This window comes from Cognatiyoonia sp. IB215446 (assembly GCF_033963825.1).
Taxonomy (GTDB): Bacteria; Pseudomonadota; Alphaproteobacteria; order Rhodobacterales; family Rhodobacteraceae; genus Yoonia.
Genome location: NZ_JAXBMD010000002.1, coordinates 900792 through 1016134, shown reverse-complemented (window position 1 = coordinate 1016134; position 115343 = coordinate 900792). Strand labels below are relative to the sequence as shown.

The following is a 115343-nucleotide window of genomic DNA, read 5'->3' as shown; positions in this document are numbered from 1 at the left end:
ATTGCCTGCGACCACTACCACCGCTTTGCCGAAGATCTGGACCTGATGAAAGAGGCAGGCTTTGACGCCTATCGCTTTTCCACGTCCTGGGCGCGGGTCATGCCGGACGGGCGCCAGATGAATGAAGAAGGGCTCGACTTCTATGACCGGCTTGTTGACGCGATGCTGGAACGCGGACTGCAGCCGTTTCAGACGCTTTATCATTGGGAGCTTCCTTCTGTCCTGGCCGACAAGGGCGGCTGGACCAATCGCGACACTTGCGCCTATTTCGGCGATTTCACTGATGTGATCACCGACCGGATTGGCGACCGCGTCAGCTCTGTCGCGACCATCAATGAGCCTTGGTGTGTCGCGTATCTGTCGCATTTTCTTGGTCATCACGCGCCCGGTCTGCGCGACATCCGCGCAGCAGCACGTGCGATGCACCACATCCTTCTGGCCCATGGCACAGCACTTGAACGCCTGCGCGCCAAAGGCATCTCAAACTGCGGTATTGTGCTGAATTTCGATCACACCGACCCGAAGGACGACAGTGCTGATGCAGTTCAGGCCGCTGCCACAACGGATGCCATCTTTAACCGCTGGTTTATCGAGGCAATCACCAAGGGCACGTATCCCAGCGAAGCGCTGGAAGGCTTCGCCCCGCATATGCCGGGCGGCTGGCAAGACGACATGGCGCTGATCAGCCAGCGCCTCGATTTTCTGGGTGTCAACTACTACACCCGCCACTTGCTCAGCGCCACTGCGAACAATGTGTGGCCGCACACCACCTCCGAAGAGGGGCCGGGCGCTAAGACCCAGATGGGGTGGGAGATTTATCCTGATGGCCTCAGGAGCTTTCTGACCCGGCTCGCCCGCGACTATGTGGGCGATCTGCCGATTTATGTGACCGAGAATGGCATGGCCTGGAATGATCACATTGAAGACGGCGCTGTCACTGATCAGACGCGCATCCAATTTATCGCCGATCACATGGCCGCAACAACTCAGGCGATTGCCGAAGGTGCCAATGTCCGGGGCTTTTTCTATTGGTCGCTTCTGGACAATTACGAATGGGCCTTTGGCTATGAAAAACGCTTTGGCCTGATCCACGTGGATTTCGAGACCTTGAAGCGCACCCCGAAAGCGTCTTATCACGCGCTCAAATCCGCCATCGCGCGTTAGGAAGACTATGGCTCATCCCGACAATCTTTATTCGCTCGTTGCCGATATCGGCGGCACCAATACGCGCGTGGCCCTGGCCCACGAGCGAGACATTGTCGAGGGCACGATCCGGCGCTTTCGCAACGCTGATTATCCCGGTCTCGAATCCGTTTTACGCCAGTACATCGCCGATGAAGGCAGTGTTGATCCCAAAGCGGCCTGCGTGGCCGTCGCTGGCCCCGTCCGCGACAGCCGTGCGACTCTCACCAATCTCGACTGGGCCATTGATAAAGAATCGCTCGCAAGGGCGACCCGTGCTGAAACAGTTGCGATCCTGAACGACCTGCAGGCGCAAGGGCATGCTTTGGGCTACATTGATCCGGCCAATATCCGCACCATTTTGCCTGGGCCTTCGGGTCAGCCAAATGCGGCGCGTTTGATGGTGGGCGTCGGCACTGGCTTTAACGCCGCCCCGGTCTTTGATCTTGAACAAGGCCGCGTTGTCCCGCCTTCCGAAAGTGGCCACGCCAACCTGCCCATTCGCAACGAGATGGAACTGCGCCTCTGCCAGTTTGTATCAACGGCGCATGGCTTTCCCGCCGTGGAGGATGTGCTTTCGGGACGCGGGCTTGAACGCGCCTATGCCTTTCTGGGGCAAGAGGACGGCGCGCCCCGCGAGGCAGCTGCCAAGGATATTATGGCGGCCTGTGCCGATGGCAGCGATCCGCGTGCGGTGGCGGCGGCACGGCTTTTCACGCGTATCTTGGGCACGGTCTGTGGGAACCTGTCGCTGATCCAACTGCCCTTTGGCGGGGTTTACTTGGTGGGCGGCGTCGCGCGCGCCTTCGCGCCGCATCTGGGGCAGTTTGGTTTCGCCGAAGCGTTCCGCGATAAGGGGCGTTTTGCGGGCTTCATGAGCAACTTCGCGGTCCATGTGGTTGAGGATGATTACGCGGCGTTGACTGGGTCCGCGTCACACCTGGTGGCCTTGCAAAGCTGACGCGCCGTTCGGCGACGTAACGAAGACGCCCTCGTCAATGCAACTGCCCGTGAACCGTCTGTGTCAAAGCGTTGAGTGAAAACGGCTTGGGCAGGAAGACCGAATTCGGGATCTGGGTTTGATCGTCGCCAAACGCATCCTCCGCGTAGCCTGACACGAAGACAACACGCGTGTCGGGGCGTTTCTTTAATGCCTGACGCACCCACGTTGGGCCATCCATGCCGGGCATGATCACATCGGTCACAAAGATATCGACCTTTAGCGCCTCGTCCGTCAGCATTTCCAACGCCGCCTCGGCACAATCCGCTTCAAGCACGGTATAGCCACGCAATCGCAACGCGCGCGAGGCAAACGCACGCACGGGTGCTTCATCTTCGACCAGCAGGACCACACCATCGCCTTTTACATTCATGGATTTGGCATCAGGCGGCGTGATTGGTACCGGTTCGGCCACGGGCACGCGATGGCTTGGGAACAAAAGCGAGAACTGCGTGCCCTTGCCCGGCTCGCTTTCGGCAAAGATGAAACCACCGGTCTGTTTCACGATCCCGTAGGCGGTTGAAAGGCCAAGACCAGTCCCCTCACCCGGGCGTTTGGTTGTCCAGAACGGCTCAAAAATCTTCTGCAGTTTTTCGGGTGCAATCCCGTGCCCCTCATCTATGACTTTGACGACAACATACTCGCCGGGTGGCACCTCGGCACGATCCTTGATCATCTGAGTTTTCAGCGTCAGGTTTTCGGTCACGACCTTGATGTCACCGGCGCCATCCATGGCATCGCGCGCATTCACCACAAGGTTCATGAAAACCTGTTCAAGCTGACGTTTGTCGGCCTTGATCTGTGCAAGTGCGGGGTCGTGATAGAGTGACAAGGTCACTTTCTCCCCCACCAGCCGGTTGAGAAGATGCGTCAGTTCCGACAACGTGTCGCGCAAGTCAATCACCTCTGGTTGCAGGTTCTGCTTCCGAGAAAACGCGAGCAGTTGTCCTACGAGGCTCGCGGCGCGGTTGGCGTTCTGATGGATCTGGATCAAGTCACCATAGTTCTGGTCGCCATCGTCATGGCGAAGTAGCAAGAGGTCACAATGGCCGGAAATGGCGGTCAACAGATTGTTAAAGTCGTGGGCCACGCCACCCGCAAGCTGACCAATGGCCTGCATCTTCTGGCTTTGCACAAACTGCGCCTCTAGCGTCTTCAGTTCGGTCACATCGTTCAAAACAGCGATCAGATGCGGGTCTCGCGCTCCGCCAGCGAGGTTCAGGGTGACCTGCACAAATGTATCCTGATTGTCGCCGCGTCCCCGCAGGAATTGCGAGGCCTGACCACCGCGCCCTTCTGAGGCTTCGCGCAGCCAATCGTTGATCGGGCGACCCAATCCATCCAGCATATCAGCCATGCGGCGGCCTTGCGTCGTTTCAAGATGCAGCAATTGACGCGCCTCGCGATTTGACGCAAGCACGAGGCCGTCAGACGCGATCTTTAAAAGCGGGACTGGCAAATCCTCAATCGCGTCCCAGCCCGCCTCAAGCTGGCGCGGGGCATCTGCGTTTTGCACATGCGGCAGCAAGAAGATATCGCGGGCGCCGTCTTGCCCATCAAGTTCGGCGATAAGGACGTTCTTGCGGCCCTCCGAGGCGGCAATCTGAAGTGTCTGACCTGTGCGGATTGGCGCGTCTTCAAAAACCTCGCTCAGAGTCTTGGGGCGACGCCCCAGCAAGCCGCGCGCGGCGGGGTTTAGACGAGTGATCGTGCCATTTGGCTCAGCATGTATCACAGGCAAAGGCGTCAGGTCAGGCGCTTGGATTGCAACGCCGTTCAATTCACCGAGATCATCGAGCCGCCACAGCAGGCGGTTATCACCAATCGCCGAGGCACTTAGCCGGAAATGACCCTGCCGCGTCACGATATCTTCCTTGCTCGCACCGCCCTGTCGGACTCGTGCAGACAAACGTCGCAGCACCGGATCGGGATTGGCCAGCATCTCGGCAAATACCTGGCCAAGGGATGCACCGATGCAATCGCCAAAACGCGCCGTCGCCACCTGATTGGCAAAGGAAATCCGCCCACCCGCATCGGTAAGAAAAACATTGTCCGCGTCATGTCTCATAAGCTGCCGAATGGTGGCATCAAGTCGCTGGCCCCAGACACGTGTCACCCAATCGCGCAACCAAAGCGCTATTGTCAGAAAGATCAGCGTGACGCCGCCGATCAGAAGCCCGATGCGAAATATGTCAAGATCCGTAAAGAAGGACAGGATAACAAACAGCCCGGCCACCGCCAACACCATGGCAAGCGGCGATAGAGAACGATCCTCCACCGCCTCCTCAGTCACGCTGAGCGTCTGGTCTTTTGGCACGATCAATCCTCGTTAAACAATCCCCCACGCATCTACCGTCGAAGGATTAACCAATGCTTAAGCATGTTCTATGCACAGGCGTCACAACAATCGTGGGTTGTTCTATTTTTGCACCAAAATACACAGAAAGAAACCATTACCGGCGTCGTTGGGCAAAAGCCTGTGTTGATCGGCGATTTGCCAGTTGGGATATGCTCGCAAAAAACCTCGCAGTTATTGTCTCGTTTTCGTCTCCCAAAACCGAGCAAATGGCGTAGGCAAGGCACCCTCCCGAAGCCGCAAGTGGGGCCGCCCTTGCAAGCACATCCACCTGCGTCTTCTGCAGCGCAGCAAGCCGCTCTTCGGTGAGGCGCCATTTCGCGTCAGACGTGCACCGCCATCTCCCACTGCCACTGCATGGCGGGTCACAAAACACGACATCAAAGGAGGCCTGCCCGACAAATTACTTTGTTGGTAGGCGGGTGATATTCACCTTGGCGCACCTTGCGCGCTCTGGCAGGTCCGTTATCCGTGCGGGTGCAATATCATGGGCAAACACCTCTGCATCTGGGTAAAGGTCCGCGAAGGCGAGCCATTTGCCCCCCCCGCTTGCGTTCATTTTTCTGGAAATCAGTCCTTACGAAGCACTGAGCAATAGAAGCCATCGCTTTCTGACAAAGGGGAGAAATGTTGTTCGACGATGGTCGAGAAATCAACGCTACGGGTCAAAAACTCCTTCATTTGGAGCTCATTCTCGCAGTCCAATAGTGAGCAGGTTGAATAGACAAGATGACCCCCAGGTTTTACGAGCTGGGCTGCGCGATCGAGGATTTCTTTCTGTGAAGTAAGAATTCGATCAAGCTTGTCGGGGGTCAGCAACCACTTCCCTTGTGGATCACGACGCCACGACCCGCTGCCCGAGCATGGTGCGTCAACTAGGACTGTGTCAAATCGTTGTTGAACATCGTCTATTTCTTCAAGAGTGATTCGACTGACGCGCACGTCAGCGCGTTTAGCCCTTTTGGGCAAATCCTTCATTCTGTGCTTTTCAATATCATGTGCAAAGAAAATTCCAGTTGTGCGTCCGGCTATGGCCAAAACCTTTCCACCGGCCCCGGCACAAAAATCCAGTAGCGTCTCGCCCTGTCCAAGCGGAACTAAATCCGCGACAGCCTGCGATGAAGCATCCTGCAGTTCGACAATGCCGTTTTGATAAGAAATCGAGTTTCTGATTCTTCTTGCTCCTTCCACGACCTGCAAGGCAGAGGGTGATAGGCCTAACGGCTCGGTTTCGACTCCCTCCTCAGCAAGCGAAGCAATGGCTGTGTCGCGGCTTAGTTTCTGAAGATTTACGCGAAGATGCACTGGCGCCCTGTCCCGCAAGGCGCGCGCGATGGATAGTGCTCGATCTCCGTGCGAACGTACTAGATAAGGCCAAAGCCAATCGGGAAAATCTGAAACCTCACTCAATTTAACTTGGGCAAGCTGATCGGAGGATAGCTCATCATTGCTGAGCTCTCTTGGTGCGTATCGATCCGCCCCGAAAACAGACTTTGGATCTTTTCCGCTTGCACGAACATAACCGAGCAAAAGCGCTCTTCCGGTCTCACCCCCGCCTAGTAATGCAAAACTCTGCCTTTTTCTTAATACATCGTAAACGATGTCACCGATGGCTGCTCTATCCTTTGAACCTGCGTATCGGTTCTTGCGCCCCCAGTCAGCCAAAGCACCGTCCGCTAGTTCACCCGCTTGGATGCGGTCTATCAAGTCGATGGCAGCGCCAATTCGTGCCGCCGGTGTCATGGAAGTCTATCTCGTATCATCGGTCTCGGTCACCAAAGCTACCGCCGGTGATGTTAAAGCTTCTTGTTCTTTGCTCCAACTCAACCTTTAACTTAGCCAATTCTTGCGCGAGCATGTGACGTTCAAACAACCAAGCTTGGGCTTCTGACGAGGCTTTTCTCAGTGCTGCTCAATGTCTCGAAATGAATCGTCCGCACCGACAACCAATCATAGATAATGTCTCGCAGATCGTGATGGCGGCTGTCTTTCAGAAAACGGTTTCTGGCCCATGTTGTTTGCAGAACCTTAGTTATAGACAGACGACATGGAGTATCTGGGCGGTCATGGATCATAACAACGTCCTATTGCGCGAGTTTTCAGTATTCGCCTCACCTGTCCCAGCTCCATTACTCAGGTTGTATCCATCAAGTCTTTTGACCTCGCATTTACAGCTACCGGCAGTGCGTCAAGGCTAACGGGATCGCAGTTTGTAGCGCGTCGGGCAAACGCGGGTCACTCCAGAAACACTCAACTGAATCCTCAAATGGTGCTAGGTTTGAGACAATCTGACTTTGACAGAATGCGCACACGCCGATGTTCACAGCCTTAGAAAGGAGCTCAAGTGCACCGCTAGTCGCCTCCTTGCGATCCTTCTTGACTGCAGCTGCGCTCCAATCGATGTAAGCAGGCCGCGTTGCACGCTCTGACGCCTCGTTGCCCCGTTATCTTCGAACAGAGCCCCTTTTGCTTAGCCCTATGACGAAGAGTCTCACGTGATAAGCATCGGCAGAGTTATCTCAGAACACTCAAAGTAGTCTGCAGATACTGCGTACTTTTCTCAGTTGAAAACGAAATCACTCTCGTCAATCAATCCGAAGGTGTTCTCAAGCCCAATGCTGCTGTTACCGTAGCCCACGATCGTTAACCCATCGCTGCGAGTGAGTATATTCAGATCAGCAAAGGTCAGGCCCGTCCCCTTGAAGCTGATCAGGTCAATGCCCTCCTCAAAGTCGGTGATGGTGTCTAGGCCATCACCTAAATCAAAGACAAATGTGTCAGCGCCTGTTCCGCCTGTGAGTGTATCGTTGTCAGTGCCGCCAATAATGATATCAGCGCCGGTCCCACCGGTTACCGCATCCGCGCCCGACCGACCGAACAGAACATCATCGCCACCATTTCCACTGATGGTGTCGTTGCCTATGAAACCATCAATCCAATCAGCTCCGTTTCCTCCCGACATTACATCATCAATGGCGTCACGAACCGCAAACTCATGCCATGCGTCACCGCTCAGCGCACCCTCAACGGCTTCAGACGTGTGACCCTGAAGCCGACCAACTTCGATGTAATGCGCGGTAGCAGCCTCAGGATCATATCCAAAAAGCGCTCTGACCTCCGCATAGTTCGCCAAGTATTGATCTGCGTCAAAAGTGATTTCACGACCCTCAGCACGCCCGTGGTTGATGTAGTGTCGCGCGCCAAGTTCTGCATCCGTGCCGAAAGCAGCCATTAACCCACTATATGAGGCGATGTAGCTGAGTGCATCAAATGTGACGTACCGCCCTGCAGCCGCACCGTGATCAGTGTAGTGGTTCCGGCCTGCGCTTGCATTTGCGCCAAATGCATCAATCAGATCATCATAGGACGCAATATACTGATATGGTGCCTGATAAGGGTTTGTAACGGGTGCGATGAGGTCTGCGCCGAACGAGTCGTGGCTGATCTGTGTCAGATCGACCAGGGTTCCATCTGCAAACTCAAGCGACTCGACACGACCGTTTGACAAACTCCAGTTGTAGATCGATATCACATCGGCGGTTTGCGGCAGACTGTCGGACGGGCTCGGACCATCTGCAACATAGATCTTCAGGGCCTTCCCATCTACCTGCAGTATCAGATCAGTGACTTCTATTCCTTCACCGAACTTTATTCGGTCACCCCCAGGACTATCGGGGTCGTTGCCCCTCGCGGAACTGCCGCTATCGCTTATCGTGTCCGCCCCATAGCCCCGTTTGTAAACATATGTATCATTGCCGCTACCGCCAACGAGTCTGTCATCGCCAAGACCGCCATCTAGCGTGTCTGCACCGTCGCCTCCCTTAAGCACATCGTCGCCATCAAGTCCCTCAAGAGCATCGTCTCCAGCTTGACCGTCAAGCATATTGTCGGCAGAGGAACCATAGATGTTGTCACCTGCCTGTGTGCCAATGTAGTTCTCAATTCCCAATAGTATTTCTACGGAGTTTCCCCAGGAACCACTGGAGTACAGCACACCTGTTTGTAAATTCACCTCTGTGTGGGTATTGAATACCGAGTTATCGAAAGTGTCGACGCCATCCCCACCATCTACCCAATCATCACCGGTGCCGCTGTAAACATAGTCATCGCCTGCACCGCCCTGTATCTTGTCGTCACCATTACCACCGGTCAAAATATCATTACCATCGCCGCCGAACAGGTGATCGCTGCCATCGCCACCTTCCAGACGGTCATTTCCCGCTTCACCGTAAAGATAATCGTTGCCAGTCAGGCCCTTCAGGGTCTCGTCGCCATCACCTCCCAGGATAACGTCCTTGTGCCGGGTGCCGTCGACAACTCCGTTCCCGTTATTGTCGCTGACAGTGGTTTGCGCGTAGATTTCATCATGAGACCACACAACACCATCCGCAAACGCGATCGCTTCGATGCCATGGCCATCATATGAACTGTGATGCTGGAACAGAACTTTGATCTGTTCGCCAGTCTGTAAAATGGTGACAATAAGGTCGTCCTGGCCTTCTTCGCGATGCAGGGACACACCGTCTGATGCAACATCCGTCAAACGAAGAGTGTCTGTCTCTGTGGCGGTCCAGCCTCTATCTTCGACGATATCGTTGCCGTCACCCATTGCCCAAACGTAGGTATCATTGCCGTTTGAACTCTGGTTTGAACTTGAGCCACCGCGCAGTGTGTCAACACCTGCACCACCAATCAGTGTGTCATCGCCGCCTTGACCGCTGAGGATCTGGTTGCCATCGCCTCCCAAGATAACATCGGTATGTCGGGTGCCACCGACGGCTCCACTCCCATTATCGTCGCTGACAATGGTTTGCGCGTAGATTTCATCATGAGACCACACAACACCATCCGCAAACGCGATCGCTTCGATGCCATGGCCATCATATGAACTGTGATGCTGGAACAGAACTTTGATCTGTTCGCCAGTCTGTAAAATGGTGACAATAAGGTCGTCCTGGCCTTCTTCGCGATGCAGGGACACACCGTCTGATGCAACATCCGTCAAACGAAGAGTGTCTGTCTCTGTGGCGGTCCAGCCTCTATCTTCGACGATATCGTTGCCGTCACCCATTGCCCAAACGTAGGTATCATTGCCGTTTGAACTCTGGTTTGAACTTGAGCCACCGCGCAGTGTGTCAACACCTGCACCACCAATCAGTGTGTCATCGCCGCCTTGACCGCTGAGAGTGTCATTGCCGCCGAGGCCATAGATCGTGTCTTCGAGTCCCCACCCATTGAGCGTATCTGCTGCATCCGTTCCGGTTGTAACGACTTCCGCAAGTGCTCCACCCAGGACTTCCACAAACACGCCGTCGCTAAAGGTGATGAACTCCACCCCATCGCCGTCACCGTTTGTGCCGACATCGAAACGATCAACCACGGTGATCACTTCGCTGCCGATCGTCACAAGCAGGTCATCGCCAGATTTTGAGAGCGCTGCACCATCAGACGCCACATCGGTCAGCCGCAGCGTATCCGTTTCGGCATCGGTCGCGCTGGTGTCCCGGATCGTATCGTTACCGTCACCCAATTGCCAAACATAGGTGTCGTTGCCTGTTCCACCATAAAGTGTGTCATCGTCTAAACCGCCATACAGCCAGTCGTCGCCACCTTGGCCGCGCAACACATCGTTACCTCCAAGTCCGCATATGTTGTCACGTGCAGACGACCCAACGAGTTGCATCTCAATCCCGTAGAGAGTCGCGACAATCGCTGTCTCTGCAACATCATCTTCATTTGTGCCCTCTAGGCGTGTCCGGCTGAATACATCCTCTCTGTCCCAGATCACACCATCAGCAAATACGATTTGCTCAATGCCTTCACCATTTCCGCTGAATTGATCAAACACTTCAACAATTTCGGTACCATTTATGGTGATATACAGGTCGTTGCGCGTTTCACCATCACTGCTGTTCTCGCGCCACAATTGGACATCGGCACTGTTCACGTCAGTAAACTGCAGACGGTCAACCTGCGTCAGGTCGGACGTCTCTTTTTCATTGATTTTGTCATCACCATCACCAACTGACCACACGTATGTATCGCCGCCATCACCGCCTTTGAGGGTGTCGTTTCCAATTCCACCGATGAGTACGTCATTGCCCGCTCCGGCATCCAACGTGTCGTTTCCGTCATGTCCGTAAATGTTGTCATCCGATGCCAGCCCGGTGATCGTGTTATTGCTGTCGTTGCCATCAATCGTCGTCCGTTCAATGATGTCCTGACGCGTCCAAACAACGCCATCCGCAAATTCGATCTTCTCGATGCCTTCTCCGGGCGCGCCAAATTGATCAAGAATGTCGATCTTCACGTCGCCGCTAGGATCGGAGACCATCAGATGCAGATCGTCCATTGCCGTGCTGCTGGAACGGTCACGCACGAGTGTGACCTCGGTCGAAAGAACATCCACCAATACCAACGTGTCAACGTCAGATGGCCGCTCAGGGGATTGATTTGATGTCTCTCTGATCGTGTCTGCACCATCCCCACGAGACCAGATGTAGGTATCGTCGCCCGCGCCACCGTTCAATTCGTCGTTGCCAGTGCCGCCGTCCAAAACATCATCGCCAGCATATCCTATAAGCGTGTCATTCCCTTCCAGGCCAAACAGATTGTCATCGTAGTTCTTCCCATCCACGGTGTTGTTTCCGGACGTGCCAAAAACCTTGGTTTGTTCGCGAATATCCTGAAGATGCCATTCGGTATTGTCTGAGAAGATGATCCGCTCAATGCCGCGACCGGGGTTGTCGTTGCTGAAATTGTCCTTGACCGTGATGGTCTCACCGGTCGCGCTGATCGTGATAACCAGTTGCGTGCTTCCATCTGCTCTGGTCAGTGTGACGTCAGAAGCGTCCACATCCTCTAGGATTAGTGTATCCTCATCGATCCAGGAGATACCATTGTCTTCAATGGTGTCGTTTCCGTCACCCTTCTTCCAGATGTAGGTATCGGAGCCTTCTTTGCCGCCATAGCGATCATCGCCAAGCCCACCGACTATAATGTCGCTGCCAGCCTTTCCCCACAGCGTATCATTGCCTTCTAGGCCGAGGATGTAGTCCTGGCCGCTGCCAGCTGTGATACTATCGTTTCCGGAGGTCCCTGTACTTGTCGTTACTGTTGGTGCCGCATTGACTAAATGCTCATTTCCGGTCTCGAGGTGCTCAGTGCTCTGCGCAAGTGAGGCCACGAACTGTTCTGCAGTAATGAGGCCACCCGAGATGTTGCTGACCCATAGATCCAGTTCCACCTGTGTTGGTGCGCGCCCGAGTGCATTCTGGAATGCCTGTGTGACAAGATTTGCACCGGACAGATCATGCAAGCTCGCCGATGACACACCTTGGATATCCCCCTCAACACCCATGAGGATGCCGACGATATCATCAGGCAACTTGTCACCTTCGAGCAGAAGTTCCGAGAGATAGCTGAGTTCCTGGGTCGTGGGGTCGCGGTCATAGACGACATCAACAAGGTTCGTAACCATCGCCTCGATATAGGCCTTATCGAGGCTGCGCTCGAACACGGCCGAATTCATGATCACATCAAAGTTGTTTGTGAGTAAGTGTGTATTGCCAACAACCGCATGTTCAACAGAATCTGCCAGCTCTAGCGCCACCTCTTCGCGCGACTTTGTGCCACTGGCGAGCGGTGCTAAATGGTCCTTTAATTCCACCATGCTTGGACTACGTCCAAAACTGTTCATGTACATCTGCGTGATGAACTCGGCATGGGACATCTCGCCGTAGCGGACGGTGTATTCACCTGACCCCATCAATTCGGCAATCAATGCGGACTTATCAAGCTGACCGTCATCGACCCAACGGACAAGGTCTTCGCTCTCGACGGTATCGAGACCACGATCAAGGACGGCATCATAGATGCTGGCAGCCTCATCAATCAGACGATCTTTCGCAGCAGCGTCAAGCCGAACCTCGCTTGTGTTTGTCACGCCATCTTCACGCCAGGTGAGATGCCAGGTTTCCACACCAAGGGCATCCACAGTGTGTTCGGCAATGCGATGTCCGTTTGCGTTACTGGCGATACCGTTGTTCCAGGTGTAGGTTCCATTATCCACGACTGAGCGCGTGGTCGTTTGCTCATTCCCTTGGCGCAGCACCGTCGTGGTCAGCCCATCGACTGAGGTCGTCGTGATAAACGTATTGTTCCGGATACCGGCCTCGTTAAACGCGGATTCGGTTTCCACGCGGGAACCATCAGAAGCAATAACGGTTTCAGACAGCTTATCTGCAATCCCGTTCCCGTCGTAATCCATCTCGCGCGTTGTTATACGCCCGTCAGCGCTGACGGTTTCTGCAACGCGCGAATGCAATTCGCCGTCCGCATGATACGTTTCCGTGATCGTCTCGCGACTGCCATCCGTGTTCAGGGTTGTGACCGAACTGGTTGTCCCGTCGATGTCCCCGTCGCCATCCATGTCAAATGTTGATGTGGATGACAGAGCGTCTGCGGCCGTCGTGGTGACTTCCTGATAGCCTCGCGTGCCCGCACCGAATGTCTCGGTGAAGGTTCTGACCATATTACCATTATCGGCATAGGAGATGTCTGTTGTGCGAGTGATATCGGTCGTACCATCGCCGTCTACGTCGAAGCTGTAGGCAGTGTGCATCCCGTTAGCTGCTGTGAAGCCGGTAACGCTGTCGCTGATCACACTATTGATCTGAATGTCTTTGTAAGTAGTGGTTGTGTTACCGCTCAGATCAATGACAGATTCCACCTGCTGATCGACAAAGCCATCGCCGTCCCGATCGATTGCGGTCACGCTGCTGCGCTCGTCAGCACTTAGCGTCTGGATTTCCGTCCGTTGCAGGTCATAGCCAGCGCCGTAGTGATGCGTCACGCTGGTGAACCCGCCATCCGGGCCACGTACAATCGAGGTACTGCGATCAAAGCTGCCGTCCCCGGAGTAATCGGTGACAGTTTCCGTGGTCAAGCCATCGCCACTGGTCTTGGACGTGACCTGGCCCAGGATATCAGACTCTTCATTGCGAGTCGTTTCAGAACGGACGATGTCGCCGTTACCACGATAGGTCGTTTCGACGTCGGTCTCATAATCAAAGAGGCCATCCCCGTCGAGATCGAGCGACATTGTCGATGACATGCCATCATCGCTCACGACATATTCTTCACGGCCTTCGAGCACGTGATGCTGTCCACGATGTTCCACACTGCGTGTCACCGTGCCGTCGGCGTGAATCGCCGAAGTCTCTACTGTGCGTAGATCAATTTCGCCGTCTGCGTTGCGATCTGTCAGGCGCGTTGTCGTCAGACCATCGGCGCTGGTGATCACCCGATAGGAGCTCTCCACCACGCCGCCGGTCGAAAGATACTCGGTGTTTGTGGTGCGTGTCCCATCGTCTGCCAACGTGGTAACAGACCGAAGGTCATCATTTCCATTGCCGTCGGTATCGTTCGTGGTCGTGATAGTGCGGCCATCAGCACTGGTCTGGACCTGTAGCGTTCCAATCGTCGAGCCATCAGCTGATGAGCGGGTCGTTGTTTGGGTTTGAATGCCGTTCGCTGCGAGATCCGTCTCGGATGACACGGTCAGATCTACCACGCCATCCTTATTGTAATCCTCGGTACGGATCACATCCCGACCATCAGCGCTTGCTATCGTTTGGCTTCGACTAATCTCGGTGCCATCGGCACCATAGGTCACCGCAACATCGCGAACACGACCATCGTCCAAATAGGTCTTAACAAAGAGCGTCTTTAGTTCATAAACGCCGTCACCATTTGCATCCGACAGTTTGGTAACCTTCGTTCCGGCTTCTCTAACATCCGTTCTGGACCGGCTTTGCAGTTCGCCATCAACGTCGTACTGCGACGTTGTAGTCGACAATCTGCCGTCATCAGCCTCCGTCGTCACGCTGACCTGATCAGCATTGCCATCGCCATTGATGTCCACGGACCGGGTCACATGACGCCCGTCATCGGAGGCTGTCGTTGTGGAGCCGCTGCGTAGGACACCCGCCGCGTCGCGCACTTCATTGGCGGTTGTTGTCCCGCCATCAACCTCGAGCGTTGTGGTTGTGGTGCTGATCAGATCATAGGTGCCATCGCCGTCGGTATCTGACGATTGCGTTACGATCAGCCCGTCATCGCTGGTCTCGGCGAGCGTCTGGCTGATCAGATCGCCGTTCTCGGCATGGGTTTGGGCCAGCGTCGAGATGCTGCCATCCGTGTGGAGCGTAGTTGTGGCGGTATTCTCACGTTCAAAGCTACCGTCGCCGTCCGCATCCGTCTGAGATGTGGTTGTCAGGCCATCATCGCTGTTTGTGCCAATGCTCTGACTGCGCAGGCTTCCGTCATTATTGCGCACCTCGCTCGTCTGCGTCCGGCCACCATCTGCCGTCAAAACCGTCGTGCTGGTCGTGGTGGTTTCCACCATGCCGTCCCCATCGGCATCCGTTGCGACGCTGCTTTCCAGACGATTTGCGCTGAGCGTCGTGACTTGCGTCGCGGCAACGGAGCCATCAGCATGCAGGCTGGTCTCTTCGATTATCCGCGACCCGTCGGCGGCCTGTGTCGAGACAACACGGCTGTCGATATGCCCATCCCCGTTCGCGTCCGTCTCTGTGGTCACAATGCGCCTGTCAGCACTCTCAGTTGACACGCTATGCGACAAGAGGGTGACGCCATCTCCAGCATAGGTAGAGCTTTCGCGCACAATTGTGCCGTCCGGATTGTTGGTCTGGTGTACCTCAGTGGTCCCGTCCAGGCTCCCGTCGCCATCTGTATCAAAGGTTGTGGTTGTGGCCAGACCATCAGCGCTGGTCACGGCCACGGCTTCGCTCCGCAGAGAGCCATCCTGATTGGTCGTCGTGATCGTCCGGGTCGCCTCACCGGCCCCGTTCACAACCGTGATGTCGCTGATATTGGTATCAATATCGCCATCGCCATCCGCATCCGTCGCTGTGGTGCTGGTCAGACCATCCGCGCTTGTGACAGAGGTAGACGTCGCATTCACCGACCCATCCGCATTGCGATCCCATGTGGTCGCGGTCCGGTCACCGGTCACGCCGTCGACCGTGACCTCACGCACCAGATCGGTTGCTTCAAAGACGCCGTTCTGATTGAGGTCAACGTAAGTCTCGGAACTTACCTTATCCGCACCCAGCGTCGTCTGCTGCATCCCGCGGATCGAGCCATCATTGTTGGTGGATGTGATGGTCTGGACACGGCTCCCATCGGGATTAATCACCGTCGCATCCACGGTGGTCACATCGATGTCACCATCGCCATCAAGGTCAGAGGTCGACGTCTTGGTCAGCGCATCCTCGGACTGCACATAGGTGGTCGCATTGCGCAGCGACCCATCGCCATTGGTCACCACCATCGTCGATGTGCTGCCCGTGGGGCCGGTCGTGATATCGGTATCCTCAACCGTATCCACCTGGCCGTCGCCATCCACATCGCGCGCGATTGTCTTGGTCTGGCCATCCGCGCTCACCGTCTCGGTCACAACCGAGCGGACCGAGCCGTCCTGGTTCAGCACCGTCACCGTCTCGGACCGGCTGCCATCGGGATTGACCACAATCGCGTGGGTCATCGTCACATCGGCGGCACCGTCCCCATCACTGTCGATGGCTTCCGTGCGGGTCATCCCATCGGCGGAGACAGCCTCGCCCACGCTCCGGATCACCGTGCCATCCTGGCCCTGATCTGTCGTGACAATCGTCATGCTGCCATCGGTGGCCGTCACCCGCACTTCGGTCTGGTCGAACCAGCCACCACCGGTCGAGTCCCGTTCAATCGTGATCGTGTTGCCGTCAGCACTGGTCGTCGTCACCGTCTGGTTCAGCAGGATCGCCGTCGCCGCCGCAGCCCCCAGCGAGTTCGTGACGGTCTTCACCTGCGACCCGTCCGGCTGCGTCACGGTATCAATCGTCTGCAGGCGATCCACAACGCCATCGCCGTTATCGTCATAGCTGTTGGCGATCTGCGTGCCGTCCGCGCTGACCACGGTCGTGTTCACAAAGGCAATCGACCCATCCGCGTCATAGCCCGTCGTCACCTCGGTCCGCGTGCCGTTCGCGTCAAAACTCTCCACCTGCTCCAACCGATGCCCATCGGCTTCGGCGATCAGCGTCACATCCGCCACCGTCCCGGTGGAGCCATCATCGCGTGTGAAGGTCGTCTGGCCGGTGATGACCGAGCCATCGGGCAGCTCGATATTGGTCGCATCCGGGGTCAGATCAATCGAGACAATGCCCAGCTCCGTCAGCGTCTTCGCCGTGGTCGAGCCATCCGCATTCGTCACCAACAGCTTGAAGTCGCCCCACGCATCATCCTGCGCGTCAAAAACGCCGTCGCCATTGCTGTCAAAGACAGAGGCAAGCGCCTCCATGTCGGAATTTGCCGTCGGGTCCCATTCTGTAAAGACATATTGGCGCTTTTCCGTGATCTCACCGAGATTGTCCGGGTCATAGAAAAGAACAGCATCCCCAGCGCCCGCCCACGATGTGCGGTTTTCGAATCCATCGCCCGTTGCGTCCATGTAGACGGAAGAGTTCGACAACTCCGTGATCTGTACGCCGTCGCCGTCAAGGTCGAAAAGGATAGGTGCCGATTTCAGCGCTTCTTTGACCGCTCGATCAATCGCTTCCTTATCAACTCTGTCCCTTCTATCGTCTCTATCGTTGTCCCTGTCATTTTTTCTGTCAGTCTTACTTTCACGCTTATCTCCGTCCCTGCTACCATTTCTGTTGTTATCCTCGTAGGCACCATCGTAGCCAAAACTACCGTCAAAACCTAAGACGTCGCCAATTGCGTTTACCGTACCTCTAACGCCGCCGCCGCTCGCAGCAATAGCATCATCAGCGCGTTCGAATGCATTTCTGCCGCCGTAGTCATTGTCCGGAACTCCCGGGAATTCAGCAGCGCGATTGGTTCCGAACCAAAAGTCATAGTTCTTAAGGGATTGAAGTTCCTGTTGAACAGTACGACCGTTGGGACCATATTCACGCAGTTGACCATCGGTAATCCACTGATCGTCGTGAAAATAGCCCGGTGTACCTCCGTCGTAGAAGAGATCGCCGTTGGCCTCATAAGCGCTCGGCCGTTGGGTTCCTTCGCGATCTGGGCCGGTGTCTATTCCCAACGCATCAAGCGCAGTGTTGATGGCTGTCGTAGCGAGCGTCCAAGCGTCTTTCGCAAAGTTAATAAAGGATTCACCAAACGAATTGTGCTCAAGTGTCCCCAACTGATCAAAACCTAAAGCGCGATCTACTAGAAGGTCTTCTAGCAAGCCGCCCAGCTCTGGGTCGATGTGGACGCGGATTTCGATAGGCAAAGTCTCGATGAAGGACTTGAAATCTAAGAGTTGCTCATAAGTCAACGTAGTGGTTTCATTAAGCATATACGCTATGTTCTGTGCTTTTTCGCTCAGCCCAGGAATAGCGCCCGGTTTATTCGCTATATACCAATCGTCTAGTAGATCTGTAATAAAGTTCGGATTAGCTGAGTGATTTTCCTCGAAGAGCTCACCATTCAATTCTCTCAGAATAGTTTTGGTCTCAAACTCTCCACTAGCAAAGAAACCACTACCTAAAGCACTCGTTGTACTTGAAAATCCAGTTGGCGCCTTGAACGCGCCGTGCATTATTGCTGCACTTGCGTCGCCAGCATCGGAGAATAATCCAATACCAGCCCTTTCCAAAGCTCGTGCACTATTCGAAATTGCACTAGCTGCGTGTTCTGGCGACATATTTTGCAAAGAAATATTGATGTCAACAACAGCAATTGGGACGTCGTCTTCAGCCATCTTCACACTCACTATTACCTAGTTTTTCCAATAAGACGAGAACGTAATCATTACTCTGCACAATGCTCGTTTGCTCAGTGACAATTCCAACAGCACAGTTCTGCCATGTTGCCTCACTACCCGCGATCTCGCATACGAAGAATTTCATGGTCTCGCCTCGTAGCCCCATGTCAATAGCCAGCTGCCCCTGACGAGAAGCAGTTGATATCGGATGTTCCAGCCAGTCGATTTGATTGTAAGCATCAGAGAAATCTGTCTGAGTTGGAACTCGATAGATAGATGTAATATCATCGTCCTTGGATACTCTCTCGCCGGTTGAAAGAGTAATATTGTACAGGGCCTCGCAAGTATTATCCGGAATCCAATCTGCTCGTAATGTGTATTGATATTTGTCAAAATACGAAGAAGGTACATCTGACTTAACCTGCGTCATAGCAAGGGATAGACTCACAAAGCAGGCTAGTCTGAAAACTTCATAATTGCTGAAAAGCACTCCATCACCTCCATCAAATCTCGATTCTTTGCCGTCCAGTAGGTTTGGACTGGGCTCCAGTTACAGCCCTCGCCTGGTCTCATGCGATAGTAGGATGAGGGCGACGCGTGATTTATCCAAATCTTTCATCAGAATAAGTAGCCTCTATTCAACAGAACAAGAAAAGACAAAATAGGCCGAGCGTACAATTCTGACGCGAACAAGTCTTGTTAACAATTCGTTAACGGCGACTTACCAAACTGTAAACCCTATTTTTGAGTTCATGTGTAAATCTGAACACACACCCAGATTGTCGCCACATTGACAACAATCCAGACCCGCTACACCGTCCGCCATATCAACGGCACATCTCCCACCCCCAAAACCCGTCCCAACCGCAACCTCGCCGCCCGCACCAACCAACACCCACTCGCCTCAGCAACGTGGTTCACATCCGCCACCGCCCCGACCGCACCATTATCTCGGTCAAAGGTCATGTGGCCGGTGGTGACCGCGCCATCAGACAGTTCGACAGGCTTCGCATCCGCCGTCAGATCAATCGGGACAATACCCAACTCCGCCAGCGTCTTCGCCGAGGTCGCGCAGTCGGCACGCATCACCATCAGGTGATTGATTTCGGAGACTGCGCGACTTCTCCGGACGGAGATCAACCGCTGCGCAACTGCCAAGCAGCCGTCGACTCTGATACCAGAAGAGTACAGATTCAAGAAAGCCAGGTAAGTTGTCGCCAAGTGAGCGGCGGGCGCGTCACACGTCAAGGACATGATCACGAATGGCGACCCGGTCCTTTGATCCGGCAAATCGGCTCGCCGAGATGCCTGCCTTGATATAGCCGATAATGGTGATCGCCGCAGCGATACGGGCACCGGGTATCATCGTTTAGCCGACGCGATAATTCGGACTTTCGCGTGTGATCTGCACATCATGCACATGGCTTTCCTTCAGCCCCGCACCAGTGATCTTCACGAAAGTGCAATTGCGCCGCATCTCATCAATTGTCGCGTTGCCGGTATAGCCCATCGCGGCGCGCAGGCCGCCCACAAGCTGATGCACCACCGCATGTGCCGAGCCCTTATAGGGCACCTGACCTTCGATCCCCTCAGGCACCAGCTTGTCGCTCGCCGCTTCTTTCTGGAAATACCTGTCCGCCGAGCCGCTGGCCATCGCACCAAGGCTGCCCATCCCGCGATAGGATTTGAACGACCGTCCTTGATACAGGATCACTTCGCCGGGACTTTCATCGGTCCCCGCGATCATCGAACCCACCATGGCGCAAGAGGCACCCGCTGCAATCGCCTTGGCAAAATCCCCGGAGAACTTAATACCGCCATCGGCAATCACAGGCACGTCCCCCGCCCCTTCGGCGCAATCCATGATGGCGGTCAGTTGCGGCACGCCCACGCCCGCGACCATGCGCGTAGTGCAGATGGAACCGGGACCGATCCCCACCTTCACAGCATCCGCACCCGCATCAATCAGCGCTTTGGCGGCTGTGCCCGTAGCGATGTTGCCGGCAACGATTTGCACCTCGTTTGAGAGCATCTTGGCCCGCTCAACTGCCTTCGCGACGCCTTCGGAATGGCCATGCGCCGTATCGATCACGATCATATCCACGCCCGCATCCACCAGCGCTTCGGCCCGTTCAAACCCGGCATCGCCAACACCAGAGGCAGCCGCAACGCGCAGACGCCCCAGAGCATCCTTACATGCCATCGGGTTCAGCACGGCCTGTTCACTGTCCTTCAGCGTCAAAAGCCCGGTCAGTTTGCCCTGCCCGTCCGTGATCAAGAGCTTTTCAATGCGGCGCGCCTGCATCAGCGAGCGTGCCTCGTCGAGATCGGCGGGCTCCGTCAGCATTGCGAGATCCTCGGACGTCATCATGACGCTGACCGGAGTGTCATCGTCCTGGGCAAAGCGCATGTCGCGGTTGGTCACGATCCCAACAACCTTGCCGTCGGCACCGACGACAGGGAAACCGGTGATCCGGTAGCGCTCCATCAACGCCTTCGCATCAGCCAGCGTCTGGTCCGGGCGCAAAGTCACCGGATTGTAGACCGTACCGGACACAAAGCGCTTCACGCGGCGGATTTCCTTGGCCTGCTCTTCGACGCTCAGGTTCTTGTGCACCACGCCAATGCCGCCAGCCTGCGCCATGGCAATCGCCATACGGCCCTCGGTCACCGTATCCATCGCGCTTGAAAGCAGCGGGATATTCATTGAGATGGATTTGGTGACTTTGGTGCGCGTATCCGCCGTCGACGGCAGCACATTCGACGCACCGGGGACTAGCAAAACATCATCAAAGGTAAGCGCCTCACGAATCTGCATCTTTGGGTCCCCCATGCGAGTATCGTTGGCACGTCCCTATTGCACGGAACTGCGGGCAGCAAAACCCCCAAGTGGCACATTTTGTGGATCATGCCGCTCAAACACCCATTGAGTGGGCTGCGTTAGCCTTCCTCTCGATCCCCCACAAAGCCCGCCATGCCCGGAAAAGGGGGCAGCCAATCTTCGCGGCGTGTGATCCAAAGCTCGTAAGTCGGCGCAAATATGTTCGGCTGATCGAAGGCCCCCAGATGCAACTCGATCTCGCCCGGACTGCGGGAAAACACCGACGAGCCGCAATCTGCGCAGAAGGCGCGGCCTTCGTACTCCCGAACGTCACCGGAAATCTGAACGGCATCAGGGGCATAGATCGCAGAAGCATGAAAAACCGCGCCGTGATGCTTGCGGCAGTCCATGCAATGACAGATGCCGACACGCAGCGGCTCGCCCTTTGCGACAAACCGGATGCGCCCGCAAAGGCAGCCGCCTGTTCGTTCTGTCATGCTATTCCTCCCTCGCCGCCCGCATTCACAGTACCAGCCACAGCGCTTCGACACGCGCCGCGCCCGTCGCTGCACATAATCATTATGACGGTATCGAGCCTTCCATTCGTCTGCGCCACCTTTATCTTGCAGGAAAACACATCAGGCGCGCGCATGAGCAACGATCCTTTGGTTATCTTCACGCCCTCCGGCAAGCGGGGGCATTTTCCTGTTGGCACGCCGGTTTTGACGGCTGCACGGCAATTGGGTGTCGATCTTGATAGCGTCTGCGGCGGGCGGGGCATCTGTTCGAAATGTCAGATCACGCCTTCTTACGGTGAGTTTTCCAAACATGGGGTCACCGTCGCTGACGACGCCCTGTCTGCATGGAACAGCGTTGAAGAACGCTATGACCAGAAACGCGGGCTGAAGGTGGGACGGCGGCTGGGCTGTCAGGCGACGATCCACTCCGACATCGTGATCGACGTGCCGCCCGAAAGTCAGGTCCACAAGCAAGTTGTGCGCAAGCGGGCCGAGGCGCGGGATATCACGATGAACCCGTCTACGCGGCTTTACTATGTTGAAGTGGCCGAGCCTGACATGCATGACCCGTCAGGCGATCTGGAACGGCTTGTCACCGCATTGCGGCGCGATTGGGATCTGCCGGATCTTGAGGCGGACCTGACAGTTCTGAAAAAGCTGCAACCGGCCCTCCGCAAAGGCGAGTGGAAGGTCACCGTTGCGGTGCATCTGGGCGACGCCGTTTTCTCCCCCCGCATCATCGACATCTGGCCCGGCTTCTATGACGGCACGATTTACGGCCTCGCCGTCGACCTTGGCTCCACCACCATTGCCGCCCATCTTTGCGATCTGCGATCGGGCGATGTCGTCGCCTCCTCCGGCATCATGAACCCCCAAATCCGGTTTGGCGAGGATTTGATGAGCCGGGTCAGCTACGGCATGATGAACCCGACCGGCTCGGATGAGATGACCAAGGCCGTGCGCGAGGGCATGAACGCGCTTTTCGTGCAGATCGCATCGGAGGCAGAGATTGACCGCAATCTGATCGTTGATGCGGTCTTTGTCTGTAACCCCGTCATGCACCACCTATTCCTGGGCATCGACGCTTATGAGTTGGGCCAAGCCCCCTTTGCGCTGGCCACATCCGAGGCGATTTCACTTCGCACGCAAGAGCTTGACCTGAACCTGCATCCGGCAGCGCGCGCCTACATCCTGCCCTGCATTGCAGGTCATGTAGGCGCCGATGCGGCAGCCGTTGCGCTCTCTGAGGCACCTGACAAGTCGGACGATCTGGTGCTGATCGTCGATGTAGGCACGAATGCCGAGATCATACTGGGCAATCGCGACAAGGTGCTCGCCTGTTCTTCGCCCACCGGCCCCGCCTTTGAGGGCGCGCAGATCAGCAGCGGCCAGCGCGCGGCTCCCGGTGCGATTGAGCATGTCGCGATTGACCCCGTGACCAAAACCCCCCGCTTTCAGGTCATTGGATGCGATCTGTGGTCGGATGAAGAGGGCTTTGTTGCCGCCATTGCTGGCACCGGGGTCACCGGCATCTGCGGCTCGGGCATCATCGAAGTGATTGCCGAGATGCGCATGACCGGGATTGTCGATGGGCCGGGGCTGATCGGCTCGGCCGAACAAACCGGATCGCCCAATTGCTTTGAAGATGGGCGCACCAATTCCTACCTGCTTTATGACGGCACTGCTGAGGGCGGCCCCAAGATCACCGTGACCAATACCGATATCCGGCAGATCCAGATGGCCAAGGCTGCACTCTATTCCGGCGCCCGGCTTCTGATGGACAAATTCGGCGTGGACAATGTCGACCGCGTCGTGCTCGCCGGTGCTTTTGGAGCGCATATCAGCCCAAAACACGCCATGGTGCTCGGCATGATCCCCGACGCCCCGTTGGAGAAGGTCACCAGCGCAGGCAACGCCGCTGGCACCGGCGCGCGGATCGCCCTGCTCAACACCGAGGCGCGCCAGGAAATTGAGGACGTGGTCCATAAGATCCACAAGATCGAAACCGCAATTGAACCACGGTTTCAGGAGCATTTCGTGAATGCTTCCGCCATGCCGAACGCCGTTGATCCATTTCCGACCCTGCGTGGCTTGGTCGAGCTTCCTGAGGTCCTGCACAACACCGGCGGCGGCGAGACCGGTGGGCGCCGCAGGCGGCGCCGCGCATGAGTGACCGCCCCGCCGATAACAGCGATCAACAAGCCTTCTGGTCCACCTCTGCCGGGAAAAACTGGATCGCGCATCAGAATGCGATGGATGCCCTACTCGCTCCGGTTCTTGATCTGGTGCTGGATCGTGCCGCGTTGCAACCGGGCGAGACTGTTCTTGATATTGGCTGCGGCGCGGGCACAAGCACGACCAAGGCCGCAGACCGCGTAGGGTCATCGGGATCAGCTCTAGGCCTTGACATCTCAAACGTTCTTCTCGCGCATGCGCAGGCACAATATGGCAACCGGGTCACGTTTGTTCTGGCCGACGCCCAGACCTATCCCTTTCATGACGCTGCATTCGACATCGTGATCTCGCGCTTTGGCGTGATGTTTTTCGCCGACAGCATCGCCGCCTTCCGCAACCTGGGGAAAGCCTTGCGGCCCGGCGGGCGCATGGTCTTTGCGGCCTGGGGACCTGCCCCACACAACCCGTGGTTCATGATACCGGCCCGCGCTGCGGCAGCGCAGCTGGGCCAGATGCCCAAGACGGATCGATCCCTGCCCGGCCCATTCGCGTTCGAGGATCAGGAGCGCGTCATCGATATCCTAACCAAGGCAGGCCTGACCGATATCCGGGCCGAAACCTGCCTGATCGATCTGACGCCACAAGGCAACGCCCTGGACGCGGCCCACCTTTGTTGTCAGATCGGACCAGCCGAGAAAGCGCTGCAGCATTTCGGCGCTAGCGACACCGATGCCGAGATAATTGCTGGCCAGATCGCCAAAGAGTTTGCGGCGATGCAAATGCGTATCCCCGCCAATATCAACTTATTCACGGCCACCAAGCCCTGAACGTTCGCGCGTGGATATTTTCCGCAAGGAAAACACGTTGACCATGACAGCCGCGCCGCGTATCCCTGCCTAGGCTGCGGGTATGGTGAAAAGGTATCACGAAAGCTTCCCAAGCTTCAGTTACGGGTTCGATTCCCGTTACCCGCTCCACCGTAAATATTTGATTTCAACATATGAAAACACCTTATGCTGGGCGTGTGCATTATGCCGAGATAGGCAAAACCTGGAACATCTGGCTAGATTGAAACATAGTCCCAGGGTTCTCGCAGAATAGGGTTCGGCGGAGCCGTGGAACTACCCATTCCAAATCAGATCTACTGGATTAGCGGCAGATGTGCTGGAAAGCGGGCGCGATTTATTACTCAGACCAGCGCTGACGTGATCAAAATCGGCATGCCATGATATCGCCGATTGCCATCTATGCCCATTTCTGCGGCAGACACAAACAGAGCCTGGAACTCTGGATGGGGCACTTTCGAAGCCCAAAAGCCCAATGCGCGCTTAGCTTTCGCCAATTTCAATCAGGTACCAGATACCGATCCACCAGAAGATAGATGGCGTATCAGCTTGAAACTCGTGGGTCTTCAGAAAGCCACGAAAGACTACCGAAAATGATCAAAAACCAAAATTACAAGGCGAACGAAAATAGCGTATGACAACCGGCTTAACTATTCCAATGGATGGTGTGATAGACTCGTTGATCGATATGTCTTCGCCCGACAAAAGGTACTCATACACTTTTTTGATATCCGTAGTTTAAGATCGTGCAAATTTAATTGCTCAATACTTGTAATCACAGGCTACAGCCAAACACGTTCAATAACTATCCAAGCGAATACTCCCGCATCGGTCGCGCAACTGCGCGCTAAGCATCCGGTGCTTGAGTGAGACTGCCCTCAAGAGTTAAGATGTTTCCAACACTTGAAATAGTGCCAATGGCACTCTGATGCACACAGGGTTATCCGGCTCAAAAACTAATGTGTCGTTGCCACCAAAAAACTGTATGACACGAGCATGCAAAGTACGAAGGCGACCGTCCACAAAGCATTGCTCCATCTGCATATGGACCTCAGAAAAGAAGCGATTGGTATGCATCAAGTGTAGCCTACGAAATCCAGATGTGCGGTTTCGATCTATTGGCACGGCTACTGAATGCCATGCGGACTTCCATAAAGGTCTAGAGTTTGATCACGGACCTTGCAAGACTAACTCGTCAATGACTTGAGGTACAAAGTGCTATTCAATGCGCCTTTATCGGACTTCTCATCACCGAAAAATTGAGAGCTCATGGTCAGTTTTACGGGAGTGAATGAAGGTGTTGACAATCTCTGCGCAACCGCAAAACATGGCTGTGATACTCAATCAGCCTTCGTTTTCTTCACGCGGAGACGGTTTCATGCGTGTATTCCTGTTATTTTGTTTTGCTCTCGGTCTCACAACCCCCAGTTTTTCATATGCCTGTCAGGGTATCCGATGTGTTGACAAGATCGAGCGTCTTTACATCCACCCAGACTGGGTTCGGATCGATATGCGCGGCGATGAGCGTCGATTAAACTGCGTCCCCGCCGAGGGTGTTTTTGTGCAACTCGACCGAAGCAATCCTGGTTTTGACAGTTTTTATGCTGCGCTCCTTTCGGCGAAGGCAGCAAACCTGACGGTGAACCTGCGTATCTACGAGAACACCAACCCATGTCGGTTTTTTTACGTGATGCTGGAGTAGTTCATGAGGTCGGTTCTTTACACTCTTTTGTGGCTAATCCTCGCGTCACCAGCCAATGCGGTATACGATGGGATTAGTGTGACTTCAGGGGAAGGGGTTGTGCGCTACACGACCACTGCAAACGGTGGTGGTACCTCACTCGGATCATGTACCGGCACAATCGTATATACATCTCAAACGCGTGGTGAAAGCTGGCTCTTGACCGCTGCCCATTGCTTCTTCCAAGTCAACAAAGATATCTTGGACGATTTTACATTAAGGAACCTACGGGATGCTTACCAGCAGACGCGCGTTAGCGGACCGTTCGTGATCTCAATAACATCGATCCCCGGCGCCACCGGTTTGGCGACGGATGTTTATCTTCATCCTTCGTGGGATCAAGATGATCCGGATTGGTTTGAGGATAACGACATCGCGCTTGTGCGGGTTGGCCGGTACATTCCAGTCCCGCTTGCGTCGGGGTCCATCGCCACTGAGTTTCGACGACTCATCTACGTCGGAAGCGATAACTACCTGGACGACCTCGAAGCAGAGAGAGGCTTTATGTCGCGTATAGCTTTCTGCGGCTTTGGCCTTGGATCCACGACCAGTCTTGCATGCGGGCTCGCAACAAATGCTGAGACACGCGAGGGCCATATCGAAATTGATGGATCGCGTTGGATCGGGCGCACATGCAGATTGGAGTGCGGCGACGACGACAACAGTGGCGGATCAAAGTTTCAACCGGGTGACAGCGGTGGGCCGTTATTTGTCCATAACCCTCGGCTATGCGCAATCGGGTCAGCGCCACAAAATGACAATCGACGGGTTGCCGAACTGATGGCACAAAACGGCGTCATCGTAGGTGTCGTCTCAGGCCCGGATGTGAAAAAGTTTGCGCGGCGCATCCTACGGCTGCCGGGGTATGCATTGTCTACAGGCGTCTTTTCTGCGCTTGCTGCGTTGCCCGCCTCACTTGAGCTTGATTCGATGGCTGGCGGCACCTTCGGACAGCGCAGCTGGATCGAGAGTATACCTGGAACGAATGACTTGATCCTTGTTGGAAACAACGAGTGTTACAATCGCGCATCAGCTCAGGAGCTTTGGGAACTGGCCGCAGCAAGATCACTGAGCGTGTCCCTTCCCGCTGTTATGCACGCGCTCCGCTAACGATCTTTGCGGTTATGAGATCATTCCGACAGGCTTCGCGACCGCACTTCAGTTCATCGCACCCACAGCAGTTCAAACATGGGCTCGCGGAGCAAACGATTTCCCTCCGAGCATTTGCACGGGTGCTCATGCACCAGATAGGCTATAGGATCGCATGGCAAGAACTTCGGGCCTGTGACTACAAGATGCCGAGCATCTGGGAGTGCCTGTTAGTAGTCAAGCGTAGAGATGCGTTGCAGATTGTCTGGCTGGTGCCAACACGCGGCGCGCCGCGCCGCGAGGGCATAGGGACTAAGAGACTAAAGCGGTGGTAGCCGGGGGGCAGAAATCACCGACTGGTACCTGTCCCGCTCCTCAATCCTTGACACCGAGTAAGAAACTAAAAGTGAATACGGGATCCGTGCGCTTCGGGTAGAACCGGTCTGCATCCGATCCACTGAAAACTCTGACGACCAGTCAGAAGGAACAGAACGTAGTCGTGGGCGCTCACATCCGTCTCCATAGCGAATGGCGAGAGCGGCGGATTGCGATCGTATCCGTCGGTTGAACCAATTGGCGCAATCGCCAGTAAGACGTCTCATCATGCAGTGGCGGCAAGCATGATGCCTCACTATGGCACGGATCATTCATGAGCCAGTTGACATAATCACTGCAGGGGGCCGCAGGAAACAAAAACTTGGTTTCAGCCTTGCTTGCCCAGCACAACGCGCAGCGGCAAGGCGCTAATTCCGACAGAGACGTGCGCGAGCTGCCCTCCACCCTCACGAAGCGCTCGACCCAAATCAACGTCTAGTCGCACATCCAATCGCTGCGAGGCACAAAACGCGAGACCGTTCGATCGGTGCTTTACGGCAAACTCCCACAGCGGTAAGTGGCCAACTAATAATAAAGCAAACTTCTGAGCAAGCCCCGGATTCTCGACATAAACCATTGATATTGATACCTTTCACTTTGTCTTCAATAATCTAAGTTACGAGTTCCATTCACGTTGCTCGCTCCATAATCTCCAACCTGAGGAGGCACAGCATGCCCATGATAACACGCAAACACACCAGCGCCCGGATGAGCCAATTGGTGATCCATAATGGGGTCGCCTATCTTGCAGGGCAGGTTGGTATTCCAGCCGCCAGTGTGACGGATCAAACTAATGACATTCTGAGCAAGATTGATACACTTTTGGCTGAGGCAGGAACGGACAAGTCGAACCTACTGACAGCACAAATCTGGCTGTCTGATATCGGCACGCAGTTTGCCGAAATGAACACAGCTTGGGATGCTTGGGTGCCCGAAGGCCATGCCCCTGCACGGTGGACAGGCGAAGCCAAACTCGCCACGCCAGATTATTACGTGGAAATCATTGTGACAGCGGCAATCTAGGACACAAGAAAGGCGAAAAACGCTGTCAGACCGATTGGCAAGCTCATCGGGACAACGGGTTTAGCCAGGACGTGCCATGTGCTGTCTTCTGAGCCAAAGACTCTGCGAACCTGAACCACCAGAAACGTGCTGACCAGCATGATCACAATAAAGGCAATTGCGATGATAAAGCCGTTCGTAAGCGGCATAAAGAGCGCGACGCCTCCCATCAGCTTGACCGCGCCTGCGCCAAAGCCACGCGAGCTGAACAGGAACAGGCCAAAGCCAAAGATGGCCGCCGCAAATGCCAGTTGCCACCATAGATGCGCCGGCGGTGCCACAAAGACCAGAACCACAAACAAGAGCACAGGAATGATCGTCAACCAGTTTGGGATTTTCCCGGTGCGCGCCTCAATCACCATCGCCGTGATGATCACCACGGCCATCGCATAAGTCGCCACTGTCAGGAACATGTTGAATACCCTACTACTTTCGTGTCTGACCCGTCATAGCGATCAAACGCCATTGCGCTGCAAAAATCGGACAAGCGCGGCGGTCGAACCGTCTTTTCCATCCACCTGTTGCGTCCCTTCCACAACGGGTTGCAGGGTCGTGGCCAGCTCTTTGCCCAATTCCACACCCCATTGGTCGTAGGAATTGATGCCCAGAACCACACCTTCGACAAAGACACGATGTTCGTAAAGCGCGATGATCTGCCCCAGGACAAAGGGGGTGAGTTGCGGATAGGCGATAGTGACAGACGGGCGATTACCGGGGAAGACGCGGTGACGGGCCTGACGTTCCAGTTCGTCTCCGGTGAATTTTGCCGCCACCATTTCGCGCGCGGTGTCCAGATCGCGCCCGCGCATCAGTGCCTCTGACTGCGCGAGACAATTGGCCACGAGCAATTGATGCTGGTGATGCAGATCATCTTCATGGCCACGTGCCGCAACGAGGAATTCGCAAGGGATCACACGGGTGCCCTGATGGATCAGCTGGTAAAAGGCATGCTGACCGTTTGTGCCCGGTTCGCCCCAGACAACCGGTCCACTTGGTAGGCCCAGATCGGCGCCATCAATGCTGACACCCTTACCGTTGCTTTCCATCTCAAGTTGTTGAAGATAGGCGGGCAAGCGACTGAGAAGATTGTCATATGGCAGCACGGCACGTGTGGCATAGCCGCAAATCTGGTTGTGCCAGATCCCCACAATGGCAAGCAAAGCGGGCAGGTTTTCTTGCCAATCGGCTGCCTGGAAATGCTGATCCATCGCCTGCCCACCGCGCAAGAAGGCGCGGAAAGCATCAGGACCAATCGCGATCATCAGTGACAGCCCAATCGGCCCCCACATCGAATAGCGCCCGCCAACCCAGTCTTCGAACCCAAAGACGCGCGACGGGTCGATTCCGAAATCCGCCGTCTTGTCCGCCGCCGTCGAAAGGGCCGCGAATTGTGCGCCGCTATCGCTGACATGCTCTTGCATCCAGGCCCGCGCCGTGCGCGCATTCGTCATCGTCTCAATCGTCGTGAAGGTCTTTGATGCCACGATGACAAGCGTTGTCGCAGGGTCGCAGCTGCGTAACACGCCCGCGATGTCGGCAGGGTCCACATTGCTGACAAAGTGGCAGCGCGGGCCGTCATGGTAGGGCGCCAGCGCCTTGACGGCCATGGCAGGCCCAAGGTCAGAGCCGCCAATGCCGATATTGACCACATCCGTGATCTTGCCGCCCTGCCCCGTGAAATCGCCGTCGCGGACTTGGCTAGCGAAACTCGCCATCCGGTCCAGTGTTGCGCGCACCTCTGGCATCACATCGACGCCGTCTACATGGACAGGGCCACCGTCGAGGTTGCGCAAGGCAGTGTGCAAGACAGCGCGCCCTTCGGTCTCATTGATCGGGGCACCGCTAAACATCGCGTCGCGTTTTGCGGCCACACCCGCCTCATCCAGCAACGCAAAAAGCAAACGGCACCCTTCGGCATCGATATTCGTCTTGGCGTAGTCGAGAATCATGTCGCCAACTTGTGCAGAAAACGACTCAGCGCGCTCTGCATCCACCAGCGTCTCAAAACGACGGTCGGCCACCTGCACGTGGTGCGCGATCAGATCGTCCCACATATCCTAACGCTCCGCCCAATGAACCTTGGTGCCGCTGAGGATCGCGGAGACCGGCGCTTCTTCTGGCGACAGACCACGCGCCTTTTCAAGTGCAGCCCGCTTCTCCGCACCGACAATGACCAGATGGCGCGACATCGCCGCATTTATCACGCGGGCGGACAAGGTGATCCGAGGTTCCGGCGCACCGGGCGCGCGCATCGCGACCAGCCTGTCTTCGCCATTCAGCGCCAGATCAAGCTGATCGGCACCGGGAAAGATCGAGGCCGTATGCATATCCGCCCCCATACCCAATAGCATGACCGAGATGGGAAGCTCTGGCGTCAACGCCTCGGCGAGGTCCGGTAATTTCTCCTCTGGCGTGTCGGCCTCCGCGTAAAGCGGCACGTATTTGGCCGCCGCCGCACGCTCGATCAGCAGCCGTTGCCGCAGAAGGCGCGTGTTCGAACGCTCCGAGCTTTCAGGTACCCAGCGTTCATCGGTCAGCATCACGTGAACCCGGGCCCAATCCAGATCAACCGCGCAAAGGCTGTCAAAGATCGGACCAGGGGTCGTACCACCCGGCACCGCAAAGGAGGCATGTTCATGCACCAGAAGACAGTTCTTGAGTTCTCCCGCGAGCGTATCGGCGAGATCCATCATCATCATCTCCGCGTCAGGATATTCAATCACATTCATCCTTGGATCCTTTCAGGGGCCACGCTGCGCATATCATGTGTAGGCGGTTGAACGGGGATGTGCACGTCTTGATTGTACGCAAATCAGTGGCTCAGGTGCCCTTGATCTCGCGCCATTTCCGCTCATCCCGGTGCAGCAACATCATCGCATCTTCCGGCCCGGCAGACCCCGCATCGTAAAGCTTGGGCACATCATTACGCGCCTCCCACCCTTCGATGATCGGGTCGGTCCAGGCCCAGGCGGCTTCAACCTCGTCCCCGCGCATGAAAAGGGTCTGGTTGCCGCGGATCACATCCATGATTAGCCGCTCATATGCATCGGTAACGTCGGCAGCACCATCCCCCAGCGCCTCGGCAAAGGTCATATCAAGCGGCACATCGACCAGGCGCATCCCGCCAGGCCCCGGCTCTTTGATCGTCACCTGCAAATCCATCCCCTCATTCGGTTGCAAACGGATAGAAAGAATATTGCGCTGCCGCCCCTCATCCCCTTCAAAGATCGTGTGACCCAGATCCTTGAAGACCACAGCAATTTCGGATGATCGCGCGCGCATGCGCTTACCGGTCCGCAGGTAAAACGGCACGCCCGCCCAACGCCAATTGGCGATGTGGCAGCGCATTGCGACGAAGCTTTCGGTGAAGCTGCGCGGGTTTTCAGCGTCTTCGCGATAACTCGGGCCATTCGGCCCAGCATCGTACTGCCCGCGTACAATATGATGATAATCAATGGGTTGTAGCGCGCGAATGACTTTCAGTTTTTCGTCGCGTACCGCATCCGCCTCAAACTGGCTAGGTGGCTCCATCGCGATCAGGCACAAAAGCTGCATCAGGTGGTTCTGGACCATATCCCGCATCGCACCTGATTTGTCATAGTATGCGCCGCGCCCGCCCACGCCGACCGTCTCGGCCACAGTGATCTGGATGTGGTCGACGTAGTGGTTGTTCCACAGCGGCTCAAACAGCACATTGCCGAACCGGACTGCCATTAGGTTCTGGACGGTTTCCTTGCCCAGATAATGGTCGATCCGGTAGATTTGGCTTTCGTCAAAATGGGCCGCCAAGGTGGTGTTGAGCGCCCGGGCGCTTTCAAGATCGCGTCCGAACGGTTTTTCCACCACGATGCGGGATTGCGGATGTGCGATCTTATGCAGATGCAACCGCTCTGCCAGATCGCCAAAAAGCGACGGTGCCACCGAGAAATAGAAGGCCTGCACCACATCCTGACGAACAAGTTGCGCCAGCGCCTGCCAGCCGCCCTCGCCTTTGGCGTCAATCGCCACGTAATCCAGATGATCAAGAAAGGCCGCCAAGGCCTTGCTATCATTCTTTTCTTCACCGCCAAATTCGGCAATCGCCTCTGCGATCAAATTCCGGTAACCGGTGCTGTCAAGGTCAGAGCGTGCGGCACCAATGATCCGGGCCTCATCAGGCATTTGCCCTGACAGGAACCGCCGAAATAGACCGGGCAGGATTTTACGGCGGGCCAGATCGCCCGTCCCGCCAAAGATCACAAGGTCAAAGACTTCAACCGGAATGACGCGAGAGACCATGGGCTTATCCGTTCTGGGGCACTACGTTAGCGCTAACGCAGCTTTCCTAGCGCGGTGTGTAGCCCAAGTCTAGCGATTGTGAAGCTATGCCTCCAGTTCGGCATCCCAATAGAGGAAATCGACCCAGCTTTCGTGCAGGTGATTTGGCGGGAATTTGCGGCCCACATTGTGCAGCTGATCCGGCACCGGTTGGCGCGGCGGCTTTGCGAGGCTCATCCCTGATTGTTTGAGCGAGCGCGAGCCCTTGCGCAGATTGCAGGGCGAACAGGCCGCGACCACGTTTTCCCAGCTTGTCACCCCGCCCGCGGCCCGTGGGACAACGTGATCAAAGGTCAGGTCACCTTTCGCGCCGCAATACTGGCAAGTGAACTCATCGCGCAAAAACAGGTTGAAACGCGTGAACGCGACTCTTTTTTGCGGCCGTACATAATCCTTCAGCACAACCACCGATGGAATGCGAATCTCGGTTGAGGGGCTGCGCACCACCTCATCGTACTCACTAACGATGTCGACACGGTCAAGCCAGGCGGCCTTGACCGCTTCCTGCCAGGGCCAAAGCGACAACGGATAGTACGAGAGCGGACGGTAATCAGCATTGAGCACAAGCGCGGGGTAGTGTTTGAGCGCGCCAGGCTCCCTGACAAAATCAGTCCTAAAATCTGCTTGCGCCATTGCGTCATTCCTACACTGCTCAGTGCGGAAACTTAACCGATCGCGGCGTCCCCGCTTGTGCCTGCAGGTCTGACTATATATCGCGTCAGATTTGTGACAACCCCCACAATATGCGGCAAAAAACAACGATTTTTACGCAGATTCCTATGCAGCGACGACAGGGCGCAACATCACGTGGGCCGGGCCGCGCAATTTGGCCAGATCGAGCGCCTGTTCAACGCTTTTCATCAACCGCTCCAGCGGCGTCCAACCATCTGCGACAACGACCCCGACAGAGACAGTGGCGTGCAAGACACCTTTTGGCGTGACGACATGAATGCCTTTGCTGAGTTCATTGGCCACATGACGTCCCCTCTCAATCGGCGCGCCGGGCAGGTAGATGCCAAAGACAGATCCATCCAGCCGACCAACGATGTCGGTTGAGCGCGTCACTTCGCGGCAGCGTTGGGCAAGCGCCATAAGACAAAGTTGGGTCGCATGCCTGTCGCCCATGTCATTGACCTGTTTGAAATGGTCGAGATCCAACATCAACAGCACGCCACTTTGCGGCAGGGCCCTCGTAAAGCGCCGCAGAAAAGTCTGCTGATTGGTGACGCCGGTCACACCATCAACCTGGGCCATCAACTGCATGCGGCGCTTGTTTTCGCGCAATCTGAGCATGATCGATACGGGGATCATCGCCAGCAGGACGGCCACGGTCACCACAACAACCAGCTTTACAATGACCGGATCAGGGCTCAGCAACTGGCCGACCATGCTGAGCACAGTTGCGGCGCCAAGAAGCAGAAGCAGGTGCAAAACCCGCTCTTTCGACACTTTCGGCGCAATGGGGGGGACGCTTTGCAAGGGAACCATCAAACAATCTCACTCAAAAAACAGTATACTACGGAATGCGATATCATCGGAAAATCCTAACAAAATGGTTAATGTCTCAACGACATTTGAAATAAAAATTAAGGCAGCCACCAATAATTTTGGCTACCCCTAAATCATCGCAAGGCCGGACCGGACTTGCAAGGTAGAAGTGGTAGAAACGGACCTTTCCTACGACAACCCTAACCGTTCACGCATAAACGCGAGCGCAACCTGAAGGCCATCTGGCGCAATGCCGTGACCGGTCCCTTTCATGATATGCGCATAGACCTCGCTCCAGCCAGCACCCTGCAGCGCTTCGGCCGCTTGTGGCAGCGACTGGGGCGGCACCACGTCGTCCTGATCACCGTGTATCAACAGCACCGGAGGGCGGCTAACGACTTCGTCCGCCAGCAATTCCGGGTCAAGAAGGCGCCCGGAAAACGCGACAATGCCCGCAATCGGATCCTCGCGGCGGGGCACGACATGCAGCGCCATCATCGTGCCTTGTGAGAATCCCAAGACCATGACCTGTTCAGGCAAGAGGTCCTCATCCACCATCACGCCATCCAGAAAAGCGTCCAGATCCGCCGCCGCACGTTCCAGCCCCGCGCGGCTTTCCTCCTCGCTGGACCCGTCAATCCACGGGATCGGGAACCACTGAAAGCCCATTGGCGCACCGGCGCAGGCCTCTGGCGCATCGGGCGCAATGAAAAGCGTATCGGGAAGGTGTTCAGCCAAGGGATCGGCCAGCCCCATCAGGTCGGCCGCGTTGGCGCCATAGCCATGCAAAAAGACAACGCATGACCGGGTTTCACCCGATACCGGATTTCGTCGTTGAGCCTCAAGCGCGCGCGTCATCGGATCCCTTCCCGTTGTTTCTGATGGCTGTAGTAGGCCCACATGATCCGGGCCGCAACCGACCGCCAGGGGCGCCAGTCATCGGACATGCTGCGCAGGTCCTTCTCCCTAGGCCGTTCGGATAGGGCAAAGATCTGCTTCGCGGCCTCCTGCAATGCCAGATCGCCTGCTGCAAAGACATCGGCACGCCCCAGTGAGAACATTGCGTAAATCTCGGCGGTCCAGGTACCGATACCGGGCACCGCCGTGAGCACTTTGACCACTTCGTCCGAGGGCATCGCGCGAAGACCTACATAGTCGATCTCGGCGTCCGCTAAAGCTAGAGCGTACCGCGCTTTTTGGCGACTCAGCCCCAAATCGCGGAACGCTTCCTGTGACGTGGCCCTGACCCGCTCCGCATCGGTCATGCCCGCGTCCGAAAGGCGCGCCCAGATCGCGTTGGCAGACGCAACGCTGACCTGCTGGCCGACAATCGCGCTCAGGAGTTGGGGAAATCCATCGGGTTTCAGGCGCAATGGCAATGCGGGCAAATGCTGCATCGCCTGTGCAAAGGCCGGATGTTGGGAGCACAACCATGTGGCCCCTTCTTGGACGCAGGCATCCGTCTTGATCACACGTTCTTTCATAACGCGTCCACCCATGCAATCGCCTCATCGATTGTGGCAACGCAAGCCCAGTCGCCTTGTGGCGGACGTGTCAGCATTAAGACGGGGATTTGCAGGCGGTTTGCTGCGGTCAGCTTGGTCCGGCTGGCCGCACCGCCCGCATTCTTGACAACAAGCCAATCGACCTTGCGCGCCTTGAAAAGCGCGATTTCGTCCTCGACAGAAAAAGGTGGACGCCCGATAAGGAACATTCCATCCTCAAGTGGGAACGGCCCGTCAGGTGGGTCGATCTGGCGGCAAATCACAAACCGGCCCGCAAGGTTCGCAAAGCGTTCCAGCGACTGGCGCCCGGTGCCAAGGAACACGGTCGCGCCCAGGGGGATATGTGCAGCTGCCTCTTCTTCCGAGGCAATCTCCGTCCAGTTATCGCCTGTATCCGGTGTCCAGCCGGGCCGCAGAAGTTGCAGGTATGGGATATGCTGCGCTGCGCAGATCGTTGCCGTACGCTCGGTGATCCGATGCGCGTAGGGATGCGTTGCGTCAAGGACGGCGCTGATCCCGACCTCCGTCAGATAGTCACGAAACGCCGCCGCTCCGCCAAACCCTCCGACGCGCGTGGGCAAGGGCAAAGCGGCAGGTTCGCGCGTGGCACCGGCGATGGACGCAACCACATCCCGCCCGCTCAAGCGTTCTGCTAAACGGCGCGCATCGCCCGTACCTGCCAAGAGCAAGATCGTCATGGCCCGGCCCGTCCGATGATCCCGCCAGATCGATCAATCACCACGACATCAAAAGTGATCTGCTCGGCAAATCGTTGTAGCTGCGCCAAAGCTTTTTCGGCGACCCTCTGAGCAAGAGCGGGCCCAGCCATATTCAACGCCTCAAGTGCCGTATTCGCCCCGGCCAGCCGTGGGTCATTCATCAGGTCGGCAAGCCCGTCAAAATCCACCTGAGACCGGGCGGAATGCAGGTCCACAGCACCTTGCGCCAGTTTGATCATCTTGCCGATGCCGCCGCCAATCGTCACCCGCTCAATGGGATGTTTTACAAGGTATTTCAGCATCCCGCCCGCAAAGTCGCCCATGTCCAGCATAGCGTGATCCGGCAGGTCGTAGAGCGCCTGCACCGTCTTTTCGGATGTCGCACCCGTACACCCGGCCACATGGGTCAGGCCATCCGCGCGCGCCACGTCAACGCCGCGATGGATCGAGGCGATCCACGCCGCGCAGCTAAAGGGCCGCACGACGCCCGTCGTACCGAGGATCGAAATTCCCCCCACAATCCCCAGACGCGGGTTCCAGGTTTTCAGCGCCAGCTCCTGCCCGCCGGGCACCGAAATCTCGACGATGATATCAGGCGCGCAACCATGCTGCCGCGCCAATTCGTGCACGATATCGCTGATCATCTGTCGCGGCACGGGGTTAATCGCGGCATCGCCGACCGCGAGCGGGAGGCCGGGTTTGGTCACGGTGCCAACGCCCTCACCTGCTTCGAAGACGATGCCACCGGAAGATGCCGCAACGCACACGACAATCAGCGCGCCATGGGTCACATCAGGGTCATCGCCCGCATCTTTTGTGATACCAACCCGCGCCCAGCCCGGCCCGGCATCGGTCAGCGCCAGCGGAAAGACCGGCATCTCCCCCTTTGGCAGCGTAATCGTTACGTCCTTTGGAAAGGCACCGCCCCACAGACGCATCAGCGCTGCTTTGGTCGCTGCGGTCGCGCATGCGCCCGTGGTCCAGCCGCGGCGCAGTTCGCCTGTTGGTTTGCCTCTCATCAGCAGGACTATAGGCAGTGCCGCAGATGCCGCCAATCGGCAATTGTCCGTCGTTTGACATCTTTCCAAGCAAGGCTGCACGCTGCATAAAGACAAGATGACACACACCAATCTCCCCGCGCATGACTGGCCGGTTTTGGAACCGGGATGGGTCTGGCTCTGCGGTGCGGGGCCCGGTGATCCGGGTCTGCTGACACTGCATGCGCTGAACGCGTTGCGTCAGGCGGATGTGGTGATCTATGACGCGCTGGTGCAGGAGCAGATCCTCGACTGGGCGCCGCAGGCGCAGCACATCTACGCGGGTAAACGCGGCGGCAAGCCCTCTGCCAAACAACGCGATATCTCGCTTCATTTGGTGGAACTGGCGCGGGCGGGCAAAAGGGTTTTGCGGCTGAAGGGCGGTGATCCATTTGTTTTCGGACGTGGCGGGGAAGAGGCGCAGACGCTTGTGCAGCATGACGTGCCTATCCGGATCATTCCCGGCATCACTGCCGGTATTGGCGGTCTGGCCTATGCGGGTGTTCCGGTCACACATCGCGATGTGAACCAATCCGTCACCTTTGTCACCGGGCATGACCAGTCGGGCAAGACGCCCGGATCGCTGGATTGGGACAGCATCTCGAAAGGTAGTCAGGTCATCGTGATCTATATGGGCATGAAACATATCGCCCAGATCGCGGGCAAACTACTCGCGGCCGGACGACCGGCGGCGGAACCCGTGGCGGTGATAACGACCGCGACAACCGATGCGCAAAACGTCCTTGAAACCACCCTTGGGACAATTGTCAATGACATCGCCCACGCTGGTCTCGAACCGCCAGCCATCATCTGCGTCGGTCAAGCGGTGCTGATGCGGCAGGTCCTTGACTGGCAAAGCATGGCGGCGGGGGAAATGCCGCGCAACCTTGATCCATTGGGCCGTGGGCGCCCTGCTGAATCAGCCTAGTGAATCTCATCTGTTCCGGAATATGCACATCAGAGGCATCTGACCTCTGCAAAATGCGATGAGCTTCATCATCGCAGCACCGGCGTCGGGCAGTGGCAAGACCACCATCACCCTTGGCCTTCTGCGCGCGTTCAGCCGCGCCGGGGCCATTCGCGCCGCCAAATCTGGGCCTGACTACATCGATCCGCGCTTTCATGAGGCGGCCTGCGGCGCGCCATGCGTCAATCTGGACGCCTGGGCGATGTCACCATCGCGGATCAAGGCACTGGCCGCCGACCCTACGCCGTTGATCATCGAAGGGGCGATGGGGTTGTTTGACGGCGCCCCGCCTGATGGCAAAGGTGCAACGGCCGACCTCGCCCACATCCTTGGTCTGCCAGTGGTATTGGTTGTCGATGCGGGTAAAATGGCTGGATCGGTCGCCCCCCTGGTCAACGGCTTTCTCAATCACGATCCGGGTGTCAAAATCGCCGGCATCATCCTGAACAATGTCGGCTCCCCACGGCACGAGCGGATGTTGCGGAGTGCACTGTCCGACATTCGCGTCTTCGGCGCATTGCCGCGCGCGCCGGAGCTTTCGCAGCCATCTCGGCACCTTGGACTGGTACAAGCACAGGAACGGCCCGATCTGGAAGCTTATCTGGATCAGGTCGCGGCGCTGATCAACAGCCACGTGGATCTTGCCGCGCTGATGAGGTTGAACAGCGCCTTGCCGCGTTCGCAAAACACACCCAGCCTCACCACGCCTGCGCAAAAGATCGCAGTGGCGCAGGACGCCGCGTTTGCCTTCACCTATCCCCACATCCTGGCCGATTGGCGTGCCGCAGGGGCCGAGATCAACTTTTTCTCACCGCTTGCCAATGAGGCACCCGCCCCCGTCGATCTGATCTACCTGCCCGGAGGCTATCCAGAGTTGCATGCCGGTCAACTTGCAGCGAATACGATCTTCCTCAATGCCCTTCGCGATACCGATGCGCAGATTTACGGCGAATGCGGTGGCTACATGGTGCTGGGTGAAACACTCATCGATGCCGATGGCACCGCGCACCAAATGGCTGGGCTGTTGCCGCTGGAGACGTCTTTTGCCACTCGCAAACTCCATTTGGGCTACCGGACGTTGCGCGCGACAGAGGGGCCATTTGCAGGCGCATGGAAAGGGCATGAGTTTCACTATGCCACGACATTACGGGCCGAGGGTGCGCCGCTATTCAAAGCGGAAGATGCCGAAGGTACGCAACTGCCGCCGATGGGCCTGATCAAAGGGAATGTCTGCGGCTCATTCGCCCATATCATCGACGCATGCTGATCACCCATTGCACCCAGTGAAGGGTCGGCGTACCGATACGCCATGACCGTCACCGACATCAATGACACCCGCGCCAAACGTAATGTGGCCGTCCTCGTTCTCGCGCAAGCGATCCTTGGCGCGCAATTGCCCATGATCTTTGTCATCGGCGGCCTTGCGGGGAGCCAGTTGGCCACGAATCCCTGCCTGGCGACACTCCCGATTTCATTCATCGTCTTCGGGTCGATGACAACGGCCCCCTGGATCAGCCCCCTGATGCAGCGTAACGGACGGCGTTTCGGGTTTTTCCTCGGTGCCTTTGCCGGGGCGGCGGGGGCGTTGGTGGCGGCCTACGGGCTTTACACCAGTTCGTTCTTCATGCTGCTGGCTGGATCATATCTGACCGGTATCTATATGTCGGCACAGGGATTTTACCGCTTCGCTGCTACCGACACCGCGTCCGAAGCGTTCCGACCCAAAGCAATCTCTTACGTCATGGCCGGCGGCCTTTTGTCGGCGATCGTTGGCCCGCAACTCAACAAGCTGGTGCAGGACGCCTTCATCGTGCCCTTTCTGGGTACTTATGTGGCGATTGCCGTCTTGAACCTCGTGGGCATGCTGCTCTTTTTCTTTCTGGACCTGCCAAAAGGCAGCAAGGCGCAGCCTGAAAAGGTCGATGTCACAGGCCGGTCGCGGCGGGACCTGTTGCGCGACCCACGGATCATCGTCGCAATGATTTGTGGCATGGTGTCTTATGCGCTGATGAACCTCGTGATGACGTCGACGCCGCTGGCCGTGGTCGGTTGTGGCTTCACCACCAACAACGCCAATGACATCGTCTCGGCCCATGTGCTTGCGATGTTTGCCCCGTCCTTCTTCACCGGCCATTTGATTGCCCGTTTTGGTGTCGAAAAGATCGTGGCAACAGGTCTGGCCATTCTGGCCTTTGCCGGGGTTGTGGCACTGTCCGGCGTGACGCTGGCGAATTTCTATGTCGCACTGATCCTCCTTGGACTCGGCTGGAACTTCGGCTTTATCGGAGCCACTACCATGCTGGCAGGCGCCCACAGGCCAGAGGAACGGGGCGTCGTGCAGGGCATGAACGACATGGTGGTCTTCGGCATGGTGACCGTCGCATCGCTCGCCTCTGGCGGACTGATGAATTGCTCGGGCGGGACTGCGGTGGAAGGCTGGAATGCGGTGAACCTCGCGATGGTGCCTTTCCTTGTGCTCGCGGGCGGATCGCTGATCTGGCTGGTCCGGCAGCCGAAAATGGCCGTCTAGACCCACCAGCCGCGCAAGTTAACATGCAGAAACCGTAGGCGGTCGCGCATTGGGTTTGGATCTTGCAGCCCCTGCGCAACAATGCTCGGATCTCGATAGACTCGGTGCAAAACTGGCCCTGCTGCATAGCCCGACAACATTGCAGGGGCCGCATCGCGCGACACAGAACGGCGCGCCTTGCTGGCATAACTCAAGGCGGCCAGCGCTTTCTTGCACAATGCGTAGACCCCGTTTGATGTACCATCAACCACTGGTTTACGACCCCGCGCCTCAAGCTCTGGCACCGCGCAGAACAGGTTCGCGACACCGACCGCATAGGCGAATTTCCGGACCGGTTTTTCCTCGGCCTGCCCAAGCAGCCGAGCCGCGGTCCACATCAGATGGCCAGAGGTCGCATTGACGTATTCGTCTAGATGTTCAGGTGCTTCAAACGCGTCCTTGTAGATGTCCCAACGCCGCGCTTGCACGAGTTGGTCGAGACACGCCGCCCCATCCGCGTCCAGAACATCTGCCAGCGCATCAACGACTTCATGTTTGCGCACCGCCCTCCCTGCCCCGATTTCCTCAAGCGCGTCGCGCCACCATTGCAGCCGCATCTCGGCAATCATGGCTTCTTCGGTCACCCATGGCGCGCGAGCGACTTCGACGTTGAAGGCGTAAAGCGGGAACAGAATGCGGCGGGCCTGCACCGGAGCGGCCATTGTTGCGCGAAACCGCACGGGGTCGGCACGTTCCACCAATGCGGCGCAGGCGACGAAGCTCATCAGCTATCAGGCCATTCCGGCAACAAAGCAAGAAGTTCGGCGCGCAATGGATAGTAACCGTTTTCGCCACAACCACCGAGAACAAACTCCCGATCCGCGACGGGCTGGGACAGCGTGATACTATCAACGCCCATATCAGTTGGGCAAAGGTCGAAATCGGGTGCGGTGATCGTCGGAAAATCTCTTTCAACGATGGCGCGAGCTGCCGCATAAGTTCCGTCGGGCAGGGTCACCCAAACCACCGTGACATCGGGTTCGTTGGGCTCAAGCACCTCACGCTTCAGCGTATTATTGGCGTAAATCGTCTGCGTTGCCTGCCCGATAAAGCTGCTGCCTGATAACACCTCGATGAAGTCGGTGCCTTCCGGGGCCAGCGGGGCGGTCGCACATCCGGCAAGTGCAACGGCAAGGAAAAGCGCCCTCATGCCGTTGCTCCATCTCTAATCAGTTTCCAGTTGATCGCATCGACCAATGCGCCGAATGAGGCATCCACGATATTCGCGCTCACGCCCACGGTCGACCAACGACGCCCCTGCCCGTCTTCGCTGTCGATGATGACACGGGTGACGGCCTCGGTGCCGCCGTTTGTGATGCGGACTTTGAAATCGACCAGGCGCATATCGTCGATAATGGCCTGGTAAGAGCCCAGATCCTTGGCCAGCGCCCGGCTGAGCGCGTTGACGGGCCCTTGATCCGATCCATCCTCGCCCAGGCTTTCGCTGACGTTCAGCACCTTCTTGCCGTTCACCTTGGTCACGACAACCGCCTCAGACAGCGAAACCATCTGATTGCGCTTGTTCTTGCGACGTTCGACCGTGACCCGGTAACGCTTGACCTCAAAGAACTCCGGCAGGATCCCCAACTCCTCGCGCGCCAGCAGTTCAAAACTCGCCTGCGCGGTGTCGTAGGAATAGCCCTGCGCCTCCCGCTCTTTGATCCGCGCGACAATGCGCGCCAGTGCAGGATGACCCTGCTCCACGGACATACCAGCCTCGGCGAGCCGCGCACGCAGGTTCGACTGCCCCGCCTGGTTCGACATCGGCACGATGCGGCTATTGCCCACCGTTGCTGGGTCGACATGTTCGTAGGTCGCGGGGTTCTTGGCGATGGCAGAGGCGTGCAGGCCGGATTTATGAGCGAAGGCCGAAGCGCCGACATAAGGCGCCTGTTTCGAAGGGACACGGTTCAGGATATCATCCAGCATCCGCGACGCCTTGCGCAGACCCTTCAATGCATCGCGCGACACACCCGTTTCAAACCGGCTGGCGAAAGGTTCTTTGAGCAGGAGCGTCGGGATCAGCGTCGTCAGGTTCGCATTGCCACAGCGCTCCCCCAGCCCATTGAGCGTGCCCTGAATCTGACGCGCGCCCGCCAAGACCGCCGCGAGGCTCCCCGCGACGGCGTTCTCAGTATCATTATGCGTATGGATCGCGACATTCTCGCCGGGAATGCCGCTCGCAATCACAGCGGTGATAATAGCGGCAACCTCATGGGGAAGCGTGCCGCCATTGGTATCACACAGCACGATCCACCGCGCCCCTGCATCAAAGGCGGCATGGATGCATTGCAACGCGTAGTCAGGGTTCGCCTTGTAGCCGTCAAAGAAATGCTCAGCGTCGAACAGCCCTTCGCGGTCCTGCGCGGTGATATGGGCAAAACTGGCCGCGAGGTTTTCGACATTCTCCTCCAGCGTGATCCCCAACGCGTCGGTCACATGAAAATCATGGGCCTTGCCCACCAGACAGACAGCGGACGTTCCAGCATTCATCACAGCGGCCAGCACATCGTCGTTCTCTGCAGAGCGCCCGGCCCGCTTTGTCATGCCAAAGGCAGTGAAGGTCGCGCTTGTCTTCGGTGGAGCGGCAAAGAAATCAGTATCGGTTGGATTGGCGCCCGGCCAGCCGCCTTCAATATAGTCTAGGCCAAGATCATCGAGCACCGCGGCGATCTGATGCTTCTCATCGGCGGAGAACTGCACGCCTTGGGTCTGCGCGCCATCGCGCAAGGTCGTGTCAAAAAGATAGAGGCGCTCTTTAGACATGGCTGCCTCCGGGCGTACAAAGTCTCAGCGAGACTTTGTACCCAAACTTTCTGCGAAAGTTTGCCATTACACATCCCCCAGCTTGGCGGCATCAAAATCGGGGCCCGGCGCCCAGGTTGCCTGCCCGCCCACATCGGCAACCTGCACGCCAGCCGCCGTCAGAATATCGCGCACTTCATCTGCACGACCCCAATCCTTGGCAGCCCGTGCCTTGGCCCGATCTGCAAGCAGCGCATCGACACGCGCAGCAATAGCAGGTGCGATGTCAGGGCCAGCCTCACCACCCTCAAAAAGCGGGATGTCAGCCCAATCCGACACAAGCCCCAACATGTCCAACCCATGGGCAAAGCCTGCCAGCGCGGCGGGCGTCTTGCCCTTGGCCAGAACGTGCAGCCGCGCCAAAGCGCCGGGCGTGTTCAGATCATTGGCGAGCACACCGATGAACTCAGCATCCGGCTCCCATTTGCCATCCGCCTTCAGCGCCTCAATCAGCTTTGGCCCAAAGCCATGCCCGTGCAGGATGCCATACCATTTGCGCAAGGTTCCCTCGGCCTCTGCCCGGCGGCTTTCCGTCCAATCCATGGTCTTGCCGTAATGGGTGCCCAGCATCACAAGGCGGATCACCTCGCCCGGCACGCCCTCATCCAAGAGATCGCGGATCGTGAAGAAATTGCCCAACGACTTGGACATCTTCTTACCCTCGACCTGCAGCATTTCGTTGTGGATCCAGTACCGCGCGAACTCGCCCTGGGGATGGGCGCAGCAGGACTGCGCAATCTCGTTCTCATGATGCGGGAATTGCAGGTCATTGCCGCCGCCATGAATGTCAAAGCTCTCGCCCAACAGATCATGCGCCATTGCTGAGCATTCGATGTGCCAACCAGGGCGGCCATAACCCCAAGGGCTGTCCCAGCCCGGCTGCCCATCCCCCGACGGCTTCCACAGCACAAAATCCATCGGATTGCGCTTGTAAGGCGCCACCTCAACGCGCGCACCGGCAATCATGTCATCCGTGGACCTGCCCGACAGCGCGCCGTAGTCCGCATAGCTGTCGACGGCGAAAAGCACGTGGCTCTCCGCTTCATAAGCATGCTCTTTCGCAATCAGCCCATCGATCATCGTGATCATCTGCGCAATGTAAGCCGTTGCACGCGGCTCATGCGTCGGGCGCAGCACACCCAACGCATCCATATCATCGTGATACCAACCGATTGTCTCGGCGGTGATGTCACCAATCGCGCGTCCGCTTTCCGCCGACCGCGCGTTGATCTTGTCATCCACATCTGTGAAATTCCGCACGTAAGTGATGTGACCCGCACCATAAACCTCACGCATCAGGCGAAAGAGCACATCAAAGACCAGCGAGGGCCGCGCATTCCCAAGATGCGCGCGGTCATAAACCGTCGGCCCGCAGAGATACATGCGCACATTGGCCGGATCGATGGGCACGAAATCCTCGCGCCTGCGGGTCTTGGTATTGTGTAGCCTGATCGTCGTCATAACGCCTCGCAAACGGGTTGCGCCGCGGGCTTAGCAAGTTCAGGTCTGATGTAAAACGTGAAAGAAGAGCCCGCGACAGTGATGTCAGCAGATAATGCAGCAGGGAATGATGCAGATGCTCTTCATGAGCCTGGGCATAGCAGGCCGCACTGAAGCGGTCCAGCAAATTCAGCGGAGACTTTGATTAGACCCGCGATCAGATATCGACAAACTCCGCGTCTTCGACATCTGCAGAACGGGGTTTCTGGCCTGTGCGCCGCTCAAACACCCAGGCCCGTTGCGCGGCCTGATGGGCCAGCTCCGCCTCGCGCAGGAACGCCTCGCGCTCCTTTTCAGCAGCAGATTTCTTGCATTTGACGGCTTCATAAGCCTGTGCCGCCCGCAGATTTGCCGCCGGAGCCGCCCCGTAAGGCCCCGAAATCCCCGCCATGATCACCGATTGCGCCGCAGCATCCGTGCGCGCAACAGGCCGCCGCCGCTCGCGCGCCTGCTCCCAAGAACCACCGCGCAACGCGCGATCTTCTTGCCTGCGCCCGATTGATCTGGCGCTGCGTTTCTCCGCTTTCAATACATCCGCAAATGCCATGTTGCGTTGATCTCACTCACTGAATCCACACTGCCACTCTAACCACGCGACACACGAAAATCCGCTGATTTCGCAACCATTGGTTAACCGGCAAAGAGCGCCCGATGCCGGTCCATCGCGGGCGTGCATAAACGTACTGGGTTTTTGATCTCGATTCTATTAATCTATGATTCTAGTTTAATAGAATGGATTGAATCATGCTGACCATCGAAGAAGCGTGCCAGGGCTTTGCCGCCGTTGGCTCCGAACCCCGGATGGGGGTGCTTTTGTCCATCGTGCAGGCCGGTGATGCGGGCCTTCTCTTTCGCGAGGTTGGCGAGCGCACGGGCATCCCGGCCTCCACCCTGTCACATCACCTGCGGTTCCTCGCCGCTGCGCAACTGATCACCCAGGAAAAACGCGGGCGCGAGACGATCAACCGCCCGAATTTCGACCAGTTGGAGGCGCTGTCAGGCTTCATCCTCGCCACCTGCTGCGCCAATGTCCCCAATCGTGAGGAGACCGAGATATGAGCACCCTCATCGCCCGCCTGAACCGCCTGACATGGCCACAGATCGACCGGGTCTGGCTCACCTTCGCTCTGATCCTGCTGCTGATCGCGGCATTTGACCAACCGCAATTCGCGGTCTCGACCGGCTTTACCTTCGACGCTGTGATGGCGACCCTGCCTTACATCCTTTTCGCTGTCCTGCTCATCGCGGGGTTGAACGCGACGGGGGCAGCCTCGGTCATCTCATCCGTTTTCGAAGGGCGTGAAATCCGCATGATCGTCCTCGCCGCCCTCTTCGGCGGGCTCGCCCCGTTTTGCTCATGCGAGGTCATCCCCTTCATCGCCGCCCTTCTTGCCGTCGGCACGCCGCTTTCGGCGGTGATGGCGTTCTGGCTCGCCTCGCCGCTCATTGACCCACCCAGCCTGATCATCACGGCAAGCGCGCTCGGCTGGGATTTCGCGATCGCCAAAGCCGTCGCCGCAGTCGGCATCGGCCTGATGGGCGGGTTCGTCACGAAGTGGATCGTTGATGCAGGCGGGCTGTCCAACCCGCTCAAGCCGCAAACCAAAGCCGGATGCGGCAGCTGCAGGACTGACCCGCTTTCCGGCCAGGCCGTCTGGCGCTTCTGGAACGACCCCGCGCGGGTCGCGACGTTCCGGTCCTCCGGCCTGCACAATCTTGGTTTCCTGCTTAAATGGCTCGCGCTCGCCTATCTGCTGGAAAGCCTGCTCATCGCCTACATCCCGGCCGAGACCATCGCGGGCATCGTCGGTGGCGAAGGATTGATGCCGATCATCCTCTCGGCCCTTATCGGCGCACCCGCCTATCTGAACGCCTATGCGGCACCGCCACTGGTGGCCGGTCTGATGGACCAAGGCATGACCATCAGCGCCGCGATGGCCTTTCTGGTGGCCGGTTCGGTCAGTTCCATCCCGGCAATGACAGCCGTCTTCGCGCTCGTCCGCGCGCAGGTCTTCGCGCTTTACGTGATGCTGGGCTTCACCGGTGCGGTGCTCAGCGGGATCATGGCCGGGCTGCTGTGACGACAACATATGCGCGGGCTGAAATCATGATTGTCAGCCCGCGCGACCTGCGGCATCCTCGCCATATGTCACGCAAAAAAATCGATCACATCTGCAGCGAAATGCCGGGAGCGGTCGCCTCGGACCCAACAACCGAACTCGATAGTTGGAAAGTGGGCGGCAAGATGTTCGTCTGTTTTGGTGAGCGGATCGACGGTTTCGCTGCCAAGACCGACAGCGTGGACATAGCGCAGATGCTGATTGATGCCGGTGCGGCGACCAAGGCGCCCTATTTTCACAAAAGCTGGGTGCTTGTCAGTTTCGACGCTGCAGAAGACGAGATGCGCCACCGCATCCAGACCTCTTACGACATCATCTTCAAAGCCCTTACCAAAAAGGCTCAGGCCGAGATTTCGGCGGCGTAAGCTTTCATCGCCGCGGGCAACCATTGTGAAAATCGTGGTGCAAGTCGTTCATATCGTGCGACAAAATCGGGATGAGCGAGGTACATGTTTGCGAGCCCCACATAGGCGTTAGGGTCACAGGCATCACCCCAGAAATCCGCCATCAAGGCACGATGCTTGTCCAGCATCGGCACGAGTTGCCTGTCACCCGCAACCACACCTTCGTTGAATGCCCCAAACAACTGCGCTTCACTCTCGCGCAACCGGTCCATCAGTCCTGCGATACCATCGGGCATCTCTGCCACCGCCTCCTTCGACACGGCAATTTTCGCGGCCATGTCAGGGCCATAGGTTTCGATCAGCCAATCCTCGTAACCGGTCTGGGTTGCCGCATCAAATGGCGTGTAAAGGTCTTGATCTTGCATGTCAGCCTCGTTCGTCAGGGTTGCGATGGTCCGATCAAGGGTGGCCAGTAGGTCCGCTGTCTTGGCTGCCTGCGCCGCGAGCTTATTGCGATGCGCGCGCAGGCGCAGCAACGCCTTCGCCTCGCCGTCCAGCACATCCGCAATCTCGGCCAGAGACATACCAAAGGCGCGGTAAAACAGAATCTCCTGCAACCGCAGAAGCTCATCGCGACCATAAAGGCGGTAGCCATTGGCCGCGACGTGGGTGGGGCGCAGCAAACCGATGGCGTCGTAATGGTGCAATGTGCGCACCGTGACGCCGGACAATCGGGCCAGTTCACCGACCCCGTATTCCTTGATTCGGGTTTTCATACGCCCCTGATGCCACCTCACGCCGCGTGAGGGTCAAGCATAGCTGATCACTTCGAACTCAACACCATCATGATCGTGGAAGTAAAAGCGACGGCCAGGTTCATAGTCGCCGTGCGCCGTCGGCGTGAAACCCATCGCCATCACCTTTTCCTCGATTGCATCCAGATCATCGACAACAACGCCGATATGATTCATCGCGCCGCGTGTGAGGTAATTGGCATCTCCTTTTGGCTCCGTCTGATCTGGTTTGCTGCCTGAATAGACCGCGACATAGCTGTCGTCACTGCCTACATGAACGGTGTAGCCAGCACCATCCATGGCCGACCCTTCCCAGCGGGTTTTCCAGCCAAACAATTCCGCCAGCATCCCGGCGGTCTTTTTGGGGTCCGAGACGGTGATGTTCACATGTTCCAATTGTGCCATGGTTCAAACTCCTTTCCGCAGCCAGTCATTCACCCGCGCGATAACTGATGGGCGGCGCGGTGTAGCAGGTGCCTCAAAGCATCCGCATTCGAGATCATGCCCCCATCCCATACCGTCGCGTTTCAACGCAGTAAGGGCTTGGGCATCTGCACAGTAGCGTTCTGTTGGCTTCTGTCGCATCGCTTTCTCCTCTTTCTATTTGAGTACAAATCTGGTGTAATTTCTCAAGTTAACTTGAGATCAAGGATTATTTGCATGTCCCAGGGATTAGCCATTGGCGATCTTGCTGACCGGACTGGTATCGCGGTCTCAGCGATCCGGTTTTACGAAACGCACGGCATCGTCAAACCCCTGCGCAACAAGGGCGGGCATCGCCGTTATGGCCGCTCTGACATTCGGCGACTGTCCTTTGTGATGGCGGCGCAAGCGCTTGGGTTTCCACTCTCGGAAATTGCCGAGCACCTGCACGCGCTGCCCGATCACAAGGCGCCCACCAAGGCTGACTGGACCCGGATCAGCAAGGGATTCCGCAAAAAGATCGACGAGCGAATCGCTGCATTGGAGGAGTTGCGGGATAAGCTTGACGGCTGCATCGGCTGCGGCTGTCTGAGCCTGAAATCCTGCGCGCTTTACAACCCCGCTGACATCAAAGCCAAGGATGGCACGGGGCCACGCAATCTGACGCGTTTGCCTGCTTGACTTTCCGGTGCCATCGCCGTTCCCCTGCGGCGCATGGAACTCTCGACACGTATCACGAATATCACTGGTGGCGGCTCTGACGGCTGGGGTGTGTTTTATCGCGCACGCCGAATGATCCGCGAAGGGATCAAGGTCACTGAGCTTACAATTGGTGAGCATGATATCCGCACCCATCCCGACATCCTTGGCGCGATGCATGCGGCAGCCGTGGCCGGCCATACGGGCTATGCCGAGGTGCCGGGCATCCTCTCACTGCGCGAGGCGGTGGCTGCACGGATTACCGAGCGGACGGGCGTGGTGACAAAAGCGGCTAACATCCTGATCACGCCGGGCGGTCAGGCGGGTCTTTTTGCGGCCCATAATGCGGTGTGTAATCAAGGGGATACCGCGCTTTTCATCGATCCTTATTATGCCACCTATCCCGGCACAATCCGTGCTGTCGGCGCAGAAGCGCGAGCCATTGTCACGTCGCCCGATACAGCCTTTCAACCGACATATGAGGCGATTGCGGCCCAGGCGACAGGCGCAAAATCCCTGCTGATCAATACGCCCAACAACCCAACCGGCGCGGTCTACAGCACCGAGACACTCAACGCCATCGCACGTGCCTGCAAAGAGCATGACCTTTGGCTGATCTCGGACGAGGTTTACGACACGCAGGTTTGGGACGGCGCTCATATCAGCCCACGGACGTTGCCGGGCATGACTGAACGCACGCTGGTGGTAGGCTCCATGTCCAAAAGCCACGCGATGACCGGCAGCCGCGTCGGCTGGATCTGCGGACCAGAGGAGGCCATCACACATCTGATCACCCTCGCCACGCATACGACCTATGGCGTGGCCGGTTACATTCAGGACGCCGCCGAGTTTGCCCTTGGCCAAGGTCAACAGGTTGAAGAGGCAGTTGCGGCCCCTTTCCTGCGGCGTCGTGCGCTGACGCTTGACGTGCTCAAAGGCCAAAACGTCGTCCGCCCGCTGCCGATCCAAGGCGCGATGTATGCGATGCTGGATATCCGCGCGACAGGGCTCAGTGGCGAGGATTTCGCCAATGGTCTGCTCGATGCGCACCATATTGCGGTTATGCCGGGTGAGAGCTTTGGCAGTGCTGCTGCCGGGCATATCCGGGTCGCGATGACCGTGGACGATGCCGATTATGTGGCCGCACTCCAGCAACTGGTGGCCTTCGCGCAGAGCCATGTGCCGAAATAGCTGCCCGAAATCCGGCGGCAGCGCCCCTGAGAATCGGTTTATGCAGGGCCATGCTTTTTGATCTACCCTCTGACGATGTGCTTTACGATGCGCTGATCGCGCGTGACCCAGCCTATGAAGGGCAAGCCTTTGTTGCGGTCCGCACGACGGGTGTTTTCTGCAGGCTCACCTGCCCTGCCCGTAAGCCCAACCGCGAAAACTGCGCCTTCTTCGGATCAACCGCAGAATGTCTTGAGGCGGGCTTTCGCCCCTGTCGCCGCTGCCACCCGCTTGGCCCGGCAGCCGAGGCTGACCCCGCCATTACAAAACTGCTGGCTGCGTTGGAGGCCGCGCCTACACGCAGATGGCAGGAGCGTGATATCGTGGCGATGGGGCTTGATCCCTCAACCGTGCGGCGCAGCTTCAAGCGGCACTTTGGTGTCACGTTTCTCGACATGGCGCGGCAAAGGCGGTTGGCGCATGGCTTCACCGCTTTGGGCAGTAGCAAGGTGATCGACGCGCAGCTTCAGGCGGGATTTGACAGCCCGTCAGGCTTTCGCGCCGCATTTGCCAAGCTGCTGGGGCAAGCACCTGCAGAGTTCCAATGCGATGCCTTGTTGCAGGCCGCACATATCACAACACCGCTAGGCGCGATGATTGCGGTCTGCGATCACAACGCGTTGCATCTTCTGGAATTTGCCGACCGCAAGGCGCTGCCCACCGAATTGCAGCGGCTGAGGAAGATGGCCAAGGGACAAATCGGCATCGGCGAAACCGCGATCACCGCTCAGGTCAGAACCGAGCTTGATGCCTATTTCACGGGAACGTCCGGCACCTTCCAAACCGCGCTCGCGCTGCACGGCACGCCCTTCACCAAGGAAGTCTGGCGTGCCCTTCAAACGATCAAACCGGGCGAGACGCGTAGCTATGCAGCGGTCGCCAAGGCCATCGGATTGCCGCAAGCTGTTCGAGCCGTCGCACGTGCAAATGGTGCCAACCAGATTGCGATCATGATCCCCTGTCACCGGGTGATCGGCTCCAACGGCGCGTTGACCGGCTATGGCGGCGGGTTGTGGCGCAAACAAAAGCTTCTTGAAATCGAACATCTTCACGCAAGAAAGGCCCAGAGATGACACATCCTGCAGAAACGTTCCGCGCATTACATGTGAAGGGCGCGCCCTTTGTTCTGGTCAATGTCTGGGACAAAGGATCAGCCAAGATGATGCAGAATATGGGGGCAAAGGCGCTCGCCACATCGTCAGCGGCGCATGCGTTCACGATGGGGCGCCCCGACGGCGGGCAGATCACGCGCGATGAGGCGCTGGCCCATGCAGAAGACATCGTTTCGGTCACCCATTTGCCGGTGCAGGGCGATTTTGAGAACGGCTTTGGTGATGATCCGGCGACCTGCGCTGAAACCGTGCGGCTCTCGGCCGAAGTCGGGCTTGCCGGCATTTGCATCGAAGACACGGTTCTGCCGGGCAACGCCGCCTACGACTTTGACCTGGCGGTTGAACGGATCCGCTCGGCCGCGGTTGCGGCAAAGGAGTTGAAGCATGATTTTGTGCTGACCGCGCGGGCTGACGGCATCCTAACGGGGCAATATGACACCGATGAGGCGATCAGGCGCTTGCAGGCCTTTGAGGCTGCCGGAGCCGATTGCCTTTATGCCCCACTGCCCCCCAGCTTTGACGATCAGGCGCGTATTTGTGCCGCTGTGGACGCCCCGGTGAATGCGTTGGTCGCGGGCCGGTCTTGCGCCCAGACGCTGTCTGACTTTGCGGATATCGGCGTTGCCCGCGTCTCGCTCGGCTCATCGCTGGCTCGGATCACCCATCGCGTCATGCATGACGCGGCCAAGGCGATGTTTGAAGACGGTCAGTTCAGCCCCCTTAGCGCTGGCATAGGTAGCAATGTCGTCGACCCGCTTCTGAAATAGCAATAAGGGCCCGCAGTTGGCGCTGCGGGCCCTTTCGAACATCCCGGACAGGGGGGTTGGGGAAGGGACAGACTGTCCGGGCTGCCTATTGCTTGGATCAGAAGCGGAACGAGGCGCGCAATGTGCCTGTCAGCGCTTCGACGTCCAGATCATCGGTGATATAGTCGTCAAACTGGTGTTGCAGCACCTCGCCACCGATCATGAAACTGTCGCTGAGCAGATATTTGACACCCAGACCGGCAAATGTGCCGTCGTCATCACCGTCAACTGCATCTGTGCTAGAACTGGTTCTTGCTTGTGCGACACCACCGGTCAGATAAGGCAGGAACCGTCCCGCATCATAACCCAGCAGCAGCTTTGCACGTGTCACGGTGTCGAGTTCGAATGTATCATCAGCAATGGCAAGCTCGGGCTCGATATTTGAACCATCAATGTCGAGTTCGCCACCCAGCACGATATTACCAAAATCATACAAATAACCGGCATGTGCACCAAAGAGCAGACCGGATTCATCACCGTCTAACGCGTCAGTGCCTCCAAGTTCTGCTTCCAACTCACCAAAACCCAACTGAGCACCAGCGTAAAAACCAGTCCAGTCTGTCCCTACTGGTGCGACCGGCACAGGTGCGACGGGCACCGGAGCAGGGGTTGCCACAGGCTCTGAAAGCCCGCCAGCAGATGCCATACCTGCAACGATGGCCAGGGGAGCGGCCAGCATGCTCGCACGAACGGCTTTGAATGTCGGTTTCATTTTTATCTCCGTTATTCGGGTTGTCGTGCTGTACAGGTGACATCGAAAAACCGGATCACAATGCCCCTCACGCGGCTGTGATTGGAACCGGCAGCTTTGAGCGGAAGCCTCCAAAGAAGTTGAGCCAAATACCGCTTACTCTTGACACAATTACAGCGTTTTGGCGGTATTGTGTCGCAATCAGCGGAAATTTGCGGTCAATTGGGGCGAAATCTTGGCGAGTTACACAGAGCTCGACAACCGCCCACCGATGGTCGGGGCCGCTGTTCCGGTCGTTCCCGGCGCCGAAATGGGCAGACCTTTTGCGCTGCGGACAGCAAGATATGCAAAGGCCTGTGCCTCCAGCATATCGCCATCCAGACCGGCCTTTTCAACAGGAGCCACATCACACTCCAGGGTCGTCTTGAGCGCCTGCATCAGTGTCTGGTTCTTCCGACCACCCCCGGTCACCAAAAGCTGCTGTGGCAATGAAGGACAGCGGGTCAGCCCAACCGCCACACTTGAGACGATCGCTTGCATGAGCGTAGCCATCGCATCTGCATCCGAAAGTCCGGCCACCGCGTCGGTGAGTTCCACAAAATCGTCTCGGTCGAGCGATTTCGGCGGCGCTTTGTCAAAGTAAGGATGAGCGAGGAACTCCTGCACGATCGCATCACTTGCTGTCCCGGCAGCTGCCAATGCCCCACCCTCATCATAGGGCTGATTTCGGCGCGCCGACATGATGTCGTTCATCGGCGCGTTGGCGGGCCCCGTGTCAAAACCCAAAAGCGCGCCGGGATCGGCGGGATCGGCAAATCGCGGGTCAACCCAGGTCAGATTGCCGACGCCACCAAGGTTCAAGAAGGCAAGCGGCGCCTCGGCCTTTATCCATTTGGCCAAAGCAAAGTGATAGAACGGCGCAAGTGGCGCGCCCTGCCCGCCTGCTTGCATATCCGCACTGCGAAAGTCCCACACAACCGGCAACCCCAATGCCTTTGCCAGGCGTGTACCATCGCCGCACTGATGCGTGCCGCGCCCGCCTGGATCGTGAGCCAGTGTCTGGCCGTGAAAGCCTGCCAGTTCCACACCTGCGAATTCGCGCATTAGCGACAGATGAGCCTTTTCAACCACCGCGGCAGCCACGCTCACATCATCATCGGCCCACAAGCCCAAATGCTGGCGCAGCACGCCGCGTTCATCATCCGTGTAAGCCCGGTAGCCGCTTGGACCAAAGTCCAGAATCTCACCGCCATCCGTCACCAGCACGGCGGCATCAACTCCGTCCAGCGACGTGCCCGACATCGTGCCCAATGCCGTAACGACAGCCTCCTTCAACATATGCTTTCCCTTGGCAAATGACCTCTCTATAGACTGCCCCACGCCAATGACGGGAACAAGCAGATGACCTACCACCCCAAATCCGATTTCATCGCTGTGATGATGGAGCGCGGCTTTCTGGCCGATTGCACGGATTATCAGGGTCTTGATGAGGCGCTGAGTGCCGGGGTGGTGCCTGCCTATATCGGTTATGACGCCACAGCGAAATCGCTGCATGTGGGACATCTGATGAACATCATGGTCCTGCGCTGGCTGCAGAAGACGGGGCACAAACCGATCACGCTAATGGGCGGTGGGACGACCAAGGTTGGTGATCCGTCGTTCCGGTCAGAGGAACGGCCTCTGCTCGACGATGCGGCGATCCAGGCCAATATCGACGGGATGCAAACGGTCTTTGCCCGTTACTTGCGCTATGGCGATGGCCCCGCCGATGCCATCATGCTAAATAATGCCCAATGGCTCGATGACCTGAACTACTTGTCCTTCCTGCGCGATATCGGGCGGCATTTTTCGGTCAATCGGATGCTGTCGTTCGAGAGTGTAAAATCGCGGATTGATCGGGAACAATCCCTGTCTTTCCTCGAATTCAATTACATGATCCTGCAGGCCTACGATTTCCTTGAACTGAACCGTCGCTATGGCTGCCTCTTGCAGATGGGCGGGTCGGATCAGTGGGGCAATATCGTCAACGGGATCGACCTTACGCGCCGCGTGGCTGAGAAGGAGATTTACGGGCTGACGACGCCCTTGCTGACCACGAGCGACGGGCGCAAGATGGGCAAGTCGCAAGGCGGGGCTGTCTGGCTGAACGGCGATATGCTGTCGCCTTACGAATTCTGGCAGTTCTGGCGGAACACAACGGATGCCGATACCGGCAAGTTCCTGAAACTCTTCACCGAATTACCGATTGAAGAATGTGACCGCCTGGGTGCACTAGAAGGGTCCGAGATCAATGAGGCCAAGATCATCCTCGCCAATGCGGTGACTAGCTTGCTGCATGGTGCGGAAGCCGCACAAGCCGCCGAAGCCACCGCACGGGAAGTTTTCGAGAAAGGCGGCGTTGGTGATGGCCTGCCGACCCTCACGCTTAGCGCCGAGGAATTGGGCGACGGGATTTCGGTCGTTCAGCTTCTGGTGCGTTCCGGTCTGGCCGGCAGTGGCAAAGAGGCGAAACGCCTGATCGCCGAAAACGGCGCGCGATTGAACGACGCGCCGTTGAAGGATGCCGGTCTTTTCATGGATGCCGCGGCCTTGGCCGAACCCGTCAAGCTCAGCGCTGGCAAGAAGCGTCATGCCTTAGTGCAACTGGGTTAAGCAGCACCTGATCATCCCGACTGCTAGACGTCAGGCGTCGCCCGCTGCCATCTCAGCAAGGCGCCTGACGGTATTGAGGTTGCGCATCGTCGCAACCGGCACATTGGGCAATTGCAGCTTTGAGGTACCCATGCCGCTTGGATAGTGGATGTAGATTTCACGCACGCCACAGACCACGCGTTCATCCTTTTGTCCTTTCAAATCCGCGACCATCGCAGGTTCTGCAGGCACATCGAGAAAAAGCACTCCCAACCGCTTGGGATCGGAATCTGCAAAAGGGTTCGTATCAATGATCTGACCGATCTCCTGTGAACTACGCACAAAGACGTCAACCGCCTTGCCCGCATAGGCGGCCAAGCGAGCCTCCAAACTCGATTTGACTGTTTCGGGTGGGTCAGACGAACGGCAAACAAGGTTCCCGGACTGGATATAAGTGCGCACATCGGCAAGCCCTGCCGCATCTGCCATGGCGCGCAATTCCGCCATCGGCAGTTTACCTGTGCCGCCAACATTCACGGCCCTCAAGAGTGCGATCAGTGTTTGCATGGGCAAAGCCTAGCGCAGCCCCTGCACACACGACACCCCTGAACTACAACAGCAAAAGATCCATCACGATCAATGTGACACCAATTGGAAAGGTGATGATCGTGGCAACAAGAGCGGCACCCAGGGCTGTCGGTCTTGGTGGCGGGGCCACAATGCCGGAGATACGGCGCGGCTTGCGTCTGGTCAGTTTCATGCCGTTCTTTAACCACGCCTTAGGTTTCAATCCGCTTAATGCGCCCATGGCGCCAGAACCTGCCCTGCCCTTGCAACAACACTCCAATTTCGCCGCCGCATTGCGTCGCCTTGGCCAGCCTGTGCGGGTCACCGCGTTGTTAAACGGCGCGCCGGTCATCAGCTTACGGCGCTTCGGCGTCACCTTTGCATCTCGCGGACCGGTCTGGGCCGAGGATGTGCCCTGCGAGGCGCGCCGGGCGGATCTGCAGCAATCGGGTCTGCGCCTAATGAATGCCGACACCCAAGAGCCCACCGTTTACAAACAAGCGGGGTTTCGCATGATCACGACACCGGCCTTTGTGGCCGAGCTTGATCTGACGGACACGACCGAAACCCGCCTCGCCAATATGAAGCCGAAATGGCGCAATGCGTGGCGACGGGCGCAAGATGCGAGCTTTCGCACTGATATCCGGCCTTTCGCGCTGCATCGGCATGGCTGGCTGCTGGAGGCTGACCTCGCTCAGCAGCGCAGAAAGCGTTTTCGCACCCTGCCCCATGCCATTCTGAAAGCCTATGCCGATTGCCGCCCGCATGACACAATCGTCTTCACCGCAACCTGCAAGAAAACGCCCATCGCCGCGATGCTGTTTTTGCGCCATGGACCGGTAGCGACCTATCATCTGGGATGGACCGGGGCTGAAGGCCGCACACAGAATGCGCACCACGGCCTTCTCACCGCCGCCGCCGATTGGCTTGCGGCACGTGGTCATATCCGGCTTGATCTGGGGCATGTCGACACCGAGACGGCACCCGGCCTCGCGCGCTTCAAGATCGGCACGGGCGCCAAAATAAGGCCATTGGGCGGAACCTGGCTGCGTTTGCCCGGACGATAGCAGCTTTGCAGGCGCCTACCGACGCGTGATCGCCTGCGAAAGTCACGAGGCCAGAGTGCCTTGCCGATGATCTTGACCCCAGCCAGGATCGCCCTGATCTTCGCGATCATCGCCCTGGCCCCAAGGCCCCTATCGGAGCAGGCACACATGACCCGCTACTTCGTCTACGACGTCTTCACCGACCACGCCTTTGGCGGCAACCCATTGGCGGTGATCCCGGATGCGACCAACTTGCCAGAGACGTCGCTGCAAAAGATCGCCCGCGAGTTCAACTATTCCGAAACGACCTTTTTCTACCCTGCAGAAGACCCGGCGCACACCGCAAAGGTGCGGATCTTTACCCCGACCATGGAGATCGCCTTTGCCGGTCACCCAACCATCGGTACGGCGTGCGCATTGCGTGATGAGGGGCATGTGGGCGACATGGTGCTGGAGCTTGGCGTTGGCCCCATTCCTTGCACGTTCCATAATGGACAGGTGGCTTTCAAAACCTCCGCGCCGCTTGAGCGTCTCGCCCATCCCGATATTGCCCTTGTTGCTGCCGCGTTGGCCCTCCCCACAGAAGCGGTCAAAACGGCGACCCATGCGCCAGTACAGGCCAGCCTTGGCCTGCCTTTTGTCTTTGTTGAGTTGCAAAACGACCAGCACCTCGATGCCTGCGCGCCATCCATTGATGTCATCAAAGAGGGTGCTTCCCGGTATCCGGCGGGCATGGATTTTTCGCTCCTCGCCTACACCCGTCAGGGTGATCAGGTGAACGCGCGCATGTTCGCCCCGCTCGACAACATCCCCGAAGATCCCGCAACGGGCAGTGCTGCGGCAACAATGACCGCCCTTCTAACCGAAGCATTGGGGCATCCGCTTGATCTGACGATCCGCCAAGGCGTGGCGATGAGACGCCCATCATTGATCCACGCACGATCTGATGACAGCACCCCGGTGCGCGTCACTATCAGTGGTCAGGCGGTGCGCGTGATGCAAGGTGAACTTGTCTTCTAGCCCTCTGGCATCCCTATTCTGGGACGGCTATGAAAGACACATTCACGAGGGGCCATTTATGACCAAAACGATCCTTGCCCGTTGCGAAGCAAACGGCCTGAGACTGACAGAACAGCGGCGCACGATTGCGGCAGTGCTTGAAGCGGCAAAGGATCATCCTGATGTGGAGGAGCTTTATCAGCGGGCTGCCGCTGCCGATCCGCGTATTTCGCTTGCCACTGTCTATCGCACCGTGAAGCTGTTTGAAGAGGCTGGCATCCTCGACAAACATGAATTTGGCGATGGGCGCGCCCGGTATGAGGCCGCGGATCGCGACCACCATGACCACTTGATCGATGTTCATTCCGGCGAGGTGATCGAATTCGTCGACGAAGAAATCGAAGCTTTGCAGGAAAAGATCGCCGCCAAACTGGGTTACAAACTGATGGGCCACCGATTGGAGCTTTACGGCGTGCGCCTCAAGAAAAGCGACAGCTGATGGAGAACCTGCGCGGGGCCGCGTTCATGGTTTTCGCCATGTTCTGCTTTGCGGTCGAAGACGCATTGATCAAGCAGCTTTCCGGCACGATCCCCGCAGGCCAGGTGCTTGGGCTCATTTGTCTGGGTGGGCTCATCATCTTCATTGCCTGGTCGCTGATCGCGCGCATCCCGCTTTGGCACAAAGACTACCTTGATCCCGGTGTCATCGCGCGCAGCGGCTGCGAAGTCATTGGCTCCTGCTTCTTTGTTTCTGCCTTAGCGCTTATCCCACTGACAACCGCGTCGGCTGTTATTCAGGCCACGCCACTTGTGGTAGCTATGGCCGCGTCGCTGTTTCTTGGCCAACCTATGGGATGGCGGAGGTGGATCGCGATTATCGTCGGATTTTGCGGTGTTCTCTTGATAATCCGCCCCGGCATGGACGGCTTTATTCCCGCAACCCTGCTTGCTGTTGGTGGGATGCTGGGACTTGCAGCGCGAGATATCCTTACGCGCAAGTTGGACGTGGACCTTACCGGCGTTCATTTCGGCATCCATGCCTTTGCTATTGTCACGCCACCCGCTTTCCTGCTGCCCTTGGTTCAGGGCCAGATGCTGGTCTGGCCACAGGGCCGGGAATGGGTCCTGCTTGGCTGCGGCGTTGGCATTGGAACGCTTGCCTATCTCTTCATCGTCGCTGCCACCCGGATTGGGAATGCTGGGATCATCTCGTCGTTCCGCTACAGCCGGATGCTGTTCGCGCTGATCATCGGGTTTGTCTTTTTCGCCGAACGACCCGATTTCCCGACGATACTTGGCGCCACAATCATCATCGCCTCGGGCATCTACACCCTCTGGCGAGAGGCGCGGATCCACCGTGCTTCCCTTGCGGAAAATCCCGCGTTATAGAGCCACTGATACCGCTAACATCCCCTCCCAAAGGAGCCCGACATGAGCACCATCATCGACATCCACGCCCGCGAAATTCTCGACAGCCGGGGCAACCCCACGGTGGAGGTTGATGTGATCCTCGAAGACGGCACGATGGGCCGAGCCGCCGTACCATCCGGCGCGTCGACAGGTGCGCATGAGGCGGTCGAAAAACGTGACGGCGACAAATCCCGCTATCTCGGCAAAGGCGTTTTGGAGGCGGTTGCCGCCGTCAACGGCGAAATCGCGGAAGCTCTGGTAGGCTTCGATGCCACCGAACAGGTCGGCATTGATGAAGCGATGATCGAACTCGACGGTACGCCCAACAAGGGCCGTCTGGGTGCCAACGCCATCCTCGGTGTCTCACTCGCCGTCGCAAAGGCCGCCGCTGATTTCACCGCACAGCCACTCTTCCGCTATGTCGGCGGCACATCGGCCCGTACCCTGCCCGTTCCGATGATGAACATCATCAATGGCGGCGAACATGCTGATAATCCTATCGATATTCAGGAATTCATGATCATGCCGGTCAGCGCGGCGAACATCCGCGAGGCCGTGCGCATGGGCTCCGAAGTCTTTCACACGCTCAAAAAAGAACTGAGCGCCGCTGGCCACAACACCGGCATCGGCGACGAAGGCGGCTTTGCCCCGAACTTAGCGTCCACCCGTGTCGCGCTCGACTTCATCATGACCTCCATCGAAAAGGCGGGTTACAAACCGGGCGAAGACATCTACCTCGCCCTCGATTGCGCCGCGACCGAATACTACAAGGACGGCAAGTACGAGATGGTGGGCGAAGGCATCTCGCTGAGCTCCCAAGAAAACGCCGAATACCTCGCCAAACTCGTCGCCGACTACCCGATCATCAGCATCGAAGACGGCATGTCCGAGGATGATTGGGACGGCTGGAAAACCCTCACCGACCTGATCGGCGACAAGGTACAATTGGTCGGCGATGACCTGTTCGTTACCAACCCTGCCCGCCTCGCTGATGGGATCGCCAAAGGCTCTGCAAATTCGATGCTCGTGAAGGTCAACCAGATCGGCTCGCTCACCGAAACGCTGCAAGCAGTCGATATGGCGCACCGTGCGAAGTTCACCAACGTGATGAGCCACCGTTCCGGCGAAACCGAAGACGCCACCATCGCCGACCTCGCCGTCGCCACCAATTGCGGCCAGATCAAAACCGGCTCGCTCTCCCGCTCTGACCGTCTGGCAAAATACAACCAGCTGATCCGCATTGAAGAACTTCTCGGTGAAACCGCGATCTATGCCGGGCGGTCCATCCTCAAGTGATCACGATCCGGCCAGCGCGCGGCGACGATGATCTTGCCGCCGTGCGTCAGCTTTGCTGGGCCTATCGCGATGTTCTGGTCGCCCGCACAACTGACTTTCCGCTCCTGCTCGATTTCTTCTACGCCCAACCTGTCTATCAGCAATTGATGGACGACCTGCCCGCTCGCCACATCGCGCCGGATGGCGAGATTTTCGTGGCCGAGATGCAGGATCAGATCGTCGCCTGCGGCATGACCCACCGCATTGATGCGACCACATGCGAGATCAAACGCGTCTTCGTCGCACCCGCAGCCCGTGGCCAAGGCATCGCCCAACAGCTCTGCAAAGCCGCGATGCAGGATGCGCGCGAACGCGGCTATACCCGCGTGGTGCTGGACACGATGCGCAACCTGCCAGAGGCGATGGCGCTCTACGAAGGTATGGGTTTTACAGAGGCCGTGCCATACTATGACCTGCCCGACACCCTGTTGGACGATATCGTGTTTTATGAGCACCCGCTCTGATGGCTGAGCGGATCGCCCGTATGGAAAATGTATGTGCAGGATTTGTGCCTAATCTACACGGACAACGTGGACGCAAATTCGTGGGATAACCCCAAATGACAGCAGACGACATCATCGCAAAACTCGACCTGCAGCCGCATCCTGAAGGTGGTTATTACCGCCAAACCTGGATTGCCGAAAACGCGGGCCGTCCGACCGGCACATGCATATATTTCCTGCTAAAAGACGGCGAGCACAGTCACTGGCACAAGGTCGATGCGACGGAGATCTGGCTTTACCATGCTGGCGCGCCCATCGTGCTTTCTCTCTCGGAAACCGATCAAGGCCCGGCACAAGAACATACGCTTGGCGCGGACCTTGATGCGGGCCAAGCACCGCAAATTATTGTTCCAGAAGGATTTTGGCAGGCCGCGCGTACCACTGGCGATTGGACGCTGGTCAGCTGCACCGTCTCACCCGGCTTTCAGTTTGACGGTTTCACCCTGGCCGCACCCGGTTTTGACATCGCCCGTGTCTGAGCCGTGATCAGGCTTCATCCATCTCTGGCATCTCGCCGGTTTCCAGAATCTCCATCATCTGCCCGTGCAACTCTGCCTCGCGCGGCCCGATAATCTCGCGCACCCGCGCGATGTAGTTTTCGTTCTCCATCACCGGGATATCCGGATCATATGCGTCGGCGAGCGAGATCATCGACGCGCGATCCATCCGGTTAAAGGCGTCCACCATCATATCCGCCCGGTCCTGCGGAATTCCCATCTGCTCCAGCGCGGAGCGGCCCATGCGCAAGGAACTGTCATAGGTATCACGGATAATGTCACGGCAACCCGCTGCCCAAAGCTCGTAGACGTGGTGTCGGTCCACCGCACGGGCGATGATGGGAAGATCCGGGAAAATGCCCTTTACGTAACGTACGAGCCCCGTGATCTTCTCGCGGTCATCAATCGCGATGACGAGGATCTTGGCGTTTTGCAAACCAGCCGCGTGCAACAAATCGGGGCGCGTCGCATCGCCATAATAAATCCGCGCGCCAAATCGGCGCATATTCTCAAGATGCTTGGCATTGTAGTCGATGACAGTCAGGCTGTAGCCCGCCGCGGAGAGGATGCGGCGTACGATGCCGCCAACGCGACCCGCGCCCGCAATGATGATCTCGCCCTGCTCTTCGATCTCATCCGCCGGTTCATCCGCCGCAGTCGTGTAGCGCGGCGCGATCACGCGGTCGTAGAAGATGAACAAAGGTGGCGTCAGCATCATCGACAGCGCCACTACCAATAAGAGCTTGTCCGCCAGGTCCTGCGGCAGGATCAGGTTCGTAACCGAGAATGACAGGAGCACAAAGCCAAACTCTCCTGCTTGCGCAAGGCTTAGCCCCAAAAGCCAGCGGTCCGAGCCATGAATGCCAAAGACAAAGCTGAGGCCGATCAGAACGAGGATCTTGATCGCCATCAACCCAAGTGTCAGCCCAAAGATCAGCAGCAGATTGTCGCCAAGCAGCTCAAAATCGATCGCGGCGCCGACGGTCATGAAGAAGAGACCCAAAAGAAGGCCCTTGAACGGATCAATATCCGACTCGAGCTCATGGCGGTACTCGCTGTTCGCGAGGACGACACCTGCAAGAAAAGTGCCCAAAGCAGGTGACAGGCCAACAAGCGACATCAGAAGTGCGATGCCGATCACCATCATCAAAGCTGTTGCCGTGAAGAGTTCACGCAAATTCGCGGCAGCGATGAACCGAAAGATCGGACGGGTCAGATAGCTGCCCGCCCCGATTACCGCCGCGATGGCAACCACGTTGACAAGGGCGGTCTGCCACCCGTTCAGTCCGGCAACAAGACTGATCGTGTGACCGTGATCCTCATCGCCATGATCACCTGCGGCACCATGTGCAAGATCGACCAGTTCCGGCATGGCCAGAAGCGGCATGAAGGCCAGCATCGGGATGACCGCGATATCCTGCGCCAACAGGACCGAAAAGCTGGATTGGCCGCCGCCGCTTTTCATCAATCCCTTTTCATTCAACGTTTGCAATACGATAGCCGTCGAACTTAACGACATGATGAGGCCAATGGCGAGAGCGACCGTCCAGCTTTGCCCCAGCATCATGGCGGCACCCATCACCAAAAGCGCGGTCAATCCAACCTGACCGCCGCCGAGGCCAATCAATTGGCCGCGCATCGCCCACAGACGCTTGGGCTCCAGTTCCAGCCCGACCAGAAACAGCATCATGACAACGCCGAACTCGGCAAAATGCTGGATCGAGATGACATCGACATCAAGAATGGCAAGAAGTGGGCTGATCGCAATGCCAGCCAACAGATATCCGAGCACCGAGCCAAACCCCAAACGCGAGGCGATTGGCACCGCGATCACACCAGCGATCAGGAAGATGAATGCGAGAAGAAGAAAATCAGTCATGACAAGCCCTTGCGTTGTTCAGATCATGCGCAGGCTGGGTCGGCTTTGGAAAGGGAGGCCACGCAATAAATTGGTGGATCACCGGCAGCGAAGACCCAAGCTGTCCGCTTGAAAGAAAAAAGGGAGACCCGAAGGTCCCCCATAGTTTCGCTGATCAGGCTCACTCATTATGTACCGCTCGGTTTGTTGCCTGCGGCCCGATCCACGCCGGGGCGAGCGCACCCGCCCCCGGAACTTTTTGCGACCAGAGAAACTTCGTTGCGAAGTTTCTCTGCAACGTGAGATTTTTCGTGACGAAAAATCTCAGCTACAGCCCGAAGTGGCCCCGCATGTATTGCACTTCATGCAGGTGCCATTGCGCACTAGCGTGTAGTTCCCACATTCCCCACAAGGGTCTCCTTCATAGCCCTGCATCTTTGCCTTGTCGCGCGCGGACATCGTTGTCGCCGTGCCCGTTGCCACAATGCTTTCGCTGACCTCGGGAACCAGTGTCTGCAGCGCCGCCGAAGGGTCCGTTCCTGTGGCCAAAGCCGTAGCACCCGCCTGACCACCCTGCAGCACAACCAGATCTTGCGGCATCCGCTTGCGCAGATAACCCGTCGACGAGATTTGTTTGAGCACTTCAAGCGACCGGGTCGCCGCATTCTCCGACGGTGCCTGGATATTCGACACGCCTTCCTGCTCACCGCGGCCAACATCGTCGAACGTGGCGCCTTCCGGTTTCACATGGGCCAGATCGGTCCGGTCGAGGTAGGACACGGCCAATTCGCGGAAGATATAATCAAGGATCGACGTCGCATTCTTGATGCTGTCATTGCCCTGCACCATGCCTGCTGGTTCGAACTTGGTGAAGGTGAACGCGTCCACGAACTCCTCCAGCGGCACACCGTATTGCAGGCCGACGGACACGGCGATGGCGAAGTTGTTCATCATCGCCCGGAAACCGGCGCCTTCCTTATGCATGTCGATGAAAATCTCACCGAGGGATCCGTCTTCATATTCACCCGTCCGCAGGTACACCTTGTGCCCGCCAACAATGGCTTTCTGCGTATAGCCTTTGCGCCGCTGCGGCATCTTCTCACGCTCGCGGTTGCGCACTTCCTGCACGATGATCTTTTCGACGACCTTTTCGGCCAACACAGCTGCCTTTTCCTGTGGCGTACCGGTTTCGAGCGTTTCCATCGCCTCATCGTCGTCTTCGACCAACGCGGCCGCCAAAGGCTGCGACAGTTTCGAGCCATCGCGATAAAGCGCGTTGGCCTTAATGCCGAGCGACCAGCTGAGTTCGTAGGCCTTCTGGCAATCCTCAATCGTTGCATCATTCGGCATGTTGATCGTCTTTGAGATCGCACCCGAGATGAACGATTGGGCGGCAGCCATCATGTGAATATGGCTCTCAACACTCAGATAACGCTTGCCTTTTTTGCCGCAAGGGTTCGCGCAATCGAAGACATTGTAGTGCTCTTCCTTCAGGAAAGGCGCGCCTTCAAGCGTCATCGTCCCGCAAACATGATCGTTGGCGGCGTCGATATCCTGCTTCGAATAGCCAAGATGCCGCAGCAGATCGAAGGTCGGGTCGCTCAGCTTTTCGCCCGGAATACCGAGGGTCTTGGTGCAGAATTCCTCACCCAGCGTCCATTGGTTGAACACGAACCGGATATCGAAGGCAGAGGCCAGCGCTGCCTCGATCTTGTCCAGTTCCGCCTGCCCAAAGCCGTGACCCACCAGCGAGGTGTGGTTGATCGCAGGCGCCTGCCCCATGGAGCCATGGCCCACGGCATAAGCGATGATTTCTTCAATCTCAGCCGAGCCATAACCTAACTTGTCTAGCGCAGCCGGAACAGATTGGTTGATGATCTTGAAGTAACCACCGCCCGCGAGCTTTTTGAACTTCACAAGGGCAAAGTCAGGCTCAATCCCAGTCGTGTCGCAATCCATGACTAGACCGATTGTGCCCGTGGGCGCGATGACCGAGACTTGCGCGTTGCGGTAGCCATGTTTCTTGCCCAGCGTCAGCGCCTCATCCCAGGACGAGACGGCCAACTCGATCAAACGTGGGTCCGGACAGTTGGCGTGATCGAGCGCTACTGGCTTGACGTCGAGTTTGTCATAGCCCGTTGTCTTGCCCAAGGCCGCCTGGCGATGATTCTTGATCACGCGGAGCATGTGCTTTTCGTTCTTCGCATAGCCGGGAAACGCGCCCAATTCGCCCGCCATCTCAGCCGAAGTCGCATAAGACACGCCCGACAGGATCGCCGTCAGCGCGGCACAAAGCGCACGACCGTCGTCGCTGTCATAGCCCAACCCCATATTCATCAGCAGGCCGCCAATATTCGCGTAGCCCAAGCCGAGCGTGCGGAAGTCGTATGAGCGCTGCGCGATTTCCTTTGACGGGAACTGCGCCATCATCACGCTGATCTCCAGCGTCACGGTCCAGAGGCGGGTCGCGTGGATGTAATCCTCTACCTGAAACTGACCGTCCTTGTAGAAGGTCAGCAGGTTCATCGACGCGAGGTTGCACGCCGTATCATCGAGAAACATGTATTCAGAACAAGGATTTGAGCCACGAATCTCACCGTTTTCGGGGCAGGTATGCCAGGCATTGACGGTGTCGTGGTACTGGATGCCGGGGTCAGCACAGGCCCATGCGGCATGGCCAACCTGCTCCCACAGATCGCGCGCTTTGATGATCTTGGCGACCTCACCGTTCTTGCGGTTGATCAACTTCCAGTTCGCGTCTTCCTCAACCGCCTTCAGGAAAGCGTCGGTGACACGGATGGAGTTGTTGGAGTTCTGACCAGAGACGCTGGAATAAGCTTCGGAATCCCAGTCGGTGTCATAGGTCGGGAATTCAATGCTGTCATAGCCCTGCTTGGCGTAATCCAGCACGCGCTTGATGTATGTCTCTGGGATCGCCGACTTTTTCGCGTCGCGCACAGCAGAGGCCAGCGAGGCGTTTGTCTTGGGATCGTAAGCTACCTCTGCATCTCCATCCCATGATTTGATCGCCTGGAAGATCGCATTCAGATACCGTTCGTGCATCTTGGAGCCTGCGACGATGCTCGCCACCTTCTGCTCTTCAATGACCTTCCAGTTGATGAACTCTTCGATATCAGGGTGATCGGCATCGACAATCACCATCTTCGCTGCCCGACGGGTTGTCCCGCCCGATTTGATCGCACCCGCAGCCCGATCACCGATTTTCAGAAAGCCCATCAGACCCGAAGACTTGCCACCACCCGACAGCGGCTCACCTTCACCGCGCAGGCTGGAGAAATTGGTGCCAGTGCCCGAGCCATATTTGAACAGACGCGCCTCACGCACCCACAAATCCATGATCCCGCCATCGTTCACCAGATCATCGTCGACCGACTGGATGAAGCATGCATGCGGCTGCGGATGCTCATAAGATGAGGCCGACTTCGTCAGCTCACCCGTCTTGTAATCCACGTAATAATGACCCTGCGCCGGACCATCGATGCCGTAAGCCCAGTGCAGGCCCGTATTGAACCATTGCGGAGAGTTGGGCGCAGCACGCTGGGTCGCCAGCATGTAGCGCATTTCGTCGAAATAGGCGCGCGCATCTTCCTCGGTCGAGAAATAGCCGCCCTTCCAGCCCCAATAGGTCCATGCACCCGCAAGACGATCAAAAACCTGCTTGGCCGAGGTTTCGCCGCCAAAGGTCGCGTCTGCTGCAGGCTCTGACCGCCACAGGAACGACGGGACACCTTTTTCCTTCACCTTTTTCAGCTTTGACGGCACGCCTGCCTTGCGGAAATATTTCTGCGCGATGACGTCCGAGGCAACCTGACTCCAACCGCGCGGAATCTCACATTCATCCAGTTTGAAAACCACGGTTCCGTCCGGATTGCGGATCTCCGAAGTTGTGATTTTGAATGCAACAGACGCATACGCGTCATTGCCAGCTTTTGTGAAATTGCGTTCGATTTTCATCTTTTTCTGCCCCTTCTTTTTTTTGACGCCGATCGCGCGCTTTGCTCTTTCGACACATGCACCATCGTATCAGTGCAAACACTCATGTTACCGACCCGCTACAACGCCCTCATCCGCCCTGATCCATGATCAGGTGGCATCTCAGACATTGCGATTTGGCTTGCGCCCGTCTGCGAAATCGTCCCCGCGCCGACACTACATGTTGTGTTGTTTCCGTCGGCCCGCACAACCTGACGCAACTTGCCCTAGTGGGTCAACGAGTTTTTAACACAAAATGTAGATTAAATTTGTTGACGAACGGTCTTTGAACTGTCGCCAGCGACGCGCACCGATTCATCCACGGGATTGTCCACAAGACGTCTGATCAACCCGATCACCAGAAAGTGTTTTTGTCGGCATACTTAGCATGGATTCTTTAAGGACTGGCTGAGGATATCCGCAGGCGCGGGCTCGCCTTCAGAAAGGTTAACCAGTGATTAATCGAACAAATTCAAAGGTTAACGCGCCAGACACAGCGCAACCATAAGGATAGTCATGCCATGTCAATTGAACATATTAGAGGAGTGGTCGGGGCGGCGAGATTCGAACTCACGACCCCCTGTACCCAAAACAGGTGCGCTACCAGACTGCGCTACGCCCCGGACCGAGGCTGTCTTTAGCGGCACCAAACTGATTTGAAAAGCCCTAACTGTCGGTCTTTTCACCACAAGGCCGGATTGCGTCGGGTCCAAAGCTGGGATGCTGCAGAACATCCCCGACCGAGACGCCCAGACGGCTCGTCATACCGCCATTCACCTCAAGCACCATCTGCACACCTTCGCCACCTGGGATCGGTGTCAGGTCACCGGGGATCGCGTTTTCGTGGATGGAGAGTATCTCGCCATCTGGTGCGGCGAAAACCATATCAAGCGGAATCAGTGTGTTCTTCATCCAGAAACTGACCGACTGAGGTTGCTCGTAGATAAAGAGCATGCCGGACAATGTCGGAAGGTCCTCGACGAACATCAATCCGCGCGCGCGTTCCTGTGGGCTGTCGGCGATTTCGACGGCAAAGTTCGCCTGCCCCCAATCGCCGAAAATCGTGACTTTGTCCTCGGCACAGGCTGCCAACGCGGGCTGCCCGACAGAGATCAGACCAATCGCGATGACGGCAGGCTTCACTTGGCTGCGATCTCCCAGCCGACGACCTCTATCGCCATACGGCCACGTTCGCCATCTACCAGACGGATGCCAATCGCCTCGCCCGATTGCAGGTCCGACAGGCCAGAACGACGCAGCACTTCGACATGCACAAAAACGTCTTCATCATTGCCAAAGATATTCGCAAAGCCAAAGCCCTTGGCCTTGTCGAACCATTTCACCCGTGCGGGGTGAATGGGCTTCTTGGCGATATCGGCAGGCGTGAACTCGACCATATCGCGCAATGGAACTGCGCTGTCACTTTGCGGTGGAACGATCGAGAGTACTTCGGTCGCCTGCAGGCCACGCTGAGTGTCCTGCACAATGATCTCAATGGTCGATCCATCAACAACCGAGCCCTGGCCGAAATTCCGCAGCACATTCGCATGCAACAAGATATCTGGTCCGCCAAGGTCGGCGATCACAAAACCAAACCCTTTCGAGGGATCGAACCACTTTACTTGTCCTTGCACCCGGCGTGTTTCGCTGGTGTCCTGCGTATCCATTGTCATTCCTCTGGGCGGCACCACGTCCTGGCGCGCTCCTTTTTCTTATTTACCACATTACGATCTCGAACAGAAAAAAACAGTGACTTCAACCACCTGAATTTCACGAAGCGTGAAATTATGGCGAAAGCCGCACCACATCCCACGTACCGTCTATCGTCTCGCGTGACCACCGAAAGCGGTCATGCAACCGAAAGGCACCATCTGACCAAAACTCGATCTCGGTTGGCACGATGCGGAAACCACCCCAGAACGGGGGCCGTTCCGGATCCGTCCCTTTGTCTAACGTAACCATTGCAACGTCGGCCATCAATGCCTCACGAGAGGACAAAGGTCGAGATTGTTTGGATGCCCATGCACCCAACCTGCTCTTGAGCGAGCGGGAGGCAAAGTAGGCATCAGCAATCGGTCCATCTTCTTTGCTGACCAGCCCGCGCACACGAATCTGACGCCTGATCGACTTTGCATGCATCACAAAGGCCGCCTTGCCGCTTTGCAACAGCTCCTGCCCCTTGCGGCTTTCATAGTTGGTGTAGAAAACAAAGGCGCCAGCCTCGATATCCTTTAGCAACACCATGCGCGCATTCGGCATGCCATCCGCATCAACCGTTGCGAGCGCAATCGCATTGGGGTCGTTCACTTCTTTCTTGCTTGCAGCCGCAAGCCATGTGCGCGCAATCTCAAACGGGTCGTTACCCGCAAATATACCGCCACGATCCGACATGACCGGTCCCCAACACTGCCCCCATATCTGCCTTATGGTCAATCACCGCGACAGGCAACCGTTTTTGCCCCGATGCTCAATCTCTTGCTGACCGCTGGACAATCGCCTAAACCGTTCAAAACCATAGATGACCAGCGGGGGAACGACATCGATGACGGGGCAATTGATGCAGGGCAAACGTGGCCTCATCATGGGGCTAGCAAACGACAAATCCATCGCCTGGGGTATCGCCAAAGCTTGCGCCGATGCAGGGGCGGAACTGGCATTTTCCTATCAGAGCGAAGCGCTGAAAAAGCGGGTTGGCCCACTGGCCGAATCTGTGGGCTCCGACATCGTGCTGCCATGTGACGTGGGCGATGAGGCCTCAATCGACGCCCTGTTCAGCGCGTTGGAAGAGAAATGGGGCAAGCTCGATTTCATCGTCCACGCCATCGGTTTCTCGGACAAGAACGAGTTGCGCGGACGCTACGTAGATACCAGCCGTGACAACTTTCTGATTTCCATGGACATCTCGGTTTATTCCTTCACCGCCGTAGTTCAGCGCGCCGAAAAGCTGATGACGGAGGGCGGGTCCTGCCTGACGCTGACCTATTACGGCGCCGAAAAGGTAATGCCGCATTATAATGTGATGGGCGTGGCGAAAGCCGCATTGGAAGCATCGGTACGCTACCTTGCCGAGGATTTGGGCAAGAAGGCCATTCGCGTGAACGCGATCAGTGCGGGCACGATCAAGACGCTTGCCGCCTCCGGCATTGGCGATTTTCGTCTGATCATGCGCTGGAACGAATACAACTCCCCATTGCGCAGGACGGTCAGTCAGGAAGAGGTGGGCAAATCCGCCCTCTATCTGCTTTCTGACCTTGGCAGCGCTGTCACCGGAGAGGTGCATCACGTTGACGCAGGATATCATGTTGTCGGTATGAAAGCGGTCGACGCACCCGACATCACAAAGGAATAACACAATGACCTGGGCCGCCATATTAACGCTGGCGGGGTTGCAGGCCCTGATTGCGATCAGCCCGGGCCCCGCAGCCGTGGTGACAATCAAGACGGCTGCATCTCAAGGTGTGAAAGCGGGCCTTGCGCTCAGCTTCGGGCTCGCCAGCGCAATCTTGATCTGGGCGTCTGCCGCGCTCGCGGGCCTATCGATTGTCTTCGAGGTTGCACCCTACTTGCAAACGAGCTTGCGCGTCGCAGGCGGTCTTTTCCTGATCTGGATCGGATGGAGCATGTGGCGCCATGCCAGAACCCCCTTGCCTGATCCAGTTGCTGCACCCGCAATCGGGGCCGCGCGGCTTGTCCGTCTGGGCCTTTTGACAAATCTCGCCAACCCCAAAGCGCTCGCCTACTTCGCTGCAGTCTTCGTCGGCATCATGCCCGCCGACCCGACCTTTGCGATGGCCCTGACCATCCTCACGGTGATCTTTGTCATTGAGTTTGCGTGGTATGCAGCACTCAGCATCGCGTTTTCGCGCCCCTCACCCCGCCGCGCCTATCAACGCGGCAAGATGCATATTGATCGCGCCTTTGGTGGCATTCTCGCCCTGCTGGGCGCGCGCATTGCGTATAATTAGGACCAGAAACTATGACCGACAATCGCCTGCCTCATGAAAAGGGATTCCATGTCAGTTGGGATCAGATCCATCGTGACAGCCGGGCGCTAGCATGGCGTCTCGATGGCAAAGGCCCAGACAATGGGGCGTGGCGTGCTATCGTGGCGATAACGCGCGGCGGCATGGCCCCGGCGATGATCGTGGCGCGTGAGCTGGACGTCCGCACAGTCGATACGATCAGCGTGAAATCCTACCATTCCGGCGGCGGTCAGGCCGATCAGCGCCGCGATGCTGAGGTATTGAAGTCACCTGATGCAGAGATGATGGGTGACGGCACCGGCATTCTGATCGTCGATGATCTTGTAGATAGCGGCAAGACGCTAGAGCTGGTGCGCGCCCAGTATCCGAACGCGCATTTCGCCACCGTCTACGCCAAACCGCAGGGCGAACCGCAGGTCGACACGTTCATCACCGGCGTTAGCCAAGACACGTGGATCTTCTTCCCCTGGGACATGGCCCTGCAATATGTTGAGCCCTATCGTGGCCGGGACTGAAGCGACGACACGCACATCCAGCACATTCGCCCCGCCTGTCATGGAGGCACGGCGCTGGCTTGATGGCGTTGAACATCCCAAAGACCGCCCGCTCCTCAATGTCAGCCAAGCGGCACCCGTTGACCCGCCCCCCGAACCATTGCGCAAAGCGATGGCCGACATCGTTCTCAATCAACCAGACAGTCATCTTTATGGCCCCGTTCTGGGCCTGTCCGCCCTGCGCGAAGAAGTTGCCCAGCAATGGAGCGCCTCATATGGCAGCACGATCACCCCTGATCAGGTGGCGATCACTTCCGGCTGCAATCAGGCCTTCGCCGCCGCCATCGCTGCCCTTTGCACCGAGGGCGACGCCGTCATCATCCCAGTGCCCTATTACTTCAATCACCGGATGTGGCTGGATATGTCGGGGGTGGAGACAATTCCGCTGCTAGTGGGCGAGAGAATGATCCCGGATGCCGAACAGGCTGCGGCGCTGATCACACCTAGCACCAAGGCCATTGCGCTGGTCAGCCCGAACAATCCCTGCGGTGTCGAATACCCGGCAGCCACCTTGCGCGCCTTCTTTGAACTCGCCAAGCGGCACGGGATCGCGCTGATCGTCGATGAAACCTATCGCGATTTCGACAGTCGCGACGGCGCGCCGCATGATCTTTTCAGCGATCCCAACTGGGCCGACACGCTGATCCATCTTTATTCCTTCTCGAAGGCCTACCGGCTGACAGGCCATCGGGTGGGCGCAGTGGTGACAAGCGCCCCTCGTCTTGCCGAGATTGAAAAGTTCCTCGACACCGTCACCATTTGCCCGAACCAGCTTGCCCAACACGCGGCGCTTTGGGGGATGCAGAACCTTTCGGACTGGTTGGCCGGTGAACGGGCCGAGATTCTTGACCGCCGTGCTGCGATTGAGGATTACTTCCCGACGCTCGCCGCCAAAGGATGGCAGCTTCTGGGCAATGGCGCCTACTTCGCCTACATGACCCACCCGTTCAAGATGTCGTCGGCAGAACTGGCAAAACGTTTGGTGCGCGACGCGAGTGTGCTTTTACTGCCCGGCACCATGTTCATGCCATCTGACTTACCGGGCGGTGACCGCCAGGTCCGCATCGCTTTTGCAAACATTGATCGCGCCGGGATCAAGACCCTTTTCACCAGGTTGTCAGACCTGCCCTACTGACCCTTGCGCAGCGCCGCAGGGGACCGTATTCATGCCCAATCTCAAAGGGCGGATTGGCAGAAAATGGCTGAAAAAGGCAAGACGCGGTACGGCGCATGGATCATCGTCGGGGTCATTCTGGTCGGCTTGGCCGGGTTCGGAACAGGCGGTCTTTCCGGCAATTTGCGCCCCGTCGGCACCGTTGGCGAAAAAGAGATCAGCGTGGCCGCCTATCAGCGTGCCCTGAACGAGCAGGTGCGCGCGCTGTCTGCACAATTCGGGCAGCCCATCTCGCTGCAGCAGGCGCAGGCATTTGGGATCGATAGGGCAGCGCTCGCGCAGATCATCCTGACCCGTGCGCTCGACAATGAGGCGGCGCAACTGGGTATCTCAGCCGGAGACGAACGCGTCTTTGATCGCCTTCAAAGGATCCCGTCATTCCAGGGTGCGGGCGGCTTTAATCGCGAAACCTACCGGCTTGCGCTGCAACAATCGGGCCAGACACCCTCCGAGTTTGAAACCGGGCTTCGTGAAGAAATCGCACGCACGTTGCTGCAAGGCGCGGTTGTCAGCGGCATCCCGGCCGTGGACGCCTATGCCGATGCGCTAGTGCAATACATCGGCGAGCGACGCGACATCACCTGGGCCATTGTTGATGCAGATGCGCTGACCTCACCCGTTCCCGGTGCCACCGAAGCCGACCAGCAAGCCTATTATGACGCGAACCCTGAGGCGTTCACGCTGCCCGAAACCCGCGACATCACCTATGCCTGGCTCACGCCCACGATGATCCAGGACCAGATGGAGGTGGCCGACAGCAGCGTCGAAGCGCTTTATCAGGCGCGGATCAATGAGTTTGTGCAGCCGGAACGGCGCCTTGTCGAACGCCTTGTCTATCTTGATCAGGCCCGCGCGGAAGAGGCGATTGGCCGCGTCAATGCGGGCGAAGCAACATTTGAGGACCTCGTGGTCGAACGCGGGCTCTCCCTTGCCGACATCGATCTTGGCGATGTCAGCGAAGAGGACCTGCGCGGCGCTGGTGAGGCCGTCTTTGCCGCTGGCCCCGGCGATGTTGTCGGCCCTTACAACTCCCCACTTGGTCCCGCGCTTTTCCGGATGAACGCCATTCTGCAAGCACAGGAAACAAGCCTGGAAGAGGCCACGCCGATCCTGCGCGAGGAACTGGCCACCGAAGCGGCGCGTGGCTTCATCAATGATAGTGCCAACGGGATCATCGATCTTCTGGCCGGCGGTGCGTCGATGGAGGATCTGGCCGAACGCACGGATATGGAGCTTGGCAGCATCAACTGGACGGCGGAGATTTTCGAAGGCATCGCCGCCTATGACGCCTTTCGGCGCGAGGCCGCACAGGTGCAGGAGGGTGCCTTTGCCGAACTGCACGATCTGGCAGATGGCGGCGTCTTTGCCCTGCGCCTTGACGGGATCACACCACCCACCCTGCAACCGCTTGACGAAGTCCGCGACGCCGTGCGCGATGCATGGCAGGCACAGGCGCGGCAAGAGGCGTTGATCGACACGGCAGAAGAGATCGCTGCCGACATTCAGGCACTCACCGACTTCACGACCCTTGATCTGATCCCGCAAACCGATGCCGACCTCACAAGGCGTAGCTTTGTCGAAGGCACCCCACCTAATTTCAATGACCAGATCTTTGAAATGGCCATCGGTGAAGTCCGCGTCATTGACGCAACCGACCGTGCGCTCATCGTCCGGCTTGACGATGTCCGCCCGCCCGACCCTGCTGACGAAGGCACCATCGCGCAGCGAGAGGCTTTGGCCGATACGGCGGCCCAAGGCATCGCGCAGGATATCTTTGACGCCTATGCGACAGCGCTGCAGGAGCGGACGGAGCTGACGATCAACGAAACCACCCTCAACGCCGTGAACGCCCAGTTCCGATAGGTCGCAAATGCCACTTTCGCCTGATTATGCCGATTTCGCCAAAGGCTATGATGCGGGCGAAAACCAGATCGTGTTTACCCGGATTGCCGCCGATCTCGACACGCCCGTATCACTGATGCTGAAGCTTTCGGGCGCGGGCAAAAATGCCTTCATGCTCGAAAGTGTGACGGGCGGCGAGGTGCGCGGACGCTATTCGATCATCGGGATGAACCCCGATCTGGTCTGGGAATGTCGCGGCACGACCTCATGCGTGAACCGCAATGCGCGCTTTGACGATGACGCATTTGAGGATTTGTCGGATGATCCTTTGACAGCACTGCGGGCACTTCTCGCCGAATCGCGGATCAGCCTGCCCGCCGATCTGCCTGCCGCCTCGGCGGGACTTTTTGGCTATCTGGGTTATGACATGATCCGGCTGATCGAACATCTGCCTGACATGAACCCCGATCCGCTTGATCTGCCTGACGCGGTGATGATGCGGCCGTCCGTTGTAGCAGTGCTTGATGGGGTGAAGGGCGATGTCATTCTGGTCGCCCCCGCTTACGTTAAATCCGATCTTTCGGCCCGTGCCGCTTATGCGCAAGCGGCTGAGCGCGTCATGGACGCACAACGCGCGCTGGAGCGGCCTATGCCCAGCGAAACACGCAGTCTGGCAGACCCTGCTCCTGTGGCGCCGCCCGTGTCGAACTTTACCCATCAGGGCTATCTTGATGCGGTGGAAAAGGCCAAAGAGTATATTCGCGCAGGTGATATCTTTCAGGTCGTCCCCGCGCAGCGCTGGACCCAGGATTTTCGCGAACCGCCCTTCGCGCTTTATCGCTCTTTGCGGCGCACCAACCCCTCACCTTTCATGTTCTTTTTCAACTTCGGCGGTTTTCAGGTGATTGGCGCCAGTCCCGAGATCCTGGTCCGAGTCTTCGGCAATGAGGTCACGATCCGTCCCATCGCAGGCACGCGACCACGCGGTGCAACGCCAGAGGAAGACAAGGCGCATGAGGCAAGCCTTTTGGCCGATGAAAAGGAACTGGCCGAGCATCTGATGCTGCTGGATCTTGGTCGAAACGATACCGCCAAGGTGAGTAAGGTCGGCACCGTGCGCCCAACCGAAAAGTTCATTGTCGAACGCTACAGCCACGTGATGCATATTGTCTCAAATGTGGTTGGCGAACTGGCCGATGATCAGGACGCGCTGAGCGCGTTTTTCGCGGGCATGCCTGCGGGCACGGTCTCTGGCGCGCCGAAAGTCCGCGCCATGGAGATCATTGACGAGTTGGAGCCTGAAAAGCGCGGCGTCTATGGTGGTGGCTGCGGCTATTTCAGCGCGGGCGGCGACATGGATATGTGCATCGCGCTACGCACAGCGGTGCTGAAGGACGAAAAGCTCTACATTCAGGCGGGCGGCGGTGTCGTCTATGACAGCGATGCAGAGGCCGAGTTTCAGGAAACCGTGCACAAATCCAACGCGATCCGCAAAGCAGCAGCGGATGCACGCATGTTCAACGGCAGCGGAAACTGACCTTACTCTGCAGCGACGCTGCCTTGCAGAATGGCTGAGACGGGGGCGAGTGCGATCTGCGCGCCGTCATTCTCGGCGCCCCATGAGGCAAGTGCTGCAATCGTATCGTCGGTCAGGTTAGCCAAGATGATCCCGTTCCCCGCCTGACGTGCACGGAACGCGGCCTGATCAAGTGCCCGTCCGATAGCAGGCGCGCCTTCGGCATCAAGGGCACGCAAGACTGGCGCGGCGGGCAATCCGACCTGTTCAGCGCCCCGGATTGCATTGCTGAGACCACGTTCAACAACGATCAGGCCGCGTCCCTCTGATTGCAGCACCTCGATCACCTGCGTGGTGACGGCACGGTTACTCTGCAAAAGACCATTCGCGCCGGAGAACAGCGCAACCGTTTCAGGCAGGATGTCAAAGGCCGCTTCAAATGCCACCTCAACATCTGTGGGAACCGCCCCTGCGGGAAGCGATGTCTGAATCACGACTTCCACGCCAGCATCACGATAGGCCTGCATCCGCGAGGTCGCATCATCCGCCAGCGCATCGACAACGACGGTGGCCGGAAATGGCAACGCGGCGATTTGCGCAGCACCATTGCCCTGCCCCTCATCGACCAGAAGGATCGACATCAGCGGCACATCCGGTGTGGCCTCAAACACGGTTGCATAGCGTTCAAGCGCAGGCAGATCGTCAAGGCCGCTATCGTCAACCACAACTTCCGCCTCCTGCCCTGCGGTCTCGGACGGTTCTGCGCCCGGGCGGTTCACGCGGACACCGCTATTGACCTGCGGCAGCGGTGTTTCGGTTGTGTCCTGCACCGCGATGATTTCAGGGGCAGGTTGTGGTGTTTCCTCCACCGGCGGAATAGCCACGATCGCGACGGGCGGCGCTTCGGCAGGTTGCGGCACATCGGGAGCACTGTCCTCCTCGGGCACAACCGGTTCTGCGACGACGGTCTCTGGGACTGTGGTCTCTGGGACTGGGACGATGGATTCGGTTGCGGTAGGCGCATCTGCCACATCGCTTGATGGCGCTGACGAAACCTCTGGTTGAGTAGGCGCGGCCGCAACGTCAGTGGATGGCTCTGGCGGATTCGTTGGCGCGGCGGGCGCGGTCGCGACATCACTCGACGGCACTGGCTGATCTTCGGGCTCGGCAGGCGCGGCCTCCGCAACTGTTTCAGCGGGAACAATCGGTTCTTCCGGCTCGACTGCAACGACCGATGGTTCCTCTTCTGCAGTCTCGGGCTCGACGTCCGGCGCGGGTGGTTTTGTGGCGATCACCACGTTTTGCTCTGGCGCAGGAGCAATCGGCGCAGTGACGACATCGCGCGGCAATTGCGGCGGCTCTGGCTCGCGCGTGATGTCCGGGTCTTCACTCGGCGTGGGGACGACCAACTCAGTTGTCACGGCAGGCGCGGCGGGCGGCGCTGGCGGTGTCGTCTCAGTTAATGGCGCGGCGACATCAACCTCTGGCTGTTCAACCTGCGGTGTCTCGACAGCCACGACAGGCTCTTCGGGGGCCGGTTCGGGCGCTTCGATCACGGCGATTGAGGTTTCTGCAGCGGCCTGGGGCGCGGCCACTTGCGGGGTTTCCGGCGGCGCATTTCCTGCCGGTAAATCGCCGACTTGCGATGCAAGGCCGAGGCCCACACCGCCCAGTATCAGCCCCCATAAGCTGCCCGATACATACCCGCTCATACTGCCACTCACCTTGTCATACGCGCTTGACCACGCCGTTCCACCTTGACGCCATATCGCGTCCCGGCCCATGTATAGCACAACTTATACCGTCAGCGATGGGTTTGGCGGTAGCCCCTAATTCGCTTTACGCGGGATTATACCATGCTGCTGCTCATCGATAACTACGACAGTTTCACCTATAACCTGGTCCATTACCTGGGCGAATTGGGCGCGGAGGTGGTCGTGCGGCGCAATGATGCGCTGAATACGCAAGAAGCGATGGCGATGCGCCCGGATGCGATTTTGCTGTCACCCGGTCCTTGCGATCCGTCGCAGGCGGGCATCTGCCTAGCGCTTGTTGCCGCCGCCGCCGAGACAAGGACGCCGCTGATGGGCGTTTGCCTGGGTCATCAGGCGATCGGAGAGGCCTTTGGCGGCAAGGTCGTCCGCTGTCATGAGATCGTGCATGGCAAGATGGGCGCGATGCGGCATACCGGAAAGGGCGTCTTTGCCAATCTGCCAAGCCCCTTTGACGCTACACGTTACCACTCTCTCGTTGTTGATCGTGCCACCCTGCCCACCAGTCTTGAGATCACAGCCGAACTTGAGGACGGCACAATCATGGGCCTGCAGCATAAAGACCTGCCCATTCACGGCGTGCAGTTTCACCCAGAGAGCATCGCGTCGGAGCACGGGCACAAGCTGCTGCAGAACTTCCTCGACCTGACAAGGGTGCCCGCATGAGCGAGGCGCTCAAACCGCTAATCCATGCCGCGGCAGAAGGCCCCTTGAGCCGTGCAGAGGCTGAAGAGGCATTCGAAATCCTTTTTGACGGTGACGCGACCCCGTCGCAAATCGGTGGGTTCCTTATGGCCTTGCGCACACGCGGTGAAACCGTTGACGAATATGCCGCCGCCGCAGCGGTGATGCGCGCGAAGTGTCTGCCGGTGAAAGCGCCCGGAGGCGCGATGGACATCGTGGGCACCGGTGGCGATGGCAAACACACCTTGAATATCTCAACGGCAACGGCCTTTGTCGTGGCGGGCGCGGGGGTGCCCGTGGCAAAACACGGCAACCGCAACCTGTCATCCAAGTCAGGCACCGCTGATGTGCAGGGTCAGATGGGGATCAATGTGATGGTTGGCCCGGATGTCGTTGAACGCGGGCTGGCCGAGGCGGGCATCGGTTTCATGATGGCGCCGATGCATCACCCGGCGATTAGACATGTGATGCCAACGCGTGCCGAACTTGGCACAAGAACGATCTTTAACATATTGGGTCCGTTGACAAATCCCGCTGGCGTAAAGCGCCAACTGACTGGCGCTTTCAGCCGCGATCTGATCCGGCCCATGGCCGAAACCTTGCTTGCCTTAGGATCGGACAAGGCTTGGCTTGTCCATGGTTCGGACGGAACGGATGAGTTGACGATCACCGGCACATCCTGGGTTGCGGCGATTGAGGACGGTGCTGTTCGAGAGTTCGAGATCACCCCAGCGGATGCGGGCCTGCCGACACATGATTTCAGCGCGATCATTGGCGGCACGCCTGAAGAAAATGCGGATGCCTTGCGCGCCCTATTGGACGGGCAAGAGAGCGCATATCGCGACGCCGTATTACTTAACGCAGCGGCAGCCCTTCTGGTGGCGGGCAAGGGTGAGGCTCTGCCCGATGGCGTTGCGTTGGCCAAGGACAGCATCGACACTGGCCGCGCGAAACATGCGCTCGAAACGCTGGCGCGCATCACGTCGGCAGGGTGATGTTCGACCTCTCACGCCTCGGCGCATGGGGTGACTTGCCTTTCTTTTCTGATGACCTGCCCGCAATCGCGGAGCGTGTTGGCACCGACATCCTGCCGCCGCCAAAGCTGACCTTTCGGGCGCTGGAGCTTTGTCAGCCGGAGCAGACAAAGGTGGTGATCATCGGACAGGACCCTTATCATACGCCGGGCAAAGCGGACGGCCTCGCCTTCTCAATCCCTACGGATTTTGGCGGCCGCCTGGACAGTTTGGGCAATATTTTCAGAGAGATCGCCGATGATATTGCCGTGGAGCGCGGCGAGACGGACCTGACCGACTGGGCCGACCAGGGGGTGCTCTTGCTGAACACCGCCCTTACCGTCCCACCCGGGCGTCCCAAGGCCCATGCGAAGATCGGTTGGACAAAGCTGGTCAATCAGGTCCTCGACCATCTGAACGCCGCACCCCGTGCCTTTCTCCTCTGGGGTGGCCCCGCTGGGACATTTGCCAAGCCCCTTGCCGCGCATCACCTCATCCACACATCCGCCCATCCCTCACCCTTGTCTGTCCATCGCGGGTTTTTCGGGTCACGCCCATTTTCAAAGGTGAACCAGTGGCTTATTGATCGGGACCAAGAGCCAATCCACTGGGCGGACCCATGAGCGACATTCTGGAAAAGATCAAAACCTACAAGCTGGAAGAGGTCGCAAACCGCAAGGCCAATCTACCCCTGAGCGACATCGAGGCGCGCGCGCAGGACGCCCCGCCCGTGCGCGGCTTTGCCGAACGCCTCGCCGATGCGGCGCGCGAAGGCTATGGCCTGATTGCCGAAATCAAAAAGGCCAGCCCATCCAAGGGGTTAATCCGCGCCGATTTCGACCCGCCCGCCCTCGCGGAGGCCTACGCCGAGGGGGGTGCGACTTGCCTTTCGGTTCTGACGGATAGCCCGTCATTTCAGGGCGATGACAGCTACCTCACGGCAGCCCGCAGCGCCTGCGACCTCCCCGCCCTGCGCAAGGATTTCATGTATGACACCTATCAGGTGGCCGAGGCGCGCGCGCTGCATGCAGATTGCATCCTGATTATCATGGCGAGCGTCAGCGATGCTCAGGCGCAAGAGCTGGAGGAGGCTGCGTTCGCATGGGGCATGGATGTACTTTTGGAGGTCCATGATGCGGCGGAGCTTGAACGCGCGAGCCTGCTCAAATCGCCCCTCATGGGGATCAACAACCGCAACCTCAAGACCTTTGAGACCACGCTTGATACGACACGGACCCTGTCAAAGCTTGTCCCCACCGACCGCACCATCGTCTGCGAAAGCGGGCTGAACACGGCAGAAGATCTCGCAGACATGGCCCGCTACGGCGCGCGCACGTTCCTGATTGGTGAAAGCCTGATGCGGCAGGAGGATGTGGCCGCAGCAACGCGCGCCCTGCTTGCCAATCCGCCGCAAGGGGGGATGTGAGCCATGGGACTTTCGCATTTTGATCGCGACGGCAAGGCGCACATGGTGGACGTATCCGACAAACCCGTCACCGCGCGGATTGCCGTGGCCGAGGGGTATGTGAAGATGACCCCCGAGACCCTTGCGATGATTGAAGAAGGCCGCGCCGACAAAGGTGACGTGCTGGGCATCGCGCGGGTTGCGGGGATCACCGGCGCCAAGAAGACCGCCGATCTAATCCCGCTCTGCCATCCGTTGCCCATCACCAAGGTGGCACTTGACCTTTCACCCGACGCAGCCCTCCCCGGCATCCGCATTCAGGCGACCGTCAAAACCGGCGGGCAAACCGGGGTGGAGATGGAGGCGCTGACCGCCGTCAGCACCGCAGCCCTCACCATCTACGATATGGTCAAGGCCGTGCAGAAGGATATGAAAATCGGCGGCATCCGCCTGACCTTCAAGGATGGCGGCAAGTCCGGGCGGTTCGAGAACCCATGATCAGCACCCAAGAGGCGCTGGCCCATCTTTTCGCGCTGGTGAAACCGGGGGAGACCGAACATGTACAACTGCGCGAGGCGGCTGGCCGCGTTCTGGCTCAGGACCTTTCGGCGAAGCGGGATCAACCACCCTTTGCCGCTTCAGCCATGGATGGCTATGCTGTAAAAGACGCAGATGCAAAGCCGGGTACACGCCTGAAAGTGATCGGCGAAGCGGCGGCAGGACATCGCTTTGACGGCGAAGTCACCGGCGGACAGGCCGTGCGCATCTTTACCGGTGCGCCACTGCCTGATGGAGCTGACCGAGTGATCATTCAAGAGGATGTGGAGCGCGAGGGTGACATGATCACCTTGATCGAAGGCCTTGACGCAAAGCCACATGTACGGCCTGCCGGAGCGGATTTTGGCGTCGGAGACACGATCCGCGCCCCACGCCTTTTGTCGCCGTCTGACATCGCCCTTCTTGCATCCATGAACATCGCCAAAGCTCCGGTGAAGCGCAAACCGATTGTCGCGATCATTGCAACGGGCGATGAACTCGTCCAACCTGGCGAGCACCCCGGCCCGGACCAGATCATCGCCTCCAACAGCTACGGCCTCGCCGCATTGGTCGAACAGAGTGGCGCCGTCGCCCGCCTCCTGCCCATTGCCCGCGACGATGCTCCTGCCCTGCGGCTCGCCTTTGATCTCGCCGAAGATGCGGACCTGATCATCACCATCGGCGGCGCCTCGGTCGGCGACCATGATCTGGTCGGCGACATCGCTCAGGAACAGGGGATGGAACGCGCCTTTTACAAGATCGCGATGCGTCCGGGCAAACCGCTGATGGCGGGCCGGATGGGCGATGCGACCATGATCGGCCTGCCGGGCAACCCGGTTTCCGCGATGGTTTGCGGACAAATCTTCGTTCTACCCGTCATAAGCAAAATGCTGGGTCTTGGCGAAGCACCTGCACCACGCGAAACCGCCCCGCTTGCAGCGCCCATCGGGCCAAATGGACCACGTGAACACTATATGCGCGCCCGGCTGGGCTCTGACGGTGTGACCGTGTTCGACCGACAAGACAGTTCCCTACTCACCGTGCTCGCCGATGCTAACTGCCTTGTCGTCCGCCCCATCGCCGATGGCGCACGCGCGAAAGGCGAGGTGGTTGAGATCATTCATCTTTAACCTCCAATGCCCAACATCAAGGCAATTGACACAAAACAGGAACATCAATAGAACATAAGAAAAACCACGGTGGGGGAGCAGCCCAATGTTGACGAAAAAACAACTGGATCTCTTGGAGTTTATCCACAAGCGGGTGCAGCGTGACGGTGTACCGCCCAGCTTTGATGAGATGAAAGAGGCGCTTGATCTGCGCTCGAAATCCGGGATTCACCGGCTGATCACGGCACTTGAGGAACGCGGCTTTATCCGCAGATTGGCCCATCGAGCGCGCGCGCTTGAGATCGTGAAGCTGCCGGATTCCATGCAAGCCAAATCAGGCTTCACACCGCGCGTCATTGACGGTGACAAGCCGGATCGTACGCCGCCCAAAGCACTGCCCATTGATAACGGGGCGATTGAGCTGCCCGTGATGGGCCGGATCGCGGCCGGTGTGCCGATTGAGGCGATCAGCCAGGTCTCACACAAGGTCTCTGTTCCACAATCAATGGTCGGCGGGGGCGAACATTATGCCCTTGAAGTCAAAGGCGATTCGATGATCGACGCCGGCATCAATGATGGCGATGTCGTGGTGATCAAAGAGACGTCAGTGGCCGATAATGGCGACATCGTTGTCGCACTGGTCGAAGGACAAGAGGCGACGCTGAAACGCTTCCGGCGCAATGGTAATGCCATCGCGCTTGAGGCCGCCAACCCCGCCTATGAGACACGCGTTTTCCGAGACGATCAGGTCAAGGTTCAAGGCCGGTTGGTCGGTTTGATCCGCACCTATTGATCTGGCGCGTTTTGCGACAGGAGCGTCTGACGGTGTTCCTGGGCGCTCAGAACAATCGTCTGTTGCGCGTCGCGTCCACCACCATTCCATGGTCTTGCACCGGTCAAAACACGGGCCGAGGTGATCGCAAGATCGCCATCAGGCAAGACATCCATCGACAATGAGCCCGTCTGCCGCAGGCGCGTCAGGTCGAAGACGGCGCAGGGCCGCGCAACCTCATCCACCTGATTGCTGATCAGGACATCCGCGCCACCGCAATCAGGCAGAGCTGCAAGCGGGGTCTTACCAGACACCTGCATGATCCGCCAACCAGACAGATTGGTGGTCACGACACGCCCATCCCGCGTGACAGCGCCCCGCGCAGAGGCAACCTCCTGTGCGACAGGGTTGCCATCATTCTCAAGCCAGATCCCTGCCACAAAGCCGCTGCCCGTCGGTTTTGAGAGCGCCCGCCCCTCTGCCGTCATCACACCGATCAAGGCACCATTATCCGCGACCAAGAGCTGCGGGCGGGTGTTCTGTACCCAAAAGAGCCCCGCGACCGCCGCCAGTACCAAGCCAGCAGACCGGCCTCGGCCCCGCCACAGCACAAATCCCAAGAGCCCCAGCGCCAGAAGAGGCAGCACGATAGGATCAGGCGCGTGCACATGGCTGAGCGCACCATCCAAGCCAGCAACCGTCTTTGCCACAAACAGTATCCAATGCAGACCGAGATCCATAGCCCAAAGCCCAACCTGCCAAAGCCCAAAAGGCGCGAGGCATAGCGCCAGAACTGCCGCGGGCATCACCAGAATACCCATCAAGGGCACGCTCAGGACATTCGCAATCAACCCATAATGGGCGATCTGGTTGAAATGCGCGGCGGCAATGGGCGCCGTGGCAAGTCCCGCCACAAATGAGGACATGACGACCGACAGGACCGGGCGGGTCCAGTTGGGCAAACGGCTCAGATCAACATCGCGCAGCGCGCCAAAGACAAAGACCAGCGCCGTCGTCGCCGCGAATGACATCTGGAACCCCGGCCCGGTCAGCGCCTCTGGCTGCCAGACCAAAATGATGATGGCGGCCATCGCCACCGCGCGCAGCGTCAGCGCGCGCCGGTCCAGCAAGACCGCCACCAGCATGACCGCCACCATGACAAAGGCGCGCTCGGTCGCCACATTGCCCCCCGACAGGGCCAGATAGAATGCGCCGACAAACAACGCGCAAATGGCGGCGATCTTCTTGGTCGGATAGCGCAGCGCCACATTGGGGATCAGCGCCAGCCCATAGCGTGTGACGGCAAAGATGAACCCGGTCAAAAGGCCCATATGCAGCCCTGAAATGGCCAGAAGATGCGCGAGGTTCGCCGCCCGCAAGTCCGTCAGCACCGCCTGCCCCATCGCGGACCTGTCGCCCGTCATGATCGCCGCAGCGAAAGCACCAGTTTCGCCCGGCATTGCCTGTTGGACTGCCGTTGAAAGATGCATGCGCAGGGCAAAAATGCGCATCTGCATGTTACCCGGTTCTGCCGGTGCGAGCCGCAGAACCGGAGTACGGGTGTAACCGACGGCCCCCAATTGCAAAAACCAGGCATGACGCTGAAAATCAAAGCCGCCCGGCTCGGCTGGCCCTGCAGGGGGCGACAGATGCCCCGTCAGGATCAGCCGCTCACCGGGGCGAAAATCCGTGATCACCTGATCGCCATGGATTGAGACACGTACCCGTTCCGGTGTGCGCTCCGGCGACATCCGCGCCAGTACAACCTGATCCAGTGTCAGCCGCGTCGCGTCACTGGCGGAGCGGTCGATATTGACCACACGGCCCTCAATCGGCCCGTAATAGCGGAACGTCAGCACAGGGGCCGCAACACTGTCGCTGCGCCATTTGGCAAGACCAAGCCCCGTACAGACCAGCATCAGCGCAATGAAGAACGGCGCATAGGCCACGTTGACCCAACGGGAAGCGAGAAAGGCCGCAAGGCCTGTCAGAGCGACCGCCCCTAGCCACGTCAGGTCAGGCTCAACCGGCAAGGCAAAATAGGCCCCGATCCCGATGGCAAGGCACATCGGCACCCAGCCGATCAACGCGCCCCGCTGCGCCAAAAGGGCGGCCTCGATCGCGGCACGCACTTGTCCTTCACCTCGCGTTCTTCTATGCCCAAGGCCCAGGCCGCAACCTTACCGAAAACCTGGTTAGCGAAAGGTTAATACCCCATGTCCGTTGTCACCCGTTTCGCCCCTTCGCCGACCGGTGCGCTGCATATCGGAGGCGCCAGAACCGCCCTCTTCAACTGGCTTTATGCGCGCGGCAAAGGCGGTAAATTCCTGCTGCGGATCGAAGACACGGACAAGGCGCGCTCAACCCCTGAGAACACGCAGGCCATCCTCAACGGGCTAACCTGGCTCGGCCTTGACTGGGACGAAGAGCCGATGAGCCAAGCCGCCAATGCCGCGCGCCATGCCGAGGTTGCGCAAGAACTGCTGGCAAAAGGTGCGGCCTATAAGTGCTTCAGTACACAAGAAGAAATCGAAACCTTCCGCGAAAAGGCACGGGCTGAGAAGACCTCAACGCTCTTCCGCTCGCCCTGGCGCGATGTGCCGGAAGCAGATCACCCCGATGCGCCCTACGTGATCCGCATCAAGGCCCCGCGCGATGGGCAGACGACCTTGCATGACGAAGTGCAAGGCGATGTGACATGGTCCAACGATCAATTGGACGACATGGTCCTGCTCCGCTCGGACGGCACGCCTGTCTACATGCTCGCCGTTGTGGTGGATGACCACGATATCGGCGTAACCCATGTGATCCGCGGTGACGACCATCTGGCCAATGCCTTCCGTCAGAACATGATCTACGACGCGATGGGCTGGCCGAAACCAACCCTCGCGCACATTCCTCTGATCTTTGGCCCGGACGGCAAGAAACTCTCCAAGCGGCACGGGGCGACTGGCGCGGCTGAGTATCAGGCCATGGGCTATCCAGCTGCAGGCATGCGCAACTATCTCACGCGCCTTGGCTGGAGCCATGGGGATGACGAGTTCTTCACCGATGCGCAGGCCAAGGACTGGTTTGATCTGGACGGGATCGGCAAATCGCCCGCGCGATTTGATACCAAAAAGCTCGAAAGCCTCTGCGGTCAGCATATTGCGGCCTCCGACAATGCTGCACTGCTGCAAGAACTCTGGGCTTTTCTTGCCGCAACCGGCAAACCCGCCCTCACTGAAACACAATCTGACGGAATGTTGCGTGGGATGTACAGCCTGAAAGAGCGCGCGAAGACATTCCCTGAACTTCTTGAAAAGGCGCACTTTATCCTGACGGATCGCCCGATTTCAGCAGATGAGAAATCCGCAAAGAACCTCGATGATGTATCCCGTGGTATACTGAGCGAATTGACGCCGCAGTTGCAAAATGCTAGCTGGACGCGAGACGCACTTGAACAGGTTGTCGCCTCCGTTGCCGAAGCTCATGAGATGAAACTTGGCAAACTTGCAGGCCCGCTCCGGGCGGCGCTTGCAGGGCGGTCCGTGACACCAAGCGTGTTCGATATGATGTTGGTCCTGGGGCCGGAGGAGACAGTGGCCCGCCTACAGGACGCCAGCGCCTGAAACCAATTCGTTACGAATGGTAGGTAACTGGCCACCGACGAGGTAAAACGCGCCGGCGATGCTAAACGCATGCGCGATGACAGAAGGGGAAGTTTTATGGCCGAGAATACTGATACCGCGACACTCACCGTCAAGGGTGAGACATATGAACTGCCTGTTCACTCCCCTTCTGATGGTCCTGATGTGATCGACATTCGCAAGCTTTACGGTCTGGCGGATGTTTTTACTTACGATCCCGGTTTCACCTCCACCGCCGCCTGTGACAGCACGATCACTTTTATCGACGGCGACAAGGGAGTGCTTTTGCATCGCGGCTACCCGATTGATCAGCTTGCCAGCAAATCGCATTACCTCGAAGTCTGCTATCTGCTGCTTTACGGCGAGTTGCCGTCCGCCACACAGCTGGAGACATTCGAAAGCCTCGTGACCAACCACACCATGCTGCACGAACAGATGGCGAATTTCTTCCGGGGCTTCCGGCGCGACGCGCATCCGATGGCGATTATGGTCGGCGTCGTGGGCGCGATGTCTGCCTTTTATCACGACTCGACCGACATCACCGACGCGCATCAGCGCGAAGTGGCCACGATCCGTCTGATCGCCAAGATGCCGACGATCGCCGCCTGGGCATATAAATACACAATCGGCCAGCCTTTCGTTTATCCACGCAACGATCTGGATTATGCAGCGAACTTCCTACGGATGTGCTTTGCGGTTCCGGCCGAGGAATACCATGTGGACCCGATCCTCGCCCGCGCGATGGACCGGATATTTACACTCCACGCCGATCACGAACAGAACGCGTCGACATCAACCGTGCGCCTCGCCTCCTCATCCGGCGCGAACCCCTTTGCATGTATCGCAGCGGGTATCGCCTGCCTCTGGGGCCCAGCCCATGGCGGCGCGAACCAGGCCTGTCTGGAAATGCTGAAGGAAATTGGCACCGTTGATCGCATTCCCGAATTTATCGCCCGCGCCAAGGACAAGAATGACAGCTACCGGCTGATGGGCTTTGGCCACAGGGTCTACAAAAACTTCGACCCGCGCGCCAAGGTCATGAAGGAAAGCGCTGATGAGGTGCTGGACCTCTTGGGCGTCGAAAATAACCCGATCCTGCAGGTCGCCAAAGAGCTTGAAAAACAAGCCCTGAATGATCCTTACTTCGCGGACAAGAAACTGTTCCCGAATGTCGATTTCTATTCAGGGATTATTCTTGAGGCGATGGGTTTCCCCACATCGATGTTCACGCCAATCTTCGCGCTCGCCCGCACGGTGGGCTGGATTTCGCAATGGTCCGAACAGCTCGCTGACCCAAAGATGAAAATCGGGCGCCCCCGCCAGCTTTACTTGGGCGAGTTGCAGCGCGACTACGTCGACATTGAAAAACGGTAAAGGAGCGCGTGGCCACTATCCTGTGGCCACATTCCTGGAGGCTTGGTGATGCAAAACTCTTTCAAAGGAGTTTTGACAAAAGTCTGTGCCAGACTTTTACCCCGGCCCAGGGCCGCAACATCGAGTTGAGAACCAAGCGCCTCACCTTGCGGGCTGCCCGGCAGACTGACCTGGATGATCTTTATCGTATCTATAGCGACAGGCGCGCGATGCGGTATTGGTCGACGGCCCCGCATGACAGCCCGGCACGCACCCAGGAAAACCTCGAACGGCTAATCAGTTCTGCCGAACAGCAACTGCTTTACCTCGTCATTGAAAAGGATGGCAAGGTCATTGGCACTGCGGGTATGCATCAAGCTTATGAGGTCGGTTTTCTCCTGCACCCCGATTACTGGCGTCAAGGGATTATGACCGAGGCGATGAACGCGATTATCCCTTATCTTTTTGAGGCGACAAACACACCCGCGCTCACAGCTGACGTTGACCCACGCAATGCAGCATCCATCAATCTGTTGATTTCGCTTGGCTTTAGCGAAACACATCGGGCGCAGAACACCTTTTGTATTGAAGGTGTCTGGTCCGACAGCGTTTACTTTGCCCTGCAACGACCGCGCGATTAGCGCCCTTCGTAAACCGCCTTGCGCTTTTCGAGAAAGGCCACGACCCCTTCCTGAAAGTCTCGGGTCTGACCGCAGCGGCCTTGCAGCTTGGCCTCCAGTGCCAATTGCTCATCAAGGCTATTCTCAAACGACCCCCGGATCGCCTTTTTCAGCTGCCGGTAAGCCACGGTCGGCCCTTGCGCCAGTTGCGCCGCCCGGCCTTGGACATGTTCGAGGAACGTCGCCGCAGGCGCGGTTTCATAGATCATGCCCCAGTCCGAAGCCTGTTGCGCGCTGATCTTGTCCGCGAACAAAGCTGCCCCCATCGCCTTGGCCGCCCCCATCTGACGCGGGAGCCAATAGGTCCCGCCAGCATCGGGGATCAGGCCGATGCGTGTAAAGGCCTGCACGAAATACGCATCCTCCGACGCAATCACCACATCCGCCGCCAGGGCCAGATTGGCCCCTGCCCCCGCCGCTGGCCCGTTCACCGCAGAAATCGTCGGCACCCGGCAATCAAAGATCGCCTTCAGCATCGGCACATATTCGTCGCGCAAGGTCCGTTCGAGATCAAGCGCAGCCGCCGAACCGCTATCGCCCAGATCCTGGCCCGAGCAAAAGGATTTTCCAGCCCCCGTCAGGATGATCACACGCGCCTCGGCCTCAGCGGCCTTGACCGCATGGGTGATCTCGGCCCGCATCTGTGTATTCAGTGCGTTCATCACGTCGGGGCGGTTCAACGTGATCACCGCGACATTGTTGCGGATCACGAGGGTCAGGGCCTGATAGTCCATGCGGAAAAGTCCTTATTGATGCATTGGCCGCAGCTTACTGAACGAACCCGTTCAGAAAAGCCCTACACTGCGTCACGCTCCAATATTTTGGCGAGTTCCGCCTTTTCTTCGTCGGACAAAGCGGTTGGCACAGCTTTCTTCCGGCGTATCGCGGTCCAACCGATGCCAAGCGCGATCAGAAACATCACCGGGGCCGCGACCCACAGAATGATGTTGGCCCCGCTCGTATCGGGCCGCAACAGCACGAATTCCCCATAGCGTGCGACGATGAAATCGACCGCCTCCTCATCCGTATCACCAGCCACCAGCCGTTCACGCAGAAGGATGCGCAATTCCCGGGCCAACGTCGCATTCGATTCGTCGATGCTTTCGTTCTGGCAAACCGGGCAGCGCAGGCCTTGCGACAGATCACGCGCGCGCTCTTCCAGCACCGGATCATCGAGAATCTCATCCGGCTGCACCGCCCAAAGCGGGCTGGCGAGCAGCGCAAGGATCAGCACAATCCATCTCATTCCGCAGGCACCGCCTTGGCCTGTGTCTTCTTTGGCGCCGCCGCGCCAATCCGCAGCCGTCTGTCAGACAGCGACAGACACCCGCCCAGGGCCATCAGGATCGCACCACCCCAAATCCAGTTCGCAAAAGGTTTGAGGTAAACGCGCACGGCAAATCCACCCCCTTCCTGCGGATCGCCCAGCGTCACATAAACATCCCGCAGCACACCATTGCTGATCGCGGCCTCGGTCGTAGGCATATTGGCCACCGGATAGAACCGCTTTTCCGGGTTGAGCATCGCGAATGGCTCGTCACGGCGGAACACGGCAATATCAGCCATCGTTGTCAGGTAATTCGGCCCTTGAAATTGACGCACGTCATCCAGTTGGAAGGTAAATTGCCCCACATCCCAGCGGTCACCGATATTGGCGATCCGGATATCCTCACGCTCCCACGCGAGCATCGCGGCGATGCCGAAGATCGTGACACCCATCCCGATATGCGCCGTGGCCTTGCCCCAATCGGCGCGCGGCAGCCGACCAATTCGCCGCAAGCGCGCGGCAAAGCCTTCACGCCCGCTGCGCATCCACAGATCAGCAATCGCACCACCCACAACCCAGACGCCCAAAGCAACGCCAATCGGCCCCAAGGCAGAATTGCCACTTTGTATTGCATAGGCCAGTGCCGCAAGTGCTACGGCCAGCACGAACCACCCGACAAGGTGTTTGGACGCACGGCCCAACGTGCCGCGTTTCCACGCGAGGATCGACCCAAGCGGCAGCACAATCGCCAGCCCCACCATGAACGGCGTAAAGGCCGCATCAAAGAAGGGCGGCCCAACCGACAGGGTCCGATCAAACAAGATCTCTGCCACCAACGGCCAGATCGTCCCGATGAATACGACAAAACAGCTCACAGCCAACAGAATGTTGTTGAGCACCAGCGCACTTTCGCGGCTGATGGTAGAGAACACACCCTGCGCCTCCATCGCGCCTGCGCGGAAGGCAAAGAGCGTCAGCGCCCCGCCTAGGAAAATCGCGAGGATGATCAGGATGAGCATGCCGCGTTCGGGGTCATTGGCGAAGGCATGGACCGAGGTCAGCACGCCAGAGCGGACGATAAACGCCCCCAGCAAGGAAAAACCAAAGGCGAGGATCGCCAGCAGAATGGTCCAGCTTTTCAGCGCCTCGCGCTTTTCCACCACAATGGCCGAATGCAGCAAAGCAGCGGCGATCAGCCACGGCATGAACGACGCGTTCTCAACCGGGTCCCAGAACCAGAAACCGCCCCAACCCAGCTCGTAATACGCCCACCAGGACCCCAGCGCGATGCCCACGGTCAGAAACATCCATGCCGCCAAAGTCCATGGCCGGACCCAGCGGCCCCATGCGGCATCAACACGGCCCTCGATCAGCGCAGCAACGGCGAAAGAGAATGAGACGCTCAACCCCACATAGCCCAGATAAAGGAACGGCGGATGGAACGCCAAGCCGGGATCCTGCAGCAGCGGGTTCAGGTCGCGGCCATTCAAAGGCGGCACTTCCAGCCGCAGAAACGGGTTCGATGTGAAGATCACAAAGGCAAAGAACGCTACCGCGATTGAGGCCTGCACCGCCAAAACCCGCGCCCGCAGCCGCGTCGGCAATCCCCCTCCGAACCACGCTGCCAGCGCACCAAAAAGCGTCAGGATCAGCATCCACAGCAGCATCGAGCCTTCGTGGTTCCCCCAGACCCCGGTGATCTTGTAGATCATCGGCTTGTCCGTGTGGGAATTGAGGTAGACAAGCTGCAGCGAAAAGTCGGAGGTGACAAAGGCCCAGGTCAGCACCGCAAAGGCAAAGCCTGTCAGCAGGAACTGCACCGTCGCCGCGGGCTCGGCCAATGCCATCCATGCCGCATTGCCACGATGTGCGCCGATCATCGGCACGATCATCTGCACAATGGCCACGCCAAAGGCCAGAATCAGCGCGAAATGTCCGTATTCAACCAGCATGCGCCAGACATAGCGCAAAGCAAAACCGGGCAATAGGCTTGCCCAGTCACTTCGGCGCTACATTTTGGCGCGCATTGCTAGTAAAACCGCGTTTCCGTCAGCCACAACCGATGACAGCGGTGATAAACCACTGCAAAAGACCGCCCCGTCAACTGCTCAGGCGTCAGTTGGACCAGCCAGGGGCCAAAGGAAAACGCGCCACCTTCCCGCACCTTCGTCCCTTCTTCAAAGACAAGATCGGCGCGCGCATTGTCCGTCGCATCGCCAAGGAACCACACAAGGTGGTCAAACGAACAATCGCGCAATCTGGCAGAGTGCCCCCAAATGCGAGAGCTGGTCTCACCCACCGCGTCGTGACGTATGATTTCCGCCATTGTCACAACAGGAAACAGATACCCCTCAAAACGGCCACCCACTGCATTCACAAACATCGCGGTGATAAGGGCGAAGGCCCCGATCAGCACCTTCGTCATCGCACGAAACCTCCTTGCACCGCGTAGGTCAGCGCGGCCATCAAGAGGCCCCCGATAATCAACCGCACCAGCCATTTCAGCGTGTCTTCAATCGCGCTCAGCCGGTCCGAGACGTTGTCGCGATGCACCTCGTCCACTGCATCCCGCATCTCCAGTGCCGCGATCCGCTTTTCCATTCTGTCGCACCACAGCTTATCCATTTTCCCGCCTCCAATCGGCCAAGGCCGGGTTAGCTGCGGGCGGCTCTACCGCATCCTCCGCCATTGGCTCCGGTGCCTTAACTTGATCGGCCATCGCCAAGGTCCACGCGACAGAGCGTTGAAAATCCTGCGCTTTTGCCTGATGCCGTGCACCGAAGTAAAAGCTGACAATCGCCCCCATCAACCACCAGAGCGGCTCTGGCACCAGCGCAATCCCCTCCATCCCCGCAACAAAGGTCTCTGGCGCGGTCATCGCTGTGACAAAGAGCCAGATCGTCCCCAGCGCCAGCATCGGGCGCGGCAGGCGGTTGAGCCCGTCGATGAACCGGTCAAAAAGACCCCGGCGCGGATGCACGAACTCCGCCGCAAATTGGGCGAGGCTCTCGCTCCTCGCAGACGCGGCGCGCACCGCACTCTTTTCAGCGTTCTCGCGAAAGACCTCAGCCGTTTCCGTCACGACATTGCGGCCATCACCAAAGAGGAACGCCATCAATCCACTGATCAGGCCCATTTCGCGGTCCTTTCGCGATGCTGGGCCTCGGTCAGGTGATATCGGGGTGCGATGAACTCCTCAGCGCGCTTGATCCACCCGCCCTTGCCGCCATCGCGCCTGCGCGCGTATTTACGGCTGTTCACGCGCCGGTCGGCGAGGTCGTAATAATAGTTCCGCCGCGCGATCCCGTAGGCATCGACAAAGTGCTTAGGCGCCGCCGCCAGCGCTTCTTTCGTCGCGCGAATGGTCTGCGGGCCAATCACACCGTCAACCGTCACGCTGATCCGCATATCGCCCAGAAGACGCTGCAGGATCTTCACTGCATTCGCACCGGCATTGACATACATGTCAAAGACCGTGGCATGCAGCACTTCGGGCAATTGATCGATCCGGGGTTTGCGGAAGTAATGTTCGACAAAGATCGACACAGCATGCGCGCGCGTCAGCATCTTCACATCATCCGTATCGATCCGCCCATCCTGATCCAGATCCAGCCCCAAACGACGCATCGTGTGGATGGTGACCCCGTATTTCGTCGCCCCGCCGGGATCATCGGGGTCGTTTACATAGCCGCCCTCACGGGCGACAATCTCGGTCGCGATTTCGGTAACGCTTTGCATGGGCAGCCCTTTTCTCCGTTTGGAGAGAAAGCTGCGCGCGATTGGTTAATTCGTGACTGTGCCACCGTCCGTTGGTTTGTAGACACCCTGTTCCTTCAGGGCATCGACCACCTCGGCAGGCATGTAAGTCTCATCATGTTTAGCAAGGATTTCAACAGCTTCAAAGCGACCGTTGATGTAGTTGCCTTGGGCCACCATGCCCTGACCTTCCTCAAAAAGGTCAGGCAGGATGCCGGTATAGACTACCGGCACCGAGGCGCCACCATCGGTCACAAGAAAGGTGATCGCCTCTCCCTGTCCCCGGATCAATGACCCCTGTTCGACCAGCCCCCCGATGCGGAAACGCTCTGTCGGCGGTGGCGGAGCCTCCGTCACCTCGCTGGGTGAGCGGAAGAACTGAAAACTGTCATCGGGCAGGAACCACAACAGCACCAGCACCAGCGCCATGCTGATCGAGGCCATCCAGATCACCTGAATACGCCGCCGCTTCTTGAGACTTTTCAGACCGCCGCTCATGGAAACACCGGAGCCAGCATAAGGCCTTCTGTCTCTGGCAGTCCCAGCATCAGGTTGGCGTTCTGCAACGCTTGACCGGATGAGCCTTTGGTCAGGTTGTCCAAAGCCGCAATGACAATCGTCCGTCCCGAAACGCGGTCAGCGACAACCCCGATATGGCAAAAATTACTCGCCCGGATATGTTTGATCGATGGATGCTGTCCCATCGGAAGTACCTCAATAAACGGCTCAGCCGCATAGGCTGCGACCAGTGTCTCATATATGGCCTGCGGATCGCCTTGCACATAGGTGGTCGCCAAAATGCCGCGGTTGGCGGGGATCAGATGCGGCGTGAACTGCACAAGGACCGGCCGCCCGGCAACCAAAGCGAATTCCTGATCGAACTCACCCAGATGCCGGTGGAGGCCGCCAACCGCATAGCCATGCGCCCCTTCTGACAATTCTGCGTGCAACAGGTTCTCCTTCAACGCCCGCCCTGCCCCGGATACTGCCGCTTTCAGATCAATGATGATCTGATCCAGATCAATCACACCCGCCGCAATCAGGGGCCGCAGCGCATACTGCCCCGTCGCTGCGTTGCACCCGGTACCGGCAACCAGCCGGGTATCCTTGATCTGATCGCGATAGAACTCGGTCAGGCCATAAACAGCCGTTTTCTGTAACTCGACTGCAGCATGCGGCTTGCCATACCATTTCTCGTAATCCTCCGGATCACGCAGCCGGAAATCGGCGGACATATCCACAATCCGCACATGATCCGGCAAGCCCGAGATCACCTGTTGCGAGGTCGCATGGGGCAGTCCGCAAAACACGATCTCGACATCGTCAAACGACATCTCCTCAATCGTGGTCAGGCGCGGCAGGTTCAGATGGCGCAGATGCGGAAACACCTCGGCCATGGCCATTCCGGCCTTGGAGTTGCCGGAAAGGCCCACGATCTGCAGGCTCGGATGGGTGGCAATCAACCGGACGAGCTCCGCCCCGGTATAGCCAGAAGCGCCAAGAATGGCGACGTTATGGGTAGTCATATCGATATCCCTTTGGGATGCATTTTTCAGGATTTAAGCGGCTTCAAACGTGATTTGTCGTCGCAAAAACTGCGTCGCACGGGATGAGACGCGTGCCGGGTCGCCCGTGGTCAGGAAAGCACTTTCAGTCCCTGGCCCCCTCATATTGGGATGCCGGTCCAGATAGTCGGCAAGGCTGTCGGCGACCAGATCGGCCTGAGAAAAGACTTTCACATCCGTGCCCAACGCGGCTTGAAATTCCTTATGCATTAGCGGGTAATGGGTGCAGCCCAGCACCGCCGCATCGGGGTCCGGCATCTTACGTTTCAGCGCATCTACATGGGATTTCACCAGTGCCTCGGCCAAGATCATGTCGCCGTCTTCGATGGCGTCCACCACGCCACCACAGGCCTGCGCCTCCACATCCACACCAATCGCCCGGAACGCCAGTTCCCGCTGAAACGCCCGACTCGAAACGGTCGCAGGCGTCGCGAATAAAGCCACATGCTTAACCGCCACTTCACGGGGTGGAGAGTTGTCACCCCATTGCCGCTCTGTCAGCGCCTCGATTAGCGGCACGAACACACCCAGCACCCGTTTGTCGGTCGGCACCCAGCCTTCCTGCATGCGACGTAGCGCAGCGGCTGAGGCCGTGTTGCAGGCCAAAATCACCAGATCACAGCCCGCACTAAACAGCCGCTCACAGGCCTTAGTCGTCAGCTCATAAATGTCATCGGCATCGCGCACGCCATAAGGCGCATGGGCGCTATCGCCGAAATAGACAAGCGGTACGTCGGGCAAGCGCTTTGAGACGGCATCCAGCACCGTCAGCCCCCCCAGCCCGCTATCGAAGATCCCGACGGCCATTGCGCACCTTGTATTTCGCCTCAAATTCATGGCCCAGGGACGTGGGGTCCAACGGGCTTGGGCTCAACTCATACGTGGCTTTGCGCAGGAAATCCATGCACCCTTTCGGGTCTTTTTTGTAGGCGTCCAATTGTTCTGATGGGATCGGTTCACCGACAACAATCCGCACGGGCTTGTTGATCTTCGTTTTGAACTCACGAATGAACATGCCGGTGCGCAGAATGTGGTGGATGTGGCTCGCCAGTTGGAACAGACGGCTGTTGCGCCCTTCAAAGAAGATAGGGACAACCGTGGCATCGGATTTCGCGATCATCTTGGCGGTAAACGTGCGCCAGCTTGGGTCCATCGGCTGCGAAAACGGCTTGGCCGAGGTGGAGACCGTGCCGCCCGGAAAAATCCCGATGGCACCGCCTTCTTTGAGGTAGCGCACGGCCTCGGCCCGCGTCTCAAGGTTCTGACGGGCGGCCTCTTTCGTCTCATCAAACGAAATCGGCAGGATCACCTTCTCCAGGTCAGGGGCACGGCGAAAAATCCGATGCGCAAGGACGCGAAAATCACCGTCCCGTCGCTCTGACAGAATGCGGCCCATCATCAGGCCATCAAGAATACCGTAAGGATGGTTCGAGACAACGATCAGCGGCCCTTCACGCGGAATGCTCTCCAACGTCCCGCTGACAACATCCAGCTTCAGCCCATAACGCTCCACCATGACCTGCCAGAAGTCCTGACCTGCGGCGACCTCCAGATCATACCCCTTGGCCTTGCGGATCAGCCGCAAACGCCCCGTCGCGTTCTCCAGCACACGGATCATCGCGCGGCCGCCACGGCCCTTGGCAGAGGAGGCATATGTGATATCGCGAGCAACTTCGCGGTGCTTTGAGGGCATCAAAATAGGCCTGTTTTACGCATATTGCGCTAAACTATCACGTACGACCAAAAATCACATAACAAAGGCGTGTTACTCTGCCGCCTGTTGCATCGGTGCGGCACGCAGAACCGCAAGCAATTCCTCACGCCTTTTCGCGGCCTTGCGGGCATTCGCGTCCTTGACCGGGCCAAAGCCGCGAATGTCCAAAGGCAGAGCGGCCAAAGCAATGGCCGCATCGCGCGTATCGGGCCGCATGACCTGCAAAACCTCGGCCATATCCTTTTCATATTCGCGGATCAGCGCGCGTTCCATTCGACGCTCCGCCGTGCGGCCAAACGGGTCAAACGGCGTGCCGCGCAGGAACTTCAGCTTCGCGAGCTTCGGGAACATCGCCGCCATCCGCGCCCCATATTCTTTTTTGATCGGACGCCCATCCGCGCCCGTCTTGGTCAGCATCGGCGGGGCGAGGTGATAGGTCAGCTTCAGATCGCCATCAAATTCCGCCTCGGCCTTCGCCTTGGTCTCGGTCAGAAGGCGCGCCACCTCATATTCATCCTTATAAGCCAAGAGCTTGTGATACCCCTTTGCGATAGCCTCTTTCAGCGGCTCGTCCTGCACCTGATCAAGCAGTTTGTGATAGCGCTTGACCAGGCGCTTGCCCTGATATGCCTCCAGATGTTGCGCGCGGAAGGCGATCTGGTCGTTCAAAGTCTTGGGCAATTGCACCACATTCGGCGTCAAAATCCCATTTGCATCTTCGGGATTCAGATAGGCCCAGCGACCATATTCAAACGCCTTGATGTTGCGGTTCACAGCTGCGCCATTCAGCTCAATCGCCCCTAGGATCGCCTCGTAACTCACTGGAATTGCGCCCATTTGCCAGACCGCACCAAAGATCATCATGTTGGAATAGATGCTGTCGCCGAGCAGCGCTTTGGCAAGGTCCGAGGCATCAAACATCGCCAGCCCATCACCCAACCGCGCCTGCAGCGCGATCTGTAGTTCATCCGATGGCAGCTTGAAGCCCGTATCGCGCGTGAAGTCGCCCGTGATAATCTCGTGGCTGTTGACCACGCCACGGGTTGTCCCGGTCTTCATCAAACCAATTGTCTTGGCCCCGGCGCTGACGACCAGATCACCGCCGATCAGCGCGTCGCACTCCCCGGTCGCCACGCGGATGGCGCTGATAACGCCGGGCGTCTCTGCAATCCGGCAATGGATATGGACCGCGCCACCCTTTTGGGCGAGGCCCGCCATCTCCATCATGCCAGCCCCTTTGCCATCGATATGGGCGGCCATGGCAAGCACCGCACCAATCGTCACCACGCCCGTACCACCAACGCCGGTGATCACCACGTTATGCGTGCCGTCGATGGTCGGAAGCTCCGGCTCTGGCATATCGGGCAGGTCGACATCCGCCGTCGCCTCCTTCCGAATTTTCGCGCCTTCAACAGTCACAAATGAGGGGCAGAAGCCCTTCACGCAGGAAAAATCCTTGTTGCAAGAGGATTGATCAATCGCCCGTTTGCGACCCAGTTCGGTCTCAACCGGCACAATCGACACGCAATTCGACTGCACCCCGCAATCGCCGCAGCCTTCACAGACATCCGTATTGATAAACACCCGCTTGTCGGGGTCGGGAAACTGCCCGCGCTTGCGCCGCCGCCGCTTCTCGGCCGCGCAGGTCTGTACATACACAATGGCCGACACACCTTTGTATTTGCAGAATTTCTCCTGCACAGCGGGCATATCGGTACGCTCATGCACATCGAGACCTTTTGGGAACTGGCCCAGGTCAATATCCTCTTTCTCGTCATAAACGAGTGCGATGTTGCGGACGCCCATCGCCTGCAATTCGCGACAAATCTGATCCGCACGCAGATCGCCGTCATTCCCTTGCCCGCCAGTCATCGCGACGGCATCGTTATAGAGGATCTTGTAGGTGATGTTCGTCCCCGCCATCAGCGCAAAGCGGATCGCCTGCACGCCGGAATGGTTATAGGTTCCGTCGCCAAGGTTCTGAAAAACATGATCCCGCGTCGAAAATGGCGCTTCACCGACCCAGTTCGCGCCCTCACCGCCCATCTGCGTGAAGCCAACCGTCTCCCGATCCATCCACTGTACCATGTAATGACAACCGATCCCCGCATAGGCGCGCGATCCTTCGGGTACCTTGGTCGAGGAATTATGCGGGCAGCCCGAACAGAAATATGGCAACCGCGCCGCGATCTCTGGCGCATTGTCGGCGCGGCGCGCCTCAGACAGCTCCGCCAGCCCCGCCTTCACCCCGTCAGAGCCACAGCCCTCCTCAACAAGGATACCACCAATTTTCTCAGCAATCACAATCGGATCCAGCGCAGCCTTCGTCTGAAAAATCTCTTCCCGACGCCCTTCGGAATGCTCATCGCCCTTGTGCCAGCCGTAAACGCGACGCCCGCGACGATCATCAAAGATCGCCTCTTTCACCTGCACCTCGATCAGCTTCCGCTTTTCTTCGACCACCACAATCAGGTCCAGCCCCTCGGCCCATTCGTGAAAACTCGCCATATCGAGCGGCCACACCTGCCCGACCTTGTAGGTGGTGATCCCCAGCCGTTCCGCCTCGGCCTCATCGATATTCAAGAGCGAAAGCGCGTGCTGCAGATCGAGCCAATTCTTGCCTGCAGCGACAAATCCGATCTTCGCGCCGGGCTTGCCCCATTTGCGCTGATCCATCTTGTTGGCGCGCGAAAACGCCTCTGCCGCGAAGCGTTTGTAATCGATCATCCGCGCTTCCTGCAGCTGCGGTGTATCGACCAGCCGGATGTTCAGCCCCCCTTCAGGCAGCTTCATATCTGGCCTCACAAACGACATCCGATGCGGGTCGCCATTGACGACTGAGGTCACCTCAATCGTGTCCTTCATCGTCTTCAGGCCGACCCAGACGCCCGCATAACGCGACAATTCCCAGGCATAGAGCCCATAATCGAGGATTTCCTGTACCCCCGCAGGCGAGACAATCGGCATATAGGCGTCGACCATTGCCCAGTCGGACTGATGCAAAGTCGTCGAGCTTTCGCCCGTATGATCATCTCCCATCGCCATGATCACCCCGCCACGTGGGCTGGTGCCCGCCATATTGGCGTGCCGCATTACATCGCCGGTCCGGTCAACCCCAGGCCCCTTCCCGTACCACAGGCCAAAGACACCATCATGCTTGCCCTCGCCCCGCAGTTCCGCCTGCTGAGAGCCCCAGAGCGCTGTCGCCGCCAAATCCTCGTTCAATCCAGGCTGGAAAAGAACCTGAGCAGGCTCCAGCACATCTTTCGCGCGGCTCATCTGCATATCCACCGCACCGAGGGGCGATCCGCGATACCCAGTGACATAACCTGCGGTATCCAATCCAGCAGCCTCATCGCGGGCGCGCTGCATCAGCATCAGACGGACCAGAGCTTGTGTGCCATTCAATAAAACGGGTGATTTTTCCAGATCGTAGCGGTCGTTCAACGATACGTCTTGATGGCTCATCTCGCACCTCCCCAGGCGTCAAATCACTGGAGAAAACTATAGGTCAAAAAGACTGACCTACAAAGCGGAAATTTGTCGCGCATTGCGTTTGCATGAATTGCACGACTTCGCGTAATGATCTGATAATGTGAGCGATAACAACGTGGATGGCGGGGCAGAATGGACTGGGACAAACTAAGAATATTTCACGCCGTTGCCGATGCCGGATCGCTGACCCATGCAGGCGATACGCTGCATTTGTCGCAGTCCGCCGTGTCCCGGCAGATCCGTGCCCTCGAAGAATCACTCAACACCACCCTCTTTCACCGCCATGCCCGCGGGCTGATCCTGACCGAACAGGGCGAGCTTCTCTTCGACGCCACCAAATCGATGAACAAACGGCTGGAAGCTGCCTCCGCCCGCATTCGCGACAGCGAAGAGGAAGTGTTTGGCGAACTCCGCGTGACCACCACAACTGGCTTCGGCACTCTCTGGCTCGCCCCACGCCTGCCGAAACTCTACGAACAATACCCGGATCTGAAGATCGACCTGATGCTCGAAGAACGCGTGCTTGACCTGCCCATGCGCGAAGCGGACGTGGCCATCCGCATGAAAGAACCATCACAGGCTGACCTAATCCGCAAACGGCTGATGTCGGTGCGCATGCGCCTTTACGCATCACAGGAATATCTGGAGAAGAGCGGCCAGATCACCGATATCGAAGAAATCAGCAATCACCGGCTGATCTGCCAAAGGCTCAACTCGATCCAGGTCGCTGCCGGCGCGACACTGGTACAGCATCTGTTGACCTACGACATCCCGAACCTCTTCACGGTGAACAACTATTTCGGCGTCCTGCAGGGCATCCTGAACAATATCGGTGTCGGGGTCCTGCCCGATTACGTCACCGAGGATTTCCCCGATCTCGTCCGCGTTCTGCCAAATCTCGAAAGCGGCGAAGTGCCCGTCTTCCTCGCCTATCCAGAAGAGCTACGGCAATCGAAGCGGATCAGCGCGTTCCGTGATTTTGTGCAGGATGAGATCTTTGCTCATCGCAAAAAGATGCGCGAGGCGGCGGCCCTCGAAATATAGCCGCCTCCGGACATTACGCCCCAATACACCCATAGGATGAAAGGCGCTCGCGGGCACACCAAAGTGAGCTATGCACGTAACACATAGCGGAATTGCGTTACATAAATCCGATTTTTTCTTGAATGGTCAAAAATCGCACCCTATCTCCACATCCGAGGGTGAGGATGCGTGAGCGCTCATCACCTTCACCTCCCTGTTGGACTTCGCCGGGCCTCGCGCCCGGCTTTTTTCTGCGTAAATGTCGCTTTCCCCCTCTCGCTCGCCCCGCTAAAAGGCCGCAACTGCCGAAGGGGACGACATGCAAGAGCCAGCTATCACCGATGATCTGATCGCCGCACATGGGCTCAGCCCCAATGAATACAAGCAGATCCTGCAGATCATCGGCCGCGAACCCAGTTTCACCGAACTCGGCATCTTTTCGGCGATGTGGAACGAGCATTGTTCCTACAAGTCCTCCAAGAAATGGTTGCGCACCCTGCATACGGAAGGGCCACAAGTGATCTGCGGTCCCGGCGAAAATGCTGGCGTGGTCGATATCGGCGATGGCCAAGCCGTCGTTTTCAAAATGGAAAGTCATAACCACCCCAGCTACATCGAACCCTATCAAGGCGCGGCAACTGGTGTGGGTGGCATCCTGCGCGATGTCTTTACAATGGGCGCACGGCCCATCGCGGCGATGAATTCGCTCAGCTTCGGCGAACCATCGCATCCCAAAACGAAGCAGCTCGTCAACGGTGTCGTCGCCGGCATTGGCGGGTATGGCAACTGCTTTGGCGTGCCCACCGTGGGTGGCGAAGTCCGCTTCGACCGCGCCTATAATGGCAACTGCCTCGTGAACGCCTTCGCCGCAGGTCTCGCCGACGCCGACAAGATTTTCTACTCCGCCGCTTCCGGCATCGGCATGCCCGTCGTCTATCTCGGCGCCAAGACCGGCCGCGACGGTGTGGGCGGTGCCACCATGGCCAGCGCCGAATTCGATGACACGATCGAGGAAAAGCGCCCGACCGTGCAGGTCGGCGACCCGTTCACCGAAAAACGCTTGATGGAAGCCACCCTCGAACTCATGGCCACCGGCGCTGTGATATCCATCCAGGACATGGGCGCCGCAGGCCTCACCTGCTCCGCAGTGGAAATGGGCGACAAAGGCGGGCTTGGTGTCAAATTGAACCTCGATGCTGTCCCTCAGCGCGAAGACAACATGACAGCCTACGAGATGATGCTGTCCGAAAGCCAGGAACGCATGCTCATGGTCCTCAAGCCAGAGCTAGAAGCCGAGGCCCGCGCCGTATTCGAAAAATGGGACCTCGACTTTGCGATTGTCGGCGAAACCATCGCCGAAGACCGGTTCATCGTCGAACACAAAGGCGATATCAAAGCCGACCTTCCCCTCGCAACCCTCTCCGGCTCTGCCCCCGAATACGACCGACCATGGGAGCCAACGCCGACGGCGGAACTACTCGGCGATATCCCGGGCGTGCATCCGATTGACGGGCTGAAAGCCCTGATCAGCAGCCCCAACTACGCCGGCAAGCAATGGGTCTACGAACAATATGACAGCCAGGTCATGGCCGACACGGCCCGCGCGCCGGGCGCTGGGAGCGGCATCGTCCGGGTCCACGGCACCGACAAGGCCCTCGCCTTCACCAGCGACGTGACCCCCCGCTATGTCAAAGCGAACCCTGTCATGGGCGGCAAACAGGCCGTGGCCGAGGCTTACCGCAACCTCACCGCAGTTGGGGCCACCCCGCTAGCCACGACCGACAACATGAATTTCGGCAACCCCGAAAAGCCCGAAATCATGGGTCAGTTCGTGGGTGCCATCCAAGGCATTGGTGAGGCCGTCAAAGCGCTCGACATGCCCATCGTCTCCGGCAATGTCTCGCTTTATAACGAAACCGATGGTGCCGCGATCCTGCCCACGCCGACGATTGGCGCCGTCGGGCTGATCGCGAACCCCGATCACATGATCACCGGCCAGATCCGCGAAGGGCATGTGCTGCTTCTGCTGGGCGAAACAACAGGCCATTTGGCCCAGTCCGCCTTGCTGGCCGAGGTCTATGGGCGCGCCGAAGGCGACGCGCCACCAGTTGATCTTGAGACCGAACGCAAGAACGGCGATTTTATCCGCAAGTACTTCGCCTTCATCCGCGCCTGCACCGATCTCAGCGATGGCGGCCTCGCCCTCGCCGCCTTTGAACTTGCCGAAGAGGCGGGCGTGGGGCTTTCGCTGGACGTTGAAGACACCCCCACCCTCTTTGGCGAGGACCAGTCACGCTACCTCATCGCCTGCAATTTCGATCAGGCCGAGGCCCTGATGGTCGCCGCTAATATGGAGGGCGTGATCCTGACAATGGTCGGCAAAGTCGGCGGGGAGATGGTGACCTTTGGCAGCCAGAGCGCGTCATTGTCAGAACTCACCGACATCTTCCGCAAAAGCTTCGCCGCCGCTCTCGCCTAAAGGCGCACCTATCATCTCGCCAAAAATACTCCCGCCGGAGGCTCCGCACTTGTCCACACGCACAAGCGGACTTAGCTTAAGCGCAACGAAAGAGGACCCGCATGCCCATCACCGCCCACGAAATCGAAACGCTCCTGCGCGAGAGCTTTCCCAACGCCACGATTCAAATCGAGGGTGACGATGGCGCGCATTTCCAAGGCATGGTCGTCGATGAAAGCTTCCGTGGCATGAACCGCGTCCAACAACAACGCGCTGTGATGGCCGTCGTAAAACCGAAAATCGATAGCGGCGAATTACACGCTCTGGCCCTGACAACAAAGGCGCCAGAATGAGCTTTGAGATGGGGATACTGCTTACGAGTATAGTTGCATTTATCATTGGTGCCGCGGCGATTGTCCTCGGCGACAAACGGCGGCGCAATGCTCCGACGCAGAATCGCGGCAGCAACCCCGGACAAGGGCATCATTTGATGCACGCCAATTATTCCCCAGGCAACGACACGACAGAATCGCGCACATGGCATGCGCCCAGAGACCCTCAGAGTTATGCGAAGTTTTTCGCACCCAGCAAAATGGATCGAAAGAAATGACAGCCCAGGACCAGATCAAAGAAACCGTCACCGACAATGACGTTGTCCTTTTCATGAAGGGCACGAAATCCATGCCGCAATGCGGGTTCTCGTCCCGCGTGGCGGGTGTGCTGAACTTCATGGGGGTCGAGTATCACGACATCAACGTGCTGGCCGACGATGACATCCGCCAAGGCATCAAGGACTATTCCGACTGGCCCACAATTCCCCAGCTTTATGTGAAGGGCGAATTTGTCGGGGGCTGCGACATCATCACTGAAATGACGCTGTCGGGCGAGTTGGACACACTTTTCGCAGAAAACGGCGTCAGCTTTGACAAGGATGCCGCCGACAAAATCCGCGAAGCCAACGCCTAAAGCGCGGCGCACATCAAGGTTCTAGAATTTTGATGACGCGTCAGGGTGCGGCAGCGCCTTCCACCTGATCGGCCAGCGCTTCGGCGCGGGCCGCAATCTCTGCCAGCGTGTCGGTCACATCTGCGGGAACAACGGGCACTTCGACCCGCTCCGGCGCAGGCACAGGCTGGCCTTGTACCGTCTCAAGCTCCGCACGCAATTTCGCGGCCTCCGCCTCCGCCTCGCGCACTTTGTCCTGCAAACCGGCGGTCTTGTCGGCGAGCATCAGGCCCGCCATCAGCAACATCCGCGATTCCGGCAGACGCCCTATCTGTTCGGACAGATGTGCCGCCTCGGTATCCAGCATTGCTGCCGCCGAATGCAGGAAATGCTCTTCCCCATCCTGGCAGGCCACCTCGAACTTGCGGCCACCGATCGCAATCTCAACCTGCGGCATGGGCACCCTCCTCCACCAATGGTTTCAACTCGGCCAGGATCGCCGTGATCTCCGCTACATCCGCCGCCCGTTGCGCCTCAAGCGCTTCAATCTCAGCTGCCACCGCCGCATCAACCAGTTCCGGGGCCAGCCCCTCGGTCACCGCCTGCCGCAACTGCGTATTCACCTCACGCATCTGCGCAGTCGCCGCCCGCAGCCGCTGCAACTCCGTATCGAGCGCCTGCATCTGCGCCTTTTGCGTCGCAACCTGGTCCGTCAGTGCAGCCACTTGCCCGTCCTGACGCTCCTTCAACAGCTGCACCCGTTCTTCGAATGCCGCATTCGCCGCGCGTTCTTCATCCAGAGCCGTCTGCAGATCAGCGTCCCCACCAGACCCTTGCGCCTCCACGCCGCGCCTGATCCGGTCCAGCGCGGCCGTAATCCGGCCTTCCAACTCACTGATATCACTCATCCGCCCGTCCTTTCAAAAGCCCGGCTTCTTCCGGCTCTCTTAAAAACACGACGCCCGCGCGCCGCCACCTGTCTGATCCGGCATCGGCCGAATCGCGCCTGTTGGCCCTTAGCCTAAGCGATCCACCCGCCCCCCGCAAATCAGGCAATCGCAGCCAAATGAACGACTTAGCCGCCGCGCTTGAACTTGGGATGGACCCTGATATGACGCGGGGCAACCAATCGTGGATCACTTAGTAACAGGACCAGATCTCTTGGATATTGCCGCTCTCCGCTCCGCCCATCCTGACCATTGGAAAAAGGCGACCGCCATTCGCACGCTCACGCTGGACGCTGTTGCCGCCGCGAATTCCGGCCATTCCGGCATGCCAATGGGGATGGCCGATGTCGCCACGGTCCTTTTTGAGAAACATCTGAACTTCGACCCGAAAACGCCCGATTGGCCAGACCGCGACCGGTTTATCCTGTCCGCAGGCCACGGCTCAATGCTGCTCTATTCCCTGATGTATCTGACCGGCTATGAAGACATGCCGCTCGATCAGATCAAGGATTTCCGCCAATGGGGCGCGCGCACTGCCGGGCACCCCGAATACGGCCATGCGCGCGGGATTGAAACCACAACAGGTCCCCTCGGCCAAGGCATCGCCAATTCGGTGGGTTTCGCGATTGCCGAGGAAATCCAGCGCGCCACATGGGGCAAAAAGATCATCGACCATTACACCTATGTGATGGCCGGTGACGGCTGCCTGATGGAAGGCGTCAGCCACGAGGCCATAGGTCTCGCTGGCATGCAAAAACTCGGCCACCTGATTGTTTTCTTCGACAACAACAACATCACCATCGATGGCACGGTCGATATGGCCGACATCACTGACCAGACCGCACGTTTCGAGGCCGCAGGCTGGCACGTCCAGGCCATTGACGGGCACGACCCCGAAGCCATCGACGCGGCCATCGTGGCAGCGAAAAAAGACCCCCGCCCGTCGATGATCGCCTGCAAGACCCATATCGCCTTGGGCCACGCGGCACAGGACACCTCCAAGGGCCACGGCGCGCTGACCGACGCGGATCAGTTGAAAGCCGCGAAAGAGGCTTACGGCGCCCCCATGGGCGATTTCGAAGTCGACCCAGAGGTCAAGAAGCAATGGGAAGCCATCGGCGCGCGTGGCGAAGCCACCCGCAAGGAGTGGGAAGCCCGCTTTGCCACGCTCTCGGATAACAAACAGACCGAGTTCAATCGCACCTATGCAGGTGAAGCGCCCAAGAAACTCAGCGCTGTCATCCGTGCGCTGAAAAAGCAGGTCAGCGCGGACCAGCCAAAGGTCGCCACCCGCAAATCTTCGGAAATGGTGCTGGACGTCGTCAATCCGGTGATGAAGGAAACCATCGGCGGTTCCGCCGACCTCACCGGCTCCAACAACACCAAGACCAGCGATCTGGGCGTCTTCCATCCCGATACCCGCAAGGGCCGTTACATCTATTACGGTGTGCGCGAACACGGCATGGCGGCGGCGATGAATGGCATGGCGCTGCATGGCGGTGCGAAACCTTATGGCGGCACCTTCATGTGCTTTACCGATTATGCGCGCGGCGCGATGCGGCTCTCTGCCCTGATGGGCGTACCGGTCACCTACGTGATGACCCATGACAGCATCGGCCTTGGCGAAGACGGGCCGACGCACCAGCCCATCGAACATCTTGCGATGCTCCGCGCCACGCCCAACATGAATGTCATCCGCCCCGCAGATACGGTGGAAACGGCCGAGGCTTGGGAACTGGCGCTTACATCAGAGAAAACACCAACTGTGCTGAGTCTGACCCGTCAGGGCCTGCCGACAGTGCGAACCGAACACAAGACCAAGAATCTGACCGCCCAAGGCGGCTACGTGCTAGCGGATGCAGAGGGCAAACGGCAAGCGATCCTGCTCGCCACCGGCTCCGAAGTCAGCGTCGCCCTCGCCGCGCGCGACTTGCTCCAGGCTGAAGGTATCGGGACGCGCGTTGTATCCATGCCCTGCTGGGAGCTTTTCGAAGAACAGGACGAAGCCTATCGCAAACGCGTGCTCCCGGGCGGCCCTGTGCGTGTTGCAATCGAGGCTGGCATCCGCTTTGGCTGGGACCGCTGGCTTTTCGGCGAACGCGGCAAGCGTGAAAAGTCAGGCTTTATCGGCATGCATGGCTTTGGCGCTTCGGCACCTGCCGCGAAGCTCTTTGAAGAGTTCGGGATCACCGCCGAGGCCACGGCGGATAAAGTAAAATCCCTTCTGAAGTAAGTCATGAAAGCGACCGCGATGACATATCTCAAATACGGCATTGCGGTTGCATTGATCGGCGGTGTTGCCCTTGTCAGCTGTACCGAGGACACGCCGCACATTATCGCGAACACCGATGACGTCAATCAGTTTGCCACATCCGTTTTGAACGATCTGCAAACACGATCGATTGCCGAAAGCCGCGAATATTGCGGCTACATCTTCGAAACAGAGGATGGCCGTCTGGCCGCAACGCCTGCCAATCGCGGAGCGGAAGATTATTGTGACCTGCCTGCGCCTGATGCCGACGTCATTGCGTCTTATCATACGCATGGCAGCTTCTCGGCTGAGTATGACAACGAGGTGCCGTCTGTTGATGACGTCACCAGCGATTTTGAGGCCGGGATCGACGGCTATATCAGCACACCCGGCGGGCGAATCTGGCTGGTCGATTATTCGGACCAGATTGCACGCCAGCTTTGCAGCGCAGGTTGTGTGATCTCGGATCCTCAAAACGACCCTGCAAATTCAGGTTTCATCCCCCAAAGCTTTACCTTGAGCGAGTTGCGTGAACGGTTCGAATAAGTGTTAGCGAAAACCGTTAGCGCCATCAGGCAAGTTTAACGCTAACATGCTGGAAACCATGCGCTTTTCGCCTTGGCATGCAAAGGCACACAGCCCTATAGCTGACATATGGCAACCGGCGATAGAGGCGCGCAATGACAGTCACAATCGGGATCAACGGATTTGGGCGCATCGGGCGCTGCACGCTGGCGCATATCACCGAGGCCGCGCGCAACGATGTGCAGGTTGTCAAAATCAACGCGACCGGCCCGATTGAGACAAACGCTCATCTTCTCAAATATGACAGCGTCCATGGCCGTTTCGGCCACCCTGTGACGGTCGATGGCAACACACTCGATCTGGGGCGCGGGCCGATCAACGTGATGTCGAGCTATGAACCGGCAGAGCTTGACTGGGACGGTGTCGATGTGGTCCTCGAATGCACCGGCAAGTTCAATGATGGCGAAAAATCCGCGGTGCATCTGGAACGGGGCGCGAAAAAGGTTCTGATCTCCGCGCCTGCCAAAAACGTCGACCGCACCGTCGTCTACGGCGTCAACCACCGCGATCTGGCCGCGACGGAGCGTCTGGTCTCAAACGGGTCCTGCACGACCAATTGCCTCGCCCCCTTGGCCAAGGTCCTGAACAATGCGATTGGCATCGAACGCGGGATCATGACGACGATCCACTCCTATACCGGCGACCAGCCGACGCTCGACCGGCGGCACAAAGACCTCTACCGCGCACGCTCTGCCGCGATGGCCATGATCCCCACATCGACCGGAGCCGCCAAAGCTTTGGGTGAGGTGCTGCCAGAACTCTCGGGCAAGCTCGATGGTACCGCCATCCGCGTCCCCACCCCCAATGTCAGCGCCGTGGATCTGACATTCGAGGCGAGCAAATCCGTCAGCGCCGCCGACGTCAACGCAGTCGTGGCCGAAGCGGCGGCCGGCTATATGGGCATGGTCATGGCCTATGATGGTGAGGCCAAGGTCAGCATCGATTTCAACCACACCACACAAAGCTGCATCTTTGCCCCTGACCAGACCAAGGTTGTGGGTGGCAAAACGGTCCGTGTGCTCGCCTGGTATGACAATGAATGGGGCTTTTCGGCGCGTATGGCCGACGTTGCCGCGACGATGGGCCGTCTGCACTAGCGCTGTTTATCCTAGGCAGACATTGCCTTTGCCATTCGGTTCCCGGCTCGCTAGACGGGCATCATGACCAATACCACTGCCATCCTTTTGGGGCTGATCATCCTTGCGTTTTTCGCAGTGGATTACACCCAATTTGAATCGGATATGACCACTTTTCTTACGCGAAAACTCCTCGATCTGATCGAGTACATCGCCATTTGGCGTTGACCTTTTGGCGTAAATCGCAATGTTAGCGCCAACATAGTGCCGTAGGAGGACATGGAATGGCCGTCAAAGTCGCAATTAACGGATTTGGCCGCATTGGCCGCAATGTACTACGCGCGATTGTTGAAAGCGGACGCACGGATATTGAGGTCGTGGCGATCAACGACCTTGGCCCGGTTGAAACGAACGCACACCTCCTGCGCTTTGACTCGGTCCACGGTCGCTTCCCCGGCAGCGTGACAACAACCGAATCCACGATTGATGTGGGCCGCGGGCCGATGGAAGTGACCGCCATCCGCAACCCGGCGGAACTGCCTTGGGCGGATGTTGACGTCGTTCTGGAATGTACCGGCATCTTTACCAGTAAAGAGGCGTGTCAGGCCCATCTGGACAATGGTTCAAGCCGTGTCCTGATCTCGGCCCCTGGCAAGAATGCTGACAAAACAATTGTTTACGGTGTGAACGATCATGTGCTGACCAGCGAAGACCTTATCGTTTCAAACGCGTCCTGCACGACCAATTGCCTGTCGCCGGTCGCGAAAGTGCTGAACGATGCGGTGGGCATCACCAAAGGCTTCATGACCACTATCCACTCCTACACAGGCGACCAGCCTACACTGGACACTATGCACAAGGATCTGTACCGCGCTCGTGCTGCTGCATTGTCAATGATCCCGACTTCAACCGGCGCGGCGAAGGCTGTGGGTCTGGTGCTACCCGAATTGAACGGCAAGCTTGACGGGGTCGCCATTCGCGTGCCCACACCCAATGTCTCGGTTGTTGACCTGACATTCGAAGCGTCGCGTGCAACATCAGTCGAAGAAATCAACGCCGCCGTCATCGCAGCTGCCGATGGCGACATGGCCGAGGTGCTGGCCTATACCGACCTGCCCATGGTCAGTTCCGATTTCAACCATGACCCGCATTCGTCCATCTTCCATCTGGACCAGACCAAGGTTCTGGACGGCAACATGGTGCGCATCCTGTCGTGGTATGACAACGAATGGGGTTTTTCGAACAGGATGGCCGATACCGCTGTTGCGATGGGCAAATTGATCTAGACATCCCTATCTCCGCAAGCAAGGGCCGGTCCGCAGGGATCGGCCTTTTTTCGTGCAGAATTGAAAAATTGCCATGCATGCCGTGCATATCGGTTAGCGCTAAAGGTCAATTGTTCTGCGGTGCAGCATGACTAAATGATGGGTCGAGACAACAAGCGATGACTTTGGAAAGGAGCACGCCATGACTGTACTGAACACCGTATTCGCCGCATTTGAAAAGCGTGTCGCCTATAGCCGCTTGAAGCGCGAACTGCGCAATATGCCCATCGAGACTGCCATCGATCTGGGCATGTTCCGCGAAGACGCCGCCAAAGTGGCCAACAAGGCGATCTACGGCTAAGTAGCTGCCAAATATGTGAAAAACAGCCGCGCCTTCGGGGGCGGCTTTGTTACTTCAGGGCGTCGGACAGGAAAGCGTCAATCCGGTCGCGATAGCCTGGCACACCGGCGAGATTGTTGTGGTTCGCCTCCGGCACAGCATGAAATGTCACTGAAATGTCCGCCTCTTCCATCAGATCGGCAAGCTGTCGGCCCACAGCGAGTGCGATCATTTGATCGTCCTGTCCATGCTGGATCAAAACCGGAGCGGAGATCTCGGGTATCAAGGCCGCAGAATTCCATTTCTGCACGAAGGGCAGCCAGCACGCCGGCAGCCAGGATGCGCGTGTCATCAGCGTGCACATCTTCACGAAAGGTGCATCCAGAATGATGGCCGAAACCTCACGCCTGGCCGCCACATATTGCGCAAGTCCGGTCCCCATCGAATAGCCGTGCACGACAATGGGCCCGTCATGCCGCGCCGCAATCCAGTCATAGGCGGCAAGCGCGTCGGCCTTCAGTCCTACCTCTGACGGCGTGCCGGGAATGCCGCCGCCGCCCGGATATTCGACTGCATAAAGGTGCCTTTCCGCCGTCACATGTGCATTCAGCGTGTAGGTGAAATAGGCAAGCGCCCCGCCATTGCCCATGAAGAACAGAACGGCTTCGTCGGTCGTGCCTTCATGAATGGCGAGCGCCACGTCGCGCTCGGTTACAACCTCCTGCCGGAACTCCGGTGCGTCAAACGCATCTGGCCCAAACGGATAGATACAGCGCGGATGCGCCAGCACCATGATCGTTGCATAAAGCAGATAGGTCCCGACAAACATCCAAAGCCAGTTCAACCGTCGAACCGCGCGCGCAACGCCTCATTGACCGCAGGTGCGACAAATTTGGAGACATCGCCGCCAAGACGGGCGATTTCCTTCACAAGCTTTGACGCAATCGCCTGATGCTCTGCCTCGGCCATCAGAAACACCGTTTCAATCGTGTCGTCCAACTTGCGGTTCATCCCAACCATCTGAAACTCGTATTCAAAGTCCGCCACAGCGCGCAGACCACGAATGATAACCTGCGCCTGCACATCACGGGCACAGTCGATCAGCAGGTTTTCAAAGGGATGGGCAACAATTTCGCAGCCCGTGGCCGCGCTCAAAGGGGCTGCCTCGGCCTCGACCATCGCTACACGCTCTTCCAGCGAAAACATCGGTCCCTTATCGCGGTTGATCGCAACACCGATCACCAGCCGATCGACCAAGGAACAAGCCCTGCGGATAATATCCGTGTGCCCAAGCGTGACCGGATCAAAGGTTCCGGGGTAAAGTCCTACGCGCATGGCCGCCCTCGTCTCAACTCATCTCTGCGCGCACGCAACAATATTGCGGGACGGAATGCAAGCGGCCTAATGCCCCATGATCATGCCTTCGAGGGCATCCTTCTCCATCGCCAATTGCGCAAGCCTGCCCTTGACCGCATCGCCAATAGAGATCAGGCCGATCATCTTGCCGTCTTCCATGACGGGCAAATGGCGGAACCGGCCGTTTGTCATGACCTCCAGCACCTCAAGGGCGGTGTCGGATGGCGTACAGGTTGTCAGGGCAGAGGTCATCATGCTGCTCACCGGCTCGCTCAGGCAACTCGGCCCGCGCTTGCCCAATTCGCGGACAATATCGCGTTCCGACAGGATGCCATCAAGCGCTTCACCATCACCCGAGACCA

At 58.1% G+C, this 115343-nt stretch carries 105 protein-coding genes, 2 tRNA genes and 1 pseudogene (2 of these 108 cut by a window edge); 53 read left to right on the top strand and 55 right to left on the bottom strand.

Annotation, left to right across the window (positions count from 1 at the left end; genetic code table 11):
- Together SLH49_RS12535 and SLH49_RS12530 are read left to right on the top strand one after the other, a co-directional pair.
- Positions 1-1164, top strand: the 3' portion of a protein-coding gene (locus SLH49_RS12535; protein ID WP_320269474.1) for a GH1 family beta-glucosidase. The gene continues 159 nt to the left of window position 1, outside the view; the window shows 1164 of its 1323 coding nt (coding positions 160-1323); the start codon falls outside the window, past its left edge; it ends in the stop codon at positions 1162-1164.
- Positions 1165-1171: 7 nt separating this feature from the next.
- A complete protein-coding gene (locus SLH49_RS12530; RefSeq protein ID WP_320269473.1) occupies positions 1172-2143 on the top strand; it encodes a glucokinase in 972 nt (323 codons plus the stop codon).
- Positions 2144-2177: 34 nt separating this feature from the next.
- Here the strand turns inward: SLH49_RS12530 and SLH49_RS12525 are convergent, their stop codons facing one another.
- The 9 genes and pseudogenes from SLH49_RS12525 to SLH49_RS12490 all read right to left on the bottom strand — a co-directional run bounded on the left by SLH49_RS12525 (position 2178) and on the right by SLH49_RS12490 (position 21642).
- Positions 2178-4430: an ATP-binding protein gene (locus SLH49_RS12525; protein WP_320269798.1), complete on the bottom strand. Its 2253-nt coding sequence runs from the start codon at positions 4428-4430 to the stop codon at positions 2178-2180.
- A 205-nt stretch (positions 4431-4635) separates the two neighbouring features.
- Positions 4636-4926 (bottom strand): annotated as a pseudogene (locus SLH49_RS22365) (hypothetical protein); the annotation flags it as partial.
- A gap of 182 nt (positions 4927-5108) precedes the next feature.
- The gene (locus tag SLH49_RS12520; RefSeq protein WP_320269472.1) at positions 5109-6281 is read right to left on the bottom strand and encodes an RsmB/NOP family class I SAM-dependent RNA methyltransferase; all 1173 of its coding nucleotides are present in this window, start codon (positions 6279-6281) and stop codon (positions 5109-5111) included.
- Positions 6282-7098: 817 nt separating this feature from the next.
- Positions 7099-17916 (bottom strand): calcium-binding protein, encoded by a 10818-nt coding sequence (locus tag SLH49_RS12515; protein ID WP_320269471.1) that lies wholly within the window; start codon positions 17914-17916, stop codon positions 7099-7101.
- 397 nt (positions 17917-18313) lie between these two features.
- On the bottom strand, positions 18314-18814 hold the full coding sequence (locus SLH49_RS12510; protein WP_320269470.1) for a hypothetical protein: 501 nt from the start codon (positions 18812-18814) through the stop codon (positions 18314-18316).
- 320 nt (positions 18815-19134) lie between these two features.
- The gene (locus SLH49_RS12505) at positions 19135-19416 is read right to left on the bottom strand and encodes a hypothetical protein (protein ID WP_320269469.1); all 282 of its coding nucleotides are present in this window, start codon (positions 19414-19416) and stop codon (positions 19135-19137) included.
- Positions 19417-19561: 145 nt separating this feature from the next.
- Positions 19562-19690, bottom strand: a complete 129-nt coding sequence (locus SLH49_RS12500; RefSeq protein WP_413785284.1) for a hypothetical protein — start codon at positions 19688-19690, stop codon at positions 19562-19564.
- 3 nt (positions 19691-19693) lie between these two features.
- Positions 19694-21142 (bottom strand): IMP dehydrogenase, encoded by a 1449-nt coding sequence (gene guaB / locus SLH49_RS12495; protein WP_320269468.1) that lies wholly within the window; start codon positions 21140-21142, stop codon positions 19694-19696.
- 122 nt (positions 21143-21264) lie between these two features.
- The gene (locus SLH49_RS12490) at positions 21265-21642 is read right to left on the bottom strand and encodes a GFA family protein (protein WP_320269467.1); all 378 of its coding nucleotides are present in this window, start codon (positions 21640-21642) and stop codon (positions 21265-21267) included.
- Positions 21643-21795: 153 nt separating this feature from the next.
- On the opposite strand from SLH49_RS12490, the gene SLH49_RS12485 reads away from it, so the two are divergent.
- From SLH49_RS12485 to SLH49_RS12460, 6 genes are all read left to right on the top strand, one after another.
- The gene (locus SLH49_RS12485) at positions 21796-23832 is read left to right on the top strand and encodes an ASKHA domain-containing protein (RefSeq protein ID WP_320269466.1); all 2037 of its coding nucleotides are present in this window, start codon (positions 21796-21798) and stop codon (positions 23830-23832) included.
- On the top strand, positions 23829-24665 hold the full coding sequence (locus SLH49_RS12480; protein WP_320269465.1) for a class I SAM-dependent methyltransferase: 837 nt from the start codon (positions 23829-23831) through the stop codon (positions 24663-24665). The genes SLH49_RS12485 and SLH49_RS12480 overlap by 4 nt, the downstream gene beginning before the upstream one ends.
- Positions 24666-24741: 76 nt before the next feature.
- Positions 24742-24815 (top strand) — tRNA-Gly (locus SLH49_RS12475).
- Positions 24816-25974: 1159 nt separating this feature from the next.
- Positions 25975-26385, top strand: coding sequence for a hypothetical protein (locus tag SLH49_RS12470; RefSeq protein ID WP_320269464.1), 411 nt, complete (start codon positions 25975-25977; stop codon positions 26383-26385).
- Positions 26386-26583: 198 nt separating this feature from the next.
- The gene (locus tag SLH49_RS12465) at positions 26584-27534 is read left to right on the top strand and encodes a hypothetical protein (RefSeq protein ID WP_320269463.1); all 951 of its coding nucleotides are present in this window, start codon (positions 26584-26586) and stop codon (positions 27532-27534) included.
- A 1026-nt stretch (positions 27535-28560) separates the two neighbouring features.
- Positions 28561-28911 carry a RidA family protein gene (locus tag SLH49_RS12460; RefSeq protein ID WP_320269462.1) on the top strand — a complete coding sequence of 117 codons (351 nt, stop codon included), beginning with the start codon at positions 28561-28563 and terminating at the stop codon, positions 28909-28911.
- On the opposite strand, the gene SLH49_RS12455 is transcribed toward SLH49_RS12460, so the two are convergent.
- From SLH49_RS12455 to SLH49_RS12410, 10 genes are all read right to left on the bottom strand, one after another.
- Positions 28908-29363, bottom strand: a complete 456-nt coding sequence (locus SLH49_RS12455) for an A24 family peptidase (protein ID WP_320269461.1) — start codon at positions 29361-29363, stop codon at positions 28908-28910. The two genes, SLH49_RS12460 and SLH49_RS12455, sit on opposite strands and share 4 nt — an antisense overlap.
- Before the next feature lie 42 nt (positions 29364-29405).
- Positions 29406-31004: a glucose-6-phosphate isomerase gene (gene pgi, locus SLH49_RS12450; RefSeq protein ID WP_320269460.1), complete on the bottom strand. Its 1599-nt coding sequence runs from the start codon at positions 31002-31004 to the stop codon at positions 29406-29408.
- Between the two features lie 3 nt (positions 31005-31007).
- A complete protein-coding gene (gene pgl / locus SLH49_RS12445; protein ID WP_320269459.1) occupies positions 31008-31679 on the bottom strand; it encodes a 6-phosphogluconolactonase in 672 nt (223 codons plus the stop codon).
- A gap of 91 nt (positions 31680-31770) precedes the next feature.
- On the bottom strand, positions 31771-33228 hold the full coding sequence (zwf, locus tag SLH49_RS12440) for a glucose-6-phosphate dehydrogenase (RefSeq protein WP_320269458.1): 1458 nt from the start codon (positions 33226-33228) through the stop codon (positions 31771-31773).
- Positions 33229-33312: 84 nt separating this feature from the next.
- Positions 33313-33900 carry an HNH endonuclease gene (locus SLH49_RS12435; RefSeq protein ID WP_320269457.1) on the bottom strand — a complete coding sequence of 196 codons (588 nt, stop codon included), beginning with the start codon at positions 33898-33900 and terminating at the stop codon, positions 33313-33315.
- Between the two features lie 144 nt (positions 33901-34044).
- Positions 34045-34698 carry a GGDEF domain-containing protein gene (locus SLH49_RS12430; RefSeq protein WP_320269456.1) on the bottom strand — a complete coding sequence of 218 codons (654 nt, stop codon included), beginning with the start codon at positions 34696-34698 and terminating at the stop codon, positions 34045-34047.
- A 246-nt stretch (positions 34699-34944) separates the two neighbouring features.
- On the bottom strand, positions 34945-35613 hold the full coding sequence (locus SLH49_RS12425) for an alpha/beta hydrolase (protein WP_320269455.1): 669 nt from the start codon (positions 35611-35613) through the stop codon (positions 34945-34947).
- On the bottom strand, positions 35610-36254 hold the full coding sequence (locus SLH49_RS12420) for a DNA-3-methyladenine glycosylase 2 family protein (RefSeq protein ID WP_320269454.1): 645 nt from the start codon (positions 36252-36254) through the stop codon (positions 35610-35612). The genes SLH49_RS12425 and SLH49_RS12420 overlap by 4 nt, the downstream gene beginning before the upstream one ends.
- Positions 36236-36958 (bottom strand): cobalt-precorrin-6A reductase, encoded by a 723-nt coding sequence (locus SLH49_RS12415; protein WP_320269453.1) that lies wholly within the window; start codon positions 36956-36958, stop codon positions 36236-36238. The genes SLH49_RS12420 and SLH49_RS12415 overlap by 19 nt, the downstream gene beginning before the upstream one ends.
- Positions 36955-37998 carry a cobalt-precorrin-5B (C(1))-methyltransferase gene (locus SLH49_RS12410; protein ID WP_320269452.1) on the bottom strand — a complete coding sequence of 348 codons (1044 nt, stop codon included), beginning with the start codon at positions 37996-37998 and terminating at the stop codon, positions 36955-36957. Before SLH49_RS12410 ends, SLH49_RS12415 begins: the two co-directional genes overlap by 4 nt.
- Positions 37999-38095: 97 nt before the next feature.
- Between SLH49_RS12410 and cobA the strand changes: the two genes are divergently transcribed.
- Genes cobA through SLH49_RS12395 form a run of 3 tightly spaced genes read left to right on the top strand, consistent with a single transcriptional unit; the run spans position 38096 to position 41513 of the window.
- The gene (gene cobA / locus SLH49_RS12405) at positions 38096-38944 is read left to right on the top strand and encodes a uroporphyrinogen-III C-methyltransferase (protein ID WP_320269451.1); all 849 of its coding nucleotides are present in this window, start codon (positions 38096-38098) and stop codon (positions 38942-38944) included.
- A 58-nt stretch (positions 38945-39002) separates the two neighbouring features.
- Positions 39003-40250, top strand: a complete 1248-nt coding sequence (locus SLH49_RS12400) for a cobyrinate a,c-diamide synthase (RefSeq protein ID WP_320269450.1) — start codon at positions 39003-39005, stop codon at positions 40248-40250.
- A gap of 42 nt (positions 40251-40292) precedes the next feature.
- Positions 40293-41513, top strand: coding sequence for an MFS transporter (locus SLH49_RS12395; RefSeq protein ID WP_320269449.1), 1221 nt, complete (start codon positions 40293-40295; stop codon positions 41511-41513).
- Here SLH49_RS12395 and SLH49_RS12390 read toward each other — a convergent pair.
- The 5 genes from SLH49_RS12390 to SLH49_RS12370 form a co-directional block, all read right to left on the bottom strand.
- Entirely contained in the window at positions 41510-42277 is a 768-nt protein-coding gene (locus SLH49_RS12390; RefSeq protein WP_320269448.1) for a squalene/phytoene synthase family protein, read from the bottom strand. The genes SLH49_RS12395 and SLH49_RS12390 overlap by 4 nt on opposite strands.
- On the bottom strand, positions 42277-42702 hold the full coding sequence (locus SLH49_RS12385; protein WP_320269447.1) for a hypothetical protein: 426 nt from the start codon (positions 42700-42702) through the stop codon (positions 42277-42279). Before SLH49_RS12385 ends, SLH49_RS12390 begins: the two co-directional genes overlap by 1 nt.
- Positions 42699-44318: a citramalate synthase gene (gene cimA / locus SLH49_RS12380; RefSeq protein ID WP_320269446.1), complete on the bottom strand. Its 1620-nt coding sequence runs from the start codon at positions 44316-44318 to the stop codon at positions 42699-42701. The genes SLH49_RS12385 and cimA overlap by 4 nt, the downstream gene beginning before the upstream one ends.
- Positions 44319-44384: 66 nt before the next feature.
- Positions 44385-45818, bottom strand: a complete 1434-nt coding sequence (gene cysS, locus SLH49_RS12375; RefSeq protein WP_320269445.1) for a cysteine--tRNA ligase — start codon at positions 45816-45818, stop codon at positions 44385-44387.
- A 196-nt stretch (positions 45819-46014) separates the two neighbouring features.
- Positions 46015-46404, bottom strand: coding sequence for a hypothetical protein (locus SLH49_RS12370; RefSeq protein WP_320269444.1), 390 nt, complete (start codon positions 46402-46404; stop codon positions 46015-46017).
- A gap of 197 nt (positions 46405-46601) precedes the next feature.
- Between SLH49_RS12370 and SLH49_RS12365 the strand changes: the two genes are divergently transcribed.
- Genes SLH49_RS12365 through SLH49_RS12355 form a run of 3 tightly spaced genes read left to right on the top strand, consistent with a single transcriptional unit; the run spans position 46602 to position 48342 of the window.
- Positions 46602-46916, top strand: a complete 315-nt coding sequence (locus tag SLH49_RS12365) for a winged helix-turn-helix domain-containing protein (protein ID WP_320269443.1) — start codon at positions 46602-46604, stop codon at positions 46914-46916.
- Positions 46913-47938 carry a permease gene (locus SLH49_RS12360; protein ID WP_320269442.1) on the top strand — a complete coding sequence of 342 codons (1026 nt, stop codon included), beginning with the start codon at positions 46913-46915 and terminating at the stop codon, positions 47936-47938. The genes SLH49_RS12365 and SLH49_RS12360 overlap by 4 nt, the downstream gene beginning before the upstream one ends.
- A complete protein-coding gene (locus SLH49_RS12355) occupies positions 47935-48342 on the top strand; it encodes an MmcQ/YjbR family DNA-binding protein (RefSeq protein WP_320269441.1) in 408 nt (135 codons plus the stop codon). Before SLH49_RS12360 ends, SLH49_RS12355 begins: the two co-directional genes overlap by 4 nt.
- Here SLH49_RS12355 and SLH49_RS12350 read toward each other — a convergent pair.
- Genes SLH49_RS12350 through SLH49_RS12340 form a run of 3 tightly spaced genes read right to left on the bottom strand, consistent with a single transcriptional unit; the run spans position 48318 to position 49700 of the window.
- Positions 48318-49097 carry a MerR family transcriptional regulator gene (locus SLH49_RS12350; protein WP_320269440.1) on the bottom strand — a complete coding sequence of 260 codons (780 nt, stop codon included), beginning with the start codon at positions 49095-49097 and terminating at the stop codon, positions 48318-48320. The genes SLH49_RS12355 and SLH49_RS12350 overlap by 25 nt on opposite strands.
- A gap of 33 nt (positions 49098-49130) precedes the next feature.
- Complete coding sequence (locus SLH49_RS12345) at positions 49131-49520, bottom strand: VOC family protein (protein ID WP_320269439.1); 390 nt, start codon at positions 49518-49520, stop codon at positions 49131-49133.
- A gap of 3 nt (positions 49521-49523) precedes the next feature.
- Entirely contained in the window at positions 49524-49700 is a 177-nt protein-coding gene (locus SLH49_RS12340) for a hypothetical protein (protein ID WP_320269438.1), read from the bottom strand.
- 75 nt (positions 49701-49775) lie between these two features.
- On the opposite strand from SLH49_RS12340, the gene soxR reads away from it, so the two are divergent.
- Genes soxR through SLH49_RS12320 form a run of 4 tightly spaced genes read left to right on the top strand, consistent with a single transcriptional unit; the run spans position 49776 to position 53346 of the window.
- Positions 49776-50219 carry a redox-sensitive transcriptional activator SoxR gene (gene soxR / locus SLH49_RS12335; protein WP_320269437.1) on the top strand — a complete coding sequence of 148 codons (444 nt, stop codon included), beginning with the start codon at positions 49776-49778 and terminating at the stop codon, positions 50217-50219.
- Between the two features lie 33 nt (positions 50220-50252).
- On the top strand, positions 50253-51428 hold the full coding sequence (locus SLH49_RS12330) for a pyridoxal phosphate-dependent aminotransferase (protein ID WP_320269436.1): 1176 nt from the start codon (positions 50253-50255) through the stop codon (positions 51426-51428).
- A gap of 50 nt (positions 51429-51478) precedes the next feature.
- Positions 51479-52540 (top strand): trifunctional transcriptional activator/DNA repair protein Ada/methylated-DNA--[protein]-cysteine S-methyltransferase, encoded by a 1062-nt coding sequence (locus SLH49_RS12325; RefSeq protein WP_320269435.1) that lies wholly within the window; start codon positions 51479-51481, stop codon positions 52538-52540.
- Positions 52537-53346, top strand: a complete 810-nt coding sequence (locus tag SLH49_RS12320) for an isocitrate lyase/phosphoenolpyruvate mutase family protein (protein WP_320269434.1) — start codon at positions 52537-52539, stop codon at positions 53344-53346. Before SLH49_RS12325 ends, SLH49_RS12320 begins: the two co-directional genes overlap by 4 nt.
- Positions 53347-53443: 97 nt before the next feature.
- Here SLH49_RS12320 and SLH49_RS12315 read toward each other — a convergent pair whose 3' ends face one another.
- Together SLH49_RS12315 and SLH49_RS12310 are read right to left on the bottom strand one after the other, a co-directional pair.
- Complete coding sequence (locus SLH49_RS12315; RefSeq protein WP_320269433.1) at positions 53444-54097, bottom strand: outer membrane protein; 654 nt, start codon at positions 54095-54097, stop codon at positions 53444-53446.
- 222 nt (positions 54098-54319) lie between these two features.
- A complete protein-coding gene (locus SLH49_RS12310) occupies positions 54320-55414 on the bottom strand; it encodes an anhydro-N-acetylmuramic acid kinase (RefSeq protein ID WP_320269432.1) in 1095 nt (364 codons plus the stop codon).
- Positions 55415-55477: 63 nt separating this feature from the next.
- On the opposite strand from SLH49_RS12310, the gene tyrS reads away from it, so the two are divergent.
- Positions 55478-56728 carry a tyrosine--tRNA ligase gene (tyrS, locus tag SLH49_RS12305; RefSeq protein WP_320269431.1) on the top strand — a complete coding sequence of 417 codons (1251 nt, stop codon included), beginning with the start codon at positions 55478-55480 and terminating at the stop codon, positions 56726-56728.
- Positions 56729-56758: 30 nt separating this feature from the next.
- On the opposite strand, the gene SLH49_RS12300 is transcribed toward tyrS, so the two are convergent.
- The gene (locus SLH49_RS12300) at positions 56759-57274 is read right to left on the bottom strand and encodes a DUF1697 domain-containing protein (RefSeq protein WP_320269430.1); all 516 of its coding nucleotides are present in this window, start codon (positions 57272-57274) and stop codon (positions 56759-56761) included.
- A 101-nt stretch (positions 57275-57375) separates the two neighbouring features.
- On the opposite strand from SLH49_RS12300, the gene SLH49_RS12295 reads away from it, so the two are divergent.
- The 7 genes from SLH49_RS12295 to SLH49_RS12265 all read left to right on the top strand — a co-directional run bounded on the left by SLH49_RS12295 (position 57376) and on the right by SLH49_RS12265 (position 63046).
- Entirely contained in the window at positions 57376-58341 is a 966-nt protein-coding gene (locus SLH49_RS12295) for a GNAT family N-acetyltransferase (protein WP_320269429.1), read from the top strand.
- 66 nt (positions 58342-58407) lie between these two features.
- Positions 58408-59340, top strand: coding sequence for a PhzF family phenazine biosynthesis protein (locus SLH49_RS12290; RefSeq protein WP_320269428.1), 933 nt, complete (start codon positions 58408-58410; stop codon positions 59338-59340).
- 58 nt (positions 59341-59398) lie between these two features.
- Positions 59399-59818 carry a Fur family transcriptional regulator gene (locus tag SLH49_RS12285; RefSeq protein WP_320269427.1) on the top strand — a complete coding sequence of 140 codons (420 nt, stop codon included), beginning with the start codon at positions 59399-59401 and terminating at the stop codon, positions 59816-59818.
- The gene (locus SLH49_RS12280; RefSeq protein WP_320269426.1) at positions 59818-60708 is read left to right on the top strand and encodes a DMT family transporter; all 891 of its coding nucleotides are present in this window, start codon (positions 59818-59820) and stop codon (positions 60706-60708) included. Before SLH49_RS12285 ends, SLH49_RS12280 begins: the two co-directional genes overlap by 1 nt.
- 42 nt (positions 60709-60750) lie before the next feature.
- A complete protein-coding gene (eno, locus tag SLH49_RS12275; RefSeq protein ID WP_320269425.1) occupies positions 60751-62025 on the top strand; it encodes a phosphopyruvate hydratase in 1275 nt (424 codons plus the stop codon).
- Positions 62022-62528: a GNAT family N-acetyltransferase gene (locus SLH49_RS12270; protein ID WP_320269424.1), complete on the top strand. Its 507-nt coding sequence runs from the start codon at positions 62022-62024 to the stop codon at positions 62526-62528. The genes eno and SLH49_RS12270 overlap by 4 nt, the downstream gene beginning before the upstream one ends.
- A 95-nt stretch (positions 62529-62623) precedes the next feature.
- Entirely contained in the window at positions 62624-63046 is a 423-nt protein-coding gene (locus SLH49_RS12265) for a cupin domain-containing protein (RefSeq protein ID WP_320269423.1), read from the top strand.
- A 7-nt stretch (positions 63047-63053) separates the two neighbouring features.
- Here SLH49_RS12265 and SLH49_RS12260 read toward each other — a convergent pair whose 3' ends face one another.
- The 6 genes from SLH49_RS12260 to pdxH form a co-directional block, all read right to left on the bottom strand.
- On the bottom strand, positions 63054-64943 hold the full coding sequence (locus tag SLH49_RS12260) for a cation:proton antiporter (RefSeq protein ID WP_320269422.1): 1890 nt from the start codon (positions 64941-64943) through the stop codon (positions 63054-63056).
- A 303-nt stretch (positions 64944-65246) separates the two neighbouring features.
- The gene (locus SLH49_RS12255; RefSeq protein WP_320269421.1) at positions 65247-68897 is read right to left on the bottom strand and encodes a vitamin B12-dependent ribonucleotide reductase; all 3651 of its coding nucleotides are present in this window, start codon (positions 68895-68897) and stop codon (positions 65247-65249) included.
- Between the two features lie 564 nt (positions 68898-69461).
- A tRNA-Pro gene (locus SLH49_RS12250) sits at positions 69462-69538 on the bottom strand.
- Between the two features lie 43 nt (positions 69539-69581).
- Positions 69582-70058 carry a DUF192 domain-containing protein gene (locus SLH49_RS12245; protein WP_320269420.1) on the bottom strand — a complete coding sequence of 159 codons (477 nt, stop codon included), beginning with the start codon at positions 70056-70058 and terminating at the stop codon, positions 69582-69584.
- The gene (locus SLH49_RS12240) at positions 70055-70582 is read right to left on the bottom strand and encodes a cold shock domain-containing protein (protein ID WP_320240112.1); all 528 of its coding nucleotides are present in this window, start codon (positions 70580-70582) and stop codon (positions 70055-70057) included. The genes SLH49_RS12245 and SLH49_RS12240 overlap by 4 nt, the downstream gene beginning before the upstream one ends.
- Before the next feature lie 118 nt (positions 70583-70700).
- Positions 70701-71306 carry a pyridoxamine 5'-phosphate oxidase gene (pdxH, locus tag SLH49_RS12235; protein ID WP_320269419.1) on the bottom strand — a complete coding sequence of 202 codons (606 nt, stop codon included), beginning with the start codon at positions 71304-71306 and terminating at the stop codon, positions 70701-70703.
- A 151-nt stretch (positions 71307-71457) separates the two neighbouring features.
- On the opposite strand from pdxH, the gene fabI reads away from it, so the two are divergent.
- The 6 genes from fabI to trpE all read left to right on the top strand — a co-directional run bounded on the left by fabI (position 71458) and on the right by trpE (position 78005).
- Positions 71458-72264, top strand: coding sequence for an enoyl-ACP reductase FabI (gene fabI / locus SLH49_RS12230; RefSeq protein ID WP_320269418.1), 807 nt, complete (start codon positions 71458-71460; stop codon positions 72262-72264).
- Between the two features lie 4 nt (positions 72265-72268).
- Positions 72269-72880, top strand: coding sequence for a LysE family translocator (locus tag SLH49_RS12225; protein WP_320269417.1), 612 nt, complete (start codon positions 72269-72271; stop codon positions 72878-72880).
- An 11-nt stretch (positions 72881-72891) separates the two neighbouring features.
- The gene (gene gpt, locus SLH49_RS12220) at positions 72892-73413 is read left to right on the top strand and encodes a xanthine phosphoribosyltransferase (RefSeq protein ID WP_320240108.1); all 522 of its coding nucleotides are present in this window, start codon (positions 72892-72894) and stop codon (positions 73411-73413) included.
- A complete protein-coding gene (locus SLH49_RS12215; RefSeq protein ID WP_320269416.1) occupies positions 73385-74587 on the top strand; it encodes an aminotransferase in 1203 nt (400 codons plus the stop codon). The genes gpt and SLH49_RS12215 overlap by 29 nt, the downstream gene beginning before the upstream one ends.
- Positions 74588-74650: 63 nt before the next feature.
- A complete protein-coding gene (locus tag SLH49_RS12210) occupies positions 74651-76489 on the top strand; it encodes a peptidyl-prolyl cis-trans isomerase (RefSeq protein ID WP_320269415.1) in 1839 nt (612 codons plus the stop codon).
- A gap of 7 nt (positions 76490-76496) precedes the next feature.
- Positions 76497-78005, top strand: coding sequence for an anthranilate synthase component I (gene trpE / locus SLH49_RS12205; protein ID WP_320269414.1), 1509 nt, complete (start codon positions 76497-76499; stop codon positions 78003-78005).
- A 2-nt stretch (positions 78006-78007) separates the two neighbouring features.
- On the opposite strand, the gene SLH49_RS12200 is transcribed toward trpE, so the two are convergent.
- Positions 78008-79696: a divergent polysaccharide deacetylase family protein gene (locus SLH49_RS12200; protein WP_320269413.1), complete on the bottom strand. Its 1689-nt coding sequence runs from the start codon at positions 79694-79696 to the stop codon at positions 78008-78010.
- Positions 79697-79840: 144 nt separating this feature from the next.
- On the opposite strand from SLH49_RS12200, the gene SLH49_RS12195 reads away from it, so the two are divergent.
- The 7 genes from SLH49_RS12195 (at position 79841) to lexA (ending at position 85297) form a co-directional block, all read left to right on the top strand.
- The gene (locus SLH49_RS12195) at positions 79841-80422 is read left to right on the top strand and encodes an aminodeoxychorismate/anthranilate synthase component II (RefSeq protein ID WP_320269412.1); all 582 of its coding nucleotides are present in this window, start codon (positions 79841-79843) and stop codon (positions 80420-80422) included.
- Positions 80419-81435: an anthranilate phosphoribosyltransferase gene (gene trpD / locus SLH49_RS12190; RefSeq protein ID WP_320269411.1), complete on the top strand. Its 1017-nt coding sequence runs from the start codon at positions 80419-80421 to the stop codon at positions 81433-81435. Before SLH49_RS12195 ends, trpD begins: the two co-directional genes overlap by 4 nt.
- Complete coding sequence (locus tag SLH49_RS12185; RefSeq protein ID WP_320269410.1) at positions 81435-82076, top strand: uracil-DNA glycosylase; 642 nt, start codon at positions 81435-81437, stop codon at positions 82074-82076. The genes trpD and SLH49_RS12185 overlap by 1 nt, the downstream gene beginning before the upstream one ends.
- Positions 82073-82879, top strand: coding sequence for an indole-3-glycerol phosphate synthase TrpC (gene trpC / locus SLH49_RS12180; protein WP_320269409.1), 807 nt, complete (start codon positions 82073-82075; stop codon positions 82877-82879). The genes SLH49_RS12185 and trpC overlap by 4 nt, the downstream gene beginning before the upstream one ends.
- A gap of 3 nt (positions 82880-82882) precedes the next feature.
- The gene (moaC, locus tag SLH49_RS12175) at positions 82883-83356 is read left to right on the top strand and encodes a cyclic pyranopterin monophosphate synthase MoaC (protein WP_320269408.1); all 474 of its coding nucleotides are present in this window, start codon (positions 82883-82885) and stop codon (positions 83354-83356) included.
- Positions 83353-84525: a gephyrin-like molybdotransferase Glp gene (gene glp / locus SLH49_RS12170; RefSeq protein WP_320269407.1), complete on the top strand. Its 1173-nt coding sequence runs from the start codon at positions 83353-83355 to the stop codon at positions 84523-84525. Before moaC ends, glp begins: the two co-directional genes overlap by 4 nt.
- Positions 84526-84610: 85 nt before the next feature.
- Complete coding sequence (gene lexA, locus SLH49_RS12165; protein ID WP_320240097.1) at positions 84611-85297, top strand: transcriptional repressor LexA; 687 nt, start codon at positions 84611-84613, stop codon at positions 85295-85297.
- Here lexA and SLH49_RS12160 read toward each other — a convergent pair.
- A complete protein-coding gene (locus tag SLH49_RS12160; protein ID WP_413785283.1) occupies positions 85291-87408 on the bottom strand; it encodes a ComEC/Rec2 family competence protein in 2118 nt (705 codons plus the stop codon). The two genes, lexA and SLH49_RS12160, sit on opposite strands and share 7 nt — an antisense overlap.
- Positions 87409-87492: 84 nt before the next feature.
- Here SLH49_RS12160 and gltX point away from each other — a divergent pair, with 84 nt between their 5' ends.
- The 3 genes from gltX to SLH49_RS12145 all read left to right on the top strand — a co-directional run bounded on the left by gltX (position 87493) and on the right by SLH49_RS12145 (position 90899).
- Entirely contained in the window at positions 87493-88887 is a 1395-nt protein-coding gene (gene gltX / locus SLH49_RS12155; RefSeq protein ID WP_320269406.1) for a glutamate--tRNA ligase, read from the top strand.
- A 96-nt stretch (positions 88888-88983) separates the two neighbouring features.
- Positions 88984-90279 (top strand): citrate synthase, encoded by a 1296-nt coding sequence (gene gltA, locus SLH49_RS12150; protein ID WP_320269405.1) that lies wholly within the window; start codon positions 88984-88986, stop codon positions 90277-90279.
- Between the two features lie 125 nt (positions 90280-90404).
- The gene (locus SLH49_RS12145; RefSeq protein WP_320269404.1) at positions 90405-90899 is read left to right on the top strand and encodes a GNAT family N-acetyltransferase; all 495 of its coding nucleotides are present in this window, start codon (positions 90405-90407) and stop codon (positions 90897-90899) included.
- On the opposite strand, the gene SLH49_RS12140 is transcribed toward SLH49_RS12145, so the two are convergent.
- From SLH49_RS12140 to SLH49_RS12085, 12 genes are all read right to left on the bottom strand, one after another.
- On the bottom strand, positions 90896-91672 hold the full coding sequence (locus tag SLH49_RS12140) for an enoyl-CoA hydratase-related protein (protein ID WP_320269403.1): 777 nt from the start codon (positions 91670-91672) through the stop codon (positions 90896-90898). The two genes, SLH49_RS12145 and SLH49_RS12140, sit on opposite strands and share 4 nt — an antisense overlap.
- A 62-nt stretch (positions 91673-91734) precedes the next feature.
- Positions 91735-92184, bottom strand: coding sequence for a cytochrome c-type biogenesis protein (locus tag SLH49_RS12135; RefSeq protein ID WP_320269402.1), 450 nt, complete (start codon positions 92182-92184; stop codon positions 91735-91737).
- Positions 92181-94157: a heme lyase CcmF/NrfE family subunit gene (locus SLH49_RS12130; protein ID WP_320269401.1), complete on the bottom strand. Its 1977-nt coding sequence runs from the start codon at positions 94155-94157 to the stop codon at positions 92181-92183. Before SLH49_RS12130 ends, SLH49_RS12135 begins: the two co-directional genes overlap by 4 nt.
- Positions 94158-94234: 77 nt before the next feature.
- Positions 94235-94630, bottom strand: coding sequence for a hypothetical protein (locus SLH49_RS12125; RefSeq protein ID WP_320269400.1), 396 nt, complete (start codon positions 94628-94630; stop codon positions 94235-94237).
- A complete protein-coding gene (locus SLH49_RS12120) occupies positions 94627-94830 on the bottom strand; it encodes a hemolysin XhlA family protein (protein WP_320269399.1) in 204 nt (67 codons plus the stop codon). Before SLH49_RS12120 ends, SLH49_RS12125 begins: the two co-directional genes overlap by 4 nt.
- Positions 94823-95341, bottom strand: a complete 519-nt coding sequence (locus SLH49_RS12115) for a holin family protein (RefSeq protein WP_320269398.1) — start codon at positions 95339-95341, stop codon at positions 94823-94825. The genes SLH49_RS12120 and SLH49_RS12115 overlap by 8 nt, the downstream gene beginning before the upstream one ends.
- Positions 95332-95943: a holin-associated N-acetylmuramidase gene (locus tag SLH49_RS12110; RefSeq protein ID WP_320269397.1), complete on the bottom strand. Its 612-nt coding sequence runs from the start codon at positions 95941-95943 to the stop codon at positions 95332-95334. The genes SLH49_RS12115 and SLH49_RS12110 overlap by 10 nt, the downstream gene beginning before the upstream one ends.
- A gap of 45 nt (positions 95944-95988) precedes the next feature.
- On the bottom strand, positions 95989-96459 hold the full coding sequence (ccmE, locus tag SLH49_RS12105) for a cytochrome c maturation protein CcmE (protein WP_320269396.1): 471 nt from the start codon (positions 96457-96459) through the stop codon (positions 95989-95991).
- Entirely contained in the window at positions 96456-97487 is a 1032-nt protein-coding gene (argC, locus tag SLH49_RS12100; protein WP_320269395.1) for an N-acetyl-gamma-glutamyl-phosphate reductase, read from the bottom strand. The genes ccmE and argC overlap by 4 nt, the downstream gene beginning before the upstream one ends.
- Positions 97488-97520: 33 nt before the next feature.
- Complete coding sequence (murI, locus tag SLH49_RS12095) at positions 97521-98333, bottom strand: glutamate racemase (protein WP_320269394.1); 813 nt, start codon at positions 98331-98333, stop codon at positions 97521-97523.
- Positions 98311-99219 carry a lysophospholipid acyltransferase family protein gene (locus SLH49_RS12090; RefSeq protein ID WP_320269393.1) on the bottom strand — a complete coding sequence of 303 codons (909 nt, stop codon included), beginning with the start codon at positions 99217-99219 and terminating at the stop codon, positions 98311-98313. Before SLH49_RS12090 ends, murI begins: the two co-directional genes overlap by 23 nt.
- A 72-nt stretch (positions 99220-99291) precedes the next feature.
- The gene (locus SLH49_RS12085) at positions 99292-102708 is read right to left on the bottom strand and encodes an indolepyruvate ferredoxin oxidoreductase family protein (protein WP_320269392.1); all 3417 of its coding nucleotides are present in this window, start codon (positions 102706-102708) and stop codon (positions 99292-99294) included.
- A gap of 159 nt (positions 102709-102867) precedes the next feature.
- On the opposite strand from SLH49_RS12085, the gene SLH49_RS12080 reads away from it, so the two are divergent.
- From SLH49_RS12080 to grxD, 5 genes are all read left to right on the top strand, one after another.
- Positions 102868-103779: a LysR family transcriptional regulator gene (locus SLH49_RS12080; protein ID WP_320269391.1), complete on the top strand. Its 912-nt coding sequence runs from the start codon at positions 102868-102870 to the stop codon at positions 103777-103779.
- Between the two features lie 298 nt (positions 103780-104077).
- The gene (gene purL, locus SLH49_RS12075; RefSeq protein WP_320269390.1) at positions 104078-106237 is read left to right on the top strand and encodes a phosphoribosylformylglycinamidine synthase subunit PurL; all 2160 of its coding nucleotides are present in this window, start codon (positions 104078-104080) and stop codon (positions 106235-106237) included.
- A gap of 101 nt (positions 106238-106338) precedes the next feature.
- Positions 106339-106569: a BolA/IbaG family iron-sulfur metabolism protein gene (locus SLH49_RS12070; protein WP_320269389.1), complete on the top strand. Its 231-nt coding sequence runs from the start codon at positions 106339-106341 to the stop codon at positions 106567-106569.
- Entirely contained in the window at positions 106566-106826 is a 261-nt protein-coding gene (locus tag SLH49_RS12065) for a hypothetical protein (protein WP_320269388.1), read from the top strand. The genes SLH49_RS12070 and SLH49_RS12065 overlap by 4 nt, the downstream gene beginning before the upstream one ends.
- On the top strand, positions 106823-107182 hold the full coding sequence (gene grxD, locus SLH49_RS12060; RefSeq protein WP_320269387.1) for a Grx4 family monothiol glutaredoxin: 360 nt from the start codon (positions 106823-106825) through the stop codon (positions 107180-107182). Before SLH49_RS12065 ends, grxD begins: the two co-directional genes overlap by 4 nt.
- A gap of 40 nt (positions 107183-107222) precedes the next feature.
- Here grxD and SLH49_RS12055 read toward each other — a convergent pair whose 3' ends face one another.
- Together SLH49_RS12055 and SLH49_RS12050 are read right to left on the bottom strand one after the other, a co-directional pair.
- Positions 107223-107618: a cell division protein ZapA gene (locus SLH49_RS12055; RefSeq protein ID WP_320269386.1), complete on the bottom strand. Its 396-nt coding sequence runs from the start codon at positions 107616-107618 to the stop codon at positions 107223-107225.
- Positions 107605-108069, bottom strand: coding sequence for a hypothetical protein (locus SLH49_RS12050; protein ID WP_320269385.1), 465 nt, complete (start codon positions 108067-108069; stop codon positions 107605-107607). The genes SLH49_RS12055 and SLH49_RS12050 overlap by 14 nt, the downstream gene beginning before the upstream one ends.
- 253 nt (positions 108070-108322) lie before the next feature.
- On the opposite strand from SLH49_RS12050, the gene tkt reads away from it, so the two are divergent.
- The 6 genes from tkt to SLH49_RS12020 all read left to right on the top strand — a co-directional run bounded on the left by tkt (position 108323) and on the right by SLH49_RS12020 (position 113646).
- On the top strand, positions 108323-110341 hold the full coding sequence (tkt, locus tag SLH49_RS12045) for a transketolase (RefSeq protein WP_320269384.1): 2019 nt from the start codon (positions 108323-108325) through the stop codon (positions 110339-110341).
- An 18-nt stretch (positions 110342-110359) separates the two neighbouring features.
- Positions 110360-110905, top strand: coding sequence for a DUF4329 domain-containing protein (locus SLH49_RS12040; protein WP_320269383.1), 546 nt, complete (start codon positions 110360-110362; stop codon positions 110903-110905).
- Between the two features lie 134 nt (positions 110906-111039).
- On the top strand, positions 111040-112041 hold the full coding sequence (gene gap, locus SLH49_RS12035) for a type I glyceraldehyde-3-phosphate dehydrogenase (protein ID WP_320269382.1): 1002 nt from the start codon (positions 111040-111042) through the stop codon (positions 112039-112041).
- 63 nt (positions 112042-112104) lie between these two features.
- Complete coding sequence (locus tag SLH49_RS12030) at positions 112105-112248, top strand: hypothetical protein (protein WP_320269381.1); 144 nt, start codon at positions 112105-112107, stop codon at positions 112246-112248.
- A 56-nt stretch (positions 112249-112304) separates the two neighbouring features.
- Positions 112305-113306: a type I glyceraldehyde-3-phosphate dehydrogenase gene (gene gap, locus SLH49_RS12025; protein WP_320269380.1), complete on the top strand. Its 1002-nt coding sequence runs from the start codon at positions 112305-112307 to the stop codon at positions 113304-113306.
- Positions 113307-113487: 181 nt separating this feature from the next.
- Positions 113488-113646: a hypothetical protein gene (locus tag SLH49_RS12020; protein WP_320269379.1), complete on the top strand. Its 159-nt coding sequence runs from the start codon at positions 113488-113490 to the stop codon at positions 113644-113646.
- 49 nt (positions 113647-113695) lie between these two features.
- Here SLH49_RS12020 and SLH49_RS12015 read toward each other — a convergent pair whose 3' ends face one another.
- The 3 genes from SLH49_RS12015 to SLH49_RS12005 form a co-directional block, all read right to left on the bottom strand.
- On the bottom strand, positions 113696-114469 hold the full coding sequence (locus SLH49_RS12015) for an alpha/beta hydrolase (protein WP_320269378.1): 774 nt from the start codon (positions 114467-114469) through the stop codon (positions 113696-113698).
- Complete coding sequence (gene coaD / locus SLH49_RS12010) at positions 114466-114960, bottom strand: pantetheine-phosphate adenylyltransferase (RefSeq protein ID WP_320269377.1); 495 nt, start codon at positions 114958-114960, stop codon at positions 114466-114468. Before coaD ends, SLH49_RS12015 begins: the two co-directional genes overlap by 4 nt.
- 66 nt (positions 114961-115026) lie before the next feature.
- Positions 115027-115343: the 3' portion of a CBS domain-containing protein gene (locus SLH49_RS12005; RefSeq protein WP_320240063.1), read on the bottom strand. 118 nt of this gene lie beyond the right edge of the window; 317 of the gene's 435 nt are visible here — the last part of the coding sequence; its start codon lies beyond the right edge, outside the window — the gene reads right to left on this strand; the stop codon is at positions 115027-115029.

Coding starts and splice junctions, on each gene's coding strand:
- ccmE (WP_320269396.1), bottom strand. CDS start 96,459: ATGAGCGGCGGTCTGAAAAGTCTCAAGAAGCGGCGGCGTATTCAGGTG.
- SLH49_RS12055 (WP_320269386.1), bottom strand. CDS start 107,618: ATGCCGCAGGTTGAGATTGCGATCGGTGGCCGCAAGTTCGAGGTGGCC.
- SLH49_RS12130 (WP_320269401.1), bottom strand. CDS start 94,157: ATGCTGGTTGAATACGGACATTTCGCGCTGATTCTGGCCTTTGGCGTG.
- SLH49_RS12320 (WP_320269434.1), top strand. CDS start 52,537: ATGACACATCCTGCAGAAACGTTCCGCGCATTACATGTGAAGGGCGCG.
- SLH49_RS12460 (WP_320269462.1), top strand. CDS start 28,561: ATGCCCATGATAACACGCAAACACACCAGCGCCCGGATGAGCCAATTG.
- SLH49_RS12140 (WP_320269403.1), bottom strand. CDS start 91,672: ATGGACTATCAGGCCCTGACCCTCGTGATCCGCAACAATGTCGCGGTG.
- SLH49_RS12120 (WP_320269399.1), bottom strand. CDS start 94,830: ATGGATAAGCTGTGGTGCGACAGAATGGAAAAGCGGATCGCGGCACTG.
- gap (WP_320269380.1), top strand. CDS start 112,305: ATGGCCGTCAAAGTCGCAATTAACGGATTTGGCCGCATTGGCCGCAAT.
- cimA (WP_320269446.1), bottom strand. CDS start 44,318: ATGTCTAAAGAGCGCCTCTATCTTTTTGACACGACCTTGCGCGATGGC.
- purL (WP_320269390.1), top strand. CDS start 104,078: ATGCAAGAGCCAGCTATCACCGATGATCTGATCGCCGCACATGGGCTC.
- SLH49_RS12300 (WP_320269430.1), bottom strand. CDS start 57,274: ATGCAAACACTGATCGCACTCTTGAGGGCCGTGAATGTTGGCGGCACA.
- SLH49_RS12110 (WP_320269397.1), bottom strand. CDS start 95,943: ATGCAAAGCGTTACCGAAATCGCGACCGAGATTGTCGCCCGTGAGGGC.
- SLH49_RS12425 (WP_320269455.1), bottom strand. CDS start 35,613: ATGACGCGCGCGCTTGAGGCTCAACGACGAAATCCGGTATCGGGTGAA.
- SLH49_RS12255 (WP_320269421.1), bottom strand. CDS start 68,897: ATGAAAATCGAACGCAATTTCACAAAAGCTGGCAATGACGCGTATGCG.
- cobA (WP_320269451.1), top strand. CDS start 38,096: ATGACACACACCAATCTCCCCGCGCATGACTGGCCGGTTTTGGAACCG.
- SLH49_RS12125 (WP_320269400.1), bottom strand. CDS start 94,630: ATGACGAAGGTGCTGATCGGGGCCTTCGCCCTTATCACCGCGATGTTT.
- zwf (WP_320269458.1), bottom strand. CDS start 33,228: ATGGTCTCTCGCGTCATTCCGGTTGAAGTCTTTGACCTTGTGATCTTT.
- SLH49_RS12520 (WP_320269472.1), bottom strand. CDS start 6,281: ATGACACCGGCGGCACGAATTGGCGCTGCCATCGACTTGATAGACCGC.
- murI (WP_320269394.1), bottom strand. CDS start 98,333: ATGGCCGTCGGGATCTTCGATAGCGGGCTGGGGGGGCTGACGGTGCTG.
- SLH49_RS12070 (WP_320269389.1), top strand. CDS start 106,339: ATGCCCATCACCGCCCACGAAATCGAAACGCTCCTGCGCGAGAGCTTT.
- SLH49_RS12310 (WP_320269432.1), bottom strand. CDS start 55,414: ATGTTGAAGGAGGCTGTCGTTACGGCATTGGGCACGATGTCGGGCACG.
- gltA (WP_320269405.1), top strand. CDS start 88,984: ATGGCCGAGAATACTGATACCGCGACACTCACCGTCAAGGGTGAGACA.
- SLH49_RS12085 (WP_320269392.1), bottom strand. CDS start 102,708: ATGAGCCATCAAGACGTATCGTTGAACGACCGCTACGATCTGGAAAAA.
- SLH49_RS12330 (WP_320269436.1), top strand. CDS start 50,253: ATGGAACTCTCGACACGTATCACGAATATCACTGGTGGCGGCTCTGAC.
- gap (WP_320269382.1), top strand. CDS start 111,040: ATGACAGTCACAATCGGGATCAACGGATTTGGGCGCATCGGGCGCTGC.
- SLH49_RS12080 (WP_320269391.1), top strand. CDS start 102,868: ATGGACTGGGACAAACTAAGAATATTTCACGCCGTTGCCGATGCCGGA.
- gpt (WP_320240108.1), top strand. CDS start 72,892: ATGACCGACAATCGCCTGCCTCATGAAAAGGGATTCCATGTCAGTTGG.
- SLH49_RS12410 (WP_320269452.1), bottom strand. CDS start 37,998: ATGAGAGGCAAACCAACAGGCGAACTGCGCCGCGGCTGGACCACGGGC.
- grxD (WP_320269387.1), top strand. CDS start 106,823: ATGACAGCCCAGGACCAGATCAAAGAAACCGTCACCGACAATGACGTT.
- moaC (WP_320269408.1), top strand. CDS start 82,883: ATGGGACTTTCGCATTTTGATCGCGACGGCAAGGCGCACATGGTGGAC.
- SLH49_RS12240 (WP_320240112.1), bottom strand. CDS start 70,582: ATGGATACGCAGGACACCAGCGAAACACGCCGGGTGCAAGGACAAGTA.
- SLH49_RS12360 (WP_320269442.1), top strand. CDS start 46,913: ATGAGCACCCTCATCGCCCGCCTGAACCGCCTGACATGGCCACAGATC.
- SLH49_RS12385 (WP_320269447.1), bottom strand. CDS start 42,702: ATGAGGGCGCTTTTCCTTGCCGTTGCACTTGCCGGATGTGCGACCGCC.
- SLH49_RS12530 (WP_320269473.1), top strand. CDS start 1,172: ATGGCTCATCCCGACAATCTTTATTCGCTCGTTGCCGATATCGGCGGC.
- pdxH (WP_320269419.1), bottom strand. CDS start 71,306: ATGTCGGATCGTGGCGGTATATTTGCGGGTAACGACCCGTTTGAGATT.
- SLH49_RS12415 (WP_320269453.1), bottom strand. CDS start 36,958: ATGACGATCTTGCTCTTGGCAGGTACGGGCGATGCGCGCCGTTTAGCA.
- eno (WP_320269425.1), top strand. CDS start 60,751: ATGAGCACCATCATCGACATCCACGCCCGCGAAATTCTCGACAGCCGG.
- SLH49_RS12225 (WP_320269417.1), top strand. CDS start 72,269: ATGACCTGGGCCGCCATATTAACGCTGGCGGGGTTGCAGGCCCTGATT.
- SLH49_RS12370 (WP_320269444.1), bottom strand. CDS start 46,404: ATGGCATTTGCGGATGTATTGAAAGCGGAGAAACGCAGCGCCAGATCA.
- SLH49_RS12420 (WP_320269454.1), bottom strand. CDS start 36,254: ATGGGTGGACGCGTTATGAAAGAACGTGTGATCAAGACGGATGCCTGC.
- SLH49_RS12500 (WP_413785284.1), bottom strand. CDS start 19,690: ATGATACCCGGTGCCCGTATCGCTGCGGCGATCACCATTATCGGCTAT.
- SLH49_RS12515 (WP_320269471.1), bottom strand. CDS start 17,916: ATGCTTAATGAAACCACTACGTTGACTTATGAGCAACTCTTAGATTTC.
- fabI (WP_320269418.1), top strand. CDS start 71,458: ATGACGGGGCAATTGATGCAGGGCAAACGTGGCCTCATCATGGGGCTA.
- trpE (WP_320269414.1), top strand. CDS start 76,497: ATGCCACTTTCGCCTGATTATGCCGATTTCGCCAAAGGCTATGATGCG.
- SLH49_RS12195 (WP_320269412.1), top strand. CDS start 79,841: ATGCTGCTGCTCATCGATAACTACGACAGTTTCACCTATAACCTGGTC.
- SLH49_RS12505 (WP_320269469.1), bottom strand. CDS start 19,416: ATGGTGATGCGTGCCGACTGCGCGACCTCGGCGAAGACGCTGGCGGAG.
- SLH49_RS12525 (WP_320269798.1), bottom strand. CDS start 4,430: ATGGTGTTGGCGGTGGCCGGGCTGTTTGTTATCCTGTCCTTCTTTACG.
- SLH49_RS12185 (WP_320269410.1), top strand. CDS start 81,435: ATGTTCGACCTCTCACGCCTCGGCGCATGGGGTGACTTGCCTTTCTTT.
- SLH49_RS12390 (WP_320269448.1), bottom strand. CDS start 42,277: ATGAGCTTCGTCGCCTGCGCCGCATTGGTGGAACGTGCCGACCCCGTG.
- SLH49_RS12050 (WP_320269385.1), bottom strand. CDS start 108,069: ATGAGTGATATCAGTGAGTTGGAAGGCCGGATTACGGCCGCGCTGGAC.
- gltX (WP_320269406.1), top strand. CDS start 87,493: ATGTCCGTTGTCACCCGTTTCGCCCCTTCGCCGACCGGTGCGCTGCAT.
- SLH49_RS12395 (WP_320269449.1), top strand. CDS start 40,293: ATGACCGTCACCGACATCAATGACACCCGCGCCAAACGTAATGTGGCC.
- SLH49_RS12260 (WP_320269422.1), bottom strand. CDS start 64,943: ATGACTGATTTTCTTCTTCTCGCATTCATCTTCCTGATCGCTGGTGTG.
- SLH49_RS12265 (WP_320269423.1), top strand. CDS start 62,624: ATGACAGCAGACGACATCATCGCAAAACTCGACCTGCAGCCGCATCCT.
- SLH49_RS12435 (WP_320269457.1), bottom strand. CDS start 33,900: ATGGCGCAAGCAGATTTTAGGACTGATTTTGTCAGGGAGCCTGGCGCG.
- SLH49_RS12210 (WP_320269415.1), top strand. CDS start 74,651: ATGGCTGAAAAAGGCAAGACGCGGTACGGCGCATGGATCATCGTCGGG.
- pgl (WP_320269459.1), bottom strand. CDS start 31,679: ATGAATGTGATTGAATATCCTGACGCGGAGATGATGATGATGGATCTC.
- SLH49_RS12365 (WP_320269443.1), top strand. CDS start 46,602: ATGCTGACCATCGAAGAAGCGTGCCAGGGCTTTGCCGCCGTTGGCTCC.
- soxR (WP_320269437.1), top strand. CDS start 49,776: ATGTCCCAGGGATTAGCCATTGGCGATCTTGCTGACCGGACTGGTATC.
- tyrS (WP_320269431.1), top strand. CDS start 55,478: ATGACCTACCACCCCAAATCCGATTTCATCGCTGTGATGATGGAGCGC.
- SLH49_RS12490 (WP_320269467.1), bottom strand. CDS start 21,642: ATGACAGAACGAACAGGCGGCTGCCTTTGCGGGCGCATCCGGTTTGTC.
- SLH49_RS12285 (WP_320269427.1), top strand. CDS start 59,399: ATGACCAAAACGATCCTTGCCCGTTGCGAAGCAAACGGCCTGAGACTG.
- SLH49_RS12135 (WP_320269402.1), bottom strand. CDS start 92,184: ATGAGATGGATTGTGCTGATCCTTGCGCTGCTCGCCAGCCCGCTTTGG.
- coaD (WP_320269377.1), bottom strand. CDS start 114,960: ATGCGCGTAGGACTTTACCCCGGAACCTTTGATCCGGTCACGCTTGGG.
- SLH49_RS12040 (WP_320269383.1), top strand. CDS start 110,360: ATGACATATCTCAAATACGGCATTGCGGTTGCATTGATCGGCGGTGTT.
- SLH49_RS12400 (WP_320269450.1), top strand. CDS start 39,003: ATGAGCTTCATCATCGCAGCACCGGCGTCGGGCAGTGGCAAGACCACC.
- SLH49_RS12030 (WP_320269381.1), top strand. CDS start 112,105: ATGACCAATACCACTGCCATCCTTTTGGGGCTGATCATCCTTGCGTTT.
- SLH49_RS12485 (WP_320269466.1), top strand. CDS start 21,796: ATGAGCAACGATCCTTTGGTTATCTTCACGCCCTCCGGCAAGCGGGGG.
- SLH49_RS12350 (WP_320269440.1), bottom strand. CDS start 49,097: ATGAAAACCCGAATCAAGGAATACGGGGTCGGTGAACTGGCCCGATTG.
- SLH49_RS12215 (WP_320269416.1), top strand. CDS start 73,385: ATGTTGAGCCCTATCGTGGCCGGGACTGAAGCGACGACACGCACATCC.
- SLH49_RS12470 (WP_320269464.1), top strand. CDS start 25,975: ATGAAGGTGTTGACAATCTCTGCGCAACCGCAAAACATGGCTGTGATA.
- SLH49_RS12345 (WP_320269439.1), bottom strand. CDS start 49,520: ATGGCACAATTGGAACATGTGAACATCACCGTCTCGGACCCCAAAAAG.
- SLH49_RS12280 (WP_320269426.1), top strand. CDS start 59,818: ATGGAGAACCTGCGCGGGGCCGCGTTCATGGTTTTCGCCATGTTCTGC.
- SLH49_RS12090 (WP_320269393.1), bottom strand. CDS start 99,219: ATGCCCTCAAAGCACCGCGAAGTTGCTCGCGATATCACATATGCCTCC.
- trpC (WP_320269409.1), top strand. CDS start 82,073: ATGAGCGACATTCTGGAAAAGATCAAAACCTACAAGCTGGAAGAGGTC.
- SLH49_RS12315 (WP_320269433.1), bottom strand. CDS start 54,097: ATGAAACCGACATTCAAAGCCGTTCGTGCGAGCATGCTGGCCGCTCCC.
- SLH49_RS12115 (WP_320269398.1), bottom strand. CDS start 95,341: ATGGGCCTGATCAGTGGATTGATGGCGTTCCTCTTTGGTGATGGCCGC.
- SLH49_RS12480 (WP_320269465.1), top strand. CDS start 23,829: ATGAGTGACCGCCCCGCCGATAACAGCGATCAACAAGCCTTCTGGTCC.
- SLH49_RS12325 (WP_320269435.1), top strand. CDS start 51,479: ATGCTTTTTGATCTACCCTCTGACGATGTGCTTTACGATGCGCTGATC.
- SLH49_RS12020 (WP_320269379.1), top strand. CDS start 113,488: ATGACTGTACTGAACACCGTATTCGCCGCATTTGAAAAGCGTGTCGCC.
- trpD (WP_320269411.1), top strand. CDS start 80,419: ATGAGCGAGGCGCTCAAACCGCTAATCCATGCCGCGGCAGAAGGCCCC.
- argC (WP_320269395.1), bottom strand. CDS start 97,487: ATGACTACCCATAACGTCGCCATTCTTGGCGCTTCTGGCTATACCGGG.
- SLH49_RS12200 (WP_320269413.1), bottom strand. CDS start 79,696: ATGAGCGGGTATGTATCGGGCAGCTTATGGGGGCTGATACTGGGCGGT.
- lexA (WP_320240097.1), top strand. CDS start 84,611: ATGTTGACGAAAAAACAACTGGATCTCTTGGAGTTTATCCACAAGCGG.
- SLH49_RS12290 (WP_320269428.1), top strand. CDS start 58,408: ATGATCTTGACCCCAGCCAGGATCGCCCTGATCTTCGCGATCATCGCC.
- SLH49_RS12455 (WP_320269461.1), bottom strand. CDS start 29,363: ATGTTCCTGACAGTGGCGACTTATGCGATGGCCGTGGTGATCATCACG.
- pgi (WP_320269460.1), bottom strand. CDS start 31,004: ATGTGGGACGATCTGATCGCGCACCACGTGCAGGTGGCCGACCGTCGT.
- guaB (WP_320269468.1), bottom strand. CDS start 21,142: ATGCAGATTCGTGAGGCGCTTACCTTTGATGATGTTTTGCTAGTCCCC.
- glp (WP_320269407.1), top strand. CDS start 83,353: ATGATCAGCACCCAAGAGGCGCTGGCCCATCTTTTCGCGCTGGTGAAA.
- cysS (WP_320269445.1), bottom strand. CDS start 45,818: ATGACGACGATCAGGCTACACAATACCAAGACCCGCAGGCGCGAGGAT.
- SLH49_RS12065 (WP_320269388.1), top strand. CDS start 106,566: ATGAGCTTTGAGATGGGGATACTGCTTACGAGTATAGTTGCATTTATC.
- SLH49_RS12340 (WP_320269438.1), bottom strand. CDS start 49,700: ATGCGACAGAAGCCAACAGAACGCTACTGTGCAGATGCCCAAGCCCTT.